This window comes from Marinomonas sp. TI.3.20 (assembly GCF_038155025.1).
Classification (GTDB): domain Bacteria; phylum Pseudomonadota; class Gammaproteobacteria; order Pseudomonadales; family Marinomonadaceae; genus Marinomonas; species Marinomonas flavescens.
On the sequence record NZ_JBAKAS010000004.1, the window covers coordinates 173,015 to 268,356 of the forward strand.

The window sequence follows — 95,342 nt, forward strand, 5'->3', positions numbered from 1 at the left end:
ATACCCCAATTGCATTCAACTTAGCTGGCCAAGAGCTGATGAGTGATACCTTTTTTGCTCTGATGATGACATTGGTCGCAGACAAGCCCTGGTTAGGTGAATTACTAGAATTGGAAATAACCGAAACCAGTCCCGTCATGACTAATCCCCTGATTCATAAACGATTAAAGGCATTGCACCAATATGGCTTTCGCATTGCTATTGATGATTTTGGTACAGGGCAAGCAACCATGGGGCAACTGATCGATGTACCGGCAACTGTGCTGAAAATTGACCGCCGCTTTGTCGCACCACTACCGAATGATCAACGTCATCTAGACATTGTAAAATCCACTATTCAGCTCGCACAATCCCTAGACATGAAAGTCATTGCTGAAGGGATTGAAACCAAGGAGCAAGCCAACTTACTGATTTCTCTAGGCTGCCATGTATTGCAAGGGTATTACTTTGCAAAACCGTCTCCAATGACAGACTGGACTGAAAACAACAATGAGAAAGCAAAAGAGCTTCGAATGGTTTACTAACTAAAGATTCACTTATCTTTTACTATTTCATCTGCTCCCCTCCATGCTCCAATACCGCTTAGCTACTAGCAAACGCTAGCCAATAATCGCTAGCTAATAACTGCTACTTAGCGGTTATTGCACCCAACGTTTTCGACACCCATTGCGCTTTTACTCCACATCTATCACCACAAACATAGGCTTTCACGCATTCACATTACTCTTTTGTCAAACACAGGTCTCTTTTACCCAACACAAATCCACTCACAGCAATGCTAACTGACTTCGCAGCAATTATATCAAAGGCTCCAAAGACCTTATTGTCCTCTCAAATAGACAATTATCAATGACCTCTTGAACCTCAAAACAAGCAACAGGTTATTAATCGTTGACAGGGCTTTTCAGACTAGCAAACTCTGGGAAGTCCAGACAACAAAAAGCCAGACTTTTTTCAAGATCTGGCTTTTTGTTTATCTAAGGGAAGTACGATATGTTAGAACGACATATTATAAGCTAACGATATAACATCTGCAGATGAGGAGTAATCTGCACTGTAAGAACCTCGTGCGGCATCTTCACCAGTACCATCACGGTTAACTGATACGCTGTCTATCGCAACATGCGTGTAAGCAAAGGTAGCAGACGACATATCGTTAATGTTGTATGTTGCCCCCATGGAATACCACTTACGATCGCCATCTGGTGTTCTTGCTGAACGATATTTATCGGTCACTGGAGAATTATCCATCGCAATACCAGTTCGCAAGGTTAGCTGCTGTGAATAATCATAGGTCAAACCTGCGGAGTACATCCACTGATCTTCAAAGCCAAAGGTCAACTTGGAATTAGGCTGACTACTATCAAAGTCGATATTTAAACCGTCTTTCATTGAGCTCCAACCAGTTCGGATAGCACTTAACCCCAACGTCAGTTTCGGCGTTAGCGCTTGAGCTAAACTGATAGTTAACACATCTGGAAATGTGAGCGAGTCACTAACATCAGCGTTGTCTAATTGATATCTTTCTGCTGCAGGTAGTGTTGCTAAACCAGCATTTATACCAGCAACATTTTTATATTTTACATTCCCTTTAAAGTCGAAATCTACTTTACTCCGGTAACCAATACCAATTCGAGTGCCTTTCACTGGTTTAAACAACACCCCTAGACTGTATCCGTAACCCACATCGTCCGCTTCAATATCGCCACTACCCTCTGAAGCAGCTCCTGCTGAAGTATTGCCTACTTGTGATTTTAAGGTTACATCCGCTTTATGCACCTGAACACTGGCACCTGCTGAGAACCAGTTATTGACTCGATGAGCAAGGGCAAAACTCAGTGCAATGTCTTTTAGACCGGTTTCTGTTGCATGAAAGCGACCTTTCCAATCATCACCATAATCTCCAGATAAGCCAAAAGGCGCATTGAGCGATATGCCCGCTACGGTATTATCAGACAATGGCATAGCATAATAAAATGAAGGCGCTATAACATTATCAACAGAATTGGTATTGGTTGATGATCCTGAAATATCTATTGGGGCAGGTGCACGAGTCGCATCTTTAGCCTCAATATTAGTCACGTCCATTTTAGGCATTATGTATGCCCCAGACACATAGAAGGTGTTCTTTTTCGCATTAAGGAATAACGCAGGGTTCCAGAAGCTAAAGGAAATATCCTCATCAGAAGCCGCTGCGGTAGACAAGGCTGAACCCGACGCTGTGGCACTTTGGTCACCAAGTGAAAAGCCTGCTGAATACGCAGAGGATGCCGCCGCTACCGATAAGGTAACAAGGCTTATTTTAAACATGCTAGATGAATATTTTGAAGAAATTGTCATGACTGGCTCCGTTCTTATTTTTATTGTCAAAATCTTGAGAAAAAGCGTAATGGCTCAATCTAGTACCCCTTCATTATAGTAGTGCTTCTTATGATATTACCAGAGCACATTTCATTCTATTCCTTTTATTCTTTATACTTATTTCAAATATCAAAACAATAAATATTTTTAAAAAAGCATAAAGAGAATGTAAAACTATGGAAAAATATACAGGATTGTGAAGAAAACCATTATAGATTATAAAGATACACAATAAAAATAAGGAACACCCTTGTGCTGCTCCTCACTTCTTTGTATGGCTTCTTTGTATGGCATCTCTGCCGTGATGACTAAGCTTGAGCTTAGTACTGTCGTGCTATATTAGGCATTGGCGACAGAGGAGCGAAAGCGACTCACCGCACTCAACAAGAAGACACTACCAATCAGCAATAGAATCACTAATTGTTCCCAGATAATGCTAAAACCACCCCCGCGATACAAAATGGCTTGTGATAAGTTAACAAAGTGTGTGGTGGGAGCCACCTGCATAAGATCTTGTATGAGTTGCGGTATGCTTTCATAAGGTGTTATCCCGCCCGATAGCATTTCTAACGGCAGTACCGTCAAGATAAACAGCAAGCCTAATTGCGGCATTGTCCTCGCGATGGTACCAAGAAAGATCCCCATCGAAGTCGTGGCAAACAAATGTAGAGCAGCGCCCAATACAAACAGCCAAATAGAGCCTTTAATAGGGACCTGCAATACATATTGAACGATAAAAATGAGTGATAAGGTCGCCGCAAACAGCACGACTGCACCGTTAGCCAGCACTTTGGAAAGCACAATTTCTATTGGTTTCACCGGCATAACCAGTAAATGTTCCAATGTGCCATGTTCGCGTTCTCTGATAACAGCGGCACCTGCCAAGATGATAGAGAGCATGGTGACATTATTGATAATCTCCATGATGCTCCCAAACCAACTGCTGGTAAGATTAGGATTGTACTTATTATGTATAATGAGTTTTACAGGAAGCTTGTACGACTTTAATGTCCCGCTAACGAATTTATTGACCTCGCCACTGATTATATTCTGAATATACCCATCACCGATCCCTGCTTGGGACATCTGGGTCGCATCGATATTGATTTGAATGGTTGGTTGTTTAGACGCCATCATGTCACTCTGAAAACCTGATGGAATGATCACGACAAAAGTAAACTGCCCTGAATTTAAAGCAGGTTCCACGGCGCTATAATTAATGTACTCAGGTTTATTAAAATAAGGCTCATTGAATGCATTCCCTATTGTTTTAGACAGTGGAGAACCATCCTCATCAACAATCGCAATGGGTGCATTGTGCAGTTCTTGAGACGAGGCAGTAGAGGCCACATAAATACCGCCGCTAAACGCCCACACAATCAATATCAATAAGATTTTATCGTGCCATAGGCTACGAAATTCTTTGATGCTTAACTGCAGGATATTAGAATCTAACATTCGACTTCTCATTTTCCCTGCTTCCTTAACAAGATCACACTAACCAAGGTAAACAACGGCGCAAATACGAGCAGTGATTGAAAAGACGAAGACAGCTCTGAAAAGCCAAGCCCTTTTGTGACTATGCCCCGCATAATGATAATGAAATACGTTGCTGGCCAACACTCACCCATCAGCCGCCCCACTCCTTCTAAAGAGGACACAGGGCTGGTCAAACCTGAAAAGCTGACCGTTACCAACAGCGTCACTATGGCGGTACCCGCCAGTGCGGCGATTTGCGTTTTCGTAAAGGTCGACATAAACAAACCGATACCGGTGGTCGCAATAATGTAAATCAGCGCGGCACTATAGAGGGCAAAAAGATCACCTTTTATTGGCACTTTAAAGATATATACCGTCACAAACAGCAATATAACAAAGCTCACCATACTAATAATAATATAGGGCAGCTGCTTACCTAACAGGAACTCTAGCCTGGTCGCTGGGCTTACGTATAAGTTCACGATGGAACCCATTTCTTTCTCTCGTACTACTGACAAGGCGGTCAAAATCGCCGGAATAAACATCAATAGCAACGGGATCACGCTGGGCGCTAACGCGTAAATACTTTTAAAATCCTGATTAAAACGATAACGAGAGGCGATATTAATAGGCAAAATAGTCGGCACATAACCTAATGATTTTAAGGTCAAGTCCGTTAAATACGCACTGTGTACTCCCTGCATATAACCATCTATTGTCTCGGCCCGAAATGGCATAGCACCATCCACCCAAACGGTGACTTCAGGGACCCGTCCACGCTTTAAATCCACGCCGAAACCCGGTGGAATCACGACGCTAAAACTGAGTTCGCCATCTTGCATACGTCTATCAAGTTCTTCGTTAGAGCTAAGCGCTGAGTGCTCTATAAAATATTGTGAGCTCGAAATACTCTGAATATAATTACGACTTTCTGGAGTATGATCTTGATCTAAAACAGAAAAGGTCAAATCATTAACGTCTAACGATATGCCATAACCCAGTACCAACATAAGCAAGGCGGAGCCTAATAAAGCGAATGCTAACCGAATCGGATCGCGCAACACTTCCAAGGACTCACGATAACTAAACCCAAATAATCGACGCAGACTAAACGCCCGGTTCACTGGAATGGGGTACTCTTTATCAATAGTATTTTGTGGCGCAGGTGTCGCTGTTTTATTTCCTTGAGCTTCTTCTAAATACGAAATAAAAGCGTCTTCAAGGGTCTCTGAATCCCGCGACTTACTAATAACCTCTGGGGTGTCTGTTACTAATATCTTTCCGGCGTGCATCAGTGAAATACGATCACAACGCATTGCCTCATTCATAAAATGGGTGGAAATAAAGATAGTCACGCCATGATTACGTGAAAGATCAATCAATAATGCCCAGAAATTATCACGGGCAACGGGGTCCACCCCAGAAGTCGGTTCATCAAGGATGAGCAATTCAGGATCATGTACAACCGCCACCGCTAACGACAACCGCTGCCTGATGCCTAAAGGTAATTCGGCGGAGTTCACCCCTTGATAAGACCTTAAGGTAAACCGATCTAGCAAACTCTCTATGCGCTCTTTGGCTTTGTCTGCGGGCATATGAAATAGCTTGGCATGCAGTTCCAAGTTTTGACGTACGGTTAATTCACCATACAAGGAAAAACCTTGAGACATATAGCCAACTCGATGACGAATCGCCATTGAATTAGACTCAACAGGGCTGCCAAATAACAAGCCTTCACCACGGCTAACAGGCAATAATCCGGTCAGCATTTTCATGGTCGTACTCTTACCGCAACCATTTGATCCTAAAAAGCCAAAAATCTCACCTTGCGTGATCTCTAGATTAATATTATCCACCGCCGTAAAGTCGCCAAATGTTTTGGTCAGACCTTTTGCCGTAATCGCAATTTTATTGTCTTTGAGGTTTAACGGCGGGATAGATAAAGCCGCATGTTCATTGCGCACGCTGTCAGGCAATAAGTTAATAAACGCCGCTTCAAGGGTCTGCGTATTGGTTCGCTGTTTGATTTCGGCTACCGTACCGGTATCCAACACCTTGCCCATATTCATAGGGATAATCCAATCAAACAACTCCGCTTCGTCCATATAGGCGGTAGCAACAATGACGCTCATGCCCTCACGGCGCTTGCGTATATGCCCGATCAGTTCCCAAAATTGACGGCGCGACAATGGATCAACACCTGTGGTGGGCTCATCGAGTATTAATAAGTCTGGCGCATGGATCAAAGCACAACACAGACCTAATTTTTGCTTCATTCCTCCCGACAATTTACCAGCGGGTCGATCACGAAACTCAGCCAACCCCGTCGCCAATAAAAGCTCATTAATCTGCTGGTGTCGTTGCTTTGCAGGAATGCCAAACAAACGGCCAAAGAAATCTATGTTTTCAAACACAGACAAGGTCGCATACAAGTTTTTGCCTAATCCTTGTGGCATAAAGGCAATTCTTGGTGCGATAGCGTCTCTATACTGCGCGTCTGATATATCCCCATCAAACACACGGATCGTACCTTCTTGGATTTGCCTAGCCCCTGCGATCAAAGCCAATAAGGTAGACTTACCAACCCCATCAGGTCCTATCAAGCCGACCATGCAGCCTGATGGAATATCAAGATCGACTTGCTTTACCGCGTCATTCTCACCATATCGGTGTGAGACACAAGACAATGAGACAACACTGGATTTAGAATTAGCCATTATGGCAATTTAACCTGTAGATTTTTAGGCCAACCCTGCTTTTGATCTAACAAAATATAAGCGTCGCCAGGTACGCCTGTTTTTACAGAGTTTATATATTCTTTTAACAGCTTAGGGTCTATTTTCACTTTCACCCTAAACATTAACTTTTCACGCTCGGAGCGGGTTTCAACCGCTTTAGGCGTAAATTGTGCCCTAGCGGCCACAAATGAAACCGTCGCAGGGATCACATACTGAGGGATGGCATCAAGGATAATTCTAGCGTCACTGCCGACTTGTATTTTGCCTGCTTGATCCGTAGGTACAAAAATAGACATGGAGACATCGGTCAAATCAAGAACCGTTAAGACATTCCCTCCTGATCCTAGCACTTCGCCTGGCTGTGCAAGCTTATAAAGCACTCGACCTTTAATAGGCGTCGTTAGATTCGTCTCTTTTAATGTCACCTGTAGTTGATTAATCGCCGCCTCGGCCGCCTCAATACCTGACTCTGCTTGCGTAACCTGAATATTAACCGCTTTAAGCATTGCCGCTGCCGTCGCGTATTGAGTATTTGCTTGATCCAGTTTTTCTTGAGAGATATGCCCAGATTTCGCTAAAGTAGCAGAGCGCTCTTGCTCTCTTTTGGCATAGGTTAATTCACTTTTACGAACCGTCACCATAGCAAGCACGTAATCACGATTACTTTGCGCTTCACGCAGACTGGCTTGGGCTTCCCTCAATTGAGCATTGATCGAATCTGTGTTCATTTTAGCGAGTACTTGATCTTGTTCGACCATGTCGCCTTCATTGACTAGCACCTTCTCCACTCGTCCGGGATATTTGGTCGCTATATCGTATTCAACGGCTTCAATCCGACCATTTCCAGAAGCAATGGAAGTTGGCAGTTCAGGCTCTAAATGACGCTGGTAATAGATCCAGCCGCCCGCGACAGCAACCGCCGCGCACAAGGCGGCAATCACAAACAATTTTACCGGAAAGCGTGTACTAGCCATGTTAAAAATCTCCATTACATCAGGCTGATTGAGAGGTTAATCGTTGGTTGTTTTTTTAATAACAATGACGATAAGTAAAATATTAAAAATAGATAACATTAAAGACATAAGCGTTTGATTAAACATCCAATCAATAGCACGTCATCCCTACCGCCTGCTTGTTAACATGAGTGCCTGCCAAGCCTTTTACAATCGCCTCTAAGTCTTCTAAAGAGCCAATTGCAGCGGTTTTACCCGTGCTCTGAGCAAACTGGCACGCCGCACTGACTTTTGGCCCCATCGAACCCTCAGCAAACGTATGCTTTGCTAAGTCTTCGGGATTAACCTGTTTAATCCCACGCTGCTTTGGTGTATTCCAGTCAAGAAATACCGCGGCGGCATCTGTGGCCATAATGTATAAATCGGCATTCAATTCACGTGCCAATAATTCACTGGATAGATCTTTATCGATCACCGCTTCAACACCTTGAAGATGATGAGCCTCATCAAACATGGTTGGAATACCACCGCCGCCACTGGCAATAACAATGGTGTTTTTTTCTAACAACCAACGAATGGGACGAATTTCAAAAATACGTTTGGGCAAAGGTGACGGTACGACGCGGCGCCATTTATCGCCATCAGGCTTAATAAACCAATTATTTTCTTTGGCTATTTTTTGGGCTTCGTCTTCGTCGTAAACAGGACCTATAAATTTAGCAGGATGGCTAAAAGCAGGGTCTTTTGAATCGACCTCTACCATTGTAAGCAAAGTCACGATCGGCCGTTCAGAAGGCAGTAAATTACCCATTTCCTGCTCTATCATGTAGCCAATCATGCCTTCTGTTTCTGCACCAAGCACATCTAGAGGGTATAGCTCTTTCGGCTTATAAGCGTTGCCTTGCAACGCAAGTAAGCCAACTTGAGGTCCATTTCCGTGGGTAATAATCAGCTCATTATCAACCGCTATTTTTGCCAACGCTTGCGCTGCAATTTTAATATTGGCTCGCTGTGCCTGCGCGGTGAGAGGTTCACCGCGTTTTAGCAACGCGTTACCACCGAGAGCGACTACAATCCGCATACCCTTACTCCTTAGCTACCCAGTGTCGCCACTAGCATGGCTTTAATGGTATGTAGACGGTTTTCTGCTTGCTCAAATTGAATACCCGCTACGGATTCAAATACTTCATCGGACACTTCCATTTCGGAAACACCAAATTTTTGAAACATTTCTTCACCAATAACCGTGTCGCGATTATGAAATGCAGGCAAGCAATGCATAAATTTCGTATTGCTCATACCAGTCGCCTTCATCAACTCGCTGTCTACCCGGAAAGGCGTTAATAGCTCAATTCTTTCTTTCCAAACGCTGTCAGGTTCACCCATAGAAACCCACACATCGGTGTGAATAAAGTCACAACCTTTCACGGCTTCTTTTGGGTCATCTGTAATGGTTAACCTAGCACCATAACGCTCTGCCAATTCACGGGCTGGTATCAAATATTCATCACTTGGCCATAACGATTTAGGCGCAGCAATGCGCACATCCATGCCCATTAAACAGCCAGCAATCATCAATGAATGCCCCATATTGGAATGAGCATCACCAACAAATGCGTAACTAACATCGCATAATGGTTTACGGCTGTGCTCTTGCATGGTTAACAAGTCAGCAAGCATCTGAGTGGGATGAAACTCATCAGTCAATCCATTAAAAACAGGAACTCCAGCGTATTTAGCCAGCTCTTCCACAATGTCTTGGCCATAGCCACGGTACTCAATGGCATCGTACATGCGACCTAATACTCGAGCCGTGTCTTTCATGGATTCTTTTTTGCCGATTTGTGAACCAGAAGGTCCTAAATAAGTAACTTGAGCCCCCTGATCAAAAGAAGCCACTTCAAATGCACATAGAGTACGCGTAGAGGATTTTTCAAAAATAAGGCAAATGTTTTTACCCTTCAAACCCTGTTTTTCCATACCCGTATATTTAGCTCGCTTAAGGTCTCGTGCCAAATCTAATAAAAAATTAACATCCCGCTGGCTAAAATCTAATAACTTAAGAAAGTTTTTATTACGTAAATTGAATGACATCGAAAAATTCCTTGCCTATTGATATACCAATAATTTGAACGAAAATTGGCTAAATTCAAAAAACTGAATTCAGCCAATATTTCATGTGGGTAAAATGCATTTTAAAACCTAATAACACTTACCACTTGAATGTAAAACTTAAGACTCAACCGGATCACGCCATACAGGGCATGTCATACAATGGCCACCACCACGACCTCGGCCTAGTTCTGCACTGCTGATCGTAATAACTTCCACACCCGCTTTTCGTAACAAGGTATTGGTATAAGTATTACGATCATAAGCAACCACCACACCCGGCTCTAGTGCAACCACGTTATTACCATCGTCCCACTGCTCACGTTCTTTCTGGTAACTGTCACCACCTGTTTGCACTATATTCAGCTTTTTGACGCCGACACAGTCGGCTGCGATATCAAACAAGTGCTTATCTTCTTTACGAAAATCAATATGCTCGGCATTGTCACCCGGTCTTAGGCTGTAACATTGAATTTCATCACAGACATCAACAAAAGCCGTCGCGACGTCTCGGTCACATTGACTAAACACAGTATCCAAATGCATTGCTGATCGAGAACGAGGCATTTGACAAGCAACTACTCGCGTAGCGGCTCCCTGCTCGAAAAGACGTTGCGCAATTTGCCCTACTGCTTGAGGTGAAGTACGTTCTCCCATACCAATCAACACGTTACCATTGCCTAGTGGCATCACATCGCCCCCTTCGGCAGTTGCTGGACCATGATCTTCATCTGGGTTACCCCACCAGATTTTGAAATCACCATTATTAAAGGCCGGAGCAAACTCAGGATGAAACTGATAAATAGCGGTAACCAATAAGGTTTCAGGGCGACGTGCTGGCCAATACATTGGGTTCACAGTGACGCCATTGTAAATCCAGCTGCTGTTATCTCGAGTAAATTGAGTATTCGGTAATGGAGGAATAACAAAGCCATCACCGCCTAAATAATTTCCAAACATGCCATGAGGTTTGAACGGTAAATCGTGGACCGAAATACCACCAATCAAGAAAATCGCCAATTGTTCGTCTGACATACCTTCTAGCCAGCTTCGCAATTCATTTAACATGCCCACGCCAACTTGATTTTCGTCAATTCGACGGTCTAGAATCCAAGCGCGCGCTTTTTTATTGTGCAGTGTCTCTTTTAGTAATTGACCAAATTCAAGCACTTGTACACCACGACTTTCCATCTTCATGCAAAAGTCCATGTGGTCTGTACGAGCCTGTTGTACCCACAAAACATCGTCATACAACAGTTCAGCCGCATTGGCAGGAGTAAGACGAGAATGGGCAAGGCCCGGCCGACAAACAATCACTTTACGCAACTTACCGATTTCAGAATGAACACCAAACTCAATCATCTTTCTGTCCTTTTATATTGAGTAAAAAGGCCTGTGAAGCAGTAGAAATGCTATAAATAAAGGCCCATACAAGGTACGAATACACCATTATTTATGAACTGAGTGCGACAATACTGAGAGAGCCCATGATGAGCACACACAGAATTAACAATAGCGGCCAAATAAAACGCAACCATCTTTCATAAGGCACTTTGCCAATGGCCAAGGCCCCCATTACCACGGCAAAAGTAGGATTAAACAAATCAACTAAACCATTTGCAGACTGAAAAGCGGTTACTACTAACTCTCGACCCACACCAGAAAAATCCGCTAGTGGCGCCATAATTGGCATACTTAGTACCGCTAACCCTGATGATGAAGGAACAAAAAACGACATGAGAACTTCAATGCCAAACATGGCATTAATAAACACCACGTTGGGCAAGCCACTTAGGGCTTGCTCACCTAAATGCAAAATAGTATCGGTCATATGACCAGCATTCATAACCACCACAATGCCACGAGCAATGCCGATAATAATAGCCACACCTAATAGGTCACGAGCGCCATTGATAAAGACATCCGTGAAATTTTTCTCCCCCATTCTGGTCACAAAACCAATTAAAATAGCAGAAGCAATAAACAGCGCCCCCATCTTCGCCATCCACCAGCCTTGACTTGATACACCCCAAATCATCACAGCAAATGTCAAAGCAAAAATCACTAATACGATTTTCTGTGACAAGGTCAAAATAGAAGTTGTATCGCTATGGGCTTCTGTCATAAATTGCTGCTCAATCTCTGCGCGATGATCTGCAACGATAGAGAGAGAAGGATCTTTCTTAACCCTAGCGGCGTAACGCATTACATAAATAACACACGCTAACCAGCCACTCAGTAAAATGAAAAACCGCAATCCTATGCCTTGTGTAAAAGGAATATCAGCCGCATTCGCAGCAATAACAGTAGCAAACGGGTTGATCGTTGAGCCTAAACAACCAATGCCAGCACCCAGTAAAATAACCGCCACAGCAACCACAGAGTCATACCCTGCTGCGATCATCACGGGAATAAGCAACGCATAGAATGCAAGTGACTCTTCCGCCATGCCATAGGTGCTTCCGCCAAGTGCAAATAAAGCCATTAGAATGGGTATCATCCATTTTTCATGGCCTTTAAGTTTCACCATAGCGCGAGAAATACCGGTATCAATCGCTCCCGTTTTGGTAACTACGCCTAAAAAACCACCTATAATTAACACGAACAACGCGACATCAATCGCGGCAGCCTCATAACTGTCTGGATCATAAAATCCAGCAATAGGCGCAAGAAATACAGCAACCACACCTTGAGGGTTTGACTCAACATGCTTATAAGTACCAGGAACAGGTACTTCTTTTCCTAATGCCACACTTTGTACACGATCATATTTACCGGCGGGAACAACCCAAGTACCAGCAGCGACTAACACTATTAACAAAAAGAGAATGGTGTAAGCGCTTGGAAATTTAAACGTCATTTTTGATATCCTTTCCAGACAAAGAAGTTTTTATTTTTAAACTTTTAATTTTTAAAAACATCCATTTGAAAACCACCTAAAGAACTCAGGTACAAATATCGTTAAATTTAAAGTTTTCACTAGTAGAAAACGAAATATAAGAAACGGCCTATTATGTAATGATTTCGTGAATGAATGTTTTGTTCTATGTCAGGAAACTAACCATTACTTTTGTATTTATTCCTTTCGTCGAAAAGCCAAAGAAATCAGTCGGATTAATATTAAAAAACAGAATTAAATAAACAGGTGCAACCTTGATAAAAAAGATAGTGATATAACTTAGTAAAAAAGAAAACATCACCTTAACCAACTGAAATACAACATCTTTTCATTCAGCCTAAAAAGTTTTTATTCCCTACTTATAAGATCCCTTTATTTACCCAGTACCGTAGGAAATTTTGTGGCCCTAGTCTGTACGGCAACGCACCGACATCACCTTTTGGTAAGACTAATGTTTTATTGTTTTTGAATGATAGGAATTGACGAGTTGAGACAGCACTCTCATTTTCATTTTTGTGGTTATGAATAACTTTTCATTTGCAATCAATCACTGGAGTCTCTCATGAGTAAAAAAATGCAAGCGGCCGTCGTTGAAGCGTTTGGTCAAAAATTGGTACTAAAAGAACTCGATATTCCAACCATAGGCCCTGGTCAGATTCTCGTTAAAACTGAGGCCTGTGGTGTTTGTCACACCGACTTACACGCTGCGCATGGTGACTGGCCATTAAAGCCCACTCCTCCTTTTATTCCTGGCCATGAAGGGATTGGTATTGTGGTGGCATTAGGTGATGGTGTTACTGCGGTGAAAGAAGGCGATCGTGTCGGTGTTCCTTGGCTCTATTCTGCCTGTGGTCATTGCGAACATTGTCTAGCGGCATGGGAAACTGTTTGTGGCGAAGCTGAGTTCGGCGGCTACACAAAAAATGGCGGCTTCGCAGAATACATTGTTGCTGATCCTAATTATGTGGCCCATATCCCTAATGGACTTTCCGCCGTAGAAGCGGCGCCAATCATTTGTGCTGGCGTTACTACTTATAAAGGCATCAAAGAAACTGGGGCACGACCTGGTCAATGGATTGCTATTTCAGGTATTGGTGGGCTAGGCCATCTCGGCGTTCAGTACGCCAAAGCATTAGGTCTTCGTGTCTGTGCGGTTGATATAGACGATCGTAAACTTGCGCACGCCACTAAACTCGGTGCTGATGCCGTGGTGAATGCGAAGCAACCTGGCGCGGTAGAAGCCGTTATTAAAGCAACAAACGGTGGCGCACATGGCGTATTGATTACCGCACCGTCATTAATCGCCTTTAACCAAGGGGTGGCTATGACTCGAAAACGTGGAACCTGCGCTCTCGTTGGACTGCCACCGGGCGAGTTTCCAACCCCATTATTCGACGTTGTTGCTAATTGCATCACCATCCGCGGTTCCTTTGTTGGAACACGCCTTGATATGGCTGAAGCACTCGCTTTTGCGGCCGAGGGCAAGGTAAAGGCAGACATAGAGTTACAACCACTTTCTGCGATCAATGATGTCTTTGAACGACTACAAAATGGTGACGTACCGTCGCGAGTCGTACTCGATTTTTCTAATCACTAATACAAACACTGACCTCGAAAAAGGAGATTCGCTCATGTTGCGCGACCTTAAAGAACTAGACGATTATACGATTTCAGCCAGTGACGGAAATATCGGCGCGGTAAAAGACTTTCTGTTTGATGACCTATCGTGGGCGGTCCGTTATTTTGTTGTAGAAACAGGATCGTGGCTATCCAGCCATAAGGTGCTAATTTCGCCAATCGCCATTCAAAAAGCGGATTGGAAGAATAAAATACTGCCGGTATTAATCACCAAAGATCAGGTTAAAAACAGCCCTAATCTTGATGCTGATAAACCCGTTTCACGACAGCATGAAATGGACTATCTCAACTTTTATGGCTATCCATATTACTGGGAAGGAAACCAGCTATGGGGCGGCGACATGTACCCCTATTTGCTAAATCCCGACTACAATGACGCCCTTACGGAGCTACGCGACCCAAAGAACAATCATTTCTTTGATGAAAGCAAACGTGAAAATCTTCAAAAATCAGATCCTGATTTACGTAGCGCGAAAGAAATTGTTGGCTACCACATTCACGCTATCGATGGTGATATTGGCCATGTATCTGGATTGTTAGTAGAAGAAGATACTTGGGCGGTGCGCTATCTTGTGATTGATACCAGTAATTGGTGGGGAGGACATCAAGTTCTGATCTCACCTGAATGGATCAAAAAAGTTCAATGGTTTGATCGCTCTGTTTTAGTCGATGTTAATCGACAATTAATAAAAGATGCCCCTGAGTACAGCTCCGTTGAGACGCTAAATCGAGAGCATGAAATGGCCATTTATGAGCACTATGGACTCACTGGCTATTGGGCTCGAAAACCTAAAAGTAATGTCGAAAAAAGCAACTAAGTAATGTTGAGGGCGGAATACCGATCCGCCCTACTTTTGGCTTTTACACCATACGATTCTCAAAAAAAAGGCTTTAATGACGTTAGATTTCTAACGTCATTAAAGCCTTACTTTCTGGCATGGTTCACATCAAGAGCCTGTTGAATTATCTTTTTCGACGATCGCGATGCATTCGAAAAACGCTCTAGAACACATTAAGAAAAACATTAAAAAAGACATTCAACCTGAAAAACTACTGACCGAAGCGCTCTGGCGCGGCTGGTTTATTACCTAGGATGGATTCGATTTTTTCCATCACATCAGGTGTTAGTTTTTCCAATGCCTCGATGGATTGCAGATTATCTTCCAGTTGTGACAATTTTGATGCGCCTAAAATAACCGTTGATACGTTAGGATTTTTCAAGCACCAAGCCAGTGATAAATGAGTAATGCTCACACCAATATCATTGGCTAATGCGCTCAGTTGTCTCACTTTTTCCAGTTTTAGTTTGCCATCTTCACTGGTCCATAAATCTCTTAACCATTCATAGCCTGGCAAGGTCAAACGACTGTCATCTGGGATACCGTCATTGTACTTGCCCGTTAAAATCCCACTGGCAAGCGGTGACCAAACAGTGAGTCCCATGCCAAAGTTTTCATAGATAGGCAGAAACTCACCTTCAACCTTATCTCGATGCAATAAGTTATATTGAGGCTGTTCCATCGTCGGTGGCGTTAAGTGATGAGCACGAGCGACCGCGTGTGCCTCCGTAATTTGCTGAGCACTCCATTCACTCGTTCCCCAATAGGTTACTTTGCCTTGTTGGATCAAGTTATGCATGGCTCGAACAGTTTCTTCGATGGGAGTGTCTATGTCTGGACGGTGACAGTAATACAAGTCTAAATAATCAACTTTTAAGCGAAGTAATGCAGCATCACACGCGTCTCGAACATGCTTGGCGCTTAAGCCCATTTGCATTTTATGATCGCCGCCCCAGAATACTTTGGACGATACCGCAAAGGTATCACGCGCTAGCCCTAAATGGCTGATAGCAGCGCCCATGATTTTCTCAGATTCTCCTGCTTCATAACCTTCTGCGTTATCGAAAAAATTTATTCCAGAATCGTAAGCCGTTTTGAGTAAGGTTTTCGCATCGCTCATGTCTACTTGCTTGCCAAAAGTAACCCATGATCCTAATGATAATGCAGAGACTTTTAACCCCGCTTTTCCTAAACGTCGGTATTCCATATGTCCTCCTAATAACTAAGATAATCGCGCCAGTTGTCTGGCTGATGTACTTTTTTATTGTGCAGGTCTATTTGTACTCTCGATGCGTTAAATTTTCCGCAAATTTAGATATAGAAATAAGGATTTAGATTTTGAATAGACTGTGGATGCTCATCGGATACGCAAGACGAACATCCACAATAAGAAGTCATAAATGCAGTGTTATATTGTGCTTAGGCTTTGATAGACACTAAGTTCTCTTCTAATAAAGAGGCAAAAATGTTTTGCCCTACATCAAAGGGCGCTTCGCTATAAAAGAACACTTTTTCATTCGCTAGCCATGCGGCAATTTCAAAACGGTCATCTAAAAATAGGCAACTGTCTACATGGAGTGATAAGCGAGTGTCGGCGTTGTCGTTTTCTATTTTAAACGCGGTGCGAGGAACCAGCCATTCGCCCAACTCTCGATGAATCATGTGACCCTCGATCAAATTCCCTGCGTCTAAAAACTCACAAGCCCATTTACTAGCAGGTTGTTTAAATAATCGAACCGGATCTGTTAGCTGATGAATTACACCGTCTTTCATCAAGGCGATTCGATCAGACAACAGCTGCGCCTCTTTACGATCATGGGTGACATTGACACAAGTAATGCCTTGTTTATGGGTGAGCTCACGGATTTCTTTGCCCAGCTCTTCACGTAAATTGGCGTCTAAATTCGATAATGGCTCGTCTAACAACATAATGTCTGGCGATCCTGCCATGGCTCTGGCAATCGATACTCGCTGCTTCTGACCACCTGATAATTGCTCTGGAAGCTTGTCATCATGGCCGACTAGCTTTACTAAGGTTAACACTTCGTTGACGCGTTTTTTGATGTCTGCTTTAGGCATTTTTTGCAGCGTTAGCGCGAAGGCAATGTTGTCAAATACACTCATATGCGGCCACAGACCATAATCTTGAAAGACATAACTGAGCTTACGCTTGGCAACAGGCAAGTATTCATCAGTCGCCCTATCTACAAAGGTATTCGCTGGGGTTTGAATTTTCCCAGTATCAGGCAACTCCAGCCCTGCGATTATCCTTAGCAAGGTCGTTTTACCGCAACCAGATGGCCCTAAAAGCGAAATAAACTCCCCTTTCGCCACCGTCAAATTAATATCGTGCAGGACTGTTTTGTCGTCAAACGACTTGGATATATTGTTAATTTCAATTGCATTCATGATAAGTATCTTTTTGACATGTATTGTCCCAACGCAATAAGCGCGCCCGAAATCACAATCACAATAAAGCTCATGGCCATTCCTGAACTAATTGAACCTTGATCAAATTGATTAAATACGTAAGTGGCAACCGTTTCTGTTCCAGCAGGCACCAACATTAAGGAAGCCACCAGCTCCCGAGTAGAGATAGCAAACACAATACAGCTGGACGCAACCATGATAGGGATCATTAGTGGGAATAGAATTTTGTACATTAATACGAACAAGTTAGCGCCGTATATGGCCGCGGCTTCATCCAACGACTGTGGTAACTGTTTCATCGCATTACTTAACATTCGTATTGGATAAGGCAACATTAAACAGACATACGCTAATAACAAAATCAAGAGACTGTTATAGGGCGTGACTGGCCAAAACGTCTGATTCCAAGTAAGGATCAACCCTACTGACAGAGCCATGGCAGGGATCGCATTAGGCAGTAGTGCAAGAATATCTAATACCGCTTTGCCTCTTGGCTTTAAACGAATAAGCGTAAACGCAACCAACATTCCTATGATTGCAGTGATCACAGCGGCCATGGCCGCCAGCCCTAAACTCGTATAAATAGCAGACAGCGCGTCACTGTTTGAGAAAAACAAATGCGTGTAAGCATTGAAGGTCAAATTATCCCATTGCAGCCCTAAAGAAACAGTTCGCATCAATGAGGATGAGACAATAGCAAATATAGGCATTACCACCGCTAAGCACACCACGATGAAAAAAATCACATTGCTAACCACCGAAAACCACACATTCTTGGATGGCACAGATGTCATTGTTTGATTATCTAGTTTGCACGCAAAGCGTCGCGTGATGAACATTTGTAAAAGATAAGCACTGATCGCAATAACGACCAACAATAATGACAAAACCGAGGCTCCAGACAAATCAATCGGCCAATCTGACATTTTCTCTTCAATGGCGGTGACCATTACCTGAAAACCAAAACGACTGCCTAGAATGTTCGGCGTACCAAACTCTTCCACGGTTAACACAAAAACAATTAACCCTGTAGACAGTAAAGTAGGCACGATTAAAGGCAGTAAAATACGGCTAAATATTTGTCTCGAATTTGCGCCATAAATTTTTGCGACATCGCCATAGCGTTGTCCAATCACTTTAAATGCGCTAGCCGCTGAAAAATAGATAACAGGAAAGAGGTGCAACGTAATCACGAACACGACACCAGAAAACGAAAACAAAACGTTGGACAGATTAATATTCAACCATTGGTCTAATACACCATTAGATTGAAGCAACTGCATCCACCCCATCGAGCCAATATAAGGAGGAATCAAAAACGGAATTAGTAATAAAACATCCCACATACGACCAATGGATTCCGCCATTTTACTGCGCATATAAGCCAGCACCACAGCGACTAACATTGAGCTAAAAGTGACCGCCAGCGCCAATCGAGTGGAATTTAACGTAGCGACAATCAGTCGTTCATCCTGTAACTGAGGAATAAATTGACTAAAAGGCGCCGCAAATGAAAGCTCATTAATTTTTGGGAAAATCGCAAACAGAATAATAGCCAATACTGGTAGGCCAATAATCATGAATAAAAGCGTGACGGAAACGGTATTTAACAGCAAAGGAGCCCTTACTCCTTTGCCTACCTTGTACATCGACATGGGTATTATTGACCCATGATGTTGGCAAATTTATCTCTTGTTTGTTCCGCGTGAGCCGCCGCTGAAACAGTATCAAAATTGATTAATTTCAATTCACTAAAGCCCGGACGATCAGACTTAATATCACTACGAGCAGGCAGAATCAGTGTCTTAGCGACCAGCGTTTGACCTTGTTTCGAAAGCATATAATCCACAAACTTCTTCGCTAATACCGCATGTTTGGTAGACTTAAGAATCATAATAGGACGCGGAGCCAGTACAGTCCCGTCCGTTGGATAAACAACATTAATCGTTTCACCTTTACGCTTCAAATCCAACGCGATGTAATCTACCGCACCGAACACCACCGATTTAGCCCCTTGTAACACAGGGTTTAATGCGGCTTTATTGGCACCGGGTATAAGAATGCCATTGGCTTTTAACGCGCTAAATAACGTCCAAGCATCGCTGCCCATTTGTTCACTTAACCCTTCAACCAAGGTCAACGCAGAACCAGACTTACGCGGGTCCGGCATGGTAACTTGGTTCTTATATATTGGCTTAGTAAGGTCGGACCACGTCGTAGGAACTGGAAGATTACTTTGAGTGTTATAGGCAATCGCCAACACGGCTGTGCCTTGAGACACGTATGTCGCAGATTTAAGAAAGTCGGGGACTTGTTTTGCATTAGGTGATTGGTAGGCTAGCAACTCCCCTGCTTTCGTAAGGGTAATAGCATGGCCTAGCGATGAGGAAATCATAACGTCGGCATGTGGATTGGATTTTTCAGCCTGGTAACGGGCCATTATTTTCCCACCCGTGGCTTGATACAAACTTACTTTAGCGCCGGTTTCTTTCTCAAAGCCCGCCACTAACTCTTTTGACAAACCTTTTGGACCCGCTGAATAGACTGTCAATGTTTCAGCGCTCACAGAACAAACCATACCTAGCAAGGTAAAGCCAACACACCAGTTTTTCAATTTCATAAGCCCCTCTTTCTCAATTTCATCAAAGTATAAAATTTAAATATATTTCTATTTTGTTCTGTTTATATGACGGTTATGCAACCGTCATATGACATATTTATGTCTTAACAAAACAACATGACTAGAAAGCTAATGAGAAAGAGAGAGATCTAATTCCAGCCAACAATATCTAAAAAAGACGTATTTGAATTTGAGAAAGGGACTGATGAACTCCAAGGAGTCCTCAACTTACTAATGGTCCTCCAATATTCCATACCTACACTGAAGCTCTGACACCGCAAAGATTAATCCCATTCAACGTTGAATTTAGTAATAATTTGCTTAATTTGTGATTCATCCAGAACTTTTGGCGAAAACCCACGCATCATAATGGCAAGTTTAGCAGTCTCTTCTAACTCTTCGATCGCATACACCGCAGCCTCCAAATCTTTACCGGCGACAACCGGCCCATGATTGGCGAGCATCACAGCAGAACGTTTTCCTGCAAGCCCTCGAATGGCATCACCCGTCTTCGGATCTCCTGGCATAAAATAGGGCAATAATTTTACCTTACCAAGTTTCATAACCGAATAAGGTGTTAATGCTGGCAAGAAATTGTCCTCATTTGCGTCCGGCATCAATGACATAGCTACAGAGCAAGTACCATGTAAATGTACCACCGCATTTGCACTTGATCTGGTGCTATAGAACGCTTGATGTAGCGACATTTCTTTCGTCGCTTGATGACCCCCAATAAGTATACCTTGCTGATCAAATCGGCTTAACGTTGCAGGATCAAGACGGCCAAAGCATCTTCCTGTTGGGGTCACTAACAAGCCACCATCTTCAGTTCTCACTGAAATATTACCAGACGAGCCACACGTCAAACCTCGATCAAATAGGGACTTTGCCATTAAGCAAATTTGTTCTCTGAGTGCATTTTCAGTACTGCTCATTTCATCATCTCCAACGCTTTTTCAAAAAAGTCTTCATCACCAAAATTACCTGATTTCAACGCCAGCAGTTTTGGTGAATTACCTACTATTTCTGTTAGAGGTACTCCAGGAGCAATGCTATGACCAATTTTTAATAAACTGGGATTTAAGGCTTTGACCACAGCGCCAGAGGTTTCACCGCCAGCTACAATAAACTTAGTCACACCTCTCTTGTCGAGTGCAGAAACCAAATTTGCCATAAACTGTTCGACAATCTCACTCGCTCGTTCAACACCAAGCTCCTCTTGTACCTGCTTGATATTTTCAGGCATATCCGTGGCAAAAAACATTACCGCACCGGCCGTTCTTTTTTGGTCGAACCAGGTTAAAAACTCATCTAGTTTTGTCTTACCTGATGCGATTTCTATAGGATCTATTTTCTTTGAAGGATGGTGTTTTTGAAATTGAGAAACTTGCTTTTGTGTCATCACAGAGCAACTTCCAGAGAGAACCACTGCGGTACCTGTTAATTTGCTCAAATCTGCAGAATTTTCACGAATTTTGAATAACCCCTTATTCTGAAAGTTCTTAGCCAACCCAATAGATAACCCTGACCCACCGGTAATAAGTTTAAGGTTTGCGCAAGCCTCTCCAATTGCTTCAAGATCACTATTTGAGACCGTATCGACAACCGCGTATCGATGGTTTTTGGCTAATGTCGTAAAGGCTTTTTTAATGCTTTGTGCACCTTGTGAAACCACTTCAAATGGCACCAAGCCCACCTTTCCTGACGATTGAGAAGCCATCACTCGTAATAAATTTGCATCTGTCATTGGTGTTAATGGATGGTTACGCATGCCGCTTTCACTGAGCAATTCATCGTTAACAAATAAATTCCCTTTATAGACAGTACGTCCATTAATAGGCAGAGAAGGACAAATAATCGTAAAGCTCTCCTCCAATTCATCCAGCAGAGCATCCGTCACCGGACCAATATTACCTTTAGCGGTTGAATCAAAGGTTGAGCAGTATTTAAAATAATATTGCTCACAATTGAGTTCTTTTAGCCATTTCAGCGCATCAAGAGATTGTCTAATAGCCACTTCAGATGGAAGCGTTCGTGATTTAAGTGCAATGACAACCGCGTCTATACCAGAAAGATCAACAGGTTCTGTTGGCACACCAATGAGCTGTACCGTTTTCATACCAGACTGCACAAGAAAACTTGCCAAATCTGTAGCACCCGTAAAATCATCTGCGATACAACCTAAGAGTACGCTCATGATAACTCCTTACTCTTTTGCAAATAGAAGAATAGTAAACATTAAGATTAATACTTAACGTCTATTTAATATAAGATATTGAATCACATGAATAATAAATATCATCAGATTAATTGAGTTCAATTTTTTCCCATGCATCTACTTTCTTACTGACAACCATTGGTAATGAGATTTCATTAAAGTCAATAAAATGCTTTGTCATTAAATGCTTTTTGAAACTTTCTTCACTGGTATAAACCTCATAAAGAAAAAAAGATGACATACCATTCTCTGACTTCCCCAAAGACACATCAAATACCAAACAGCCATCTTCTTTATTTAATGATGTTGAGGCTTGAGCTGTCACTAATGAAGAAAATGCTTCAGAGAAGTTTTGTCTAATAGAAAAAAGGACCGTTATTATATACATAGCACACCATGATTTTTCATTTTAGTTAAGGGATATAAATGCCCGAAAAAGACATTCACATCCCTTTATTAGGATTTCTGATTTATATTATTTACTAAATAAACCAAATAATGATTTCTTCATTTTTGGATAGAATGGCATTTTCGTCATCACAATCAATACCATGGCAACGATGAGTACTATAGAAACAGGACGTTCAAAGAATGGCATTAGACTACCTTCAGATACCATTAATGCCCGGCGAAGATTTTCATCTGCCATTGGCCCTAAAATCACCCCAATAACAAGTGGTGAAATGGGGTACTTCATTTCATCAAGAAAATAAGCAAAAACACCGATAATAACCATCATGTATAGGTTAAAAATATCTAGACCTAATGCATAAGAACCTAAAATACACAGCAAAGTAACAATAGGTAAAAATATTGCGGCCGGCACCTGTAACACTTTGATAACCTGCCTAGCCAAAAACATTCCGTTTAACCACATTGCTACTGAACATAAAACTAAAATTGCGGTTACTTCGATCAAAAAATCTGGCTGAGCGACAACCAGCATAGGACCTGGGGTGACGCCATGTAACATTAAAGCGCCTAAGAGCATGGCCGCTGGAGGACTTCCTGGGATACCAAGTGTTAAGAGTGGAATAAGCGCGCCACCGATACACGCATTGTTTGCTGTTTCAGAAGCAATAATGCCTTGTGGTTCACCAGTACCGAATGTTTCTGGGTGTTTTGACGTGTTTTTTGCGGCGCCATAGGAAACCCAGCCTGCAATATCTTCACCAATCCCCGGAACCGCGCCAATGCTAATACCTATCATAGAGGCACGCACAATGTGCAGTTTGTTTTTAAATAACATTTTCCACTCAGGTAAAATACGTCCGAATTGACGCATTACCCCTAGGCTTTCTCTGTTTCGTAGTGCCTTAATAACTTGAGGCACACCAAATGCACCAATCAATACAGGCACAACGGCTAAACCTTGGTCAAGGTTCGCTATATCAAACGTAAAGCGTGGAAAAAACTGCAATGGATCACGACCAATAGTGGAAAGCCCAAGTCCGATTAAGCCGGCAATCCACCCTTTAATAACTAAGTCAGGGCTGGTCAGGGTGCCACTAATCAAGATACCAAATAGCCCTAATAAGAAAAATTCAAATGAGGTGAACTGTAATGCCATTTTCGCCACTATTGGGGCAGCGATAACCAATACTAAAATACCTAATAAGGTACCAATAAAGGATGCCGTTGTGGTTAAGCCTAACGCTTTTCCACCTTCACCTTTTTGAGCCAACGGATAGCCATCCAGCGAGGTGGCTGCAGCAGCGGCAGTACCTGGAATATTAATCAAAATCGCAGGATAAGAACCACCATAGATAGCACCAACATATAATCCCAATAGAGCGACCAATGCCGTATTAATGTCCATGCCATAAGTAAGTGTGGTTAATAATGCCACACCTAAAGTAGCGGTAAGGCCCGGTAAAGCCCCGAAAATAATACCGCAAAATGAAGCACCCATAAGAATCAGAAGATTCGTAGGAGAAGATAGCAGCGTTAGTAATGCGCTGCCAAAGATACTAAAAGAAGCAAGAATATCCATTACCACTCTCTCCATAAATCATGAATTGTATATTTGAGGTCAACCATAGAATTTATAATTAAACCTTCTGTCGGCAGTGGAACAAGCATTCCCAAGCGAAACAGTGGACAAACAATTAATGTCACTATCAGCGCAGTCTTCCAACTTACTCGCCATACTTTTAATTGCTCAGACTTCTTAGCCCATGAATATAAAACAATTAACATACAAAAAATAAAAGCAAGCATCGCCCAATCGAACAACATCCTTTTATCATCTGATAAGTCCGTCGTGAAAGAGACAACAGCTAATAGAAAAGATACTGTTGTCCAAATAACGAAAATACGTTTTTGAAAAAGCGCATTATCAGAATAAAAAGTAAAAATGAAAATAAATAAAAATAGAAATGAAGATAAAGCAAAATCAATCATTGGTATGAAACCATAAACCATACCAGCGATCAAAGATACTAATAGAAAAAAACGTCCCCAACTTGCTGGACTTTCTTTTGCTGTCGCTATAGAAGGATGTTTTTTAATAAATGTAATACTTTTAATAAGTAATGAAAGGCCACATAAAAATAAAAGGCTAAAAACAATAATAGGAAATAATGCTGGAGACACATACCACATATTTTGAACTCCCGCATAACTGCCAGTTAAGGGGAAGCTAAAACTATCAACCATCGCTAATGTTGAAACAATCATTAGTATCACGGCTGTTCTCATATCCGCACGGCGCAATGCCATAAGCTGTTCAGGCTGCATACAACCACCTCTTTCACGTCCAAGCAGGACAATTTGATACTAAAGAAGAGGAATGTGGAAACATCCCCCTTCTATTTTTAAATGCATCAGTTCAATTCAGAAACCTTTGGAATACCAAGCGTAGCTGGCGATACTTTCGCCGCTCCTAGATCTTCTAGTGTCCATGAGAACAATGATTCTAAAAATGAAAACTGTTTGCTGGCAGCACTTCCAGATAGGCCTGATAAAACATAGTAATTATCTTTTGCCCATTTCTGAATGACGGGACTTCCCATCGCACTATTAAACGCTTTAGTCAGCTTAACCTTTACGTAGTCAGGAGCTGACTGACGAACGGCAAGACCGATTGATTGCATAATAGGTAAGTATTTTTTAAGACCTGGATAAGAGGTAAATGCAGAAGGCACGGTACCGAAACCATCTATTTTTTGATCATTAGCAACAAGCATAGCGAGGGGTTTTAACATTCCACCTTTGATTAACTGCTGCTGTTCGGCTAAAGAGCTAATAACTAAGCCAACCTCCCCTGTCATAACTGCTGTTTGTGCCGGAGCCGAACCTGGGTACGGAATATAGTTAAAGTCAGCGCCTGTACCTTGCATTAAGGCCAGTAAATTTAAATGGTGTATAGACCCTGCACCACCTGCGCTTGCATTAATAGACCTTGGGTCCTTTTTAATGGCTGCGATTAGTTCCTTCAAAGTGTTGTATTTAGATTTAGCGGATACCGAGATCAAATCTGGTGAGCCACCAACAATAAAAGGATACCAAACACTCATTTTTTGATTCCAACCACCCTGAACTGCAGCACCAACATTCGACTCAGATAAGCCAACTAATGTATAGCCATCTGCTTTTTGACGATGCACATAGCTCATGCCTAATGAGCCAGCAACGCCACCTGGGCGGTTAGTTACATTGATATTTACATCTAAGTATTTGGCCATTTCGGCAGAGATCATACGGTTAACAATATCCGTACCACCGCCAGCAGACCAAACAACAACATTGGTTATATCACGATCAGGGTAATGATTAGCTGCGAATGAGCTTGTTGCTATTGTCGTTGCCAACACAGTTGCGGCCAACGTCACTATGATTTTTTTCATGTTCAACTCCAATGGTTTTTATTTTTATCGTCAGATTTAAACACCCTCCTTAACGATCTAAGGTAGGATTGAAATTAATTTATACATTAATAAATTTATTTTGCAATATGTTTTCAAACTCGTTATTGTGATTCCATCTTCAACACACTATTAAAATAAAAATAAGAGGTTTGGCAATGCATACATTAGATCAAATCACACTAATAGGCGAAGGACTCAAACGCCCAGAATGTGTTCTTACTAATGCTGATAAAAGAATTTTCACCGCTAACTGGGATGGAGGGGTCAGTATTATTGAGCCCGACGGTAGCCAGTGGTCTCTTCTAGCAAATCAACAAGGTTTTGATTTAAAACCTAATGGCATTTGTCTATTAGAAAATGGTGATTTTTTAATAGCTCATTTAGGTAATGAAGATGGCGGCGTCTATCGCTTACAACAAGATGGGAAGTTAAGCCCTTTCTTATTAGAGATCAATGGACAACCCCTTCCCCCTACTAATTATGTGCATCTTGATTTCCAAGGTCGTATCTGGATAACCGTGAGTACTCGTACACAACCTAGAGCCGATGCATATCGATCCGATGTTAGTGATGGTTTTGTTATTCTTTGCGAAAAAGGCACGGCACGCATCGTTGCCGATAACCTTGGATACACAAACGAATGTATCGCATCACCGGACGGTAAATTTTTATACGTTAATGAAACCTTTTCTCGCCGTTTGACGCGCTTTAGCATTGCCGAAAATGGGGATTTAAGCGAGATAACTACCATTGCTACATTCGGTGCTGGTGTTTTTCCTGATGGCTTAGTATTTGATGCTGAGGGTAATTACTGGATTACAAGCATAGTAAGTAATCAAGTTATTCGAGTATCCAAAGATGGTACTTCACAAGAAACAATGCTCATTGATGTCGATAAGAATCATCTAGCCTGGGTAGAAGAAGCCTTTCAAAATCACTCTATGGGTCGACCACATCTAGACAATGTAAAGAGTTCTCTTTTGCAGAATATTTCTAGCTTAGCTTTTGGTGGCGATAATTTAAACACGCTTTATTTTGGCTGTTTGTTAGGCCATCAAGTTGCCTCGTTGACACAATCCGTAAAAGGACTTGCACCGAGTCATTGGAACTTTAAAGGGCCAACAAGGCTTACAACTAAATCGGAGACTTTATAATGAATAAAACATTCAATATTGCTGTATTTTCAGGTGACGGAATTGGCCCTGAAATCACCCCACCTTGCCTTGAAATCCTTAATCTAGCGTGTGCAAAGGCTGGAGGTATTGAACTTATTTACACAGACTTACCCGCTGGCGCAGCACTGTATCGTGATACGGGAGAATCTTTTCCTGAATCTTCAAAATCAGCCGCCAAAGCCGCTGATGCTATTTTATTATCATGCATGGGACTGCCTGCTGTTCGTTACCCAGATGGAACAGAAGTATCCCCACAAATTGATTTACGCATGCAGTTAGGTTTATACGCGGGGGTTCGCCCTGTTCGATTAGTACCTGGATTGAAATTACCATTAGCCAGTGAAAAAGCAAAAGACATCGACTTAGTGTTGATACGTGAATCTACTGAAGGTTTATTTGCGTCTCATGGCAAAGGTACCGTTGAAAATGATGAAATTGCCAAAGACACAATGGTTATCACTCGTGGTGTGTCTGAACGGTTATTCGATTTCGCATTTAAATTGGCCGCTCACCGAAAACAAAATGGCCACGAAGGTAGAGTGACGTGTATTGATAAAGCAAACGTTTTTCAATCACTCGCCTTTTTCAGGAAGATTTTTGATGAGCGAGCAACATTAAATCCTTCTATAATTGCAGACCACAGCTATGTTGATGCTATGGCGCTTAATCTTGTCAGACATCCATGGGCATTTGATGTCATGGTAACCGAAAACATGTTTGGTGATATTTTATCAGATTTAGGGGCTGCATTAATGGGTGGCATGGGCATGGCGCCTTCTGCCGATATTGGAGATAATCATGCTGTATTCCAACCTTGTCATGGTAGTGCTCCAGACATTGTAGGTGAAGGTAAAGCAAACCCTACCGCGATGTTTTTATCCGCCGCAATGATGTTGGACTGGCTAGGACAAAACCACAATCTACAAGCATGCTCTACGGCAGCTCAATATATCCGTGAAGCGGTTGATAAAGCCTTTGTTACTGGCGAGCTAGTACCATACGAACTTGGCGGTTCTGCCGGAACTGAAGCGATCACTCAAGCGATTATCAATCAATTAAAATAAATCAACGAGGAGATTCAAGTGCAGAAGAAGACACTTCGCGTGGTCACTGTCGGAACTGGCTATTTTAGCCAGTTCCACTATAACGCTTGGGATCGGATGCATGATGTGGAGATTGTAGCGCTCTATAACCGTAGTAGCGCTGCAGCCACTGAAACCGCACAACGGTATTCTATTGCTAACATTTATACTGATTTCATCGAAATGTTAGACACTGAAAAACCAGATCTTGTTGATATTATTACTCCTCCAGAAACTCATGTGGCTTTTGTTTCTGCAGCAATAGAGCGTGGCATTCCTTGTATTTGCCAAAAACCATTTACGCCTACCTTTGACGACGCCAAGAAGCTGACAGAGAAAATTAAACAGAAGCAAGCACTAGTCATCATCCATGAAAACTTTCGCTTTCAACCCTGGTATCAAGAGATCAAAAAACTCTTGTCCTCTAAGCAATTTGAAAACCTGTACCAAGTTACATTCAGAATGCGACCAGGAGATGGACAAGGTAAAGACGCCTATTTAGCAAGGCAACCTTATTTTCAACAAATGGAACGTTTTTTAATACATGAAACAGCCATTCACTGGGTTGACGTTTTTCGATATTTATTAGGCGATGTGAAAAATGTTTACGCCGACCTAGTAAAACGAAATCCTGTCATTAAAGGTGAAGATTCTGGCATCGTGATATTTGAATTTGAGAAACAAATCCGAGCTATTTTTGATGGTAATCGCTTGGCAGATCATGCGGCAGAGAACCCACGTGTTACCATGGGGGAAATGCTGATTGAAGGGAGCAAGGCTTGCCTAAAACTGGAGGGAGATGGCAAAATAAGTATGCGAAATCAAGGTGATAGTCATTGGACTCCTCATACCTATCAGTACACTACCGATAACTTTGGCGGAGATTGTGTTTACGCTCTCCAAAGGCATGTTGCAGATCATTTGCTATATCATGCTGACCTTCATAACTGCGCCCAACAGTACATCGATAATTTAAAGATCGAAGAGCTTATTTATCGCTCAGCAGAATCAAAACAACGATTAGACTTACGCTAATCATTAAGTAAATTTTTAAGGGTCAAACCATCTCAATGGCAGCCAAAATCACTAAAGTAAAAGAATCATTATCTGACAAAGCATATCGTCAATTAAAAGCGAAAATTTTAGATAATGAGCTTCATGCTGGTCAACAAATGATTGAAGCAGAAGTCTCCGAACTCTTAAATATGAGCAGAACGCCAACACGTGAAGCCATGTTAAAAATTGCCAACGAAGGGCTTATTGAATTAATACCAAGGCATGGTATGCGCATCAAGCCGATTTCGGTGATTGATATGCAGGAAATCTATGAGATATTGACTGGGCTTGAAGCGACCGCTGCAACCCTGTGTGCTCAAAAAGGGTTAACACAAGCGCAACTAACGCTAATGCGCGATGCGGTAGACGATATGGACAAGGCGCTACTGAAAGATGACCTCAAAGAATGGGCTCATGCAGACGAACGCTTTCATAGATATTTAGTTGAATTTAGTAACAACAAACGCCTCCAAGCGCTTGTTAGTAACTTTATTGAGCAGTCTCATCGAGCAAGAATGTTAACGTTAAAGATTCGCCCAAGGCCAACCAATTCAAATAAAGATCACTTAGATCTCGTACTCGCGATAGAAGCCCAAGACGCTGAAAAAGCAAGATTGATACACCATAATCATCGAGATGCCAGTGGCAAAACACTCATTGCGCTGTTAAAAGATTTTGGGCTGAACAATCTTTAAAAAGACACAGTTGGTGTCTCTTCCTACCGCTTTGTTTATGATTAATCAGTTCCACCTACCTACAGTCAATAAGCAAAGCGCCCGCGAAGGCGCTAGATCTCTCTTATGAGCTCACTGTCACCCAATCTGTCAACACAGTACTTATTCATTATTTCCCAACCAGCCACGCCGCTTGAAGAAAAACAACATGCTAGCGGTAAGCACAATAAACACGACCCAAATAACGGGGTAAGCCCAGCGCTGGTCGAGCTCTGGCATGTATTTAAAGTTCATGCCATAAATACCAGAAATAAAGGTTAACGGAATAAACACAGAAGACATAATCGTTAACACCTTCATGATTTCGTTCATTCGATTGGACACAGCGGACATATAGAGATCCGTTAGGCCGCTGACCATTTCTCGATAAGACTCAATAATTTCGACAATTTGAATAGTATGTTCATAAACATCACGAAGATAAGGCTTAGTGTTTTCACCCATGCGATTTTCTTCTTCACGATATAACTGGTCAACCACTTCACGGATAGGCCAAACAATGCGTCGTATTAATGAGAGCTCACGCTTAACCGCATGAATACGATGTAAAGCCGTCTGTGTTGGTTTTTCTAGTACGGTTAACTCAAGATCTTCGAGAATATCGCCATATTGTTCCAGCACAGGAAAGCAATGATCTACCATGGCATCTAACAAAGCGTAGAGTAAATACCCAGTGCCATTTTTACGAATACGCGCGTTCTTAGCTTGTAATCGATCATAAATTGGCTTCCAGATATCGTCCGGTTTTTCCTGAAATGAAATAAGCACATTGTCATATAGCAATAAACTGACTTGCTCTACCTCTAATACACTTTCTGCCACAGGGGCATGTGGCTCAGATGGCGTAAATTGCAGCATTCGCAACACAACAAACAAATAATCATCAAAAAACTCTACGCGAGGACGTTGAGGAATGTGCATGACGTCTTCTGCAGTTAATGTATGAAAACCAAAATGAAGACGAAACTGATTAATAACGTAAGGATGCGGGCTGCTAATGTTAAACCACCGAGTTGTCACCCAATCTGGCATTGGCTGCGCTAAGAACTCGACAAGATTACTGACAAAACCTGTTTCTATATGGGATTCTGAGTAATCTATATAGCTGATAATAATGCGATTTTCTTCTGGAGGGACAAACGCATCAGCAACATGCTCAATACCAGGTAATTCTCCCGGAATAACACGCTGATAACGTCGATTCTGCCCAATATTAGACAGACCAAAACTTGAGTCATCGATGTCTTCTGCCACATTCACTCCTTGATGGCCGCCTGCTTATTAGCACTGTATTGTGACTATTTTTCTCAAAAGCGACAGTGCCTAAACTTACCCTATTTTTAGGTGTTTATCATGAGAAAATGAAGGACAGAATAACAAACGGTCTGTTTCTTTTTTAACGACGCCATAGCACTCACAACTGAGAGATTCGAGCTTTTCCCTGTCTAGCACCGTAAGATGGCCGCGATGATGCTCAATCACTCCCAACTTTTGCAATTTGCCCGCCGCTTCGGTTACCCCTTCACGACGCACTCCTAACATATTGGCAATCCATTCATGGGTTATCGCTAAATGGTTATCTGGCAATCTGTCTAAAGACAGCAATAGCCAACGACATAATTGCTGGTCTATAGAATGGTGACGATTACAAACAGCGGTTTGTGACATCTGGGTCATTAAAGATTGTGTGTAACGCAATATCAACTCAAGCAATTTACCATGACGATTAAACTCGGCCGTTAACACAGAGCCTTTTAAACGATAAGCATATCCAGCAGTTTGTACCACCGCTCGGCTCGATGTACTTTCTCCGCCCATAAAGAGAGCAAAACCCACCAAACCTTCATTGCCCACCATAGAGGTTTCGGCTGAAGCACCACTTTCCATCACACACAACAAAGACACAATGGCATCGACAGGGAAATACACGTAGGTCAATTTGTCATCAACATTGTACAGCATCTGCCTTGATGGCAATGTTACCAATTCGATATAAGGGAACAGTCGGTTTTGAACTTCTTTGGGCAAAGCCGCTAATAAATGATTCTTTAATGGCGAAAGTGCTGGATTGATTGACTCGAGCATAATTTTAAACTCTTGATGATGAGTTTCATCATCATAGAGAATATTTTAGGTAACCTGATAGTAGAAATTCCTGCCTTTAGTACATTTATTGATCTAGGACAAAATTTTACTTTTTAAGACAATATTAGAACGCACTTTCATATTTATGGAGCTAATACGTCACACCCAAGATGGCGATGAAACATTCACGCTCACTGAATCTCTGTGCGCTATCGCACAGAGATTCTTTAATGGTTAATTTAGGCAGAGGCTTTTTTGACAGGGTCAAAAATGCGGTAAGCAAGCAATTTCACTCTGTCACTAATAAGCGCCCAGATCAGTGCATAGCCCCAGACGAAAGCCGCCCATTTCCAGCCAAGTGCTGGCATTAAGAATCCGTACACAGCAATAAAGGTCGCGAGGATCTGAGTACTAATGACGGCAATCAGCAACACCTTTGCGGGACGAATAGACCAAAATGGACCTCGTGTTCGCGTTAAAAAGATCGTCAAATGTCCGGCCACAGAGAGCATCAGATACATCATGGGTTGCAGCATCTCATGACTCATATGAAAGACGCGAGCACCAAGGAAAAACAATCCAAAAGCAGCGATTGGACCAATAACACCAAGGACGGTAGAGATACCAAGTACTAGACGCATATTCCAATTTTCTGGTTTCTGATTGTAATTCACATTGTCATAAGCAATGGATAAGATTGCACCGTCATTGAGTAACGCCAACATGACAATCATAACCGTTGTTAATGGATAAAAATTGAAGAACAGAATTGCCGCCGTCATAAATAACAGCACCGTCAATGTTTCAGCAATACGGTACATAGCATAACTGTTCATGCGCTGAAAAATACGACGGCTTTCTTTAATCGCATCGATAATGACCGACAGACCAGGGGTCGTTAATACAATATCGGCAGCGGCACGTGCTGCGTCTGTTGCATCCGACACCGCGATACCACAATCGGCTTTTTTGAGTGCTGGAGCATCATTAACACCATCTCCCGTCATGCCAACCATGTGACCGCGTTTCTGTAGAACGTCTACTATATGATATTTATGCTCTGGAAATACTTGAGCAAAACCATCGGCTTTTTCAATGGACTCACCAACAGCTGCCGATTCCTGTTTCTTAGAATCTCCTAGCGTAACGGCATCAAGAATATTGGCACCTAAATGCAATTTCTTAGCGGTCTCTTTGGCGATCGCCAGCGCATCACCCGTCACCATCTTAATAGTGACACCTAATTCTAAAGCGGTTGCGATGGTTTCTTTAGCGTCTTCTCGTGGTGGATCAAACAGCGGTAAGATCCCAACAAATTGCCACTTACCGCCCTCGTCTGTCCGCGCTACCCCTAGTGAGCGAAAGCCTCGAGCTGCAAATTCATTGACCGCATTTTCAACCTCATTTTTAAATTGATCCATATTTGAAACCAACGACATAATGACTTGAGGGGCACCTTTCGTTACTTTAAAGGAGTTACCCTCTTTGGTTTTCACCGTTGTTTCAGTGCGTTTATGAACTGGATCAAAAGGCTGAAAATGCACCACTTCATAAGCTTTTAATAGATCGCTGTCTTTAAGGCCACCTAATACAGCCAAATCAATTGTGTCGTTATTGTCAGCACGCGATGCCAATGCACCATTGAGAATGACCTCGTCGGCAGTCACTCCGTCTAAACAAAATGGCGTACCTAAGGTTAATTTATTTTGTGTTAAGGTCCCGGTTTTATCCGCACACAAAACATCTACACCCGCCAATTCTTCTATCGCGACTAATTTACTGACAATCGCTTTTTTGCGTGCCAGAAGGCGAGCACCAACTGCCATGGTGACTGATAATACCGTCGGCATCGCAACAGGAATCGCGGCAACGGTTAACACCAATGCAAATTGTAAGGTTGTAAAAAACGCATCGCCTCGGTAGACCGCAAAACCAATGATGACAGCGACTAAAAGCAGCGCCAATAAGATGAGATAGTTGCCTATCTTTAATATCGCCTTTTGAAAATGACTCACGGTAACGGCTTCTTGTATCAACGATGCGGTTTTACCAAAATAAGTATTCGTTCCCGTAGCGTAAACCAACGCACTGATTTCACCCTGACGAATGATAGAGCCTGAAAACACCGCTTCCCCTGATGCGCATTCAATGGGCAATGACTCTCCTGTTAATGCAGATTGATCCACTTCAACCGGATCGCCCTCTAATAGTCGCGCGTCAGCAGGAACAATATCGCCCAAACGAAGGCGAATAATATCTCCAGGGACCAAGTCTCTTGCTGGTGGGTTGACCCATTTTCCATCGCGTTTCACTCGCGCTTTGATTGCTAATTGAGCTTTAAGAGCATCGATAGCATTCCCAGCGGTATGTTCCTCCCAGAAACCAACAACGGCGTTGGCCACCAATAACAAGAGGATGATAAAAAAGTCCGCCCAATGCTGAAGAGCGCCTGACAAAACCAGAGCCACCTCGATCATCCAAGGAATAGGACCCCAAAAATAGGAGAGGAATTTTAATAATGGATTTGTCTTTTTTTCATCTAATTCATTTGGCCCATATTGGGACAATCGTTTTGTCGCTTCTTCTTGAGTGAGGCCGTCTGATGACGTTGCTAACATTTTCTCCACTTCTGACAAAGGCAGAGTTTTGAGATCGTCCTTTACACCAGACGCAGCTCCCGACTTCACTTTAGAAGTGTTCGCTTGTTCGGTATTGGGTTCCATAATGGCTGTTTCCTATACTGCTCTGCAGATCGAATTTATGCAGGCGATTTTGTTAAAAATCAGGCTTAGAGTAAGCCCACCATTGGCTGCACCCTTTTTTATTATATGGCGCTATCGATTAACTCAGAGTGACGCTGGTATTTAGGGAACCGAGCCTTAGACATCCACTCCTTAAGAGTAAAAGAGCTAAGGCTCGTCAACGATTAAGTCGTCACTTAGCGGGGAGTCCAACGCCAGTTACGGATTTCCGGCATGTCTTCACCAAATTCATTAATGTACTCACGGTGTTCAAGCAATTTTTTGGTTAATCTTTGTTTCAATTCAAGACCTTTTTTACCGGTTTGCGGTAACCGATCAATCGCATCCATAACCAAATGAAAGCGATCCAAATCATTTAAGACCGTCATATCAAAAGGCGTGGTAATCGTGCCTTCTTCTTTATATCCATGAACATGAATACTACGATGATTAGTACGTCGGTAAGTCAGCTTGTGAATCAGGGTTGGATAACCGTGAAAAGCAAAAATAATCGGTTTATCTTGAGTAAACAAAGCATCAAACGCTTCCTCGCTAAGGCCGTGTGGATGCTCGGATTTAGGTTGTAATTTCATTAAATCAACGACATTTACCACACGAATGCGCAGCTCTGGAAGATATTCTCTCAAGATTGAAACCGCGGCTAATGTTTCCAGCGTTGGCACATCGCCACAACAAGCCATCACAACATCTGCCGAATCACCTTGCTCATCATTACTCGCCCACGACCAAACACCAATACCGGCAGCACAGTGTTCCGCGGCGGCGTCTTTATCCAACCATTGTGGCGCTGGATGTTTGCCCGCGACCACAACGTTAACGTAATGCTTGCTACGCAAACAATGATCCATGACAGACAACAGACAGTTAGCATCTGGTGGAAGATACACGCGCACAATTTCGGCCTTTTTATTCACGACATGATCAATAAACCCTGGATCTTGATGTGAAAAACCATTGTGATCTTGACGCCATACATGGGAAGCCAACAGATAATTAAGCGACGCGATTTTAGGTCGCCACGGTAGCTTACCGGCCACTTTTAACCATTTTGCATGTTGGTTAAACATTGAATCGATAATATGCACAAAGGCTTCGTAACAATTAAATAAACCATGTCTGCCTGTCAGTAAATACCCTTCTAGCCATCCCTGACACTGGTGCTCACTCAGCATTTCCATCACCCGACCGCTTGGCGCAAGGTATTCGTCGTTGTCTTTGTTTTCTCCCACCCATTGACGTTGTGTGGTTTCAAACACCGCGGCCAATCCATTAGAAACCGTTTCATCAGGGCCGAAAATACGAAAATTGTCCTGATTAAACGTAATAATATCCCGCAAAAAAGGCCCAAGCACGTGAGTATCGCCAATGCCAGACACTCCCGGTGTAGGAACATCACAGGCATAATCCTTAAAGTTTGGCATCTTCAAAGCTTTAAGCAAAAGCCCACCGTTAGCATGGGGATTTGCGCCCATACGACGATCGCCCTCTGGCGCCAAGGCTGCCAGTTCTGGTAACAAACGACCATTAGTATCAAATAATTCTTGGGGACGATAACGGCTTAACCATTCTTCTAATAACGCCAAGTGTTCGAGGTGTTCAGAAGGACGGGGAATCGGCACCTGATGGGCATGAAAAGTGCCTTCGATTTGAACACCGTCGACTTTTTTAGGCCCCGTCCACCCTTTGGGTGATTTTAAAACAATCATTGGCCAGCGAGGTCGTTCAAAACCCTCTGTCTGACTGGCTTGAAGCTTGATGTCTTTTATTTCACAAACCGCCTGATCAAGTGCTGCAGCCATAGCTTGATGCATCATTGTGGGGTCATCACCTTCAACAAATATTGGCGACCAACCATAACCATGCAGCAGTTGATCTAGCTCATCATGACCAATGCGTGCGAGCACCGTCGGGTTAGCAATCTTGTAGCCATTTAAATGCAAAATTGGCAACACAACACCATCACTAACAGGGTTAAGAAATTTATTGGAATGCCACGCCGTGGCTAATGGGCCTGTTTCCGCCTCGCCATCGCCAATAACACAGGCGGCAATCAACTCTGGATTATCAAACACCGCACCAAAAGCATGGCTTAAAGAATAGCCAAGCTCACCACCCTCATTGATCGTACCGGGGCATTCGGGGGAAGCATGGCTAGGAATCCCTCCCGGAAAAGAGAACTGCTTAAAGAGTTTTTGTAGGCCAGCGGTATCTTGGCTTATGTTGGGGTAAATCTCGCTGTAACTGCCTTCAAGGTAGGTGTTGGCAACCACGGCTGGCCCACCATGACCGGGACCACAGATGTAAATTATACTTAAATCGTATTGTTTAATAATGCGATTAAGGTGAACGTAAATAAAATTCTGCCCTGGGGTGGTTCCCCAATGACCAAGCAATATACGTTTAATATCAGCAAGCACTAAAGGCCGCGTTAATAGAGGATTGTCATAAAGGTAAATTTGGCCAGCTGACAAGTAATTACTCGCGCGCCAATATCTATCCATTAAGTCCAATTGATCTGATGATAGCCTTGCCGTTTGCATGGTGTTTTACTCCCTATTAATTACTACTGATGTCATATTTGATACGAATAAACGCTTCTTGGTCGAGATCATCAGAAACCAGATAGCAACCGATAAAAGCCCACTCCAGCATTCGTTATGCATATATACCTCCGCTTCATCGCGTCGAGAAACAATTGAATCCCAAAAGACGCGGATGCTTACTTTATAGCGCAAAGGAGACGGAGCTCTGTTCGGTAGCGCACACTGACAAAAGCGGAACGGTTAGACAAGGTGCAATCACATCATAATGCTAAAATTTGAGCGCTTCACTGAACGCGTAGAAGTCGCTAAAACACATCATAAGCAGTCAATAAATGGTCTTTGTGCGATGGATTTTGCTTAAAACCAAAGAGCAACATGGCAAAATTAAGGATATTGCAAAGTAAAAGGTTTGATTTCCAAAAAGCACGAAACAGACACTGCTTCAACGCCAGAGGTTCTATATAGTACTTTCACTGCGTTAGACTTTTACTGAGCTATACGTGTACTGAATGAGACATGGATTCGGACAAGTTAATTTTCTAACCACCTCTACATTTAAAATGACACAGATCGAAGAGAGAGCGTTATGACAAGTATTGGATTTTTAGGCTTAGGTATCATGGGTAAAGCAATGGCGGTTAATCTAGCCAAGGCTGGTTTTGATGTAACAGTTTGGAACCGTAACCCTGAGAAAACAACCGAGTTAGTCGCTCTAGGCGCCAAGCAAGGCACCACACCAAAAGACGTCGCGGCAAGCTGCGACATTACCTTTGCCATGGTCTCTGACCCTGCTGCCGCACTGGCTATTTGCCAAGGGCCTGACGGGGTTGCCGCGGGCATTGGCGCTGGTCGTGGCTACATAGATATGTCTACCGTTGATGACACAACATCAACACTTATTGCTCAGACCATCGCCCAAGCTGGTGGCCGCTTTTTAGAAGCTCCGGTTTCTGGCACTAAAAAACCTGCTGAAGACGGCACCTTGATCATTTTAGCCGCAGGTGACAAATCCCTATATGACGATGCCCTACCCGCGTTTGATGTAATGGGTAAAATGGCACCTTATCTTGGCGAAATTGGCCAAGGCGCTAACATGAAATTGGTTGTCAACATGATGATGGGCGGCATGCTCAGTATTTTCAGCGAAGGCATGTCACTGGGCCAAAAAGCAGGGTTACAGGGCGAACAGATTCTCGAAGTCATCGCTGCTGGTGCCATCACCAACCCCATGTTTACAGGCAAGGGAGCCATGCTTCTAGCAGAAAACTACACCACCAGCTTCCCGCTTAAACACATGCAAAAAGACATGCGCCTCGCGGTAGCACTAGGCGACAAACTAGACCTCCCTTTACCCACAGCGGCCATCGCCAATGAATCTTTCAAGCAAGCAATCAAAGCCGGCTATGCTGATGAAGACATTGCCGCTATTTATAAAGTCGTAAAGTAGATTAAGCTTAGAACAGCACACGTCTTAACCATAAAACCCCTTGCTCACCGCTAAGTGAGCAAGGGGCTTTTTTATGTACTCTGGCTACTATTTTTCTCTTTGTGCTTCGAATTCAGCCCAAGCTTGTTGGAATAACTCAAAGTTAAACCCTTCTTTACTGGCTGCATCTAGGACAATTTTTTCTCGCTCAATCATCTTTTTAATCGCATCTAGCATACCCGCTTGCGCATCTTTAGGAATGACAACAGCGCCATGCTTGTCGGCGTGAACCATATCTCCAGGCTGAATGGTTAAATCAAATAACGTAACCGCCGTATCAATTTCTTTCACACGAACATACGCATGTGACGGCCCGATAGAACCGGCTATCACCTGATACCCTGGCGCCAATGCGTCCAAATCTCGCATCACACCGTTCGTTAATGTTCCACCTAGACCAAAGCCTTTGTGAACCGAAGTATTTATCTCTCCCCAGTAAGCACCAACGCAATCTGGGTAATCTAAGTCTTCTAGCACAGCAATACTATGCTCAGGTGAATCGGCCATGTACTTATAATAAGCCATTCTTCGCGTTGCGATAACGTCCGAATCTTCTGTTGTTGGCGCTGCTGCTTTAATTTTAGACGTTCGAGCATAGCCACAAATAGGAGGCAATGTAGGGTCTGCAGCGAGCACTGTTTTACGGGTAAAACCATCGCCTTGGCGTTTTCCTAATACCACTTCTATAGCGTTTGCTATGGTCGGTGTATCAACAGAACGCAATGCATCAAAATACGCTTTATCAAATATCATAAAAGTGTCTCCAACCAATGAGCAAGGTGTGTATTCGTTGCTAATGGCATCTGTAAGGTAACTAAATGACCCGAATTAGGGATAACATGGAGCTGACAATTTGGCATAAGGTGACAAATTGCCTGATGACGATCCAATGGGCAAAGCTGATCATGCTCACCGCATAATGCAATGCTGGGCCCGGTAAATTTTTTCAGGGTTTCTGTTTGGTCTGGCCTATCTCGCAGAGCGATTGATTGATTAATGAACACCTCTTTCCCAAGCGATCTTGCCATGGCCAAAACAAGCCCTAGCTGCCCCTCTTGCTCAGCGGCAGATCCGCCATATTTTGGCGCCATTTGCTGTTCGATCACATCAAGAAACTTACCTTGCTCTGCCAGCTCAAGCTGTGGCGTTCTCAATGCTTTTACTTCAGGAATCTCTGCCCATGGGTTGGTATCCATTAACGCAAGACCTGCAATCAATTCTGGTTTCTGGCGCGCCATTTCCATCGCAATAATACCGCCCATAGAAAGCCCGCCCAGTGCAAACCTTGGCCAAGGTATCTGTGAGAAAACCGATTTTGCTATGGTTTCCATGGAACACCCTTGGTCCACATGTGCAACAAGAACCTCTCTGCTCTCCCTCAATGCAGCAACTTGATGCGTGTATAAGCGATGGTCACACATCATGCCAGGGATCAAAACTAAAGGGAGCGTAGAATTAGGCACCTTGGGTGTAGCCTGCTTCATCATTCGTGCTGCGTATTAAGAACAGCCCAGTAGTGCCACTGACATTAGGCTGGATACTACGCTCTGCGTTTGGTGGCACTGCACAGGTATCACCCGGTGCTAAAATAGCAGACTCACCATCAACCTGAATTTTCCAATAGCCATCATGCACCATGAACACCTCATGCTGATCACTACGATAGCTCTCGCCTAAGCCTTTTTGTCCTTCTTGAAGAAAATCAATTTCAAAGCCAGGGCGATCCTTCAGCATACCGTGTTCGCCAAGCACTTGAACGGTTTCTTTATTGCCCATGGCTTTTATATCTAGGTAACGAGCAACGTAATGTGGAATCACATCTCTTTCATTTACAACAGGAAAAGCAGCAAGTTCTTCAGCCGTCAAAAGTGGCATTGGATTGACGCCATCAGGCAGAGACTCTCCTTTCTTGGTGTCATAAAGACGGCCGGTTTCAGCCAGAATCAAACCATGCTCTTTTGCCGTTTGAATCACATGAGGCGCCCAAATAACCCCACCGCCTGCATCATTACCACCTAGCACCGCCATGATCATGCCGTACTCTTCACCAATATTTTCAAAGCCACGAAAAATACCGGTTGGAATATTAAATAAGTCACCTTCTTTAGCAACAAACTCACCATCTTTTCCGTCTATTCCCCAAAAGAAACGCCATGTTCCTTTCTGAACAAAGAAAACTTCTGCAGTGCGATGGGTATGCAAAGAGTTGGTACATTTAGGAGGTTGACCCGCCGCACCGATATTAAACCCAGGCGTTTCACGAATATGGACGTGTTGATCAGGACTCTCAGATACTCCAGCCCCAATGATAGTGAAATTTTCTTTTTGATCAGACCCAGGAGTATGAGTATCAATGAAGGCGGTTTTACAAGGCACTAACTCGCCATATCGAACGATACGTTTTTCTAATGTTTTTTTTGTCAATTTATTCACCCTAAATATAAGTTAATACGCAGTCCAACCACCATCAATCATTAAGGCGCTACCTGTCATCAGAGCACTGGCATCAGAAGCCAAGAAAACAATAGGCCCCATAATGTCTTCAATCTCACCCACACGTTGTAAAGCGATCATATTTTCGACATAGGCTTTAAAACTTGGATCTTTTAAAGAAGGCTCGGTTAACGGTGTTTTGATAAAAGTAGGACACAAAGTATTGATGCGAATGTTATGAGCACCGAACTCCCTAGACATCGATTTCGTAAAGCCCTCTATGGCATGTTTACTTGCGCAATACGTTGCTCTATCTGGACCACCCACATGCCCCATTTGACTGGATATGGTAATTAAACTACCGGGTAAGTTATGCTCTATTAGCTTTTTCGCGACGCTCTGAGCAACAAAAAAGGCAGATTTTGTATTCAAAGACAACGTGAAGTCAAAATCTTCTTCTGTCACATCCAAAGCTGACTTATGTCGAGCCCCACCAGCACTTGAGACCAAAATATCAAAAGGCTCAGATTGCTGAATAAACGCTTCAACGGCCTTAAGATCCGTCACATCAAGAGTTTTAGATTCTGCCAGCCAGCCCTTCTCTCTAATAGCCAAAGCGGCGCTTTCTATTTCGTGTTGACTACGAGCAGTAAGGGTGACACTAGCACCAGCTTCCGCTAACGCGACAGCTGATGCTAGGCCTATTCCTCTACCCGCACCGGTTACCAGGGCACGCTTGCCTTGGAGATTAAAAGACGGTGTTTTAGGTAAATTCATTATCATTACTCAGGTTGAACAGCGCTGTATGGTTCTACGACACGATTACCGTAACGACGAACACGGATATTTGCTTGCTCACCGTGTCCAGCAAAACCTTCTAAAGCACAAAGGCGAGAACAATGTTCACCAACAAAAGCAGACGCTTCATCTGTTAGTACTTTTTGATAAGTACAGGTTTTGATGAATTTACCTACCCATAAACCACCGGTGAAACGAGCCGCTTTTTTAGTCGGTAGTGTGTGGTTAGTACCAATACATTTATCACCAAAAGCAACATTAGTGCGTGGGCCTAAGAATAAAGCGCCGTAATTAGTTAAATTATCTTTAAACCAATCATCGCGATCCGTCATGATTTGTACGTGCTCAGAGGCTAGATCATCAGCAATGGTCAACATTTCATCATAGCTCTCAGCCACAATAACTTGTCCGTATTCTTCCCAACTTTGACGCGCCGCATCAGCGGTAGGCAGTACCTTAAGTTGACGTTCAACTTCAGCCATCGTGTCTTTCGCCAACTGCTCTGAATTGGTTAGTAAAATAGCGGGAGAGTTAATGCCATGCTCCGCTTGTCCTAGCAAATCAACCGCGCATAACTCACCGTCTACGGTTTCATCAGCTATGATCAAGGTTTCTGTCGGGCCAGCAAATAAATCAATGCCAACACGCCCAAACAACTGACGTTTAGCTTCAGCAACAAAGGCATTACCCGGACCTACCAGCATATCAACAGGCTTAATCGTTTGGGTACCAATGGCCATCGCAGCAACGGCTTGAATACCGCCTAAAGCATAAATTTCATTAGCGCCAGCAAGATGCTGTGCAGCAACAATCGCAGCAGATGGCTTGCCTTTATATGGCGGAGCACAAGAAACGATACGCTTAACACCAGCAACGTTTGCCGTCAGAACAGACATGTGCGCAGAGGCAACCATTGGGTATTTACCACCCGGAACATAACAACCAACCGAGTTAACTGGGATATTTTTATGACCTAAAATAACACCAGGTAAGGTCTCCACTTCGATATCACGAAGGGACGCTTTTTGATGCTCTGCAAAACGACGTACTTGCGTTTGAGCGAATTCGATGTCTTTCAGCTCTTGATCACTTAGACTATCTAGACATGCTTGGATTTCTTGTGGTGTTAGTTGATAGCTTTCACGATCCCAATTATCGAACTTATTCGACATTTCTCGAATTGCTAGATCGCCACGAGCTTCAACATCAAGAATAGCTGACTCAACAATGGCTCTCACTTGAGCATTCATTTCAGCAACAACACTTTCTTCTTTACCTGTTTTTAAATAAATCGCCATGATGGACCTCATTAGTATTTTAATTTTTATTTAACTGACATTACTTCACTTAATTACTTAACCAATAAACTTAACTAAATTGACTTAGCTCACTCACTTAACTGAGAAGCAATAAAGAAAGGGTCGGGATAAATGTTATTAGCATCAGTGCAAATATCATTATTGCCACCCAAGGAATTACTGCTCTCGACAAATGTTCATATCTTATATTACCGACTTGAGCGGCCATGAATAAATTCGCACCCAAAGGTGGTGTTACAAATCCGATTGCTAAATTGACAATCATGATAATACCAAAGTGAACAGGATCAACATTTAGCTGAGTGACTACAGGCAAGAGTATTGGTGTCAATATAACAATCGCCGCCAATGTTTCTAAAAAAGTACCTACAATCAAAAGCAACAAATTGATGCTTAAGAGTATTAGTATTTTATTATCCGTCAAACCAACAACGAAATTAGCAATTATGGATGGCACATGTTCCAATGCCATTATTCGACCGAAAGCAACAGACGCTCCAACAATAATAAGGACTGAAGATACTAATAACGCAGACTCAAGAATAACCTTTGGCACTTTATTAAAAGGCAGCTCTTTGTAAACAAACACACTTAATATAAAACCAAATACCGCTGCGACAGCCGCAGACTCTGTCGGTGTAACAGTGCCACTATAAATGCCACCTAAGACTAGAATAGGCATAAGCAAGGACAACTTAGCTTCATTAATAGCTTTTAACTTTGCGCCCCAAGAAGTATCAAATTTTAAATTATGTGAATCAAATCGTTTAGACTGAAATAAGTTATAAATAATCAAAACGACCGCGACGACCAAACCAGGAATTATCCCTGCTACAAACATAGATGTAACGGAAACACCCGCTGTGACGGCATAAACAATCATCACAACACTGGGTGGAATCATTACACCCAAACCACCAGCTGTCGCGACCATGGCACCAGCGTATGGTCTGTCATATCCGTTTTTTACCATAGCGGGGATCATGGCTAAGCCTATTGCCGCAACAGTCGCAGAACCTGTTCCTGAGATCGCAGCAAAAAACAAACAAGCAATAATAGTGACTGTTCCTAGACCACCTTTTGTATTTCCAAAAAATGCATAGGCGACTTTAAGTAGCCTATCTGAAATGCCACCTTGACTCATTAAATTGCCAGCAAGAGTGAACAAAATAACAGCCAACAGAGTAAAAGAGTTCAGACCTCCAATTAATCCCAAAGTAAAAAACTGTAAGGAAAGAAATGGTAAGGATAATATGGCTAAAATACTAGCAGAGCCAAGTGCAATCCCAATAGGCAAGCCAAGCAGCATTAGGATAAAAAAACCACCGAATAAAATAAGAATGGTCATGCTATTTAACCTCTACTGAAGAATTAAAGTTAATTCGGTGTTCATTTATACTCATCACTAACCGAATAATACTTAATAGAGAGCCGACAACTAAAGCACCATAAAGAAAGCCAACCGATATTTCCATCGCTGGTGCTATTTGATGCCGACCAACGGCTTTAGCCATCACTAAACAACCGTAATATAAGACAACAAAAGAATAAACCATAAAGATAATGTCAGAGAAAACATGCGCAAGCACACTCATTTTCCTAGGTAACAAATCCAATAGGAAAGACACTCTCAAATGTCTTTTTTTCTTTATTCCGTAACTAATACCAAGATTCACCATCCAAACGAATAAATAACGCGACATCTCACCTGCCCAAGGTAAGGTAGTGTCAAACATTCTTAAAATAACGTTCGTAAAAATCAAAATAACGATTAAAGAAACTGCGGTAACAATTAAAACCGGCTCGAAAGCTTCATCTAATTTATGCAAAAACTTCATAGTAGACCTTTTGAAAATGGTGATGAATATCTATTCACCACCAAATAGTTAAGCAAATATAATTTAGGAGTATTTTAAAGTTGTGCGTTAAATTGGTCGTAGAAGCGTTGGCCGACATGCTTAACAATGTCGCCTTTGATGGTTTCGTTCATCTTTTTACCTAATGCTTCTTTTACCTTCAGTGGTACTTTATTTACGATCAAGCCTTTCGCTTTCATCGCATTTAACGCATCATTATTTGCTTTGACAGTCAGTTTTCTTTCGAGACTAACCGTTTCTATAGCGACTTCATTAAGTAATTTTTGCTGCTTAGGCGATAAACTGTCCCAGAAATCTGTATTGGTAAACCAAACCTCTGCGGTATAGCTATGCTGCGTCAGAGAGATGTATTTTTGAACTTCATAAAAATGCTCAAGATACATAGACGACAGCGCACTTTCTTGTCCATCTATTAAGCTTTGCTGTAGAGAAGGATAAATCTCACCCCAGTTTAACGGCATAGGCGCAGCACCAATAGACTTCCAAGCCGCGATTTGAGTAGGGTTAGATGCTGCTCTCATCCGTAAACCTTTGAAGCTTTCAACTGAATCTAATGGCGCACGATTATTAGAGAAATCTCTAAAACCACGTTCAAAGAAACCTACCCCTTTAAGGCCTTTTTCTTCCATCGCTTTTTTAAGCATATCTCCACCTTTCCCATCTAGGACACGACGTGCTTGTTCCTTATCCTTAAAAAGATAAAAGGTATCTAATATATTAAATTCTGGTACGACAGAAGACAGCAATACAGACGCACCCGTCGTCATTTGTATTGAGCCCGCTTGAACCAACTCAGTCATTTCATTAACACTGCCTAGCTGTCCGCCAGGAAAAAGTTGTACGTCAAAATCACCATTTGAGCGTTTATCCAACGTGTTTTTGAAGTATTCAAGTGCTTGGTAAATAGGAGATGTTTTAGGAGTTGCAAGACCGACACGAATAACGGTTTCAGCTTGTAAAGCCACTGATGTCATACCTAGAGTTGCGATGATTGCAAGGGTTTTCAATTTCATTGTTTCCGTCCTTTTTTATTTTTAGTTATCAGGCTGTATTGGCATTCTGAATTAACTTGAATACGTATGCAAGCGTATTTTTAAAATTATATAATCAAATCTAAGGTGCTTATAACAACTAAGAAAGAAGGCGGTTTTTGACCGTTTTACGCTGGATTAAATGACTAGGAATTTCAATTCTTTCTGGCTTAAGGCTGGGCTGGGCTATGCGACTCATAACGGCGTTAACTGTATGAGAAACCATGTCATCAACAGGCTGACTCATGGTGGTGAGATTATAAGAAGGAGCAGCACCTAGGGGAACGTTATCGTACCCTATGACAGAAACATCTTCAGGCACTCTCAATCCAAGTTCATATCTTAAGGTCTCAAGAACGGAAAATGCCATGTGATCACTTGCGACAAAAAGTGCATCGGGCGTCTCTGTTTTATCGCTAGAAAACATGTCCAGTGTCGCTTTTCTTGCCTGCTCTTGATCATAATTACCACTTCCAACAGAGAACAATGTCATCCCGTGATCCTCTAGACCATCATTCAAACCACGCTCCCTATCTTTGTTCGTTGAAGATTCTACGAAACCTGAAATATAACTTATTCTTTTATGTCCTGTTTCTACCAAATAGCGCGCCACCGTTTTTCCACCTTCATAGTTGGCAGACGTCACAGAAGTAACATCATCTGTTTTAATCGCACGGTTAAACAGCACTACAGGGACCGACAGTGAATTACATGCATCGATCCAATCAGAGGATAAGGAAACAGACGCTAACACCACGGCATCAATCTGATATTGGAGAAACTCTTGAACTATGTCATCGGCAGAGCTTTGATTATCCGAGAAAAACATCAAACTATGGTAACCCTTAGCCTGAAATTCACGGGACATTTTCTCTAGTGCAAGCGGATAATATTGGTTTTCCAAATAGCCAAATACAAAGCCGATAATCTTACTTTTTTTGGTAATCATGGAGCGCGCCATGATATTAGGTCGATAACCAAGCTCCTTCGCTTTCGCAATAATTAACGCTCTTTTTTCGGGATTTATCGAAGAACCTGGTGTAAACGCTCTACTCACCATGGATTGACTAACACCCGCTGCTTTAGCGACATCGACGGAACTTGGAGTTTTATTCATAATCAGCTTGCTTACCACGGTTAAATAGAACAAGAAACGTCTGCACTCTTCTCTTAATGCCGACAAAAATACTTAAGTACATAAGAGGAGTATTGTAAAACGATTCAAGCAATACAGCGAATTCCCCATGCAATATATTGATACACATCAGGGATTAAGGATACTTCCCGTACGTTTTAAAACATCAAGACCTTGCTGTTTCAACCAATAAGGGATATCAATAAGCACCCAGTTTTCACTTAATTTATCGCCTTCACGGCAATAGATATCGACCACTTGCATCTCGGCATTGATATTTCCTCCCGGCAAACCAAGCCATCCGCCTATTGGCGTATTTGATAAATTAGGCCATCCGAAAAAACAAGCAAAGTTACCTTCTGCGAACCGACAAACATGTCCACAAAATTTCTTATCACCAAGACCTGCTCTAAAAGGAAGCTGATGCTGCTCTTGATATCGAGGAATAGTATAAGAAGCACCAATTCCTGCTGGGCCATACCATGTCATTTTGGAAGACCAGGTTTTTTCTAACAATTCGGGGGGACATGTCATAGAGCCACTTTTATTAAGCGCATCTAGGTCATTTACCATTTCATGCACTAAACCAAGCGTCTTTTTTCCCTCTTCTTCTGACACTGCGTGAAACTGCAATCCATTATGATGCCTAGGACCAGGGTAGTTATAATAGACCCCCGTAGAAGGCGGTAAAGGATACGCGCCCGCTTGATCCATCAATCCAATCAGGTCAATAAATAACCCCGTCTTCGTGATTTTTCCATTATTAACACAATTAAATTCTGCATAACGGATATTAACAATTCTACGAGTTGCTTTAATGCCTAAAAAATCCTCATCAAACAAGCCCGTAAAATTACCCATACTCATAACCCATTGCTCTTGATCGAACTCATTCTGACCAGCAATAAAGATATCTTGACGGCGCTGCATATGCTTAATAGACGTTAACAAAGGCTTCCAGAATTTTCCGACAACGTCTTTCAGACTATCTATTTCTCTCCAAGGGTATACTCCTCGCCATGAATACTCAGAAGCAATATAAGGAGGTACTACATCATCAATAGTATCTATTGTCGCTTCTTCTAAAGCATCAAAATAGGCTCGTACCAAGCATTTACTTTCTTGAAATTTACTCATCTTCAGGCTCTTAAAATAAAGTAGGATTTTCGTCAAAAACTGTTGGCCAAATTAATCAACGACTCAACCTGTATGCAATAAGATTTGCTTCCAAATAGCCGTATCGTCAATGGCAACATATTCCCGAGTAATACCACGAGGGCCAAATTCTACATGGCTAATCCCCATCACATAAACATCCGCATTAGTTGGCTGTCCGTAACGCCCCCAGCCTTCATGCTTACCATGAAGAGACCAGCGAATAGCCGCTCTGTCTGCCATACCTTTATCGTCACGACCAATAACATGATGAATCGTAAAGGTTGCATTTGGAAAAGAAGACCTTAGCCCCAACCAAAATGAATCCACACTACTATGCCCATGATCTGAAACACCATTAGGGTATTCTGTTTGCACAGCTCGATCAAAAAGCGCAAAGACAGCATTAAAATCAGCATTCATCAGGCGTTTCAGAGCTTCTGCATAAGCTTGCCCCATAGGATGATCATTGCCTTTTGCGGTATAAGGCCCGACAATATCCATAGATGGATTAAATGGTTTAGCGGCTTTATCAACACCACCCTCTTCTTGAATTTGGTTATAAGCATAAGTTTTAGGGTCCAGCCCTAATTGAGTAACCACAGCACCCTGGTCTCGAATCATCCACTCATCCGTGATTTGATTATCAATACAGTAACAGTCTGCAATAATCCGAAAACCTAATTTTTTACCAGTCGCTTTACCAAAGACACCGTCTTTGAGGTGTGTTGCTTGAGAATAAATCCGGTGTGAAGAAAGATATCCTGCCTCATCATTTCCTGACCAAATAACATCTTCACCTAATAAGGTCCTGTCTGGGAACTCACTTAAGGTTGCCATTGTTGCCGAAATAACATTAGTATTGCCTACGGTAATTCCAGCAGGAACCCGTACCACTATGTCTTTACCATAATATTTATGAAGTGTGCTTAGGCCACGATCCTCCCAAATTTCTTTGGTAATTTTAATAATATAATCAGGTAAATCGAGGAAATCAGGATCAAAATTTTTCATTATAAAATACTCAAAATAGAAAATGAATCATAGTGAAAAGGGGCATAATAAATGCTCATGCAATACAAATGAAAAATCATTTGTATTGCATTTTGCATTCATCAGCTTATTTTAAAGGTGTTACTGGGTGTTGAACCTCTTTTGAATCGTTTTTCTCCCAACCTTCTCCACCAAAAACATCACGTCCTAATTGTTTTAAAACATATGGAAAATCAACCATTACCCAATTATCTACAATTTTACCGTCCACTACTTTCCAAAAATCCATATAACGAATTTCAACATCTTTCCCTGTGGGCGCGATCCCCATGAATTCTCCAGTATGCTTTGCATTCTGACGACCAAAAGCAGCCATCCATTCCCCTTCAGCAATGCGCACTTCATCCGTACACACCTTTTCGCTAAACGCTGCTTGAAATGGTCGTTGCCAGTTTTCCTGAAACTCTTGTAGACCATCTTTAAAGCCACAGCCGGTATTACCTATCCAGCGAAAACGCTCATCAAAGAAGCGCCCCATACCTTCAATATCATGATCGTTCAGGCCATTAACCATCGCATCAACAACCGCTCTTGTTGCTTCAGTTTTAGTTAAATCATTGTCTAATGTAAAAGGGGCTTGTTTAACTTCAGATTTATTCATTTCAAAACTCCAAAATAGGATTGTTGTTGATTATGTTTTATCAGTGATCGCTGATTAGCCCTTCACTGCTCCTGCAGTCAAGCCAGAAACAATTTGTTTCTGGAAAAAAACCACAAGAATAAACAAAGGCGCTGTGATTGAGGCCGCAGCAGCAATAGCGTTTACCTGATCGGTTGCAGTTGTTTCTCGATTAAAATACGCAGAAATAGCCGGAACCATCGTTTGGTTTTGGTTATCCAATAACAGTGAAGTAACTAAGTAATCGTTGTAAGCCAACAAGAAAGAAAACAACCCTGTCGTAATCAGCCCTGGCCACATCACGGGTAAAATCACTTTTCTAAACGCTTGAAAGTGAGTGCAACCGTCAACTCTAGCCGCTTCATCTAACTCTTTAGGTACGTTCATAAAAAATGATCGTAGCATCCATATCGTAAAGGGTTGGTTAATCGCTACTAACACAGCAATAACGGCTAAAGGCTGCCCATACAATGTTGGCGGGGTTTGAGAAAACAAACTAAGAAACCACCCGATAACAGGCATACTCCATAGAGGCCCTAATATCTCTTTAGAATTAATAAAGAAAGGCAAATACCCTGTTACTAATACAGAGTGAGGAAGCGCTCTAAAGACAAGAGCGATAATAAGCAACCAGATCGCAAGGTTAGAAGCCGTTCTCGAGAGTGCATAAGCCGCTAATGTCCCTACTGTAAGAGAAATAGTGACTACGCCAAAAGTAATCACTAACGAGTTTTTAAACTGAATGTAAAATTGGTTTTCTACCCATACCGCATAATAATGCTGAAGCGTGTAACCGATTAAAGGCTTAGCCAGCAAAGACAACGCCGAAATAGATTGAAAAATCCCGTTCAACACATGACTCATTGCAGGTAAAACATAAAACGCAAAGCCCACTAAAATAAATACATACGATAACCCCAATGCAAAGGCTCCCATGTTTTTATTTTGAACAGGCACAAAGTAATCTAACGTCGTGCGATAGAAACGCACAGGGATTTGATAAGCGTAATAAGCAAAAACACCACCTAATAGAATATCAATGATACTGAACGCACTGTCTTTTTGGGCAGTGTGTGGTCCAAACATTACATCTAAAGGATTCTGTGCAAAAGCATCAATGGGCAGCTTAAAGCTCATGACAAAAACCCAAACTAACGGGAATGCCGCTACCAACGCCCACAAGGCTAAAAAGCCATAACTACCTACTTTGAGTAAAGACGTCTGTCTTAATGCTTTAGGTGTATCGTCTTCCATCTTATTATCCTTTTTTCTGGTCTCGAAGCGTGCGCTTAAGCACAGGTGCGAGCAAAATAATAATACCAACCATGGTTAACATGGATGACGCTGAAGCACTTGATATTGCACGGTTTCCTGTGTCATCAGGCTCTAAGAAATTATAAGTCAACCACTGCAATGAAATAACATGAGCTTGACTTGCAAACCCGATTATTTCTTCAAATACGCGGTAGGTATCCATCAAATGAATCAGGGTTACAAAGTAAATTAACGGCATTAAATGAGGAATAACGACATATCGAATCCGTTCAAATCTAGAGGCACCATCAATAATCGCAGACTCTAATGTATCTTTATTCACGGATTGCAAACCGGCATAGAAAAGAACAAACGCGAAAGGCGCAACATGCCAAACACGATAGAACACCATCAGTAGCTCGATAGACCAACTATTAGCAAATACCGATATTTCATGCCCAGTAACCTTTTCCAATACCCTTGTCAGCAAACCATTACTCACAAACAGCCATTTGATAGAAAGAGCACCGATAATTGGTGTAATAATAAAAGGCAATAACGATACAAAAATAACCGGCCCTTTCATTCTTTTCGATACATTATTAACAGCTAGCGCAATAAGTAGACCTACGCCTAATACTAAAGGAAGAGTAATTAACGTAAAAAGCAACGTAAATGACAACGCCTTGTAGAAATCTATATTAGTAAATATATCGAAGAAATGACCAGAAGCAATTAACTTAGCCACCTTCCCTGTTTCTAATACAGATTTATAAGTATCAAACCCTATATATACCGTTTTCGTAACTGGATTATTGTCTTTATCCATTACTGGAACAGATTTTTTTGAGGTAGTACAAATAGAAGTAGGAAAACTTGGTGTACATGTTTCCACCGAAACTGTGTTGTACACAGTTTGAGTCACATAAAAGCTTTGCACAAAAACCGTCACTAAAGGAATAGCGATAAACAAAAGCATTATGATTATCGAAGGTGAAACAAAGGCAAAGAAAGTTTTATTTTTCATTCTAGTTACCATCTTCAATGAACGAAAATGAGCCAATATAATATTGGCTCATTATGGGAATATCTTAATTACAATAAGCCAGATTCTTTTGCGGCTGTAATATAGTCATACTCAACTTCTTTCAATGTTTCTTCGGCTGTTTTTTGACCGGTCAGATAATCAGACACATCTTTTCCTAACGCTGAATGCATAAGACCAACTTTAGAAGTCAGTGGATAACTTGGTGTACTATCTATTGCGTTTTGAATAGCACCATCGCTTAAACGAGAAGGTTTATAGCCTTTTACTAACCAAATCGCCGCGTCAGCATTCGCCTTCACCATATCTTCGTTTAAGCCTTGCATAGCTACTCTAAAAGCATTATCTGCTTGCTCATCGGTGATGTTTTTCGCAATCGTAATGCCGTCCCACCACATGGTACTTGCTGGATGGCCATCAGCAATTGATTTAGGTGTAGCAGACATATAAACCTTACCCACCACCTGAGACTCTTCTTTATTGTCAAATGCGGTAGCACGGCTCGCCCAAAGATTGGCCATTGCCACTTTGCCGTATTGAAGTTGCTTCTGAACGAAGGTAGGGTCAGCAATCAGATATTCTGGGTCCATATAGGCAGATAATTTTTTCATCATTTCCAGTGTTTTAATACCAGCTGCATTATTAACACTCGGTTGGTTTCCATCAAACAACTTCGCGTTATAGCTCAAATACATATTGATAAATTCTAGACCAAGGTTCCAGCCTGCTTTATAGGCACCACCTAGTGGGTATTCAACGAGATTGGCTTTTTTGATTTTTTCTGCATCAACAAGAACCTCATCCCAAGTGGTTGGGGCTTTCAAACCTAACTTGTCGAAAATATCTTTGCGATACATAAAATTTTGCGTATTAATCATCATGGCAATGGCCATAATTTTTCCATCAACTTTGATAAGCTGATTTGGGTTTAAATTTTGACCATATTTCGCAACAAGACTGTCTAAAGGTCGAATGAGACCGCTATTTAATAAAGGTACGAATGTTCCATTAGCGACCCCAGCAACGTCATACAATGAAGGATTCGCAGCTAATGCAGAACCTACTTTAGTTTTGAACTCTGAATCGAGAGTAGAGCTAACATGACCACACTCTGCCATAGCACCAGTAACGGCTTTCCATGCGGCAAAACTTGCGGAAATGGTTTTAACCTCTTGAGTATTCTTAAAATCACAATTGGCGTATGAAAAAGAGCTTAGCGTGCTTAATATAATTAGAGAAGACAACGTTGATTTTTTCATTATTAGGTTCCTTTGGGACTTTTGTGTTTTTTTTAATTTTGGTTTTTTTATTAGAAATCGATACGGGCACCATCTTCTTTATTAAACCAATGCCTGGATTCTGGTGGAATAATAAAACTGACTACCTGACCTATATTTACTCTAAACGCCTTATCCGCTTTGGCAATTAATAAGGCATCTCCGATTTTTATAGAAATGAGCGTTGAGTCTCCAAGCAATTCAACACTATAAACAGGGGCGGTAATATCGCCCTCTAACTCAGTCGTGACTTGAATATCTTCAGCTCTAAATCCTATCGTGACGGCATTTGGTAAACCTGAGGGAATGTCTTTAACCATCGTATGTTCGGCTACAAACTTGCCATCGCTGACCTCGCCATTCAACAGGTTCATTGCGGGAGAACCGATGAAACTCGCAACAAATGTATTGGCTGGCTTATCATAAATTTCGGTCGGAGTTCCTAATTGCTGTAACTGCCCCATGCTCATCACCACAACACGATCTGCAAGTGTCATGGCTTCAATTTGATCGTGTGTTACATAAATAGTGGTTGTTTGTAATGTATGTTGTAGATGCTTTATCTGGGCTCGTGTAGATACCCTAAGCTTTGCATCTAAGTTGGATAAAGGTTCATCCATTAAAAACACATTAGGTTCACGAACGATCGCCCTAGCCAAGGCAACCCTTTGACGCTGTCCGCCAGAAAGCTCTCGTGGGTAACGCTCTAGAAGATTGCCCAACTCCACCATATCGGACGCTTTATGGACCCTTTTATCGTGCGTTGCCGAATCTACTTTACGTATTTTTAAAGGAAAACGAATGTTTTCGTATACGGTTAAATTTGGATAAAGACCGTAACTTTGAAACACCATGGCAATGTCTCTGTCTTTAGGATCTAGCCCATTAACACAACGATCGCCTATAAAAATCTCACCTTCTGTCGGGTCTTCAAGTCCTGCGATCATTCGCATTGTCGTCGTTTTACCACAACCAGATGGGCCTAAAAATACAATAAACTCTTTATCTTCAATATCTAAATTGAAATCCCTAACACCAACCGTCGAGCCCCAACGCTTACAAATATTTTTTAACTGTATCTTGGCCATATTCTTAGTCACCTAGTTGTTTTTAGTGAATACGTATGCAATAAATAACCATACTTTTTTGAGCCGTGCAATATTTTTTTAAAGCCGTGTCGCGATTAGACAAACTCAAAACAAACCAGAAAACACAGTGTTTTTAGTCTGCAAAAAAACCGCTTTCATGTAGATTTAGGCAAGACATTATTTAATAAATTAGGAGCAATAAAACATGTTAATTCACAATAAAAACAAGAATATAGTAAATAAATTAAGAACCTCTTTATACAATTACTCAGACGAAGCTTTGATCGACAATATAGATAAATTAATAGCCGATACAGCAACTCTTCAATTCTCTTTTCCATTCGAAACACTGCAATCAAAACACCAGCTATACAGTCATATATATAAACCACTGGCGGACGCTTTTGTCGGGTTAGAGCGTCGTGACACCATCGTCATCGCGGGTGATTCAAACCATGAAAGCCAATGGGTAGGATGTTGCGGTTATTACACAGGCTCTTTTGAAAAAGCGTGGCTAGACATATTGCCAACAGGCCATCAAGCCAGTATGCGTTTTCATGAGTTTTTCCGTATCGAAAATGGTTTAATCGTAGAAATACAAGCTGTTTGGGATATTCCAGAAGTAATGATGCAAGCCGGCGCTTGGCCTTTGTCGCCTAGCTTAGGGCGCGAATGGCATGTTCCAGGACCCGCAACTCAAGATGGCATAGTAACGTCTGCATACAACAAAACAGCCGCTAACAAAAGTTTAGATATTGTCTCAGCTATGTGTGCCTCGTTAGGGGAATTTGCCAATGGTGGCATCGAAGCAATGAAGCTAGAAAAGTATTGGCACCCTCATTGTAGTTGGTACGGTCCATCTGGTATCGGTACAGCCAGAGGGATCAAAGGGTTTCGGAATTGGCATCAAATCCCTTTCTTAAAAGCCCTTCCAAATCGCATTGGAGACACAACCAAAGGATACTTATTTGCAGATGCTGACTATGTTGGCTTTACAGCTTGGCCAGGCATGTCAATGACAATAAGCCAAGACGGATGGTTAGGCATCGCCCCTTCAAATCAAAAAATCACCATGAGAAGTTTGGATTTTTGGCGCGTAGAAAAGGGGTTAATTAGAGAAAACTGGGTTTTGATTGACTTATTAGATGTCTATAACCAAATAGGTGTCGATGTTCTAGGACGAATGAAAGAACTCAACAAAGCACGATTAAACTACTTCGAGCGCTAATCATTATTTTAACGCAATCGATAATACAACTCGCAACGAGCATACTACCGTAGTGAACCACCCTCTTCTGTTTTAATGTCATCGAATTTGATGGCATTAAAACAGTCATTTTCCCACTTTTTCAAATACTAAGAGGCTCAATATTTAACTTCTCTATACCGCCTTGGTGGCGGTGAAATTATAGGCCAGTACGGTTTCTTGAGTCGCTCACGTATTTCCCGTAACGGTTCAAAAAACCCGTCTGTTTATCCCCGTCTGCTCGGGGAACGCTCTGTCCCCGCTGTGATTTCTGCTGCTGTTGCCGGTTTAGCCTTACCCATCAACGATGAATTTCTAAGCCGCCTTGGTGGCGGTGAACGGGTGTGACGTTAACCTCTTGCTACGCCTCTTTTTCTAAGCCGCCTTGGTGGCGGTGAACCGGGTAAACTTTGCCCCACATATCTTGGAATTTTTCTAAGCCGCCTTGGTGGCGGTGAACTTTGTCTTTAGGAGCGGCGGAGCCGTTCCCTATTTCTAAGCCGCCTTGGTGGCGGTGAACATTGCAGCCTGTTTTCAACTCCCTCATGGATTTTTCTAAGCCGCCTTGGTGGCGGTGAACACAGAACAAGTAAAAGCCGGATTGATACAAGCTTTCTAAGCCGCCTTGGTGGCGGTGAACACGCACGTAAAGATGCGTTCACGCGCGCCATATTTCTAAGCCGCCTTGGTGGCGGTGAACCTAGCTCATCATCCAGTGGCGACTCGACTAGCTTTCTAAGCCGCCTTGGTGGCGGTGAACGGGTTGTTTTAATGGCTGGATCAAGCATCCCATTTCTAAGCCGCCTTGGTGGCGGTGAACAGAAGTTTATGCCGACACCGATTTTGAAATGCTTTCTAAGCCGCCTTGGTGGCGGTGAACAAAGAGCTGGTCGCATTGCTGCCACAGCTAAATTTCTAAGCCGCCTTGGTGGCGGTGAACAAAGAGCTGGTCGCATTGCTGCCACAGCTAAATTTCTAAGCCGCCTTGGTGGCGGTGAACTATCGGAGGCGAGAAGCGATCTGCGCTTGATGTTTTCTAAGCCGCCTTGGTGGCGGTGAACTGCTAAATAGCTAATTTTAACAGCGGCTAACTTTTCTAAGCCGCCTTGGTGGCGGTGAACATAGAAAAAATAAATAAAGAAAAGGTTGAAGCTTTCTAAGCCGCCTTGGTGGCGGTGAACTATGAGGCGGTAGGCTCACCCACCGCAAATGTTTTCTAAGCCGCCTTGGTGGCGGTGAACTGGTCGTTTGGTTCGGCGGCTCTAGTGGGGGCTTTCTAAGCCGCCTTGGTGGCGGTGAACTGTCGTCGCGAAAGGGGTTCATTCCAGCAGGATTTCTAAGCCGCCTTGGTGGCGGTGAACCAAGAAATGCTATCGTATTTACTGCCTACCGATTTCTAAGCCGCCTTGGTGGCGGTGAACTCATGCCGCCAGAGTATGTAGCCCACCAGAATTTTCTAAGCCGCCTTGGTGGCGGTGAACGGCACTGGCAGCACTGGGAGTTAAATTAGAATTTTCTAAGCCGCCTTGGTGGCGGTGAACGAAATGCTGACCTTAGACAATCTGCCGGATGATTTCTAAGCCGCCTTGGTGGCGGTGAACCAAAGCTGCCAGTTACTGCATTTCACGGTAGCTTTCTAAGCCGCCTTGGTGGCGGTGAACATCATAGATAACTTAGCTATAGATGGCTCAACTTTCTAAGCCGCCTTGGTGGCGGTGAACGTGGTTGTATTAGGGTCGGTGTTCTTGCTCAATTTCTAAGCCGCCTTGGTGGCGGTGAACCTGGAAAGCATAGGGGAAATTGATTACGAGTATTTCTAAGCCGCCTTGGTGGCGGTGAACTAAAAATCTTCATGGCTGCACCTCGTTTCGATTTTCTAAGCCGCCTTGGTGGCGGTGAACGTTAGTTCTCTGGAAGCGGGTGCAACTCAGATTTTCTAAGCCGCCTTGGTGGCGGTGAACTAATGGACCATAATTCACTGTCACGCATTAACTTTCTAAGCCGCCTTGGTGGCGGTGAACAAGCGAGTATTACCAATCCTGCGTCACTGACTTTTCTAAGCCGCCTTGGTGGCGGTGAACGTCATCGTTCAATTGAAACAAATGCTATCAATTTTCTAAGCCGCCTTGGTGGCGGTGAACATTTTCCGCTGCGGCCAAGATATCGACGTGGCTTTCTAAGCCGCCTTGGTGGCGGTGAACTATCGGAGGCGAGAAGCGATCTGCGCTTGATGTTTTCTAAGCCGCCTTGGTGGCGGTGAACTGCTAAATAGCTAATTTTAACAGCGGCTAACTTTTCTAAGCCGCCTTGGTGGCGGTGAACATAGAAAAAATAAATAAAGAAAAGGTTGAAGCTTTCTAAGCCGCCTTGGTGGCGGTGAACTATGAGGCGGTAGGCTCACCCACCGCAAATGTTTTCTAAGCCGCCTTGGTGGCGGTGAACATATATTCTGAAATGAATTCTAGATTAAATTTTTTCTAAGCCGCCTTGGTGGCGGTGAACGATTTAAGCTCTTCAAGGCACTCTTCCTCTAATTTCTAAGCCGCCTTGGTGGCGGTGAACACTGCTGAGAAGTGTTTCCTCTGGCTTCAAACTTTCTAAGCCGCCTTGGTGGCGGTGAACCGTTACAGCAATGCGGCCATCTAACAGCTTTTTTTCTAAGCCGCCTTGGTGGCGGTGAACGCTAACTCATACGTGAAAGGAGCTTAATAAATTTTCTAAGCCGCCTTGGTGGCGGTGAACATTGCCGGAAGCCGCTTTAATACGTAAATCGCTTTCTAAGCCGCCTTGGTGGCGGTGAACATGAAGGCAATTTTCCAGACTTACCAACGTTTTTTCTAAGCCGCCTTGGTGGCGGTGAACCGGCAAATATCGAAATTGCTCGTGATGCAAGTTTTCTAAGCCGCCTTGGTGGCGGTGAACGGCGGTGCAGTGGTGTTGGGTATGGTGTTTATTTTCTAAGCCGCCTTGGTGGCGGTGAACTTCTGCAGGACGGCCAAAAGCTCCCCTATTTGTTTCTAAGCCGCCTTGGTGGCGGTGAACATATTCCCGATATAGCGATAGCTGAACCGTTCTTTCTAAGCCGCCTTGGTGGCGGTGAACGAGTTTAGCGGCACGTTCTTTTTTCTATCCATTTTCTAAGCCGCCTTGGTGGCGGTGAACCTTGTGTTTGTATATGTCACACCTGACGATCTTTTCTAAGCCGCCTTGGTGGCGGTGAACCTTTAGCGGAAAGGTTAAGGTGCTATCGCTTATTTCTAAGCCGCCTTGGTGGCGGTGAACATTCAGTATAGACCGAGCGGCATTGTTGAGTCTTTCTAAGCCGCCTTGGTGGCGGTGAACGGCTCAACGATTTCCGATACATTGGTGGGAGCTTTCTAAGCCGCCTTGGTGGCGGTGAACCATTGTAGCGACAGTGAAAACTAGCTCAAGAATTTCTAAGCCGCCTTGGTGGCGGTGAACTAAAGCAATAAATACAAAGCCCTCAACTAGAGTTTCTAAGCCGCCTTGGTGGCGGTGAACCAAGTTTGGATCATTCAAGAAGCCATACGTGCTTTCTAAGCCGCCTTGGTGGCGGTGAACGTGAACACGCAAAGCTCGATGCTATTTTATAATTTCTAAGCCGCCTTGGTGGCGGTGAACTACCATTGGATTTGGCTAGTGCGACAAGGCTTTTTCTAAGCCGCCTTGGTGGCGGTGAACTTCGTCGCCGAGTCGTAAGTGAAGAATATTCCTTTCTAAGCCGCCTTGGTGGCGGTGAACTAGGTAGAGATATGGCGGTCGGGGTCAATATTTTTCTAAGCCGCCTTGGTGGCGGTGAACAATAATCTAGCCGCCCAAGTAAACAACAAGCATTTCTAAGCCGCCTTGGTGGCGGTGAACTCAAAAAACACTTCTCTATTCAAAGCCCAATTTTTCTAAGCCGCCTTGGTGGCGGTGAACTACCGATACAGGAACTGGGTCAATATCAACTTTTTCTAAGCCGCCTTGGTGGCGGTGAACGAGAACGGACCAGAAATCAGACAAGCGTTACATTTCTAAGCCGCCTTGGTGGCGGTGAACCTGCGAAGGTATTAACGCCCATGCCGACAAGCTTTCTAAGCCGCCTTGGTGGCGGTGAACCAGCGGGGACAAGAAGTGCCTAAAACGATTGTTTTCTAAGCCGCCTTGGTGGCGGTGAACGATTTTTCGCTTTGATGTCTTTCTCTGTCATATTTCTAAGCCGCCTTGGTGGCGGTGAACTATGGCGCAATACATGACTCTTCTGACCAGTATTTCTAAGCCGCCTTGGTGGCGGTGAACACCCCAGCCACGCGCCGCCGCTGGATTTTTTATTTCTAAGCCGCCTTGGTGGCGGTGAACTTGCCCAAAGCGTTTTCAACTTTTCCCAAAGTTTTCTAAGCCGCCTTGGTGGCGGTGAACGATGGTTAGAGTTTCGCAGGAAGCGGCTAACATTTCTAAGCCGCCTTGGTGGCGGTGAACTAGTCCTTATGATGTCAATACACCACCAAAAATTTCTAAGCCGCCTTGGTGGCGGTGAACTATGTATATTTATCTAAATTGATACGTAAATATTTCTAAGCCGCCTTGGTGGCGGTGAACCGTCTGTCTGCTCGTATCTTAAAAACTAAATTTTTCTAAGCCGCCTTGGTGGCGGTGAACCACATCATTACAGTGACGCCATAATACTCTAATTTCTAAGCCGCCTTGGTGGCGGTGAACGGTGTCTTAGGGATCAAATACACGCTTAGCAATTTCTAAGCCGCCTTGGTGGCGGTGAACTGTGGTCTTTAAACGTGCCTGGCGGTGTCACATTTCTAAGCCGCCTTGGTGGCGGTGAACACATTGAACACTATAGAATTACGCCCTCACCATTTCTAAGCCGCCTTGGTGGCGGTGAACGTTTCATTTCAGCTTCCTTTTATGATTCGATATTTCTAAGCCGCCTTGGTGGCGGTGAACCGTTTGCACCACCGTTTGCGTCGCTAAATTCATTTCTAAGCCGCCTTGGTGGCGGTGAACTTTTTGCAGAAGGCTGGTTTAAGTTTGAAGTTTTTCTAAGCCGCCTTGGTGGCGGTGAACATGCCTCATTGAATTTAATCGCTGACTTGCGATTTCTAAGCCGCCTTGGTGGCGGTGAACAAGACGGGTGACAGCGCCAATCCAAAGCTAATTTTCTAAGCCGCCTTGGTGGCGGTGAACAGCTACACGCGACTCATTGCCAGCCCTCCAAATTTCTAAGCCGCCTTGGTGGCGGTGAACGCAACAAGTATGTAGACATTACATCGTCAGTGTTTCTAAGCCGCCTTGGTGGCGGTGAACTACGATTTGGAGGACGCATACGACATATATGATTTCTAAGCCGCCTTGGTGGCGGTGAACTCCTGCCGAATGGTGAGATTTTAAATCTAAGTTTTCTAAGCCGCCTTGGTGGCGGTGAACGAGAAACAAGCAGAGCAAGAGCGACTAAATAATTTCTAAGCCGCCTTGGTGGCGGTGAACTGTCAGAATAGTGCGCAATGGTCGTGCTGATTTTTCTAAGCCGCCTTGGTGGCGGTGAACGAAGGTCCTCCAGCAGCATCTTTGCTGCAAACTTTCTAAGCCGCCTTGGTGGCGGTGAACTAGAAAGCCGAACGCTAAAAAGTTTAAAAAGTTTAAAAAGCCGCCTTGGTGGCGGTGAACATGCAACCATTTCCCCAAACTGATTTAATTCATTTCTAAGCCGCCTTGGTGGCGGTGAACCCAAGTATTCAAAGATGCCTGAGCGAGCAATATTTCTAAGCCGCCTTGGTGGCGGTGAACGCCGCATTGATGGAGTCTTTAAAAAGACTAAATTTCTAAGCCGCCTTGGTGGCGGTGAACTTGGACGCATAGCGTGATAAGAGCGGGTAATATTTCTAAGCCGCCTTGGTGGCGGTGAACTTATGTATGCCTCGGTTGGGTTTTCGTGTGCTTTTCTAAGCCGCCTTGGTGGCGGTGAACCAACGAATGCCCCGCCAATAGCACCAGAAACGTTTCTAAGCCGCCTTGGTGGCGGTGAACAATCTTGTGCGCCACTGTCCGCTACGTAAGTATTTCTAAGCCGCCTTGGTGGCGGTGAACATCTGAGTTTGAACGGGTCAAAAGTAATAGAATTTCTAAGCCGCCTTGGTGGCGGTGAACGCCTGCGTTTTGCGTCTGTCCCATGTAGTTCATTTCTAAGCCGCCTTGGTGGCGGTGAACATGACAACGCGACCCGCAATGTTTGCCGCTTCTTTCTAAGCCGCCTTGGTGGCGGTGAACATGAAGGTAATTTTCCAGACTTGCCGACGTTTTTTCTAAGCCGCCTTGGTGGCGGTGAACTGGCCATGCCAAACGTTGCGACAGGGGATGCATTTCTAAGCCGCCTTGGTGGCGGTGAACAATTTCGTTTAACCACCTCCTTTGCACTTAACTTTCTAAGCCGCCTTGGTGGCGGTGAACATATATCACAAGGGTATTTCGAGTAATCGCATTTTCTAAGCCGCCTTGGTGGCGGTGAACGTAGTGAGTAGTAATATGCCCGCGTAGACGTATTTCTAAGCCGCCTTGGTGGCGGTGAACATACACTTATAGACACTATTAAATGACTAAAATTTCTAAGCCGCCTTGGTGGCGGTGAACAATGCTACTAAAACCCTTTAGGTATCCGTCAATTTCTAAGCCGCCTTGGTGGCGGTGAACTCGGCATTGATTTATTTATTGTATAAACTATATTTCTAAGCCGCCTTGGTGGCGGTGAACTAACTCATGTATATCTGAGCGGTTCTCTTTCTTTTCTAAGCCGCCTTGGTGGCGGTGAACTAATCTCATTCCCCATAAAGGTGGGCGACCTATTTCTAAGCCGCCTTGGTGGCGGTGAACTGCATAATTATCCAATCACTCTAGACCTAGTCTTTCTAAGCCGCCTTGGTGGCGGTGAACGGTCAGTTTGAAGACGGGGAGATCAGCTAATGTTTCTAAGCCGCCTTGGTGGCGGTGAACGTTCCGGTAAAACGACTGGGGTGAAACAAGTATTTCTAAGCCGCCTTGGTGGCGGTGAACAGATCATCGTAGTACGTCGTAATGTCAGCCTTTTTCTAAGCCGCCTTGGTGGCGGTGAACTTATTCGAGCGCTTGATCTTAACTTGCCTAAATTTCTAAGCCGCCTTGGTGGCGGTGAACAATAAAATTTAAACACAAAAATAAGTTACATCAAAGCCTTAGGTGAAAAATACCTTTTTTACCTATGTTTTTAAACCTTTCCGTAACTTATTGTTTTATATTGTTATTTTTAAAGAGCTAAAAACATTGGTATTTCTACCAATGTTTTCATCTAGGAGGGTTAATCGAACCAAGGTATTGGAGCTTGTTGCTCTTCACTTCGTCGACTAAGGCCATAACAAGTAAATAATTTTTGATTATTACCTAATGACTCCACCTGCTGCTTTTCTATAAAAAGCTTGAAGTTACGTCTTTCAGACGCTGGCACATTGCTGTCGGTTGATAAACTACTCATGTTTAAAAATGGCAGCCTTGATTGTTGCTCCATGTTGTCTATGGATTCCAATAATCGTGCTTTCACTTGCTCTGTATTCAAACCGTTTTTTTTCGCTAGATATTCTGCGCGTTTATTGACTTGCGACCGCATCTTATCAGGTGACTTGTAAATCCAACGCTTGAAGTAAACAAATTCTGTTACATCGCCTGGCACTGGTTTTATGCCCTTTATATGGAGGTAGTCTTCAAGGCAAGATAACCAACGACCTACATCTAACGCCTCTAAGTCTTGTTGCGTGCCCGCTAATAAGCGTAACTTGTCACCTAGCGGGAAACCTTTTTTAGCATAATGTGGAAAGGACACAGCAATGGCTGAATCTTTCTCCCCGACTTTATTTTCCACCAGCATGAGATGAATTTGTTGATACAGTTTGTACCAAACAAAACCTAAAGACATTTCAGCATCGGGTAGGAGTGTAATATCAAGATAATGTTTCATTTTATTCTCCTAAAGTCTGATATCAGATACATAAGCGAGGCCTTTTTTACCTAAATAAAAACTCGATACGCCAGCATTTTCAATCATAGCTAAGAGCTCTTTTGCGGCTTGACGATCTATAAAGATATCAATTTTTAATGTTCCGCCTGCTTTTTCCATGAGAGATGTCACCTCGCCAATCCCTTTTCTTTTTTCTTTAAGGACATAAGGATTACCCCAGATTTTCTTTTTTCCACCTGAAGTATAACGACTCATAAAATCTTTCTTGGTAAAGCCATTATTGGATATTCCACTTAAACCGCCTGCCTTAGTTTTTGCCGATGAAACATCAAAGTTTTTTGATAACCGTTCAAGCTGTAAATACAAAGCAGAGCAATATAGACTACTGACAAGTACTTCTTCTTTACGGTTAAGGCCATTAAACTTTTCAAATTTCGACGCCAAATAATCAAACGCTTCTTTTACTGTATTTTCATTCGGTACAGGCTTGAGCTTAAATAGCTCTTCAAGTCGTGAAATAATTACAAGTGGATTGTGTGATATGACTTTATCCACTTTAATGTCATCTACAATAAACTTACAAAGCTCATCTAAATCTAGCTGTAAAATGCCCCATAATTGTTGTGAATAATCAGATGTAAAAATCGGATCATCAACCTTAATCATTCCTGTATATGAATTTTGATCTTCGCTACCAGAAACATTACGAATATAGGTCATTTCGTGGTTCACATAACTTGGCTTATCTTCGAACGTGATAAGAGGTTCCAATTCTTTAAAGTAATAAGCATCGCTATTTCTCGATTGGTATAACTTTCTTTGATCACCAATTAAACGATTTAGAACGCCCATAACCGTATTATGACTAACCTTTCTAGGGATATAATTACCTTCTTTTTTAAGGCTCGTCATTGAAGCAACAAACTTCCTACCCGCTTTTGGCAAAGGCTCATCGTTAGAGCCGTCAAGAAAAGAGTTTCGCCAACTGGATTCATATTTTATTTGAATTTTCATTATTTAAACCTCCTTTATTTTTGATAAAAGTAGGTGGCAAACTCATCTTCTGGCTCAACAGATATACTGTTTTCATCTCGTTTTATACGCATCATTTTATTGCTGTCGTTATAATCAACAATTACTTCGTCAACATACATGTATGATTTTGCTTGGCGAATCGCTAATTCACTAATCAGTTCGATCGTATAGTCAACTAGGGCTTTTATAGCGTCTTGGTCTAATAAAATTCCCACTTCACCTTCTTCGAAAATAGTTCCGCTACGAACATAGTTCTCATGAAAAGTGGCCTTTGGCTTTAAGTCTGGGTTAAGCGACTGAATAAAGTCTTGTACTGCTTGTGCGACCCCTTCGCCTTGACCTGCTTCTATTCCCATCGCTTCGCGGTCGAACTTCTTGTCTAACGATATAAATTGAAGTTGCTCAATACTGATCGACCCATAAGAAATATATTCGGTATCGCCAAACGTGGTTTTTGAGAAAAAAGAGGAATTATCTCTTTCACCCGCTTGACCAAATTGCTCAAAGTTACCATTACCTAATTGGTCAACAAAATCTTCAATCAATAGCGGACTTGTTCGTTTATTCTGGCTAGATGGAACAACATAACCACGAATCAAACCAGTAATAGAAGCTAACATTTGCGTTAAATTTTCAGCTTTTCTTTTATTCGCGTAATGTACATCAAACGCTTGGCTTCTGAACAAATGATGACGAATACAGTTTTGACTGATGTATAACGGTGTTTTTTTGAAATCAATATCGGTTGCTTCTTTTCTGTATTTATAGCCGGTTTCTTCTTTGACTTTACCCGATAAGTTCGTATAACCACGTAATTTGGGTAACGTGTGGTTATCGACGGTTTTACCGCTATCTCCCATTAATGAAGTCGGTCCATTCCAGTTCACAACACCATGTCCTAATGCTGTAATTTTAAAGTCTACACTTTTAATACCGGTTACTTTTTTCATGTTTAATCCTTTTTATGAGTTAAGTTTTTATTTGCAATTGCGCCTATGGCTTGTTTTTCACATACACCATAGTAAATAGCTGAGTTATGCCTTGCGGATTCACCGCCAACGGCAAGTAAATCGTTTGAGGTATAGCTCAGATAAATTGGAAATTCTGGGTCTTTAGCATCATTAAGAAGAATAAAGTCTTTATAGGGTTTTGTTCCGCCCATGATGCTGTGATGTTTCTTCACCATATGAGTGAGTAAGTTATTGGTACTGTCGCCATAACCTTGAATGAGTTCACACGATGCAGTGAAATTATCAACACTTTCCACCTCATCCACAGAAACGGTATAGGCATATTCTTCAATGAATTCTGGAGCGTTTTTATTATCTAAATTACACACGGCCATTTGTACAAATCGACTGTCACCACGTAATGAGTTACTACTTATTTTGGCTCGTTGTGTTTGCTGTTTTTTACGCGAGATCATAGTTTGAGGCTCACTGACTTTAGCCGTGATCAGAGTCGCACTTTTTTTCATTGCAGCAATGGTATCTTGTTCGATAAATGCCATAGAGCTTGATTGGTAAAAGTTTTTGTAAATTTGATAAACATCGGCAATGGTCAATATAACCTTACCACTGTCTGTTTTTTCCATAAGAAACTGGTGCCATGCTTTGGCTGAGAGCAACGAATTTGACGAAGACAAAAATCTTGTTACTGCTCCAGAGCCTTTGTTGTTGTGAACGTTTTCTGGCACAGCAATAGTATAAATGTTGGTGCTATTATTTTTACCAAAACGGTCTAATCGCCCCATCCTTTGTAAGCAATTTTCTGCGGTGGTTATTTCTGAAATCATATAATCACAACTGATATTCAACGACGCCTGAACAATCGGCCCACTACGAAGCACGTCATACATATTATTACCGTCTCGTTTGAAGGCTTCAAACACACTATTAAAGAGCAGTTTTTTATCACTTTTCTTATATTTAGAATGTAATAGAACAGCATTCTCATCGGTTAAATTATGGATAAAGCTCTTTTGTGCTGTGGTTGCTGTATTACTGATAACAAAGGACGCTTTGGTTTGTATTTGATAAAGTGGATTGGTTTCATCCTCTTTAGTTTCGTTATACACCTCAAAATCAAATTGGTATGCCTTTTCGTTAAATGACGGCATTTCAACTACATCGTAAGTCAAATCAAGTCTGAGGATTTTCTCCAGATAAAAATAATTAGGCGTAGCAGATACCAGCAATACGTTAGCGCCGTTTTTCAACTCATTTCTTGAGATAACCAACTCGGCAAACAATATATTGAATGCTGGCATGTTGATGTATTCGTGGTATTCATCAAACACGATGTGAGCGCTAAGGTAATTGAGTAAACGGTCTGCCTTAGTGTGGCTGATAATGCCACTGAGCAGTTGATCAATTGTAGTGATGACGATATCGGCGGTTAATTGATCACCCTCAGGTGTTGGCGTTTCAAAGTTATTAGTGAATTTATATTCGCCCGTAAAAATTTCTACACTAGCATCTTGTAAATATGGATTGTCTGATGCTTTTAACTCGGTAAACATACCTTGGCATATTTGGACTCGTGGACACACCCAGATAATTTGTTGAGTATTTCTTAAACCAGCCCATTCCAAAGCTATTTTGGTTTTTCCGCAACCCGCTGCACCCGCAAGCACTTTTATATTGTCACTGTCTTCTGCCAGTTTCTGAGCTACTAGAGATTGCTTTTGACTGCGTGGGCTATCAGGGAATGCACGAATACAGTCTTGAATATGCGATTCTAGGCTGCTTTCTATTAAAATATTATTAGTAAATTGCTCTTCCACAAATTCATTGAGATTTTGATTTTCAATATAGGATGATAAATCAATAGCCGATAATGATGAAACCCAGCGATCTGCCGTGATTAAACAAGCACGAACTTCGTTATTATTTGCATTGGTTAATATCTTATTTTTATAATCACTTAGGTTTTCTGAAAGCTGGTATTCTTTATACTGTGGTAACGGAGTATGTTCATAATTCACAAGCACTTCGCTATCAAATTCTTGTGCATAAGATTTTTTAAGCAAACTGCTTTCTTCTTTACGATACTTTTGGTCAATCTCACAAACAGCATTTAACATTTCGACAGATTGTTTGGAAAGTAGCAGTAGAGCTTTTTCACCTAAGCTCATTTTTAATTTGTTAAAAATTTTCCCATAAGTATCAAAACCATCTTTTTCTTTTGTTCTAAATGGCTTCGCGTGATGCCAATAAATTGAGTGCTTTATAGTCGCTTTAATTGATGGACTGATTGCTTTTATACCGTCAGATAAACATTGAAAAATAAGTACTGATATTTCGTTATGCCTAGGGTGTTTCTCAAAACTAAACTTAGTATCATCAATATGTTGACCATCTTCTGCTTGGTATGTTCTGTTTTTAGGCTTCGTAACCCAATCCTGAAATGATGGATCTAATTTTCCTATATCGTGCAAACAGCCTGCAATAAATGCTGCATTGGCTTGCTTCTTTTTATCTGGATAAAAATATAGATACAACTGTTCAGCAACAAAACCGACAGCAAACAAATGTTGCTCTAATAATTGTAAATGCGTATTAGCGTATAACACGCCTTTTATCGGTTTTAATTGTTTTACATCCATAAATACCTCTTTTCCCGTTGAATTTACAGGCACAACTCCCTGTTCGTTAAATTTTGACTTTGCACCCACTACCCATAAAAAATGACTACGGCTCCGCGACCGTATCCAGTGGCAACTCACGGCGGTGTTTTTGCTGGCGGTTTGGCGCAGCATTTTTTTGACCGTGAGTAAGCCATCTTCTGTGATCAGGGTTTGCCATGTGTTGTCGCCAATGCGATTAGCAAAAGCATCCAGCACTCGCCTTGTTTTCTTTAAAGCGTTTTTCTCACATTGGCTTATAAAGGTGACCATCATGCTTGTTGATCTCCATTTTGTTCTTTCGGTACTTCAGTAACAGCATGATTTTGAAGGGCGATGTCTTTCACTGTGTCAAACATGAAGTCGAGCGCTTTGTGGTCGGTGAAGGCTTGCAGTATTTGTTGGCGAAACTCTTGTTCTGTAGCATTTTCTTTCGCGCAAATAAACGCCCAAGGTAAAACAAGGGCATCTTTTATTAGGTCAGCAACGTCAAAAATAAGCGCGCCGCGTCTGGTTTTTCCGTGCATTACGGCAAAGCCGTGAGGAATACCCAATACCCATAAACAACTGGCGGCAAGTCCATAAGCGAGATAGTTGCCATGGTTAAGGAAATCGTTGGCTTTGTCTACATTGTTTTTCGAAGAGCCTTGGTGCTGACGTGTGAATTTTTCCGTACTCGTATTATTCGATGCGAATTTATAGAGTGCTTTGGTTAGCTGGGCTTCGGTTAACAATAATTCAGCGTGCTTTGTCGCGCTGTCGGTGCGTGTATGAAAGGTTTGAAACGCGCCCTGCATACTCTTGTCGTCGAACTGGAAACCTTCACTTTTAAGGTCTCTGTCTTTTTGCCATGTTTTTTCAATAAATGCTATTCGTGCTTGTTGAAATAATTTGGCGGCAGCAAGGCGTTTATCGTCGTCAAACCAAAAGCGCATCCAACCCTGTAAATATTCTGTTGGCCGGTATTCGCTTTGTGGCGTCATCCATTCAATGGGTTGCTCTACGCCATTTGCCATGTAAAGCGGTGTACCACCTCCGCCGCTAAAACCCACTAATACACCTGCTTGCGATAACATACGCATAGCAGCTTGCGTTATGGATGTACCTGTTCCAAGCAATATGACGGTGGTGTTAGCAATGGGAATGTTGTAGTAAAGGTTCTCTTTCTTTTGTTCTGTGAGGAACAATACTCGCCCATCCTTTTGCATAACTCGGCAGTATTCTAGGTAATACATATTGGCTCGTTTGGAGTGCAATATGGTTTTCATGTCTGATGGTGAGAACTGTTCCATTACTATTCCTATTCCTTAAATCCGTTTTAACCGAGCTAGCTCACTGTGCCGCGGTTCTTCTTGTCCGACAATACTGTCATTTTTCACAGGTAAAGAAATTTGACAGGTTATGCCCTGAATCACGGTAAAAGTGGTTATATCAGTCGTACATCCACTTTTTTATGTCGCTATAATTAACACACACCAGCTGTTGAGCTTGTGGGTTGGCTTCGAGCATTTTGGTTTTAATCTGTAAATCATCGAGTGTGTACTTCACGAGACAGCCACGAGTCACTATATGTAGCTGGCCATTTGTCATGCCGTAATCGTTTTCTAGCACGCGTTTTTGTTTGTCATTCAGGCGTGAATCTGGCGCTAGGATCAAGGTGACTTGGGTATTCCAGTCGTCGTCTTGCTCTTGTGTAAATCCGCTAATGCCTCCGTCGTAGTCTATGTTTTGAAAGCGGCTTAAGACGAAGTCGAGATAACGTTGTCGTAATGCGCAATACGCTCTGACATGCCAGCGGTTCGCTGTTTTCACAAAAGAATGGGGGTACAGCAAGCGGCCTTGTGGGTCGCTGCTGGAAACGGACAGGTATTCACAATCTACGGCGGTTTTTTCTTTTACCGCTTTGAGTAAAGGCCGCATTACAAGAGGCGAAACAAATCGTGGTAACGGTGCAATACGATGCTGCGTGCGCTTAGCAGGCTCTTCAGGAAAAGTAGGGATATTGCCAAAATGCAGCCATGAGAAGTATTCGTCTAAGGTCTGATCAATATAATGAGGCACAAAGTCCTCAGTTATCTGATACGACTTGAGAGTAGTGTCGTACACGAGCGCTTGGGGAAACGCTTCTTGATACTGCTTAAGCAGGTGGCTCACGCTTTGTCGCGTTAGCCCTAATGCGTTCATGAGTGGTTTGGTGTTTATTTGCCCTTCCCAAAAAGCGATCAGTTCAAGCATCCAATAGCGCTGCACAACTTCCATATACGTTATTCCATTCCAAGTGATTCGTTGGCTTAAATGATTCGATAGTTCAGATTACTCGTTTCCCGTACGCTGTGGCTTTTACGCCCAGCTGTCTTTTGCTTTATGACTTTTTTACTGACGTTTTTTACTGACTATTTTTCAATGGCCATTAAGAGCAGTTTATTCCGAATAAGAATGCCCTTTTATTTGGTAAGGGCTTTAATCAAGTTCATCGATATTCAACCCAAATTAACGAAATTGCAATTCTTGGCATTAAAAACTTAGTCGCTTGTGCGTGGGTCGCTATTTTCTACTGGTAAAGCATCTGATTAATTTATCGACAATTTAAAGTTGACGTTTACGTTAACTTACCCTAGTCTGAAAATAATTCCATTAATGAGTCACACCATGACAGATAAAAAAGTGAGCTATTCAATCAGCGAGTTAGCCAGTGAGTTTGACGTGACGACTCGCAGTATTCGCTTTTATGAGGATCAAGGATTGCTCCAGCCTATTCGTCGGGGTCAGACGCGCGTTTACAGCCGTCAAGACCGGGTTCGTATGAAGCTTATTTTACGTGGCAAGCGTCTTGGGTTTTCCCTTGCAGAGATCAGGGAGTTATTTTCCCTTTGGGATGAAACGCTGACGGGGAGCGAGAAACAGCTCAATCTATTGCTGGAAATCATTCATCAAAAACGCAGCGAACTGGAGCAACAGTTAAAAGACATTACGATGATACAACTGGAATTAGACAATGCGGAAACGAGGTGTTCTAACGCATTAGCAGAACTAAACACACAAAAACAACAAGCCCGCTAAGCCTTTAAAAAGTACAGCTGGCAATAAACATAGGTATAAGACAATGATTTCACAATATACCGGCCTCAACTTTGGCCTAGGCGAAACGCTCGATATGCTACGCGATCAAGTCAATGGTTTTGCGGCTCAAGAGATAGCGCCACGCGCTGAGCAGATCGACCATGACAATCTATTTCCGGCGGATTTATGGCGTAAATTCGGCGATATGGGCTTGCTCGGTATCACGGTGAAAGAGGAGTACGGTGGTGTCGATATGGGCTACCTTGCGCATGTTATTGCGATGGAAGAAATCAGTCGTGCCTCTGCGTCAGTGGGTCTTTCCTACGGCGCTCATTCTAATCTTTGTATTAACCAGATTCATCGCAATGGCAGTGAAGAGCAAAAGCATAAGTACTTACCAAAATTGATCAGCGGAGAGCACATTGGTGCGCTTGCTATGTCTGAGCCTAACGCTGGTTCTGATGTGGTATCGATGAAGTTACACGCTCGCGACAATGGCGACCATTATCTGCTCAACGGTACGAAAATGTGGATCACTAATGGTCCCGATGCTCACACTTATGTGATCTATGCGAAAACCGACCAAAAAGCAGGCTCGCGCGGTATTACTGCGTTTATCGTCGAGCGAGATTTTGCGGGGTTCTCTCGTCATCAAAAGCTAGACAAGCTTGGTATGCGTGGCTCGAACACGTGCGAGCTAGTATTCGAAGACTGTCCTGTACCAAAAGAAAACATTATTGGTGAGCTAAACGGCGGGGTTAAGGTGCTCATGAGCGGTCTGGATTACGAGCGTCTGGTTTTGTCAGGGGGTCCATTGGGTATTATGCAAGCGGCTATGGATATCGTCGTGCCTTATATTCGTGATCGTCAGCAGTTTGGTAAAGCCATTGGTGAATTTGAACTGGTGCAAGGGAAAATTGCGGACATGTACACGGTAATGAATGCCTCCCGCTCCTACCTTTATGCCGTCTGTCAGGCGGCCATGCGCGGCGAAGTCAGTCGCAAGGATTGTGCTGGCGTTATCCTTTACTCCGCAGAAAATGCCACAAAACTCGCTTTAGATGCGATTCAATTGCTCGGTGGTAATGGCTATATCAATGAATTTCCTACTGGTCGCTTGTTGCGTGATGCCAAACTTTACGAAATTGGCGCGGGCACATCAGAAATTCGCCGTATGTTAATCGGTCGAGAATTGTTCCTGAATAACTGAGTTCGAGACGAACGGAACAAGCCTATCGTCTGACTCACTGTCTGAAGAAAAAAGAATAAGAACAATATCAGGAGAAAGTTATGCCGGTTCTTCATACCAAGATCAATACGCGCAGCGATGAGTTTTGTCGTAATGAGGCGGCCATGCGTGAAGCGGTTGCGGACCTTCACGACAAGGTCGCTACTATTGCACTCGGCGGTGGCAATGACTATCAACAGCGCCATTTGTCGTTAGGAAAGTTGCTTCCGCGAGAGCGCATTAATGTTTTGCTCGATGAAGGCTCCCCTTTTCTTGAGCTGTCGCAATTAGCCGCCTATAAAGTGTACAACGATGACATTCCTGCCGCTGGCATCATTTCAGGTATTGGGCGCATTAATGGCGTCGAATGTATGGTGATTGCAAATGATGCGACGGTAAAAGGTGGCAGCTATTTTCCCTTGACCGTCAAAAAACATTTACGCGCTCAGGAGATTGCCGAACGCAACCATTTGCCGTGTATTTATTTGGTTGATTCTGGTGGCGCTAACTTGCCACAACAGGATGACGTTTTTCCAGATCGTGACCATTTCGGGCGCATCTTCTTCAATCAAGCACGCATGTCTGCCAAAGGCATCCCTCAAATCGCGGTTGTCATGGGGTTATGTACCGCTGGCGGGGCTTATGTACCGGCCATGGCGGATGAATCCATCATAGTACGAAATCAAGGCACTATTTTTCTCGCTGGCCCACCTCTCGTTCAAGCCGCTACTGGCGAAGTCGTCTCGGCCGAAGACCTTGGTGGCGCCGATGTACATTGTCGCGTATCTGGGGTGGCGGATCACTATGCTGAAAACGACACTCATGCATTGCAGATTGCCCGCCTTTGTGTGGCTAATCTTAACCGCAAAAAAACAGTGGCGGTCGAACAAAAAGTACCAAGCCCTCCACTCTATTCACCAGAAGAACTGGGCGGCATTGTCGGTACTGATCTCAAGAAACCTTATGACGCTCGCGAGATAATCTCTCGTCTTGTTGATGGTTCTGAGTTCGACGAGTTTAAAAAACTGTATGGCACGACTTTGGTAACTGGCTTCGCGCACATATACGGCTATCCGGTGGGGATTCTTGCGAACAACGGCATCTTATTCAGTGACTCTGCTCAAAAAGGCGCTCATTTTATCGAGTTGTGCTGCCAGCGTAATATTCCATTGCTGTTTTTGCAGAATATTACGGGCTTTATGGTCGGTCAAAAAACCGAAGCAGAAGGGATCGCGAAACATGGCGCCAAGATGGTCAACGCCGTTGCCTGTGCGAATGTTCCCAAATTAACCGTGCTGGTCGGTGGTTCTTTTGGCGCGGGTAACTACGGCATGTGTGGTCGTGCCTATAGTCCTAATTTTCTCTGGATGTGGCCAAACGCGCGCATTTCAGTCATGGGTGGCGAACAAGCGGCTGGGGTCATGGCAACGGTGCGTCGTAATAACTTTGATCGACGTGGTCAACATTGGTCTGCGGAAGAAGAAGCAGAATTCAAGCGCCCTATTGTCGAAACCTATGAGCATCAGGGACACCCTTATTATGCGTCGGCACGACTATGGGACGATGGCGTCATTGACCCCGCTCAGACACGAGAAGTGGTCGCCATGGGGTTATCCGCTGCACTCAACGCACCGCAGGACGAAACGCGCTTCGGCGTGTTCCGCATGTAAAGAGGCCTTCACATGACAAAGCAGTATGTAGAACTAAGCCTAGACGCGAAAGGTGTCGCTTGGCTGACGCTTAACCGCCCTGAGGTACACAACGCTTTCGACGATATTATGATCGAGCAGTTGATAACCGCATTAGAAGAGACTGACCGAAATACTAACGTGCGTGCTTTGGTATTACGCGCTCACGGCAAGAATTTTTCGGCGGGCGCAGACCTAGCTTGGATGAAACGGATGGCGAACCATAGTCGCCAGAAAAACCTAGACGATGCCAGCCGCTTGGCCTTATTAATGGAACGTTTGAACCATTATTCTAAGCCAACCATGGCGCTCATTAAAGGCGCTGTCTATGGCGGTGCCGTTGGGCTAGCCGCTTGTTGTGATCTGGTTATTGCCACACGAGACTCGAAGTTTTGTCTATCTGAAGTACGTATCGGTCTCATCCCTGCGGTCATTAGCCCGTATGTGATTCGAGCAATCGGCGAACGCCAAGCCAGACGCTATTTTATGACCGCGGAAGCGTTTAATGCGGTAACGGCTCAGCAATTTGGTTTGGTTCATGAATTAGCCGAGGACGATGTCGAATTGGACAGTTTGTGTCATCAATTACTGAAGCCATTTTATCGGAACAGCCCACAAGCGGTCAGTGCGGCAAAATCGCTCATTCACGCCGTGAGTCAACAGCCAATTGATCAGGCGTTAATCCGCGACACCGCGACACGAATTGCTGATATTCGAGTGAGCGATGAGGGTCAAGAAGGTTTAAATGCTTTTTTGAGCAAACGCCAGCCAACGTGGATCGAGGAGTAATCGCATGTTTAGTAAAATATTAATAGCAAACCGAGGTGAGATTGCCTGTCGGGTTATTAAAACAGCGCACCGTCTTGGCATTAAGTGTGTCGCGGTTTACTCAGAAGCAGACCGTTTTGCGCGTCATGTGACCATGGCAGACGAGGCTTTTCTTCTGGGGCCTGCGCCAAGCAGCGAAAGCTACTTACGCGCAGATCGTATTATTGAAATAGCCAAAACATCTGGCACTCAAGCGATTCACCCTGGTTATGGTTTCTTATCCGAGAACACTGATTTTGCGGCGTCCTGTGAACAAAATGGCATTGTTTTCATTGGTCCACCAGCCAACGCCATTGCGAAAATGGGATCAAAATCTGCGGCCAAAACCATCATGGAAGCTGCCGGTGTGCCATTGGTTCCCGGTTATCACGCTGACGATCAATCCCCTGCTCGGCTCAAACAAGAAGCCGAAAAATGCGGCTTTCCTTTATTACTGAAAGCGGTCGCTGGCGGTGGCGGTAAAGGGATGCGGGTGGTCAATTCACTGACCGAATTCGATGAAGCACTGAGCTCTGCGTGCCGTGAAGCAAAAAATGCCTTCGGTAATTCAGATATGCTCATCGAGAAGTATTTGACTCAGCCGCGTCATGTTGAGATTCAGGTGTTTTGTGATCAACAAGGCAACGGTGTGTATTTGGCTGAACGCGATTGTTCTGTGCAACGCCGCCACCAAAAAGTCATTGAAGAAGCGCCCGCGCCTAATTTAACCGATACGACGCGACGTGCTATGGGCGAAGCCGCTGTACAGGCCGCTCAAGCCATTGAATATGTTGGCGCTGGCACTGTGGAATTTCTTTATGATGTAGACGAGTCTTTCTATTTTATGGAGATGAACACTCGCCTACAAGTCGAGCATCCGGTGACAGAAATGATCACTGGTTTGGATCTGGTCGAATGGCAACTGCGCGTTGCTAACGCTGAGCCACTGCCTCTTATGCAAGCGCAAATACAGATTCGCGGCCACGCCTTAGAAGCGCGTATTTATGCTGAAGATCCTAATCAAGACTTTTTACCTGCAACGGGCACTTTACACTATCTTCGTACTCCCGACGAAAGCGCTCATGTTCGCGTTGACACTGGGGTAACCGAGGGGGATGAGGTGAGCGTTTATTACGACCCTATGATCGCAAAATTGATCGTCTGGGACGAAGATCGCGACACTGCCATTAATCGACTTGTGCAAGCGTTAGAACATTACCGCATCGGTGGCCTAAAAACGAACACCCGCTTTTTACATCGGCTCGCGGATTCGGAACCGTTCCGTCAGGCGCAACTCGATACTGGCTTTATTGAACGCCATCACGAGAGTCTCTTCGCGCCAAGCCAATTAGATCCCTCTTTGTGTTTAGTCAGTGCCTGCGCTTGGTTTCTTGAGCAAACAAAACATGGCAATCGCATTAATGGCGATGAGCACTCTCCTTTCTCAGCCCAAAACAGCTGGCGTTTGAACGCTAAGCATATTCGTTCAATGACGCTAATGGTTGGTGATATTTATCATTTACTTAGCATCCAAGAACAAAAAGATGAATACGATATTACCTTAGACAAGGTGACTTATCGTGTTCATGCGACACAACAGCAAGACAGCTTGAAACTGGTTATTGATGGTCATAATCTGACACTGCACGGTTATGCAAATGGTGATGATTTAACCCTGTTTCATGAGGGCGAACCCTTCCAGTGTTGTCAATATCGTAAGACTTTCATTGAAACCGAACAGGCAGGCTCTGGATCGCTCGCGGCGCCAATGAATGGGGTTGTTGTCGCGGTTATGGTCGAAAAAGGTCAAGCCGTCGAAGCAGGTCAAACGCTGGTCATCATGGAGGCAATGAAAATGGAACACAGCATTCACGCTTCATCTGATGGTGTTGTCAGTGACATATTCTTTCGTGATGGTGAGCTGGTAAAAGAAGGCGATGCTCTGATCGCATTGCAGTGTGAAGAAAAGGAGACAAGCGTATGACGTTTCCTACGCACGTTCGATTGGTCGATGTGAGTCCTCGTGACGGTTTACAAAATGAATCTGGCCCTGTGATTGCCACCGCTATCAAGGTGGAGTTGATTGAGCGCTTGGCAGCCTGCGGTTTGAAGCACATTGAAGCGGCCAGTTTTGTCTCCCCTAAGTGGGTGCCTCAAATGGCGGATGGCAGTAAAGTGATGGCTGGCATTCATCGTCAACAAGGCGTTACCTACAGCGCTCTCACCCCAAATATGAAGGGGTTTGAAGCGGCATTGGCCGCAGGGGTTTCTGAAGTAGCGGTGTTTACGGCCGCGTCTGACGCTTTCGTGCAAAAGAATATTAATTGTTCGATTCAAGAAAGTATCCAGCGTTTTATACCCTTGATCGAAAAAGCAAAGCAACACGGCATCCCCGTACGAGGTTATGTTTCGACGGCCCTTGGCTGCCCTTATGCTGGTGAAATTTCACCGGCTCAAGTCGCGGCCGTTAGTCGTGATTTGTATCAGCTGGGTTGTTACGAGATTTCACTGGGCGATACGATAGGCGTTGGCACTCCGTTAAAAGCGAAACGCATGTTGGAAGCCGTTGCCCGCGAGATCCCCATGAACGCACTTGCTGCGCATTTTCACGATACTTACGGACAAGCTTTAGCCAACCTTTATGCGGTACTTGAAGAAGGTATTTCCGTTGTCGACACCTCAGTCGCTGGCCTAGGCGGCTGCCCTTATGCTCAAGGAGCTTCGGGCAATGTGGCCACTGAAGATGTGCTTTATCTGCTAGAGGGATTAGACATAGAGACCGGCGTCAATTTACACAAGCTTGTCGAGACAAGCGACTGGATCTGCACACAATTAGGACGCCAAAATAGCGCCCGCGTAACACAAGCCATGAGGCATGAAATCACCAAGCCTACAACGCTAGACTTAGACAATCGTCATAATGGAGGGAATATATGAGCACTCAATCACACTCTATTCGAAATCCTTGGTCGCTCATGAGAAGTAAGAAGACCCCATTCAATACCGAATAACGCATTCTGACACGCTGAAAAGATGACATCCAGACCGAGACAACAACAAAAATAAACGACTCATTAGGATTAAATGAATGAACAATCTCTTAAGAGCAAACCCAAGTTACGCTAGCGGTGCCAGTAATACTCCACTCATTGGTATGACGATTGGCGACAAGTTCGACCAAATCGCAGACCGTTATCCAGATAACGATGCATTAATTTCGCGCCATCAATCGATCCGCTGGAGCTATGCTCAGTTAAAGTCAAAAGTAGATAGTACGGCCCGAGCCATGCTAGCGATCGGCGTGCGTCGCGGTGATCGTGTTGGTATCTGGTCTCCTAATAATGCTCAATGGCTACTCACCCAATTGGCTACCGCTAAAATTGGTGCCATTTTGGTGAATATTAATCCCGCCTATCGTTTGCATGAACTGGAATATACCCTCAACCATTCTGAAGCCCGCTTTTTGGTGACGGCGCAAAACTTCAAAAGCTCTAATTACACTGAAATGCTGCAAAAACTGGCGCCGGAGCTGGCCGAGTGCGAAAACGGCAAACTGAAATCTGAGACGCTGCCTCACTTACAAGGGATCATTAATCTATCGGATACCGTCTATGAAGGCATGTGGCGCTGGTCAGATTTTATCGAACAAGCTGACAAGATAAACGCTGAACAGCTTGCCAGCGCACAGCACGAATTGCAGTTCGATGATCCTATTAATATCCAGTACACATCTGGTACGACAGGGTTTCCAAAAGGGGCGACGCTCTCTCATCACAATATTCTTAACAATGGCTTCTTTGTCACTGAAAGCATTGGTTTAACACACAAAGATCGCCTCATTATTCCTGTTCCACTTTATCACTGCTTTGGCATGGTGATGGGCAACCTTGGCTGCCTTTCCCATGGCGCTACGATAATTTACTCAAGCGAGGGCTTTGAACCTGAGACGGTTTTGAAAACAGTCGAAGAAGAACGCGCGACGGCTCTTTTTGGTGTGCCTACCATGTTCATTGCTGAACTGGAGCACCCTAATTTTGAACAGTACGATTTAACCAGTTTACGTACCGGCATTATGGCGGGCTCTATTTGCCCAGCTGAGGTGATGAAAGCCGTAAATGCCAAGATGAATATAACAGATGTGCAAATTGCTTATGGCATGACGGAAACCAGCCCGGTGTCGCTGCAAACCGCGAGTAATGATCCTTTCGATAAACGCGTTACCACCGTAGGGCGAACACAACCTCATATTGAATCTAAGATTGTAGATCCCTCCTCCACCTACGTGTTACCTCGCGGCGAGATTGGCGAGCTGTGTACGCGTGGCTACAGTTTAATGCTGAAGTATTGGAATAACGAGAAGGCGACTCACTCATCCATTGATGAATCAGGATGGATGCACACTGGCGACTTAGCCATGATGGACGACGAGGGCTATGTTCAAATCGTTGGCCGCATCAAAGACATGGTGATTCGCGGGGGTGAAAACATCTACCCAAAAGAGATTGAAGAATACTTGTATACCCATCATGCCATCTCCGATGTGCAGGTGACGGGCGTTCCTGACAATAAATTCGGTGAAGAGCTGGTTGCTTGGATTAAATTAAAACCCAACGCAGAAAATATCAGCGCTGAGACCTTATGTGAATTCTGCAAAGGCCAGATCTCACATTTTAAAATCCCACGCTATTTTAAGTTTGTCGATGAGTTTCCTATGACGGTTACGGGCAAAATTCAGAAATTTAAGATGCGTCAGATTTCCATTGAAGAACTGGGCTTGGACACCAAAAAAGACACGCCTTGATCATCCATTAACACAGACAATACAGACGACACGCCACTCTTGGTGGCGTGATCGTTTCTACCTTGATAAGCATCGTTAATTTGATCAATCCAAACGACTAGCAAATAACACCACTGGCACGAACGCTGCCTGATCTGCATTTGGGCCAATGCTACTCGCCAAAATAATAAGGATGTCCTATGAATACCATCGCGTTTCAAGATCATTACCCAGAAGAGTTAAGCCACTGCTATGGCTGCGGTAAAAACAATCCTGACGGCCACCAATTAAAAAGTTACTGGCAACACATTGACGAAGCAAACTTAAACGCCAGTACCACTATTGCGCATTGCATTCCTGATATGAAATACACGGCTATTCCTGGCTTCGTTTATGGCGGAATGCTGGCATCCTTAATCGATTGCCATGGCACAGGAAGCGCTTCGGGCATGGCTTATCTTGCTCAGAACCGTGAAATCGGCAGCCTACCGCCAATGCGCTTTGTTACCGGTGCGTTAAATGTGAATTATTTGGCACCAACACCTCAAGGCGTCGAGCTCACTCTCATTGGTCGCTTCAGTGAAGTCAAAGAGCGCAAAATCATCGTAGAAATAACGCTATCAGCCAATGATATAGTCTGCGTAAAAGGACAGGTTATTGCCGTGCTTATGCCAGACAGCATGACTCCAAAAGCTTAATAAGTGTGTAGAAAGGGAGTGTCTTAACTAAAAAAAACCGGCTACTCATAACAATTTGAGTAACCGGTTTTACCTGAATTTAGATGTAATCAAAAAGCGATTGATTAATTCAAATCTTTCGCATCTTCTGCTTTGATTTCAGCTTCTGCTTTATTCGCAGCATTATTTAACTGGTTATACCATTCGTCACCGTTCTTAACATTTTTCTCGAACCAAGCGTAAACAGGTTTCGCGGCGTCTTTAAACTGCGCTTTTTCCTCTGGTGTAGGCACATAAAGTTTTCCACCAGCCTTCGCAAAGTCTTTGTAAGCTTGGATAGACTTACGCTTAGGCGAAGCAAAAGTAGCTTGTTGTAACGCAACAAAACCATCAACCATGACTTTACGTAGATCCTTCGGCATTTTCTCAAAAACATCATTGTTCATAAACCAAAGTGCAGACATGTAAGCATGGCCATCTAGCGTCAAATACTTAAGACCTGCATCGGTAAATTTCATTCCCATGATGTCGGTAATACCATTTTTAGAACCATCCACTACACCTGTTTGAAAAGACGTAAATAGATCACCCCAAGGGATCGGCGTAGGGCTTGCTCCCATTGCTCGTACAAGCTGTTGTGGTAAATCCGCGACTATCGTACGAATTTTCATGCCTTTTAAATCAGCCGGTGTTTTGACGGTATGTTTGGTATTTGCAAAGTTACGCCAGCCACCTGTATTCCCGATTGTCATCAGGCGCACAGAGTTACCGGAATCCTTCAAGATTTGTTTACGCAGCACGCGCGGGAAGTCACCTTCTAATACTTTTTCAGCAACTCGGTCATTTGGTAAAATATAGGGCAAATCCAATACTTGAAGATAAGGGAACATTGAGGCAGCACCACCTGAAGTGGATATATACACATCTATTGACCCAGCTTCTAGCGTTTCAAGACACTCAACACCATTGCCACACAACTGTGTGCCCATGTAGATATCAACCCCAATTTTTCCGTTTGAATGCGACTCAACGTAGTCTTTAAAGACCACTAATCCGTCGTAATCCTCATCGGTTTCATTCGAATTGGCGACTGCCCTTAGGTTAAATTCAGCAGCGTGCGCTTGCCCAATACAACCAAGCAAGACACTTGTTCCGATTAAGGCGGCTGCAACAACATTATTTATTTTTGTTTTAGTGAACACAGGTAAGTCCTCTTTATTGTTTGCTTTGCTTTGCTTATTAAAATTTATCCAGCGACTAAGCCAAGCAATCTTGGCAGCGTCATGGATATGGATGGAATAAAGGTTATTAAGAATATAATGGCGACCTCAACAGCCAAAAATGGAAGAATCGCACGTGAAATAGTTTCTACTTTTTCACCAGAGACACTAGAGGCGACGAACAGCACAAGCCCCATCGGCGGCGTTGCTAATCCAACCGTCAAGTTGACACTCATGATGATGGCAAAATGGATAGGATCCACGCCCAAGTTAACGAATATTGGACCCAGAATTGGCCCTAAAATAATAATCGCTGGGCCTGCGTCTAAAAACATGCCGACAACAAACAAAAGGATGTTAATAAGAAACAATAACATCAATGGGTTGTCGCTCATGGTTAGTACCCAATTTGCCAAAATTTCAGCACTATGGGACAAACTAACCACTGTCTTAAACGCTATGGCTGAGCCAACTAACAGCAATACTACCGCAGAAGATTGAGCACCCTTGATAAAAATGCCTGGTAAATCTTTTAGCGTAATCGTTTTCATTACCCAAACGCTAATAACCAAAGCATAAAGTGCCGCAATCGCAGACGCTTCAGTTGGCGTAAACAAGCCGCCAATAATGCCTCCAAGAATAATGACTGGCGCCATCAATGGAAAAATAGCTTTTCGTGTTGCTGTGCCACGTTCTGGCCAGCTAGCTTTTGGACCTGCGATGGGGAAATCGTACTTTTTGGCCATTAGAGCAACCATTGCCATCAGCGCAAGGCCAATCAAAATGCCTGGCACAATGCCTGCTGCAAATAACGAGGCAACCGACAATTGCATGGTATAAGCATAAATAATCATGATGCCGGATGGCGGAATAATAGGCCCTATGACAGAAGAGGCAGCGGTAATGGCAGCGGCAAATTTACGCGAATAACCATTTTTTTCCATGGCAGGAATCATCATAGAACCGATTGCTGACGTATCTGCAACGGCCGATCCCGATAACCCTGCAAACAGCATGCTCGACATAATGTTTACATGAGCCAATCCACCACGAACGTGCCCGATAAAGGATTGAGAAAATTGCACAAGATTATAAGTAATCCCCCCTCTATTCATTAGCTCACCAGCCAACATAAAGAAAGGAATAGCCATGAGCGGAAAGGAATCCATACCATTATAAATATTGCGGAACAATAACGATAAATCACGCTCCATCCCTGTTGAAAACAGCATAATCCCGGGGGCTGCTAGCATGGCGAAGAAAACCGGCATCCCAACTAGCAAAAACACTAAAAATAAAGGTAAAAACAGGGCTAACATAATGAGTCTCTCTTTTTTATTTTTGTAATTAACACTCGGTTATTAACGCTATTCTGCATTAACAGCGGCGCTGGATGAGAAGTGCAATTCAAAATATTTCCGATGCCCTATCAAACACCCAAACTCCCTAAGACACAGTTCTACATTAGCTAACAACATGGTAATAAAACACACCGGCATCGCTAGGTAGATCCAAGCACGAGAAATCGGCATAGAAGCGGCTCTTGCTCTAAATCCATTCTCGAAAAAATCGACACCTAAGAAACTCAGCTTTACTAATACAATGCCCGATACGATAAACAGCAGCAGTTTAAGTAGACTAGACGCTTTTTCTGGCAATGCTTGAGCGAGCATGTCGATTGCCACAAAAGACCCTTTACGATAAGCCTCACCAGCCACCATAGCGGTCATCCAAATCATTAACCCTCGAGCGGCCTCTTCCGGCCAAGGTAAGGCATTATTTAAAACATAGCGGCAGAAAACCTGTAACAGTATGCTGCTGATCATTGCCGCTACTAAAACCCAAGCAACTTGCCTTCCAATTTTATTTATCAACTCATTTATACGAGCTAAATAAGTGACTAGTATTTTTAGAATTATCATAGTTCACTCTCTTTTGAATACCATCTTTTACAATGACTAAGCGACTTCTTGACCTGCTGCGGCCGTCCACAATTCAAACCATGTTTCTCGGTCAATATTAATCGACGAAACCTGCTCAAGTGCTTTTATTCGGTCAATATTATTGGTGCCAACCACAGGAATAATATTGGCAGGATGCGCCAGAAGCCACGCTAAGGCGATCTGATCAGGAGTACAATTTTGCATGTCTGCCATGCGAGCAAAAATTGGAGCAAGACGAGCTGTTTCAGGAGACTGAGCAAACAAAGCGCCGCCAGCAAGAGGTGACCAAGCCATTGGTGTCATACCATCTATCTGCATGGCAGAGAGGTTACCATTGGTAAATTCGTCACGCTGTAACAGACTCATTTCAACTTGATTGACAACCAAACGATGCTTCATTTGAGATTGCAGTAAGCGCCAGTCCCAGACGGAAAAGTTGGACACACCGATCGCACGAACCTTGCCGCTGTCTATTAATGAATCTAGGGCTTTTGCTGTTTCAGCTGCGTCCATAAAAGGATCTGGACGATGAATTAAGAATAAATCTAAATAGTCTGTATGTAGGTTTTTCAGGCTTTGCTCAACGCTCTTTTGAATATATTGAGCACTGGTGTCGTAGTATTTAACGCGGCGATCTGAAAATTTGTCAGACATAAGCGCGATGTCGCACTTAGAAATGATTTCCATGCGAGTTCTAAGTGAAGGGTCAGTGGCTAGAACCTGACCAAAAAGTTTCTCGCATTCATAGTCACCATAAATGTCTGCGTGGTCAAACGTGGTAATTCCCTGATCAAGGCAAGCATCCACTTTTTCCCTGACATGAGCATGAGACACATCAGATGCATCGGCCAATCGCCATACACCATAAACTAAACGACTGAGTTGCAGATCAGATTGACCAACTGACACTTTGTTCATTAATTTGTACTCCAGACTATCGAGCTAAGTAATCAGATTCGACTTAAGTCACCCTGATTAATTTATTTTTGTTATTGTGCCCACCGGAAGCCCGTTCATTTTTAGCGAATCTCAGGTGGTTGTATATTTACCCTATCAGTGTATTCTTTTGATGTAAATCAATAGTGAATGAATTAGTTTAAAAAAAGTGTTTTACTGAGGCTCTAGGATTTTTTGAGTACGACACAACGTACAAAGCGTTAACGACGAGAGATTATTATTTTCAGCCACATTGGATGAGTAAGTGAAAAATAAAAATACGACTAAGCAACTGCCAATCTACATTCAAGTCAGTGAACTTTTACATCGAGAAATTGCAGCAGGTCATTGGCTACCCGGAGACAAGTTACCCATTGAAGCTGAATTGGCGACCAAATTAGGGGTGGCGATAGGAACGCTGCGAAAATCACTGGCTAAATTGGAAGAAGATGGACTATTAGAACGACGCCAAGGGTCTGGAAACTATGTGAAACGCGCACCAGACGGTCAAGCGATCTACCAATTTTTTCACCTTGAACTGCTCGATGGCGGTGGTATTCCTACCGCTAACACGCTTTGCGTTAAAGCCGACGACAATGATTATGTTGCGAAACAGCTGTTGATCGCCCCAGATGAGGAAAACAAACTGTGGTGCATAAAACGTGTTCGGTACTTGAATCGGCAATTAGTCGCAATGGAACAAATTTGGTTCCGACACTCTCATGCTAAATCATTAAAAATCTCCGACCTTCATGAATCCTTGTACCTCCATTACAGAGAAAACTTTTCGTTCTGGATAAGTCGTGTGGAAGATGAGATCGATTGCATTTGCCCTCCAGATTGGGTGACACAAGGATTAGGTCTTGACGCTAAGATTGTGTTACCTCGGGTGCAACGCAGAAGCTGGTCAAATGAAGGTAAGATTGAAGAATTCTCACTGACTTGGTATCACCCTGAAAGAGCCAGATATATTGCACGCTGGCGTTAACTATATAAATAAAAATAAGAGGTTAGAACAATGGTTAAATCTGTAAGATATGGCATGCTCGGCTGTGGAATGATGGGGCAAGAACATTTGCGCAATCTAGCTCTAATTGATGGAGCTCAGGTTGTTGCTATCATAGAACCCGATAAGACAATGCAAAGTCGCTGTTCCGAATTGGTTCCTAATGCGCAGTTCTTTGACTCCCTTGATGAGATGCTAAATGCTGACCTAGCACTGCAAGCCATCGTTATTACCACTCCAAACTATCAACACGCAGACCAATTACTTGAGCTATTTGAAAAAACTGACTTGCCAATCCTTGTAGAAAAACCTGTTGTTAGTAATTTGGCACAAGTTGCTAAAATCAAAGCCGCCGCGGCGAAACATCCAGCCCCAGTTTGGGTCGCCATGGAATATCGCTATATGCCCCCCGTCAATCAATTCCGCAAACAGATATTGGACGGCGATGTTGGTGACATGAAAATGCTAAGCATCCGTGAACACCGCTTCCCTTTCCTTGAAAAAGTAAATGATTGGAACCGCTTCAATGTAAAATCAGGCGGCACTTTAGTTGAAAAATGCTGTCACTTTTTCGATCTTATGCGCTTATTAACTGGCTCTGAAGTGAAACGCGTTTACGCTTCTACTGGACAAGATTGCAACCATTTAGATGAAAAATACGATGGAGAAACTCCAGATATTATTGACAATGCCTTTGTGGTTGTAGATTTCGAAAGTGGCCAACGAGCGTCGTTGGATCTGAATATGTTCGCTGAAGGATCTCGCTATCAAGAAGAAATTTGCGCCATTGGCCCTAAAGCAAAATTAGAATGCTTTGTGCCTGGCCCTGGACGCTTTTGGCCCACACAAACACTAGGAGATGCTCCTATCCCTAAAGTCGTGTTAAGCCCTAGGCAGCCAAAAGGTCCAATTGAAGCAGATATCCCCGTTGATGGTACATTACTCGCCGCAGGTGACCATAATGGCTCTACTTTTTATCAGCACTTGGGCTTCTACAAAGCCATTACAGAAAATGCCCCTGTCGATGTTTCTATTGAAGATGGTCTACGAGCCGTAGTGATTGGCTTAGCCGCACAACAATCAGCCAAAACTGGCTTATCCGTCACCCTTACTGACAATGGCTTCTCGTATTTAACGGAAGAATAAACTCCTTTTAAATCAATAGTTAGAATGAATTATGCGTTTCCACAACATAAATTCATTCACTATTGATTTACTTTTTAGATAATTACACTTAGAGTAAATAAAGAATTCATTCACAATTGATTCACTTGTGATTCTTTATCCGATCAAACAAAAACAAAATTAGCGGGAGTCATTATGAGCGTGGTAATTTCTAAATTAAAAGAACAGAAGCAAGTGAATGGTCTCGATTTTCCATTACTTATCACACCATCAAATACTGATGTTCAAGAAAATAAGCAGACATTTCTTAACTGGGTTGCAGACAACAAAGAAGCATTGCATGAATTACTCATTAAGCATGGCGCCGTGCTTTTTAGAGGCTTTCCTGTTGGTTCTTCTCATGAGTTTGAAACGATGTTAGATCAAACAAACTACAAGAACATGCCTTATATAGGTGGCGCTGCTCCGCGTGAGCAAGTCACCGCGTCGCGCATTGTGACAGCGAACGAATCTCCGGCCTCTGAAACGATCCCATTTCACCATGAAATGGCCCAAGTACCCACACCTCCAGGTTATATTTTCTTTTATTGCGAGAAATCAGCGACTAAAGGCGGAGCCACATCCCTCCTTCACTCTGGTGAAATATGCAAGACGTTCTTTGAACTTGATCCTAAGTTCGCTGAGAAAGTTGAAGACCAAGGTGTACGTTATATTCGCGTCATGCCAGAAGTGACAGACAAAAGCTCCGCTATCGGCCGCTCTTGGAAAGAAACCTTCCAAGTTGAAACGCGTGAACAAGCTGAAGAAAAAATGCGCGACGCTGGTATGCGCTGGGAATGGCTCGAAGATGGTAATCTAAAAACAGAAACAGCAGTCTTGCAAGCAATCCGGTTTGATGAAGAAACAAATCAAAAGGTTTTTTTCAACTCAATTGTTGCCGTTTACACGGGCTGGGATGACGCTCGCAATGAAGGTAAAAAAGCTGTCTCTACTGCCAATGGCGACTTCATGGACGATGCGGTAATGAATAAACTCATTCAGAAAATGGACGAAAGCTGCGTAAACTTCGAGTGGAAAGCAGGTGACGTACTTTGGATTAATAATCATACGGTTCTTCACGCACGCCAACCATTCGAAGGTGAACGCCGTATTCTTGCTTCTATCTCTTTTAAATAAAGCTTCGAATACCAATTAAATATTTAGACATTAAAAAAGCCGATTGTGAGAAATCACTAATCGGCTTTTTCGGTTCTATAAAACCATCAAATAAATAGTTAGATCATTCAGCGTTAGATCATCATTCCATTTAAATAGAGCGTACATTTAATATAAAACCGATCATAATGAAGCTGAATTCATCAAATCTGAGAGATTGATTTAGCCGCCGTCAGTATTTCTTAAATCACTGACTTTTAGACCAGCTTCCGAAAGTTTTTTTCGTAGCTCAATCGCAATAGCGCGCTTTTTCTCTATGCCTTCAATAATGACGTCGAAAAACGCCAAAGCCATCTGCAACACTTCTTTTGGGTGCGTCCTAAGGTACGCGACCACACTTGAGCGTTGCGCTGGCTGTATTTCGTTCATAATACCTGCGAACCTTTTACTCACCAGTTCAAGAGGCTCAATTTTATCTTCGTAGCGCTTTTGCTCTGCGTGTTTACCCTTTATTGATCTGACGAGTATTTTTTTGGCGGCAAGATAATCACCTTCACGATCAATATCAGCGATCAATCTTTTCGCTGTGATGGTAGTCGATGGGAGAAGCGCTATCGTGTTAAGAAACATATCAATAACGCGTGTTGTATGCGTTATATCTGAGTGTGCTGTTTGTGTCATATTGGTGTTGTGGAGTTCCTTGAAAATTGGGTACTCAATCATTCTTGTTTGGAACTTAGAGTTTATACTATTGTTCACATTTACTGCCATAACATCTTCAGCAAACTATTAAAATCTGCACTCTTTAGACCCTTAATGTAATAAATAAGGTGCCCAGACCACTTTTTTGAAGAAGATTTCAGAAAATAGCGTCTATTAAAGCTAATACAGTCGGATAGGTACTACCGTGTGAAAAACAAATATATCATGGTGAGCTTGATACCTTACTGATTCCTATTTGTTACCCTCCCAAAAAACATTGAATGCTCAATGGGAAAGTGGCTAAGGAAGATGCGAATAAGTCCCGCGCATGAGATATTTTATTTTTAACCTTCCTTCGAGCCTCACCATGTCACATCAACTCACTTTTGCCGACAGCGAATTCAGCCAAGAACAAAGCAAAAGCACGCGATCCAGAGATGCACCAGACTCAAAAAGGTAAGTAATGGTTCTTCGGGCTAAAAGCCCACATCGGCGTTGATGCTAGAACAGGGCTAACGCACAGTCTAAGCACAACGGCGGCCAACATACACGACATCACAGAAACAGAACATCTGCTTCATGGTGAAGAACACTTTATATCTGCGGATTCAGGCTATCGAGGCGCACAAAAACGAGAAGAGCTCAAAAACTTCAAAGCGGATTGGTTGATTGCTGAGATGCCAAGTAAGATGCGTCTTCTTAAGAAACATCCAATAATAAACAAGCAACCTATCCGAACGGAATACATCAAAGCCAGTATCAGAGCAAAAGTAGAACACCCGTTTCGGATCATAAAGCGACAGTTTGGCTTTAGAAAAGTCATCTATCGTGGCTTGGCTAAAAATAACAACAAACTGGCGATGCTGTGTGCCTTAGCCAATGTGTTTAGAATTGACCAGATGATACGAACCGCAAGGGGTTAATCCGTTCAAAAAAACCTAAATAAGGCAGAATAAGTTTGTTTACGGGCTAAAAGTACTGAAATGGGTAATATTTTGCGATTTTTTAACCCGAGTTAGAAACACTGACTACTGTGCTACTTCTTAATCGCAGTTTCCCTAGAGAGGTATGATTAAGCAGCCAGTTTATCTTAGATGACTTTTTGACATCCAAAGTATGAAAATCTTTATTGAAATAAACAAAACGGGGATATTTCAATATAAAAATTAACATCTTAAGTATTAATATACAAAATTTGGTAAACCACAAAACTGACATGGGATGATAAATCACATCACGTAACTCATTATTATGCTCTATATCGACTTACCTATTCTTATACGCTTTTAAAACACTCTTAAAAGCAACCTAGGCTCTAATATTTTGTACTACTTTAAACTACTAAGAGTAAAGTCGAGAAATGTCGTGATATTGATCAAACAATTCTTCCTCACTATATTGTTTAGTAGAAGTTTTGTTTACCTTAGTGAGTTTTGTTTTTCGAGGAGCCACAAAATTCACTATCAGAAATCAATGCTTATTGATTATTATGTAGACCAAACCTAATATGGGGATATTTTTAAGATAAAACTAGATAGCTTCAAGTTATATTAGAACCTTAATCTATCTAAAGGACAAAGAGTTAAAAACAATTTTTACTTTAACTTAAACACTCAACAAATAATAATTATTACGACAGGAGAGTTTTATGCATTTCAAATTAAGCACTACGGTAAAAGAGTTTTTGAACACCCCATCACAGCATTTTATAAACGGTCAATCTCATCCTAGTATTGATGGAAAAAGAGGAATTGTAACAAACCCTGTGACGGGTGAAGCTATTACTGATATTGCATATGGTTCAAAGGTGGATGTAGATGCCGCAGCAAAAGCTGCATTTGATGCAACTAAAATATGGGGCAAAATGCCCCCAACTGAACGCTCTATTATTATGCACCGATTTGCTGATCTTCTTGAATCTGAAGCTCAAAATATTGCTGAGATAGAAGCACTAGATGTTGGTAAGCCATTAGAAAAGGTGGCTAAAGGCGACGTTCTTTTTGGTATTGAATGTGTGCGTTATTTTGCCGATTTAGCGTTAAACGCCGAATACGATACACAACTAACTATTCCTAATATGGACGCCCGGATTCATCGTTCAGCGTATGGAGTTTGTGGCTTTATTTTTCCGTGGAACTTCCCAATTCTTTTATTTATGTGGAATGTAATGCCTGCTATCGCAGCAGGAAATACAGCGGTAATTAAGCCTTCTGAAGTAACGCCCCTATCAAGCTTGTATGTTAGTCATTTAGCTAAAAAAGCCGGTATTCCAGATGGGGTTCTCAATATCGTAATTGGTGATGGCAAAAATGTGGGCAGTGAAATTGTTGAGCATCCATTGGTTCAGCGTATGTCTTTTACTGGTTCAACCCAAGTAGGAGTTATGGTTGCTGAGAAATGTGCAAGTCGCCCGATTCCTTGTAAGTCAGAGCTTGGTGGTAAAGGCGCGGCGATTGTATTTGAAGACTGTGATTTAGATAAAACAGTGTCAGGTTTGGTTGATGCCATTACTAAAAATACAGGGCAAACATGTTGTACAGCAACCCGTTGGTTTGTTCATGCCGATATCTATGATGCTTTTAAAGAAAAAGCTGTTTCTGTTTTAGAAAATATTAAAATTGGCTCAAGTTTCGATTTAGAAACTGACATGGGGCCACTGGTGAGTAAAATCCAAGAAGAGCGAATCTTGAGTTACTACAATAAAGGTGTGGCTGATGGCGCAAATCTTGTTTTTGCCGGTGGCAAAATAGAGTCTCCAGATTTGAAAGATGGCTACTTTGTGTCACCTTGCTTGATGGAAGGCGATACAGATAATGTCTGTTACCGCGAAGAAATCTTTGGCCCTACTGCTTATCTTGTTAAGTTCTCTGATGAAGACAAAGTGATCGAAGAAGTGAACAGTTTGCAATACGGATTAGCAAACAGCGTTTGGAGTGCAGATAACGAACGTTGTGATCGTGTAGCAGAGCAAATGGTTTCTGGTAATAGCTGGATCAATGCACATAACGTATTCGCTTACGGCCTACCTTACGCAGGCGTTAATCTAAGTGGTGTGGGCGGTGGTGTTAATAGCCCTGACACTTTTTATGATTACCTACGAGACCTAACAATTGCTAAGCCTCTAAATAGTTAGTTATTAAGAAAGCTAAAGCCGGAGAAACGGCTTTAGCTTAAAATAATTAGGTATCAAGTAAAAAACCTAGCAAAAACAATATGATCTAAATTTTCTATTGAAATCCATTGCTAGATCAAGAAGATGAAAGATTTTACTATTTAAAAAGATCCCAATCTTTATAAAACATAGAACCTTTTACATTAACTTAACAAAAAACATAAATTTAATTATGTACTGCCTATTTATATATGATACCTTTTTAATTATAGACCTTAGATCATTATCTAATATCTATAACTAAACTATATTTATTTTTATATTAAAAAATAAATAATATCCATTAAGAAGAAAAACACCCTACTCTCAATATTTTAAATATCGAGTCGGCAGGGAATAAAAGCCAATAACTATAAATATAATCGTTACCAAAACTAAAGGAAGGATATAAAAATGAACTTTATGAAATCAAAATTACCAACATTAGTTGGCTGTGCATTGGCCTGTACTGTTTCAATGACTGTAGCAGCGGAGCAATTCAAAATCGCCTTAGGTGGTAATGAAGGTAGTGGACAATATGCTTTATCTACTAAATTTGTAGAGGAGCTAGAAGCAAATACAAATGATACAGCGCGTTTATTTTTGAACAGTCAGCTAGGGTCTGAGCAAAATACAGTTAACGATGCTGCAATTGGAGTATTAGATTTTTCTGTTGTAGCTATCAATAACATCACACCATTTTCACCAAGTGTTGGTGTCTTGACTCTTCCATACATGATGCAGAGTCTGGATGATGCGATCAAAATAACGCAGGGACCTGAGGGTGAAAGGTTGGTGCAAAACACGATTCGTGACGCTGGTGTTCGTATCGTAGCTTGGGGATATTCTGGCTTCCGAGTTTTGAGTAACTCTAAACGACCTGTTAAAACACTTGCGGATTTGAAAGGACTTGTTATTCGAGTTCCTAAAAATGAAATCATGATTGATACGTATCGTTCATGGGGAATCAACCCTACACCGATGGCTTGGGCATCTTTGTTCACAGCGCTGCAGCAAAAAGTAGTTGATGGGCAAGACTTGGCTGTTATTGATATGAAATCATCAAAATTTGATGAAGTACAAAAATACTTATCTAATATCCATTACAACTTCTTACTTGAGCCGATGATCATGTCTGAGTCTGTGTTTCAAGAGCAGTCCCCAGCGGTTCAAAAAGCGATTCTAGAAGCGGGTAAAGTAGCGACTCAATACAGTGCTAAGTTTCTTGTTCAAGAAGAGGCTAAAGCGAAAGCTGAGCTAATTAGGCGTGGTATGGAGTGGGATGACGTTGATGAGACTGATTGGATCAAAAATGCTACCACTAAAGTATGGCCTAAATACTACGACAGTGTAGGCGGTAAAGATAAAATTAATACTGTATTGCGTTCTTTAAACAGAGCTGAAGTTAACTAGTAGTTTTAAAATTTTGAATAATTTTATATCCCGCTGTTAACTCAGCGGGGTTTTCTTTTTTAATTTTCAGTTTTTTAATAACTGCTTTATTAAATGGAGGTCGTGATATGGGTAATAAGATTCTGCATTTTCTTAATGATATCGAAGGCTACATCTGCCGGACATTATTAGCGCTGTTCGTTACACTGCTTTTTGCGCAAATCATTTCTCGTGAAATTTTCGGACATTCGATCGCTTGGACGGAAGAGCTTTCTGTCTATATGTTTGTATGGTTTGTTTACTTTGGCGCTTGTTACTCTGCTAGGTTGGCAGCACATAACCGAGTTACGTTTCAATATAAATTAATGCCTTCTTGGCTCCCACCGATACTTGAGTTTATAACAGATCTTATTTGGGTCGCGTTTAACTTTTATATGGTTTACATGTCATACAATTTTGTATTTTATAAAATGAATTTATTTTGGAAATCTCAGACGTTAGGGATTCCAATGAAATATATTTATCTAATTCTACCGATTGCTTTTACATTAATGAGCTTGCGTATCATTCAAGTTAACTACTTAAAATTTGTGAAGGGTGAAAGTGTTATTGACCCTGACTCACAAGAATTGGACAAATTAAAGAGTAGTGAGATGGAAGGAATTAACGAAACCGCAAAGGCTGAGGGTAAATCATGACAGAAACATCCATTGTATTAGTTCTCTTCGGATCCTTTTTTGTACTTTTGTTAATGGGCGCTCCGATCAGTATCTCGTTAGGTGTAGCGGCGTTAGCGTCCTATTTCTATCTGGGTGAGAACCCAATTACTTTTGTACAAATTGCTTTTACCTCAGTTGGTTCTTTTCCGTTGATGGCGCTTCCTGCTTTTATTTTGGCGGGTGCTCTTATGGAGGCGAGTGGTATATCCAAGCGGCTTGTAAACTTAGCGGAAAGTTTTGCCGGCCCAGTAACAGGTGGTATATCGGCAGCAGCAGTACTGGCTTGTATGTTTTTTGGTGCTATCTCTGGTTCGGGTCCAGCGACAACGGCAGCAGTAGGGATGTTAATGATTCCTGCTATGGCTAACCGAGGTTATGATAAAGGGTACGCATCTGCGGTTGTGGCCTCTGCAGGTGGATTAGGTATTATCATTCCACCATCGATTCCTATGGTTATCTTTGGTATCTCAGCAATGGGACTGGCTGTACCTCCTGAAGCAATTGAAAAATTTGGTACCTTCCAAAGTATCTCGATTTCTAAAATGTTTATTGCCGGTGTCATCCCAGGTTTGGTTATCTCTATGAGCTTGATCATAGTGAACTATTTCCGCTGTAAGCGTCTTGGTTACAAAGGAACCGAAGGTGGTTGGGATTTCAAACACATTGCACGAACTATGCGTTCTGGTTT

General features: G+C 42.8%; 73 protein-coding genes, 1 pseudogene and 1 CRISPR repeat array (1 of these 75 cut by a window edge). Of the genes and pseudogenes, 25 read left to right on the forward strand and 49 right to left on the reverse strand.

Annotation, left to right across the window (positions count from 1 at the left end; translation table 11 throughout):
• Nucleotides 1-524: the final stretch of a bifunctional diguanylate cyclase/phosphodiesterase gene (locus V6259_RS06545; protein WP_341583828.1), read on the forward strand. It extends 1,459 nt beyond the left edge of the window; only the last 524 of its 1,983 coding nucleotides appear in the window; its start codon lies beyond the left edge, outside the window; its stop codon occupies nucleotides 522-524.
• 472 nt (nucleotides 525-996) lie between these two features.
• Here the strand turns inward: V6259_RS06545 and V6259_RS06550 are convergent, their stop codons facing one another.
• The 8 genes from V6259_RS06550 to V6259_RS06585 all read right to left on the reverse strand — a co-directional run bounded on the left by V6259_RS06550 (nucleotide 997) and on the right by V6259_RS06585 (nucleotide 12,503).
• Nucleotides 997-2,340 (reverse strand): OmpP1/FadL family transporter, encoded by a 1,344-nt coding sequence (locus V6259_RS06550; RefSeq protein ID WP_341583829.1) that lies wholly within the window; start codon nucleotides 2,338-2,340, stop codon nucleotides 997-999.
• A gap of 360 nt (nucleotides 2,341-2,700) precedes the next feature.
• Nucleotides 2,701-3,831, reverse strand: a complete 1,131-nt coding sequence (locus V6259_RS06555) for an ABC transporter permease (protein WP_341583830.1) — start codon at nucleotides 3,829-3,831, stop codon at nucleotides 2,701-2,703.
• The gene (rbbA, locus tag V6259_RS06560; RefSeq protein ID WP_341583831.1) at nucleotides 3,828-6,557 is read right to left on the reverse strand and encodes a ribosome-associated ATPase/putative transporter RbbA; all 2,730 of its coding nucleotides are present in this window, start codon (nucleotides 6,555-6,557) and stop codon (nucleotides 3,828-3,830) included. The genes V6259_RS06555 and rbbA overlap by 4 nt, the downstream gene beginning before the upstream one ends.
• On the reverse strand, nucleotides 6,557-7,552 hold the full coding sequence (locus V6259_RS06565) for an HlyD family secretion protein (RefSeq protein ID WP_341583832.1): 996 nt from the start codon (nucleotides 7,550-7,552) through the stop codon (nucleotides 6,557-6,559). Before V6259_RS06565 ends, rbbA begins: the two co-directional genes overlap by 1 nt.
• Before the next feature lie 130 nt (nucleotides 7,553-7,682).
• Nucleotides 7,683-8,612, reverse strand: coding sequence for a carbamate kinase (gene arcC / locus V6259_RS06570; RefSeq protein ID WP_341583833.1), 930 nt, complete (start codon nucleotides 8,610-8,612; stop codon nucleotides 7,683-7,685).
• Between the two features lie 11 nt (nucleotides 8,613-8,623).
• Complete coding sequence (argF, locus tag V6259_RS06575) at nucleotides 8,624-9,625, reverse strand: ornithine carbamoyltransferase (protein WP_341583834.1); 1,002 nt, start codon at nucleotides 9,623-9,625, stop codon at nucleotides 8,624-8,626.
• Nucleotides 9,626-9,763: 138 nt separating this feature from the next.
• Entirely contained in the window at nucleotides 9,764-11,005 is a 1,242-nt protein-coding gene (locus tag V6259_RS06580; RefSeq protein WP_133011290.1) for an arginine deiminase, read from the reverse strand.
• Between the two features lie 91 nt (nucleotides 11,006-11,096).
• Nucleotides 11,097-12,503, reverse strand: coding sequence for a YfcC family protein (locus tag V6259_RS06585; RefSeq protein WP_341583836.1), 1,407 nt, complete (start codon nucleotides 12,501-12,503; stop codon nucleotides 11,097-11,099).
• A gap of 601 nt (nucleotides 12,504-13,104) precedes the next feature.
• Between V6259_RS06585 and adhP the strand changes: the two genes are divergently transcribed.
• The gene (adhP, locus tag V6259_RS06590) at nucleotides 13,105-14,139 is read left to right on the forward strand and encodes an alcohol dehydrogenase AdhP (RefSeq protein ID WP_341583837.1); all 1,035 of its coding nucleotides are present in this window, start codon (nucleotides 13,105-13,107) and stop codon (nucleotides 14,137-14,139) included.
• A 34-nt stretch (nucleotides 14,140-14,173) separates the two neighbouring features.
• Nucleotides 14,174-14,998: a PRC-barrel domain-containing protein gene (locus tag V6259_RS06595; RefSeq protein ID WP_133011287.1), complete on the forward strand. Its 825-nt coding sequence runs from the start codon at nucleotides 14,174-14,176 to the stop codon at nucleotides 14,996-14,998.
• A 232-nt stretch (nucleotides 14,999-15,230) separates the two neighbouring features.
• On the opposite strand, the gene V6259_RS06600 is transcribed toward V6259_RS06595, so the two are convergent.
• From V6259_RS06600 to V6259_RS06645, 10 genes are all read right to left on the reverse strand, one after another.
• A complete protein-coding gene (locus V6259_RS06600; RefSeq protein ID WP_341583838.1) occupies nucleotides 15,231-16,226 on the reverse strand; it encodes a potassium channel beta subunit family protein in 996 nt (331 codons plus the stop codon).
• Between the two features lie 212 nt (nucleotides 16,227-16,438).
• Nucleotides 16,439-17,428: an ABC transporter ATP-binding protein gene (locus V6259_RS06605; protein WP_341583840.1), complete on the reverse strand. Its 990-nt coding sequence runs from the start codon at nucleotides 17,426-17,428 to the stop codon at nucleotides 16,439-16,441.
• A complete protein-coding gene (locus V6259_RS06610; RefSeq protein WP_341583841.1) occupies nucleotides 17,425-19,065 on the reverse strand; it encodes an ABC transporter permease in 1,641 nt (546 codons plus the stop codon). The genes V6259_RS06605 and V6259_RS06610 overlap by 4 nt, the downstream gene beginning before the upstream one ends.
• A 44-nt stretch (nucleotides 19,066-19,109) precedes the next feature.
• Nucleotides 19,110-20,069: an ABC transporter substrate-binding protein gene (locus tag V6259_RS06615; protein ID WP_341583842.1), complete on the reverse strand. Its 960-nt coding sequence runs from the start codon at nucleotides 20,067-20,069 to the stop codon at nucleotides 19,110-19,112.
• 284 nt (nucleotides 20,070-20,353) lie between these two features.
• On the reverse strand, nucleotides 20,354-21,004 hold the full coding sequence (otnC, locus tag V6259_RS06620) for a 3-oxo-tetronate 4-phosphate decarboxylase (protein ID WP_341583843.1): 651 nt from the start codon (nucleotides 21,002-21,004) through the stop codon (nucleotides 20,354-20,356).
• The gene (otnK, locus tag V6259_RS06625) at nucleotides 21,001-22,266 is read right to left on the reverse strand and encodes a 3-oxo-tetronate kinase (protein ID WP_341583845.1); all 1,266 of its coding nucleotides are present in this window, start codon (nucleotides 22,264-22,266) and stop codon (nucleotides 21,001-21,003) included. Before otnK ends, otnC begins: the two co-directional genes overlap by 4 nt.
• 109 nt (nucleotides 22,267-22,375) lie before the next feature.
• Nucleotides 22,376-22,675, reverse strand: coding sequence for a putative quinol monooxygenase (locus tag V6259_RS06630; RefSeq protein WP_341583846.1), 300 nt, complete (start codon nucleotides 22,673-22,675; stop codon nucleotides 22,376-22,378).
• A gap of 87 nt (nucleotides 22,676-22,762) precedes the next feature.
• The gene (locus tag V6259_RS06635) at nucleotides 22,763-24,280 is read right to left on the reverse strand and encodes a tripartite tricarboxylate transporter permease (protein WP_341583848.1); all 1,518 of its coding nucleotides are present in this window, start codon (nucleotides 24,278-24,280) and stop codon (nucleotides 22,763-22,765) included.
• Nucleotides 24,280-25,026: a tripartite tricarboxylate transporter TctB family protein gene (locus V6259_RS06640; protein WP_341583849.1), complete on the reverse strand. Its 747-nt coding sequence runs from the start codon at nucleotides 25,024-25,026 to the stop codon at nucleotides 24,280-24,282. Before V6259_RS06640 ends, V6259_RS06635 begins: the two co-directional genes overlap by 1 nt.
• Nucleotides 25,027-25,112: 86 nt before the next feature.
• Nucleotides 25,113-26,135, reverse strand: a complete 1,023-nt coding sequence (locus V6259_RS06645) for a tripartite tricarboxylate transporter substrate binding protein (RefSeq protein ID WP_341583851.1) — start codon at nucleotides 26,133-26,135, stop codon at nucleotides 25,113-25,115.
• Nucleotides 26,136-26,311: 176 nt separating this feature from the next.
• Between V6259_RS06645 and V6259_RS06650 the strand changes: the two genes are divergently transcribed.
• Genes V6259_RS06650 through V6259_RS06665 form a run of 4 tightly spaced genes read left to right on the forward strand, consistent with a single transcriptional unit; the run spans nucleotide 26,312 to nucleotide 30,164 of the window.
• Nucleotides 26,312-27,310 carry an SMP-30/gluconolactonase/LRE family protein gene (locus tag V6259_RS06650; RefSeq protein ID WP_341583853.1) on the forward strand — a complete coding sequence of 333 codons (999 nt, stop codon included), beginning with the start codon at nucleotides 26,312-26,314 and terminating at the stop codon, nucleotides 27,308-27,310.
• Nucleotides 27,310-28,395, forward strand: a complete 1,086-nt coding sequence (locus tag V6259_RS06655; protein ID WP_341583854.1) for an isocitrate/isopropylmalate dehydrogenase family protein — start codon at nucleotides 27,310-27,312, stop codon at nucleotides 28,393-28,395. The genes V6259_RS06650 and V6259_RS06655 overlap by 1 nt, the downstream gene beginning before the upstream one ends.
• 18 nt (nucleotides 28,396-28,413) lie before the next feature.
• The gene (locus V6259_RS06660; protein ID WP_341583855.1) at nucleotides 28,414-29,448 is read left to right on the forward strand and encodes a Gfo/Idh/MocA family protein; all 1,035 of its coding nucleotides are present in this window, start codon (nucleotides 28,414-28,416) and stop codon (nucleotides 29,446-29,448) included.
• A 35-nt stretch (nucleotides 29,449-29,483) separates the two neighbouring features.
• Complete coding sequence (locus tag V6259_RS06665) at nucleotides 29,484-30,164, forward strand: GntR family transcriptional regulator (RefSeq protein ID WP_341583857.1); 681 nt, start codon at nucleotides 29,484-29,486, stop codon at nucleotides 30,162-30,164.
• A gap of 141 nt (nucleotides 30,165-30,305) precedes the next feature.
• Here V6259_RS06665 and corA read toward each other — a convergent pair whose 3' ends face one another.
• The 4 genes from corA to V6259_RS06685 form a co-directional block, all read right to left on the reverse strand.
• Nucleotides 30,306-31,457: a magnesium/cobalt transporter CorA gene (corA, locus tag V6259_RS06670; RefSeq protein WP_341583858.1), complete on the reverse strand. Its 1,152-nt coding sequence runs from the start codon at nucleotides 31,455-31,457 to the stop codon at nucleotides 30,306-30,308.
• 75 nt (nucleotides 31,458-31,532) lie between these two features.
• Nucleotides 31,533-32,288: a Crp/Fnr family transcriptional regulator gene (locus tag V6259_RS06675; RefSeq protein WP_341583859.1), complete on the reverse strand. Its 756-nt coding sequence runs from the start codon at nucleotides 32,286-32,288 to the stop codon at nucleotides 31,533-31,535.
• A gap of 239 nt (nucleotides 32,289-32,527) precedes the next feature.
• Complete coding sequence (locus tag V6259_RS06680) at nucleotides 32,528-35,011, reverse strand: plasma-membrane proton-efflux P-type ATPase (RefSeq protein ID WP_341583860.1); 2,484 nt, start codon at nucleotides 35,009-35,011, stop codon at nucleotides 32,528-32,530.
• Nucleotides 35,012-35,226: 215 nt separating this feature from the next.
• Nucleotides 35,227-37,590 (reverse strand): phosphoketolase family protein, encoded by a 2,364-nt coding sequence (locus V6259_RS06685; protein WP_341583861.1) that lies wholly within the window; start codon nucleotides 37,588-37,590, stop codon nucleotides 35,227-35,229.
• Between the two features lie 589 nt (nucleotides 37,591-38,179).
• On the opposite strand from V6259_RS06685, the gene V6259_RS06690 reads away from it, so the two are divergent.
• A complete protein-coding gene (locus V6259_RS06690; protein ID WP_341583862.1) occupies nucleotides 38,180-39,040 on the forward strand; it encodes an NAD(P)-dependent oxidoreductase in 861 nt (286 codons plus the stop codon).
• An 87-nt stretch (nucleotides 39,041-39,127) separates the two neighbouring features.
• Here V6259_RS06690 and V6259_RS06695 read toward each other — a convergent pair whose 3' ends face one another.
• The 16 genes from V6259_RS06695 to V6259_RS06770 all read right to left on the reverse strand — a co-directional run bounded on the left by V6259_RS06695 (nucleotide 39,128) and on the right by V6259_RS06770 (nucleotide 55,163).
• Nucleotides 39,128-39,832 carry an RraA family protein gene (locus V6259_RS06695; protein ID WP_341583864.1) on the reverse strand — a complete coding sequence of 235 codons (705 nt, stop codon included), beginning with the start codon at nucleotides 39,830-39,832 and terminating at the stop codon, nucleotides 39,128-39,130.
• The gene (locus V6259_RS06700) at nucleotides 39,829-40,542 is read right to left on the reverse strand and encodes an alpha/beta fold hydrolase (RefSeq protein ID WP_341583865.1); all 714 of its coding nucleotides are present in this window, start codon (nucleotides 40,540-40,542) and stop codon (nucleotides 39,829-39,831) included. Before V6259_RS06700 ends, V6259_RS06695 begins: the two co-directional genes overlap by 4 nt.
• Nucleotides 40,535-41,503 (reverse strand): cupin domain-containing protein, encoded by a 969-nt coding sequence (locus V6259_RS06705; protein WP_341583866.1) that lies wholly within the window; start codon nucleotides 41,501-41,503, stop codon nucleotides 40,535-40,537. The genes V6259_RS06700 and V6259_RS06705 overlap by 8 nt, the downstream gene beginning before the upstream one ends.
• A 21-nt stretch (nucleotides 41,504-41,524) precedes the next feature.
• Nucleotides 41,525-42,289 (reverse strand): SDR family NAD(P)-dependent oxidoreductase, encoded by a 765-nt coding sequence (locus V6259_RS06710; protein WP_341583867.1) that lies wholly within the window; start codon nucleotides 42,287-42,289, stop codon nucleotides 41,525-41,527.
• 5 nt (nucleotides 42,290-42,294) lie between these two features.
• A complete protein-coding gene (gene hisD, locus V6259_RS06715) occupies nucleotides 42,295-43,608 on the reverse strand; it encodes a histidinol dehydrogenase (protein ID WP_341583868.1) in 1,314 nt (437 codons plus the stop codon).
• A 97-nt stretch (nucleotides 43,609-43,705) separates the two neighbouring features.
• Entirely contained in the window at nucleotides 43,706-44,977 is a 1,272-nt protein-coding gene (locus V6259_RS06720) for a TRAP transporter large permease (protein WP_133011262.1), read from the reverse strand.
• A 1-nt stretch (nucleotide 44,978) separates the two neighbouring features.
• Entirely contained in the window at nucleotides 44,979-45,467 is a 489-nt protein-coding gene (locus V6259_RS06725) for a TRAP transporter small permease (RefSeq protein WP_341583871.1), read from the reverse strand.
• Nucleotides 45,468-45,541: 74 nt separating this feature from the next.
• Nucleotides 45,542-46,519 (reverse strand): TRAP transporter substrate-binding protein, encoded by a 978-nt coding sequence (locus tag V6259_RS06730; protein WP_341583872.1) that lies wholly within the window; start codon nucleotides 46,517-46,519, stop codon nucleotides 45,542-45,544.
• 118 nt (nucleotides 46,520-46,637) lie between these two features.
• The gene (locus tag V6259_RS06735) at nucleotides 46,638-47,654 is read right to left on the reverse strand and encodes a LacI family DNA-binding transcriptional regulator (protein WP_341583873.1); all 1,017 of its coding nucleotides are present in this window, start codon (nucleotides 47,652-47,654) and stop codon (nucleotides 46,638-46,640) included.
• A 147-nt stretch (nucleotides 47,655-47,801) separates the two neighbouring features.
• Nucleotides 47,802-48,809, reverse strand: coding sequence for a nuclear transport factor 2 family protein (locus V6259_RS06740; RefSeq protein WP_341583875.1), 1,008 nt, complete (start codon nucleotides 48,807-48,809; stop codon nucleotides 47,802-47,804).
• 63 nt (nucleotides 48,810-48,872) lie between these two features.
• Entirely contained in the window at nucleotides 48,873-49,841 is a 969-nt protein-coding gene (locus tag V6259_RS06745) for a nuclear transport factor 2 family protein (protein ID WP_341583876.1), read from the reverse strand.
• Between the two features lie 106 nt (nucleotides 49,842-49,947).
• Nucleotides 49,948-50,481, reverse strand: coding sequence for an ester cyclase (locus tag V6259_RS06750; RefSeq protein ID WP_341583877.1), 534 nt, complete (start codon nucleotides 50,479-50,481; stop codon nucleotides 49,948-49,950).
• A gap of 54 nt (nucleotides 50,482-50,535) precedes the next feature.
• Nucleotides 50,536-51,753 carry a carbohydrate ABC transporter permease gene (locus tag V6259_RS06755; RefSeq protein WP_341583879.1) on the reverse strand — a complete coding sequence of 406 codons (1,218 nt, stop codon included), beginning with the start codon at nucleotides 51,751-51,753 and terminating at the stop codon, nucleotides 50,536-50,538.
• A 4-nt stretch (nucleotides 51,754-51,757) separates the two neighbouring features.
• Nucleotides 51,758-52,780: a carbohydrate ABC transporter permease gene (locus tag V6259_RS06760; protein ID WP_341583880.1), complete on the reverse strand. Its 1,023-nt coding sequence runs from the start codon at nucleotides 52,778-52,780 to the stop codon at nucleotides 51,758-51,760.
• Between the two features lie 68 nt (nucleotides 52,781-52,848).
• On the reverse strand, nucleotides 52,849-54,057 hold the full coding sequence (locus tag V6259_RS06765) for an ABC transporter substrate-binding protein (protein WP_341583881.1): 1,209 nt from the start codon (nucleotides 54,055-54,057) through the stop codon (nucleotides 52,849-52,851).
• Nucleotides 54,058-54,107: 50 nt separating this feature from the next.
• Nucleotides 54,108-55,163 carry an ABC transporter ATP-binding protein gene (locus V6259_RS06770; RefSeq protein WP_341583882.1) on the reverse strand — a complete coding sequence of 352 codons (1,056 nt, stop codon included), beginning with the start codon at nucleotides 55,161-55,163 and terminating at the stop codon, nucleotides 54,108-54,110.
• A gap of 205 nt (nucleotides 55,164-55,368) precedes the next feature.
• On the opposite strand from V6259_RS06770, the gene V6259_RS06775 reads away from it, so the two are divergent.
• Nucleotides 55,369-56,391, forward strand: coding sequence for an ester cyclase (locus V6259_RS06775; protein WP_341583884.1), 1,023 nt, complete (start codon nucleotides 55,369-55,371; stop codon nucleotides 56,389-56,391).
• 330 nt (nucleotides 56,392-56,721) lie between these two features.
• Nucleotides 56,722-63,591: a CRISPR direct-repeat array (repeat unit 28 nt; unit sequence TTTCTAAGCCGCCTTGGTGGCGGTGAAC).
• Between the two features lie 160 nt (nucleotides 63,592-63,751).
• Here V6259_RS06775 and cas6f read toward each other — a convergent pair.
• The 6 genes from cas6f to V6259_RS06805 form a co-directional block, all read right to left on the reverse strand.
• Entirely contained in the window at nucleotides 63,752-64,405 is a 654-nt protein-coding gene (gene cas6f / locus V6259_RS06780) for a type I-F CRISPR-associated endoribonuclease Cas6/Csy4 (protein ID WP_341583885.1), read from the reverse strand.
• Between the two features lie 9 nt (nucleotides 64,406-64,414).
• Complete coding sequence (gene cas5fv / locus V6259_RS06785) at nucleotides 64,415-65,419, reverse strand: type I-Fv CRISPR-associated protein Cas5fv (RefSeq protein WP_341583887.1); 1,005 nt, start codon at nucleotides 65,417-65,419, stop codon at nucleotides 64,415-64,417.
• Between the two features lie 14 nt (nucleotides 65,420-65,433).
• Nucleotides 65,434-66,390 (reverse strand): type I-Fv CRISPR-associated protein Cas7fv, encoded by a 957-nt coding sequence (cas7fv, locus tag V6259_RS06790; RefSeq protein ID WP_341583888.1) that lies wholly within the window; start codon nucleotides 66,388-66,390, stop codon nucleotides 65,434-65,436.
• Between the two features lie 2 nt (nucleotides 66,391-66,392).
• Nucleotides 66,393-69,284 carry a CRISPR-associated endonuclease Cas3'' gene (locus V6259_RS06795; RefSeq protein WP_341583889.1) on the reverse strand — a complete coding sequence of 964 codons (2,892 nt, stop codon included), beginning with the start codon at nucleotides 69,282-69,284 and terminating at the stop codon, nucleotides 66,393-66,395.
• A 53-nt stretch (nucleotides 69,285-69,337) separates the two neighbouring features.
• Complete coding sequence (cas1f, locus tag V6259_RS06800) at nucleotides 69,338-70,357, reverse strand: type I-F CRISPR-associated endonuclease Cas1f (protein WP_341583890.1); 1,020 nt, start codon at nucleotides 70,355-70,357, stop codon at nucleotides 69,338-69,340.
• Between the two features lie 139 nt (nucleotides 70,358-70,496).
• Complete coding sequence (locus V6259_RS06805) at nucleotides 70,497-71,324, reverse strand: WYL domain-containing protein (protein ID WP_341583891.1); 828 nt, start codon at nucleotides 71,322-71,324, stop codon at nucleotides 70,497-70,499.
• Nucleotides 71,325-71,714: 390 nt separating this feature from the next.
• Here V6259_RS06805 and V6259_RS06810 point away from each other — a divergent pair, with 390 nt between their 5' ends.
• The 8 genes from V6259_RS06810 to V6259_RS06845 all read left to right on the forward strand — a co-directional run bounded on the left by V6259_RS06810 (nucleotide 71,715) and on the right by V6259_RS06845 (nucleotide 81,326).
• Nucleotides 71,715-72,125: a MerR family transcriptional regulator gene (locus V6259_RS06810; RefSeq protein WP_133011245.1), complete on the forward strand. Its 411-nt coding sequence runs from the start codon at nucleotides 71,715-71,717 to the stop codon at nucleotides 72,123-72,125.
• Nucleotides 72,126-72,168: 43 nt separating this feature from the next.
• Nucleotides 72,169-73,335, forward strand: a complete 1,167-nt coding sequence (locus V6259_RS06815; protein WP_133011244.1) for an isovaleryl-CoA dehydrogenase — start codon at nucleotides 72,169-72,171, stop codon at nucleotides 73,333-73,335.
• Nucleotides 73,336-73,415: 80 nt separating this feature from the next.
• Entirely contained in the window at nucleotides 73,416-75,023 is a 1,608-nt protein-coding gene (locus tag V6259_RS06820; protein ID WP_133011243.1) for a carboxyl transferase domain-containing protein, read from the forward strand.
• Nucleotides 75,024-75,035: 12 nt separating this feature from the next.
• Complete coding sequence (locus V6259_RS06825; protein ID WP_341583892.1) at nucleotides 75,036-75,830, forward strand: enoyl-CoA hydratase/isomerase family protein; 795 nt, start codon at nucleotides 75,036-75,038, stop codon at nucleotides 75,828-75,830.
• 4 nt (nucleotides 75,831-75,834) lie between these two features.
• Nucleotides 75,835-77,832 carry an acetyl/propionyl/methylcrotonyl-CoA carboxylase subunit alpha gene (locus V6259_RS06830; protein WP_341583894.1) on the forward strand — a complete coding sequence of 666 codons (1,998 nt, stop codon included), beginning with the start codon at nucleotides 75,835-75,837 and terminating at the stop codon, nucleotides 77,830-77,832.
• A complete protein-coding gene (locus V6259_RS06835) occupies nucleotides 77,829-78,785 on the forward strand; it encodes a hydroxymethylglutaryl-CoA lyase (RefSeq protein WP_341583895.1) in 957 nt (318 codons plus the stop codon). Before V6259_RS06830 ends, V6259_RS06835 begins: the two co-directional genes overlap by 4 nt.
• A gap of 151 nt (nucleotides 78,786-78,936) precedes the next feature.
• Nucleotides 78,937-80,649, forward strand: coding sequence for an AMP-binding protein (locus tag V6259_RS06840; RefSeq protein WP_341583896.1), 1,713 nt, complete (start codon nucleotides 78,937-78,939; stop codon nucleotides 80,647-80,649).
• A gap of 179 nt (nucleotides 80,650-80,828) precedes the next feature.
• Nucleotides 80,829-81,326, forward strand: coding sequence for a PaaI family thioesterase (locus V6259_RS06845; protein ID WP_133011238.1), 498 nt, complete (start codon nucleotides 80,829-80,831; stop codon nucleotides 81,324-81,326).
• Between the two features lie 104 nt (nucleotides 81,327-81,430).
• On the opposite strand, the gene V6259_RS06850 is transcribed toward V6259_RS06845, so the two are convergent.
• Genes V6259_RS06850 through V6259_RS06865 form a run of 4 tightly spaced genes read right to left on the reverse strand, consistent with a single transcriptional unit; the run spans nucleotide 81,431 to nucleotide 85,386 of the window.
• Nucleotides 81,431-82,507, reverse strand: coding sequence for a TRAP transporter substrate-binding protein (locus V6259_RS06850; protein WP_341583897.1), 1,077 nt, complete (start codon nucleotides 82,505-82,507; stop codon nucleotides 81,431-81,433).
• 44 nt (nucleotides 82,508-82,551) lie between these two features.
• Nucleotides 82,552-83,844 carry a TRAP transporter large permease gene (locus V6259_RS06855; protein WP_341583898.1) on the reverse strand — a complete coding sequence of 431 codons (1,293 nt, stop codon included), beginning with the start codon at nucleotides 83,842-83,844 and terminating at the stop codon, nucleotides 82,552-82,554.
• Between the two features lie 48 nt (nucleotides 83,845-83,892).
• Nucleotides 83,893-84,447, reverse strand: coding sequence for a TRAP transporter small permease (locus tag V6259_RS06860; protein WP_341583899.1), 555 nt, complete (start codon nucleotides 84,445-84,447; stop codon nucleotides 83,893-83,895).
• Nucleotides 84,448-84,483: 36 nt separating this feature from the next.
• Nucleotides 84,484-85,386: an aldo/keto reductase gene (locus tag V6259_RS06865; protein ID WP_341583900.1), complete on the reverse strand. Its 903-nt coding sequence runs from the start codon at nucleotides 85,384-85,386 to the stop codon at nucleotides 84,484-84,486.
• Nucleotides 85,387-85,669: 283 nt separating this feature from the next.
• Here V6259_RS06865 and V6259_RS06870 point away from each other — a divergent pair, with 283 nt between their 5' ends.
• From V6259_RS06870 to V6259_RS06880, 3 genes are all read left to right on the forward strand, one after another.
• Complete coding sequence (locus V6259_RS06870; protein ID WP_341583901.1) at nucleotides 85,670-86,392, forward strand: GntR family transcriptional regulator; 723 nt, start codon at nucleotides 85,670-85,672, stop codon at nucleotides 86,390-86,392.
• A gap of 30 nt (nucleotides 86,393-86,422) precedes the next feature.
• Complete coding sequence (locus tag V6259_RS06875; RefSeq protein WP_341583903.1) at nucleotides 86,423-87,556, forward strand: Gfo/Idh/MocA family protein; 1,134 nt, start codon at nucleotides 86,423-86,425, stop codon at nucleotides 87,554-87,556.
• 174 nt (nucleotides 87,557-87,730) lie between these two features.
• The gene (locus V6259_RS06880; protein ID WP_341583905.1) at nucleotides 87,731-88,711 is read left to right on the forward strand and encodes a TauD/TfdA family dioxygenase; all 981 of its coding nucleotides are present in this window, start codon (nucleotides 87,731-87,733) and stop codon (nucleotides 88,709-88,711) included.
• Nucleotides 88,712-88,912: 201 nt separating this feature from the next.
• On the opposite strand, the gene V6259_RS06885 is transcribed toward V6259_RS06880, so the two are convergent.
• The gene (locus V6259_RS06885) at nucleotides 88,913-89,449 is read right to left on the reverse strand and encodes a hypothetical protein (protein ID WP_341583906.1); all 537 of its coding nucleotides are present in this window, start codon (nucleotides 89,447-89,449) and stop codon (nucleotides 88,913-88,915) included.
• A 344-nt stretch (nucleotides 89,450-89,793) separates the two neighbouring features.
• Here V6259_RS06885 and V6259_RS06890 point away from each other — a divergent pair.
• From V6259_RS06890 to V6259_RS06910, 5 genes and pseudogenes are all read left to right on the forward strand, one after another.
• Nucleotides 89,794-90,315 (forward strand): annotated as a pseudogene (locus V6259_RS06890) (IS5 family transposase); the annotation flags it as partial.
• A gap of 725 nt (nucleotides 90,316-91,040) precedes the next feature.
• Nucleotides 91,041-92,525 (forward strand): aldehyde dehydrogenase family protein, encoded by a 1,485-nt coding sequence (locus tag V6259_RS06895; RefSeq protein WP_341583908.1) that lies wholly within the window; start codon nucleotides 91,041-91,043, stop codon nucleotides 92,523-92,525.
• Nucleotides 92,526-92,957: 432 nt separating this feature from the next.
• Nucleotides 92,958-93,956 carry a TRAP transporter substrate-binding protein gene (locus tag V6259_RS06900; RefSeq protein WP_341583910.1) on the forward strand — a complete coding sequence of 333 codons (999 nt, stop codon included), beginning with the start codon at nucleotides 92,958-92,960 and terminating at the stop codon, nucleotides 93,954-93,956.
• 107 nt (nucleotides 93,957-94,063) lie between these two features.
• Entirely contained in the window at nucleotides 94,064-94,633 is a 570-nt protein-coding gene (locus tag V6259_RS06905; protein WP_341583912.1) for a TRAP transporter small permease, read from the forward strand.
• Nucleotides 94,630-95,342 (forward strand): TRAP transporter large permease subunit (locus V6259_RS06910; RefSeq protein WP_341583913.1); only part of this gene is annotated, 713 nt, incomplete at its 3' end. The genes V6259_RS06905 and V6259_RS06910, both read left to right, overlap by 4 nt.

What these genes read in the sequence shown, in the direction of transcription:
- V6259_RS06810 (WP_133011245.1), top strand. Translation starts at nt 71,715, where the DNA reads ATGACAGATAAAAAAGTGAGCTATTCAATCAGCGAGTTAGCCAGTGAG.
- V6259_RS06735 (WP_341583873.1), bottom strand. Translation starts at nt 47,654, where the DNA reads ATGAATAAAACTCCAAGTTCCGTCGATGTCGCTAAAGCAGCGGGTGTT.
- rbbA (WP_341583831.1), bottom strand. Translation starts at nt 6,557, where the DNA reads ATGGCTAATTCTAAATCCAGTGTTGTCTCATTGTCTTGTGTCTCACAC.
- V6259_RS06635 (WP_341583848.1), bottom strand. Translation starts at nt 24,280, where the DNA reads ATGGATATTCTTGCTTCTTTTAGTATCTTTGGCAGCGCATTACTAACG.
- V6259_RS06695 (WP_341583864.1), bottom strand. Translation starts at nt 39,832, where the DNA reads ATGATATTTGATAAAGCGTATTTTGATGCATTGCGTTCTGTTGATACA.
- V6259_RS06815 (WP_133011244.1), top strand. Translation starts at nt 72,169, where the DNA reads ATGATTTCACAATATACCGGCCTCAACTTTGGCCTAGGCGAAACGCTC.
- V6259_RS06605 (WP_341583840.1), bottom strand. Translation starts at nt 17,428, where the DNA reads ATGAATGCAATTGAAATTAACAATATATCCAAGTCGTTTGACGACAAA.
- V6259_RS06820 (WP_133011243.1), top strand. Translation starts at nt 73,416, where the DNA reads ATGCCGGTTCTTCATACCAAGATCAATACGCGCAGCGATGAGTTTTGT.
- V6259_RS06585 (WP_341583836.1), bottom strand. Translation starts at nt 12,503, where the DNA reads ATGACGTTTAAATTTCCAAGCGCTTACACCATTCTCTTTTTGTTAATA.
- V6259_RS06745 (WP_341583876.1), bottom strand. Translation starts at nt 49,841, where the DNA reads ATGAAAAATTTTGATCCTGATTTCCTCGATTTACCTGATTATATTATT.
- V6259_RS06905 (WP_341583912.1), top strand. Translation starts at nt 94,064, where the DNA reads ATGGGTAATAAGATTCTGCATTTTCTTAATGATATCGAAGGCTACATC.
- V6259_RS06685 (WP_341583861.1), bottom strand. Translation starts at nt 37,590, where the DNA reads ATGCAAACGGCAAGGCTATCATCAGATCAATTGGACTTAATGGATAGA.
- V6259_RS06720 (WP_133011262.1), bottom strand. Translation starts at nt 44,977, where the DNA reads ATGACCATTCTTATTTTATTCGGTGGTTTTTTTATCCTAATGCTGCTT.
- V6259_RS06675 (WP_341583859.1), bottom strand. Translation starts at nt 32,288, where the DNA reads ATGCTCGAGTCAATCAATCCAGCACTTTCGCCATTAAAGAATCATTTA.
- V6259_RS06580 (WP_133011290.1), bottom strand. Translation starts at nt 11,005, where the DNA reads ATGATTGAGTTTGGTGTTCATTCTGAAATCGGTAAGTTGCGTAAAGTG.
- V6259_RS06875 (WP_341583903.1), top strand. Translation starts at nt 86,423, where the DNA reads ATGGTTAAATCTGTAAGATATGGCATGCTCGGCTGTGGAATGATGGGG.
- cas6f (WP_341583885.1), bottom strand. Translation starts at nt 64,405, where the DNA reads ATGAAACATTATCTTGATATTACACTCCTACCCGATGCTGAAATGTCT.
- V6259_RS06595 (WP_133011287.1), top strand. Translation starts at nt 14,174, where the DNA reads ATGTTGCGCGACCTTAAAGAACTAGACGATTATACGATTTCAGCCAGT.
- V6259_RS06825 (WP_341583892.1), top strand. Translation starts at nt 75,036, where the DNA reads ATGACAAAGCAGTATGTAGAACTAAGCCTAGACGCGAAAGGTGTCGCT.
- V6259_RS06645 (WP_341583851.1), bottom strand. Translation starts at nt 26,135, where the DNA reads ATGAAAAAAATCATAGTGACGTTGGCCGCAACTGTGTTGGCAACGACA.
- V6259_RS06650 (WP_341583853.1), top strand. Translation starts at nt 26,312, where the DNA reads ATGCATACATTAGATCAAATCACACTAATAGGCGAAGGACTCAAACGC.
- otnC (WP_341583843.1), bottom strand. Translation starts at nt 21,004, where the DNA reads ATGAGCAGTACTGAAAATGCACTCAGAGAACAAATTTGCTTAATGGCA.
- adhP (WP_341583837.1), top strand. Translation starts at nt 13,105, where the DNA reads ATGAGTAAAAAAATGCAAGCGGCCGTCGTTGAAGCGTTTGGTCAAAAA.
- V6259_RS06775 (WP_341583884.1), top strand. Translation starts at nt 55,369, where the DNA reads ATGTTAATTCACAATAAAAACAAGAATATAGTAAATAAATTAAGAACC.
- V6259_RS06830 (WP_341583894.1), top strand. Translation starts at nt 75,835, where the DNA reads ATGTTTAGTAAAATATTAATAGCAAACCGAGGTGAGATTGCCTGTCGG.
- V6259_RS06750 (WP_341583877.1), bottom strand. Translation starts at nt 50,481, where the DNA reads ATGAATAAATCTGAAGTTAAACAAGCCCCTTTTACATTAGACAATGAT.
- V6259_RS06690 (WP_341583862.1), top strand. Translation starts at nt 38,180, where the DNA reads ATGACAAGTATTGGATTTTTAGGCTTAGGTATCATGGGTAAAGCAATG.
- V6259_RS06760 (WP_341583880.1), bottom strand. Translation starts at nt 52,780, where the DNA reads ATGAAAAATAAAACTTTCTTTGCCTTTGTTTCACCTTCGATAATCATA.
- V6259_RS06865 (WP_341583900.1), bottom strand. Translation starts at nt 85,386, where the DNA reads ATGAACAAAGTGTCAGTTGGTCAATCTGATCTGCAACTCAGTCGTTTA.
- V6259_RS06725 (WP_341583871.1), bottom strand. Translation starts at nt 45,467, where the DNA reads ATGAAGTTTTTGCATAAATTAGATGAAGCTTTCGAGCCGGTTTTAATT.
- V6259_RS06860 (WP_341583899.1), bottom strand. Translation starts at nt 84,447, where the DNA reads ATGATAATTCTAAAAATACTAGTCACTTATTTAGCTCGTATAAATGAG.
- V6259_RS06665 (WP_341583857.1), top strand. Translation starts at nt 29,484, where the DNA reads ATGGCAGCCAAAATCACTAAAGTAAAAGAATCATTATCTGACAAAGCA.
- V6259_RS06730 (WP_341583872.1), bottom strand. Translation starts at nt 46,519, where the DNA reads ATGAAATTGAAAACCCTTGCAATCATCGCAACTCTAGGTATGACATCA.
- V6259_RS06655 (WP_341583854.1), top strand. Translation starts at nt 27,310, where the DNA reads ATGAATAAAACATTCAATATTGCTGTATTTTCAGGTGACGGAATTGGC.
- otnK (WP_341583845.1), bottom strand. Translation starts at nt 22,266, where the DNA reads ATGAGCGTACTCTTAGGTTGTATCGCAGATGATTTTACGGGTGCTACA.
- V6259_RS06900 (WP_341583910.1), top strand. Translation starts at nt 92,958, where the DNA reads ATGAACTTTATGAAATCAAAATTACCAACATTAGTTGGCTGTGCATTG.
- V6259_RS06835 (WP_341583895.1), top strand. Translation starts at nt 77,829, where the DNA reads ATGACGTTTCCTACGCACGTTCGATTGGTCGATGTGAGTCCTCGTGAC.
- V6259_RS06855 (WP_341583898.1), bottom strand. Translation starts at nt 83,844, where the DNA reads ATGTTAGCCCTGTTTTTACCTTTATTTTTAGTGTTTTTGCTAGTTGGG.
- V6259_RS06565 (WP_341583832.1), bottom strand. Translation starts at nt 7,552, where the DNA reads ATGGCTAGTACACGCTTTCCGGTAAAATTGTTTGTGATTGCCGCCTTG.
- V6259_RS06895 (WP_341583908.1), top strand. Translation starts at nt 91,041, where the DNA reads ATGCATTTCAAATTAAGCACTACGGTAAAAGAGTTTTTGAACACCCCA.
- arcC (WP_341583833.1), bottom strand. Translation starts at nt 8,612, where the DNA reads ATGCGGATTGTAGTCGCTCTCGGTGGTAACGCGTTGCTAAAACGCGGT.
- V6259_RS06740 (WP_341583875.1), bottom strand. Translation starts at nt 48,809, where the DNA reads ATGAGTAAATTTCAAGAAAGTAAATGCTTGGTACGAGCCTATTTTGAT.
- V6259_RS06600 (WP_341583838.1), bottom strand. Translation starts at nt 16,226, where the DNA reads ATGGAATACCGACGTTTAGGAAAAGCGGGGTTAAAAGTCTCTGCATTA.
- V6259_RS06880 (WP_341583905.1), top strand. Translation starts at nt 87,731, where the DNA reads ATGAGCGTGGTAATTTCTAAATTAAAAGAACAGAAGCAAGTGAATGGT.
- V6259_RS06770 (WP_341583882.1), bottom strand. Translation starts at nt 55,163, where the DNA reads ATGGCCAAGATACAGTTAAAAAATATTTGTAAGCGTTGGGGCTCGACG.
- argF (WP_341583834.1), bottom strand. Translation starts at nt 9,625, where the DNA reads ATGTCATTCAATTTACGTAATAAAAACTTTCTTAAGTTATTAGATTTT.
- V6259_RS06755 (WP_341583879.1), bottom strand. Translation starts at nt 51,753, where the DNA reads ATGGAAGACGATACACCTAAAGCATTAAGACAGACGTCTTTACTCAAA.
- V6259_RS06640 (WP_341583849.1), bottom strand. Translation starts at nt 25,026, where the DNA reads ATGCAGCCTGAACAGCTTATGGCATTGCGCCGTGCGGATATGAGAACA.
- V6259_RS06615 (WP_341583842.1), bottom strand. Translation starts at nt 20,069, where the DNA reads ATGAAATTGAAAAACTGGTGTGTTGGCTTTACCTTGCTAGGTATGGTT.
- V6259_RS06555 (WP_341583830.1), bottom strand. Translation starts at nt 3,831, where the DNA reads ATGAGAAGTCGAATGTTAGATTCTAATATCCTGCAGTTAAGCATCAAA.
- cas5fv (WP_341583887.1), bottom strand. Translation starts at nt 65,419, where the DNA reads ATGAAAATTCAAATAAAATATGAATCCAGTTGGCGAAACTCTTTTCTT.
- V6259_RS06765 (WP_341583881.1), bottom strand. Translation starts at nt 54,057, where the DNA reads ATGAAAAAATCAACGTTGTCTTCTCTAATTATATTAAGCACGCTAAGC.
- V6259_RS06680 (WP_341583860.1), bottom strand. Translation starts at nt 35,011, where the DNA reads ATGGAACCCAATACCGAACAAGCGAACACTTCTAAAGTGAAGTCGGGA.
- V6259_RS06840 (WP_341583896.1), top strand. Translation starts at nt 78,937, where the DNA reads ATGAACAATCTCTTAAGAGCAAACCCAAGTTACGCTAGCGGTGCCAGT.
- cas1f (WP_341583890.1), bottom strand. Translation starts at nt 70,357, where the DNA reads ATGGAACAGTTCTCACCATCAGACATGAAAACCATATTGCACTCCAAA.
- V6259_RS06805 (WP_341583891.1), bottom strand. Translation starts at nt 71,324, where the DNA reads ATGGAAGTTGTGCAGCGCTATTGGATGCTTGAACTGATCGCTTTTTGG.
- V6259_RS06550 (WP_341583829.1), bottom strand. Translation starts at nt 2,340, where the DNA reads ATGACAATTTCTTCAAAATATTCATCTAGCATGTTTAAAATAAGCCTT.
- V6259_RS06845 (WP_133011238.1), top strand. Translation starts at nt 80,829, where the DNA reads ATGAATACCATCGCGTTTCAAGATCATTACCCAGAAGAGTTAAGCCAC.
- hisD (WP_341583868.1), bottom strand. Translation starts at nt 43,608, where the DNA reads ATGGCGATTTATTTAAAAACAGGTAAAGAAGAAAGTGTTGTTGCTGAA.
- cas7fv (WP_341583888.1), bottom strand. Translation starts at nt 66,390, where the DNA reads ATGAAAAAAGTAACCGGTATTAAAAGTGTAGACTTTAAAATTACAGCA.
- V6259_RS06710 (WP_341583867.1), bottom strand. Translation starts at nt 42,289, where the DNA reads ATGAATTTACCTAAAACACCGTCTTTTAATCTCCAAGGCAAGCGTGCC.
- V6259_RS06630 (WP_341583846.1), bottom strand. Translation starts at nt 22,675, where the DNA reads ATGTATATAATAACGGTCCTTTTTTCTATTAGACAAAACTTCTCTGAA.